Genomic DNA, 95,545 nt, shown 5'->3' with positions numbered 1-95,545 from the left:
CGCATGAAAAAATCGCTGTTCATCCCGCTGCTGCTGACGTTCGGCGGCTGCATGCAAAATCCCGACACCGCAATGGAACACTCTTTCGAGCAAATCTTTCCGCAGGGCGAAAAACTCCCCGAGCAGTTTTCGCAGTATTTCATCGGGCAGGCCTGGCTGGCCCGTCTCACCGCCGACCCGGCGCTCAACTGCCCCGTCAGCAACGTGACGTTCGAGCCGGGCTGCCGCAACAACTGGCACAGCCACTCGGGCGGGCAGCTGCTTATCGTGACGGCCGGACGCGGCTACTATCAGGCCCAAGGCCGACCTGCGCGCGAACTGCATCCGGGCGACGTGGTGGAGATTCCGGCCGACGCCGTCCACTGGCACGGAGCCGCACCCGACAGCTGGTTCGCCCATCTGGCCGTCGAAGCCAATCCGCAGAGCAACCGCAACACCTGGCTCGGCCCGGTGGACGACGAACAATATGCCGAAGCAACGGCCCGCGAATAAAGAATTCGGCCGCTGCTAAAACGTTTTAACAACGTTCAAAACGCCGGAGGCTTAGGACTGCTCCGTATACTCCTCGCCGCGCAGGAACACCCGCCGAATCAGCGGCGTCTGATAGGCATAGGAGAAGAACTCGACCGACGGCATGGGGGCCGTCAGGAAGAAATTGGCGACCTTGCCGGGCGTAATCGACCCGTAATCGCGGCTTAGGCCCATGGCATAGGCGCTGTTCATCGTGGCGGCGTTGACGGCTTCGGCCGGGGTCATCCGCATCCGGATGGAAGCGAGCGAGACGACCATGCGCATGTTGCCCGAAGGCGAAGAACCGGGATTGTAGTCCGAAGCGAGGGCGACGCCCAGCCCTGCGCGTATCATGTCGCGGGCAGGCGGATAATTCATCCCGAGGAAGAACGCCGCGCCGGGCAGCAGCGTCGGCATAGTCTCGGAACCTGCCAGCGCCTCGATTTCGCGGGGTCCCATGCTTTCGAGGTGGTCGACCGACAGCGCGCCGTGGGCCACCCCCGCCTGCACGCCGCCCGAAACGGCCAGCTCGTTGGCGTGGATTTTTGCGCGCAGACCCAATTTGCGCCCTTTCTTGAGGATGCGGGCCGTCTCGCCGACGGTGAAAAATCCGGCGTCGCAGAAGACGTCGACAAAATCGGCCAGCCCCTCGCGCGCCACGGCGGGCAACATTTCATTGCAAACGAGGTCGACATACTCTGCCTGCCGCCCTGCGTAAGCCCGGGCGACGGCGTGGGCCCCGAGGAAAGTAGCCCGCACGGCCAGCGGCGCCGTCTCGCGGATGCGGCGGATGACGCGCAGCATCTTCAGCTCGTCCTCGGTCGAAAGTCCGTAGCCGCTCTTGATCTCCACGCAGCCCGTACCCATGCGGATGATTTCGCGCACGCGCCCCATTGCCTGCCGGTAGAGCTCCTCCTCGGAAGTCTCGTGCAGCAGGTCGGCGGAATTGAGAATCCCGCCGCCGCGCCGGGCGATTTCCTCGTAGCTCAGTCCGTTGATTTTGTCCAGAAACTCCTGCTCGCGGCTCCCGGCGTAGACCAGATGGGTGTGCGAATCGCAGAACGACGGGAAAAGCATCCCGCCCTCGGCATCGACCACCCGGGCCGCGACGCCCGAACCGCAGTCGTCCATGCGGCCGAAAGCGGCAATCCGCCCGTCTTCGGCGAGCAGCCACGCATTGTCGAGGGTCTCCAGACGGTTCATCTCGGCCCCGCACAGGCGCTGACGCCCCGAAAGCTGGATGCCGACGAGCTTGCCGATGTTCTTAACGAGCGTTCTCATGGCGCAGGAATTCGACGGAGGTGCGGATATGGGGATACATGACCGTGTCGTCGTCGATGAACGGCACCTGCCTGCGGTAATCGGCCAACAGCCGCTCCAGCACGGGCGACGTGTGCAGCGGACGGCGGAACTCGAAAGCCTGCGCGGCGTTGAAGAGCTCGATGGCCAGCACGCGCTGCGTATTGCATACCACACGAAAAAGTTTGGTGGCGGCATTGGAACCCATGCTCACATGGTCCTCCTGCCCCTGCGAGGAGGGGATCGAATCGACCGACGCGGGCATGCAGAGCCCCTTGGACTGGCTGACGACGGAAGCCGCGGCATACTGCGGAATCATGAACCCGCTGTTGAGCCCCGGCTTGGCGACCAGGAAACTGGGCAGTCCGCGCGAACCGGAAATCAACTTATAGATACGCCGCTCGGAAATATTGCCCAGCTCGGCCACGGCGACCGCCAGAAAATCCATCGCAAGGGCGATGGGCTGGCCGTGGAAATTACCGGCCGAGACGACCATGTCCTCGTCGGGAAAAACGGTGGGATTGTCGGTGGCGGAATTGATTTCGGTGGTCAGGACCTGCTTGACATAAGCAATCGTATCTTTCGATGCACCATGTACTTGCGGGATGCAACGGAACGAATAGGGATCCTGCACATGCTCCTTGGGCCGGGCAATCATTTCGCTGCCCTCCAGCAGGCGGCGGAAGTTGCGGGCCGTGGCGATCTGCCCCGCATGCGGACGCACGGCGTGCACCTCGTCGCAGAAAGGCTCGGGGCGGCCGTCGAAGGCTTCGAGCGACAGGGCGCCGATAGTATCGGCCCACTCGCTGAGCCGCTCGGCCTCGATCACGGACCAAACGCCGTAGGCGCTCATGAACTGCGTGCCGTTGAGCAGCGCCAACCCCTCCTTGGACTGCAACTCGATGGGCTGCCACCCCATTTCGGCCAGCACCTCCGAAGCCGGACGCACCTGGCCCTTATGCTCGACCTCGCCGAGCCCGAGAAGCGGCAGGCTCATGTGGGCCAGCGGCGCCAGGTCGCCCGAAGCACCGAGCGAACCCTGCTGATAGATAACCGGGAGTATGTCGTTGTTGAAGAAGTCGATAAGACGCTCGACGGTAGCGAGCTGCACGCCCGAATGGCCGTAGGAAAGCGACTGGATTTTCAACAGCAGAATCAGCCGCACGACCTCGGCCGGAACCCGCTCGCCCGTGCCGCAGGCGTGCGACATGACAAGGTTCTTCTGCAAGGCGGCCAAGTCGTCGCGGCCGACCGAAATGTTGCACAGCGAACCGAACCCCGTGGTGATGCCGTAGATGGGCCGCTCGGGGTTCTCCATCTTGCGGTCGAGGTACTCGCGGCAACGGACGATGCGCCTGCGGGCGTCGTCGGAGAGCGCCAGCCGGAGGTGCTTTTCGAGGATTTCGCGGACCCGGCCGACCGAAAGATGCTCGGCGGAAATATGGTGAAGCTCCATAGGAATTAAAACGTTTTAACAGTTAGTTTTTCAATGCGCTGCGAACCAAATCTTCGTCGGCGGAATTGGGCAGCGTGACTTTCAGTCCGGGTGTGCGCTCCATCTGGCGGCGGATGGCCGACAGGGCCCCCTCGTTGCGGGCCCAACTGCGGCGCGCGATGCCGTTGTTGACGTCCCAGAAAAGCATGTCGCGGATGCGGCGGTCGGAATCCTCCGACCCGTCGACGACCATGCCGAAACCGCCGTTGATGACCTCGCCCCAGCCTACGCCGCCGCCGTTGTGGATCGAAACCCAGGTGGCGCCGCGGAACGAATCGCCGATGACGTTCTGCACGGCCATGTCGGCCGTGCGCGACGAACCGTCGTAGATGTTGGAAGTCTCGCGGTAAGGCGAATCGGTGCCCGAGACGTCGTGGTGGTCGCGGCCCAGCACGACGGGAGCCGACAGCCGCCCCTCGGCGATGGCGCGGTTGAATGCCAGGGCGATTTTAGTGCGGCCCTCGCAGTCGGCATAGAGGATGCGGGCCTGCGAACCGACGACGAGCTTGTTGCGCCCGGCCTCGCGAATCCAATGGATGTTGTCGTCGAGCTGGCCGCGGATCTCCTCGGGTGCCGTGCGGCGTATCTCCTCCAACACCTCGGCGGCGAGCCGGTCGGTCAGCTCCAGGTCCTCGGGCCTGCCGGAAGTGCAGACCCAGCGGAACGGGCCGAACCCGTAGTCGAAGAACATGGGACCCATGATGTCCTGCACGTAGGAGGGATAGCGGAAGCGTCCGCCCTCGCCCACCACGGCGGCACCGGCGCGCGAGGCCTCCAGCAGAAAAGCATTGCCGTAGTCGAAGAAGTACATGCCGCGCCCGGTGAGCTTGTTGATGGCATCGGCCTGCCGGCGAAGCGATTCCTGCACGCACTCGCGGAAGCGGCCGGGCTCCTCGGCCATCATCTTGTTGGACGCTTCGTAGCTCAAGCCGACGGGATAGTAACCGCCCGCCCACGGATTGTGCAGCGAAGTCTGATCGGAACCGAGGTCGACGGCGATTTCCTCGGCGGCGAGCCGCTCCCAAAGGTCGACGACATTGCCGACGTAAGCCAGCGAAACGACCTCTTTCCTGCTGACTGCCTGCCGGATACGGGGCATCAATTCATCCAGCGATTCATGCAGCTCGTCGACCCAACCCTGCTCGTGGCGTTTCGCGGCCGCCTTGGGGTTGATTTCGGCGATGACCGACACGACGCCCGAAATATTGCCCGCCTTGGGCTGGGCGCCGGACATGCCGCCGAGGCCCGACGAGACGAACAACATGCCGCGTGTGTCGCTGCGGCCGTTCGTGAAACGCTTGCGGGCGGCGTTGAGCACGGTGATGGTGGTGCCGTGGACAATGCCCTGCGGCCCGATGTACATGTAGGACCCGGCAGTCATCTGCCCGTACTGCGAGACGCCGAGGGCGTTCATCCGCTCCCAGTCGTCGGGCTTCGAGTAATTGGGAATGACCATGCCGTTGGTGACGACGACGCGCGGAGCGTCGGGATGCGACGGAAACAAACCGAGCGGATGACCCGAATACATGACCAGCGTCTGACGGTCGGTCATCTCGGAGAGGTATTTCATCGTCAGTCTGTACTGCGCCCAATTCTGAAAGACGGCGCCGTTGCCGCCGTAGGTAATCAGCTCGTGGGGATGCTGCGCCACGGCCTTGTCCAGGTTGTTCTGAATCATCATCATGATGGCCGCGGCCTGCCGGCAGCGGGCCGGATACTCGTCGATGGGCCGGGCATACATTTCGTAGTCGGGACGCAGCCGATACATATAAATACGTCCGTACTTGCGCAACTCCTCGGCGAACTCCTTGGCCAACACGGCGTGGTGCTTCTCGGGGAAATAACGCAGGGCGTTCTTCAAGGCGAGCACCTGCTCCTCGGGCGAAAGGATCTCCTTGCGGCGCGGCGCATGGTTGATCTGCCTGTCGTAAGGCTTGGCAGCGGGCAGCCGGTCGGGAATCCCGGCGCGAATATCATCCTGAAACTCTTGCAAGGTCATAACTATTGGATTTTGGATTCGACAACGGCGAGCACCTCCCTTTCGCGGCGGTCGGCTTCGGCGGCCAACGCTTCGGCTTCGGCAACGAGGGCATCGGCCGCGGCACGGTCTTTCAGCCCGGCGGCGTTGATTTTGACGTTGAGACAAGCCCCCAGCACGGCGCTGCGGGCGGCCAAGGCCCCCACCCCGGCATCGGAAACCGAATTGGGATTGCCCTCGGCGGCCATCGCCTGCACGAGGTCGAAGACCTGCACGGCGGCTTTCATGGTCCGAAGCGGCACCTGCGTGGCGTAGAGCGTCGCGGCCTGCAAGGCCTCGCTGCGGGCGGCCTTCTCCTCGTCGGTGGACTTGGGCATGGCGAAGACGTCCATGATGCGGTTGAAAGCCGCGGTATCCTCGTCGACCAAGTGCAGCAACTCGGAGAGGAGAGCCTGCCCCCGGTCGGCCCAGTCGGAGAATTCCTCCCAACGCTCGTCCCACCCGGCCTTGTGAGCCGAGAGGTTGGCGACCATGGCCCCGAGGGCGGCGCCCAAAGCCCCCATGTAGGCCGAAATCGAACCGCCGCCCGGAGCGGGCGACTCGCTGGCAGTCTCGTGAGCGAACGCCTTGCAGGTCATGTCGATAAGCCGCTTGTTCGCAACCTCCGCTTCAAGCAGGTATTCGATGACCTTCTCCTCGGGGACGAACGGCTTCAAATCGCCCAGTCCCATGGACTTGATGGCCGTACGGACAATCTCCTCCTCGGCGATACCCGTCGAACGGTGCTGCTTGCGGAGGAAGTATTTTCCGGCCTCGACCAACGCCCGCTTGGGAACGAGCCCGACGATTTCGGTGCCTGTGACACGCACGCCGCGGGCGTCGGCCTTGCGGCACACCTCGTCGAAAGCGACGTGCAGAGGCGTGACGGCGATGTCGGTGATGTTCATCGAAACCTGCGCGATGCCGTACTCCTCGATGAACCAGCCGATGGCCTTGGTCGCCCTGAGCGTACCGGGCTGCATGAGGGGATTGCCGTCGGCGTCTTTCACGATTTTGCCCGTAATGGGGTTGCCCTCGCGGACGGGGCGGCCCTTCTCGCGGACGTCGAACGCGATGGCGTTGGCGCGGCGGGTGGAGGTGGTATTGAGGTTGAAATTGACGGCGATGAGGAAGTCGCGGGCCCCGACGGTGGTAGCACCCGTGCGGGCCACCCCCTCGTCGTAGGGCCGGGCCCCGAAATCGGGGGCGGAATCGGCATGCGCCAGCTTCTCGGGCAGCGCCTCGTACTCGCCTGCGCGGCAGACGGCCAGATTCTTGCGCTCGGGGCGGAAAGCGGCGGCTTCGTAACAATAAGTCGGAATCCGCAACTCATCGGCGATGCGCTTGGCGAGGTCGCGCGACAAGGCGGCGCACTCCTCCAAGGTAACGCCCGAAATGGGAATCAGCGGAAGCACGTCGGTGGCCCCCATACGCGGATGGGCCCCCTTGTGGCGGCGCATGTCGATGAGCTCGGCGGCGCGCTTCACCCCCTGGAAAGCCGCTTCGACGACCGCTTCGGGCGAACCGACGAAAGTGACGACCGTGCGGTTGGTAGCTTCGCCGGGGTCGACGTCCAACACCTTGACGCCGCCCGCCTGCCCGATGGCCGAGGTAATCTGCCGGATGACCTCCCGATCGCGCCCCTCGCTGAAATTGGGGACGCACTCTACGATTCTTTGCTCCATGACGATGATTGTATTATGATTTTTTTCGATTCTATACAAATGTAGGAATTTTTCGGCAGACGGGCAACGAATCGTTCATTTTCATGCAGGGATTCATCTTTGCGAAAAAAGCCCGGAACCCTTGCGGGTCCCGGGCCGAAGATGCAGCCGGAAACAGGCGGACGAACCGCCCTGGAAAAATCAACGTCTGCCGATGGTCAGCACGACGCCGGCCGTGACCCATGCGCGGGGCAGCGGGATGCCGCCCATGTCGCAATAAGCAGTGTCGGTGATGTTGGTTCCGTCGACATAGATGCGGCAGATGCCTTTCTCCCACGCCAGACGGGCGTCGAGCAGAAAGAACGGCGCGAAATCGCGCGTCTCGGAAACCGAACTGTCGCCCGGCACGGGATAATGGGTGTAGCTGCCGTTGCGGTCGGCGACCGTGGCGGTCAGCGCGAACGACATCCGGCGCAGGAACCGCACCTCGGCCGTCAAAGCGGCCTTGTGGCGCAGAAAGTCCATGGCGCTCTTGGCAATCAAATCGGAACGGCGGTCGATGGAGACGAAGGCATAGGAAAGGGTCATCCGCCGCAGGAAACCCGAAGCGGAGGCATAACCGCCCGCGACCTCGACGCCGAAAGTATCGAGCGCACTGCTCTGCTCGGAATGCCACTTGCCGCGCCACTCCTCGACGGGGTCGTCCTCGGGATGCCACACCCAGTCGATGATGTCGCGCCCGGCGCGATAGTAACCCAACACCGACGCGAACCACCGCCCCCGCGCATACTCGGCGCCCAAACGCACCGTAACGGCCTTTTCGGGAACCAAATCGAGGTTGTTGATTTGGGCAGGCGACGAATAGTAAAGGTCGGTGAAGGTGGGCAGCCGCATCGACTGCGACGCGCCGACGCTCAGACGCAGCCCCTGGGCAGGAGCGTAACCGCCGGAAACGCTCCACAAAGCGGCGGGACCGTAAGGCGTGAAGCTGGCGCCGCCCGACAACGCGAGGTCGAAACACCGCCACTGCTTGGTATGCCGCAGGAAAAGGTTCCCGGTATGGCGGGCCTTGGCCTTGGAATAATCGCCGTGAGGAACGGCCAGCGGCTCACCGAGGTTGGTGCTGTAAATATGGTCGAACGCATAGTCGCCGCCCAAGGTCGTGACGCCGCCCGCCCACTCGCAGTCGGCCCACAACTTGGCCCCTGCATGGTCGGTATTGTGGCGGTTCATGGGGGTGCCGCGGGTCCAGTCGTAGCGGTCGAAGTTCTTGCGATAGCTGACGGCGGCGCCCAACGAGAAACGCCCGGCCTGCCGGAGCCACCGCAGCGAAGCCAACGCCGTGGAGGTATGCTCCCACTGCTCGGGGTTGTAGGCGGCATAGAAGCCGTTCGACCCGAAAGCACGGTTCTGATAACCGGCCTGCAAGTCGAAGAACCCGACCCGCGGAACCTCGCACGAAGCGCGGACGAACGCGTTGTAAGTATCGAAATCGGTGTTGTGGCGGTACCCGTCGCTGCGACGGTAGGAAGCGGCCCCCAGGACGGAGAAACGCCCGGCCGTGACGGCGCCCGAGAGGTTGGCATAGGCGTAGCCGTACTGCCCGCCTGCCCCCTCGAACCGCAGATAACGCGGCAGGAGCGGCGCGGTGCGGATATTCACGGCTCCGGCATAGGCGCCGACGCCGGGAATGCCCTCCAACAAATCGACGCCCGAAATGCAGTCGAGGTCGACGGGCAGCGAATGGGACTGGTGGCCGGTCCGGGCATCGGTGAAGTCGATGCCGTTGAGAAGAATCATGGTCTGGTCGAAAGAACCCCCGCGAATGGAGATGTCCGCCTGCGTACCCTTGCCCCCACGTTCGCGAAGATCGACCGACGGCGCGGTGCGCAGCGCGGCTTCGAGCGTCTGATAAGGCGCTGCGGCCTGCGCTTTCCGGTCGAAAAGCGGGGTTTGCGACTGAACGTTGCGCAAAGGAGCCGCGAGGCTCCCCGAGACGCCGACCTCACGGATACGCAGTTCCCTGAGAACGGCGGCCGTGTCGGCGGGCTGTGCAGATGCGCTCTGCGTCGCGAGCAAGAGAATGGACATCCCCGCCGAGAGCACTCCGATCGTGACGGCACGATGGAGACTCGCAAAAGCCGACCAGCCCTTGCGGTTCCACCGACGCCAGCAGGGAGCCTGCTTCGGAAGAATGTTTTTCATGCTGTGAATTGAATGAGTTAGTTGTAAAAAAAGCGGCGGTCGGGAACGGGTCCGGCTGCGAGCCGCGTTCCAAACCGCCGCGAAGATAGGCATTTTCGGGATATTACTTCTTCTTGGCCGCCTGTTTTTCGACCTTGGCGAGCCACGAAGGATACTTTTTCAGCACCTTGTTGCCCCAATCGCCGAACCACGAATAACCGGAACGCCGCTCGGCAGGCATTTCGGCCAACGAATAGACCTTGACCCCCTCGCGGGTGCAGAGGAAGAACCGGTCGCCGCCGAGCTCGTAATAACGCGCCCAGATGGGAGCGGCATCGGGGTCGTCGACCATGCGACGGTCCTTTTTCACCGAACGGTCCTCGGGCAGCCCCTCGGGCACGGCGACCGTGACGATACGCTTGCCCGTAATCTTATTCGCATCGAACCATGCAACGGCGGCCTTGACCGCCTCGACGACCTCGGGCGAGGGCTTGCGGATGCGCATCAGCAACATGACGATGTTGGCGCTTTCGCCAGCCACCAGTCCCGGCAACTCGTAGGAACGCGCCTTGACGGGCTGCAAGGTCCCGTGGTCGTACTGCTGGGCCCAAACGGTCCTGACGCCGTCGCGCACCCACTGGCACCGGAGCACCAGATCGAGCCCGCGGTCCCACGAAGCGCGGATACGCTCGCGAAACGCCGGGTCGACCCATGCGAAGCGCGGCTTAGCGTAGATGATTTCGAGCCACAAGGAGAGCACGCCGTACATGACATCGTCGTTGAACGTAATGGCATCGGCGTCCCAGCCGCGCCAACCGCCGTTGGGATACTGCGTGCCGAGGATATACTCCATGCCGCGGAGCGCCGCATCGCGGAAACGCTCCTCGCCCGTGGTCCGGTAAGCCTCGCAGAGGTACTCGACCTGCGCATGGGTAGCCGAATTGTCGAGCGTACTGCGGCGGCTCCGCGGCTTGAGGGCCGCCACCACCGAATCGCGGTCGAGCCGCGACATCATGTCGAGGTTCTTGGGCCAGCCGCCGTCCTCGTTCTGATAGGCGATGATGTTGTCGGCGATGCCGCACACCTGGTCCGGCGTGAAGCGCGGGTAATTCTCGCCCCGGTTGGAATGGAGCCAACGGTTGACCGACTGGTCGAAACCCTCGGCCTGCTGGGCGAACGCCGGAGCAGAGACCGCCGCAAAAGCGATAGCAACGAGCAATTTACGCATAATATCCGAAGTTTTACTTGAACAGCTCTTCGACCTTGGCCACCACGTCGTCCAAAGAAGGATCGAGCGGGAAAACGAGGCTCGGCTTGAGGTACCAGAGCTCCTTGCCCTCCTTGAACAGCTGCTCGCCGCCGCCCGTGATGTTGAGCATGACGGTAGCATCTTTCGCCACCTTGCCGTCGGCCACGGCCTTGATAAGCGATGCCGTTGCGACGCTGGCCGCAGGATGGATGTCGGCGCTCTCCAACTCCTGGAAAAGCCGGGCGGCCTTGCGGGCCTGCGCGTTGGTGGCCACGAAGACGTCGCCGTCGGTAGCCTTGAGCGCATCGTAGAGCCCCCCGACCACCCCGTAAGGCGGCCGACGGTTGGAGAGCACCTTGGCGTCGATAATCTCGGCATCGCGGCGCGCCTTGTCGTCGTCGTAAGGCAGCATCTGACGCGAATCGGCCCGCCAAGCGTCGTACATGGGCACGAAAGGCGCATTCTGCGACACCATCAGCTTCATGATGTTGGAGCCGAAACGGCCGTCCTCGATAAGCCGCATGTTGGCCTCCCAGGCGGCGATGGCTCCCGTTCCGGACCCGACGGCCTGGAAGTAATAGTCGGGAATCCGGCCGATGGTCGTGACGGCCGAAAGCACGGTCGTAGCCATGCCGTCGCGCCGGGCGATGTTCTTGGCCCCGCCCTCGGCGTAGAAACCGCGGGCCTTGAGCGCAAGGTTGGAGAGGTGGATGGCGTCGAAGTAATCGCCGCCCTTCTCGCACGAAATCAACTTGACGCAGGGATTGAGCGGCTCGGCGAACCACAAGGCAGCGATGTTGTCGTGGGGCACGGCCAGCAAGAGCTTGATATTGTTGTCGGAACAAACCTTGGCGAAAGCCCGTGCCGTGTTGCCTGCGGAAGCGACGACCAACACACGGTCCTCGTGCTCGGCAGCGCGCGCGCAAACGGAATAAGCCTCGGTCTCCTTGAACGAACAAGTCGTCATGGAAGCCCCGACGGCGGGATAATAACCGTTGAACGTAATCCAAAGATTTTCGAGCCCGAGGTACCTGCCCAGCCCCTTGCTGCGGTAAGTGACGGGCGCCGACGAACCTTTGAGCATCCGGCGCACGGGCAGCCAGTCGGCGAACTTGTAGAGCCCGAATTCGGAGGGCCGGACCTCCAACTGCTTCTTGGCGTATCGGGCCCGGACGAGCGACGGCGTTTTGCAGGCGCGGTCCTCGAGCGTCCAGCCTTCGTCCTCGAACTCGCGGCCGGTGGCCACGCATTCGAGCGTATAGGAAGTGGGAACGAATTTTTCCATCTATCTGAGTTTTGGGTTATGACATGCGGTTTCTGAAATCCTCGTAACCGAAGCTGCGGACGAGGTCGGTCCGGCCGTCGCGCCGGACGATGACGATGGCGGGATGATGCACGCCGTTGAACATGGTGGTCTTGACCATCGTATAGTGGATCATGTCCTCGAAGACGATGCGGTCGCCCACCTGCAACTCGCGGTCGAAAGCCCAGTCGCCGCAATAATCGCCCGCCAGGCAACTGGCGCCGCCCATGCGCCACCGCTTTTCGCCGGGAGCTGGCTCATGCGCCCCGACGATAGCGGGCTTGTAGGGCATTTCGAGGCAATCGGGCATGTGGCAGGCGAACGACACGTCGAGCATGGCGGTCGTGACGCCGCCGTTCTCGACAATGTCCTCGACCGTCGAAACGAGGTATCCGGTACGCCATGTAAAGGCGCTGCCCGGTTCGAGAATCAGCCGCAGATGAGGATGGCGGGCCTTGAACCGCTTCAAGATACGAATCAACCCGTCGCAGTCATAATCGGCATGGGTCATCAGATGACCGCCGCCCATGTTGAGCCACTTGATACGGTCGAGGAAACGGCCGAAACGCTGCTCGACGGCGTCGAGCGCCTTTTGCAGATGCTCGGGCCGCGATTCGCAGAGAACATGGAAGTGCAGCCCCTCGACCCCGGCAGGCAGTTCGTCCAACTGCTCGGGCACGATGCCCAAACGCGAACCGGCGACGCAGGGATTATAAAGGTCGGTTTCGACGGGCGAATAACCGGGGTTGATGCGCAGGCCGCATGAAATGCCGTTGATGAGGGCCCGCTGACCGAAACGCGCGAACTGAGCGACGGAATTGAAGGTGATATGGTCGCTGCAACGCATGATTTCGTCGAAATCGCGGTCGCTGTAGACGGGGGCATAGGTATGGGCCGGACGCCCGAACTCCTCGAAGACCAACCGGGCCTCGGCGGCGGAAGAAGCCGTAGCCCCGTCGGAATGGGCGGCGAGCCCGGGAAAGATGCTCCACATGGCGCACGCCTTGAGAGCGACGATAATCTCGGCGCCCGACTCGCGGCGCACGCGGTCGATGATGGCAAGGTTGCGGTCGAGCAAAGTTTCGTCGAGCACGAAACAAGGGGCGGGCAGCTGCGAAAAGTCGATCATGGTTATCCGAAGGAAAAAAGCCGGACAAATTTAACAAAATCATCGGCAAAAACCGCGGGAGCCGCAGAAAAATACGCATTTATACCACCCGGACCGCCCCGGCGGAAAAAACAAGGCGCAAGATGCCTGCCGGACACCTTGCGCCTTGTCTGCTTGGAAATACGCCGTCTACACCTCGATGTCGACGTCGAACAACTCGTGCCAGGGAAGCCCCTGCGGCCCGAGCTCGGCGAGGAACGGATCGGGATCGAACTCCTCGACGTTGAAGACCCCGGCACCGCGCCACAGCCCCTTGGCCCACATGGAAGCACCCAACGCGGCGGGCACGCCGGTGGTGAAGCTGACGGCCTGCGTACCGGTCTCCTTGAAAGCGGTTTCGTGGTCGCAGTTGTTGTAGATATAATAGGTCCGCTCCCTGCCATCCTTCACACCGCGGATGCGGCACCCGATGGAAGTCTGCCCGTGGTAATTGGCGCCCAACGACTTGGGGTCGGGCAACACGGCCTTGAGGAACTGGATGGGGACGATTTCGACGCCGTTGTAAAGGATGGGGTCGATGCGGGCCATGCCGATATTCTGAATGACGCGCAGGTGCGTGAGGTACTCCTGCCCGAAAGTCATCCAGAAACGGGCGCGGCGGATAGTCGGATAATTCTTGACGAGCGACTCGAGCTCCTCGTGGTAGATGACGTAGGATTCGCGCTCGCCGATGCCGGGATAATTGAGCGGCCGGTGGATTTCGTGGGGCTCGGTGACGACCCACTTGCCGTTCTCGAAGTAACGCCCCTTCTGGGTGACCTCGCGGATGTTGATTTCGGGGTTGAAATTGGTGGCGAAAGCCATCCCGTGGTTACCGGCGTTGCAATCGACGATGTCGAGGTAATGGATTTCGTCGAAATGATGCTTGGCGGCGTAGGCGGTGAAGATGGCCGTGACGCCCGGGTCGAAACCGCAGCCGAGGATAGCGGTGAGCCCGGCAGCCTTGAACCGGTCCTGATAAGCCCACTGCCACGAATACTCGAAATGCGCCTCGTCCTTGGGCTCGTAATTGGCCGTATCGAGGTAATTGCACCCGCACTCGAGGCAGGCATCCATGATGGTGAGGTCCTGGTACGGCAAGGCGACGTTGACGACGATGTCGGGCTTGAACGCCCGGAACAATTCGCACAGCTCGGCGACGCTGTCGGCGTCGACCTGCGCGGTCTTGACCCGTCCCCCGCCGATGGCGGCGGCCACGGCGTCGCATTTGGATTTGGTGCGGCTGGCGAGCATCACGTCGGTGAAGACGGGATTGGCGGCGATCTTCTGCGTGACGACCGTCCCGACACCCCCCGCGCCGATAATCAAGGCTTTACACATAAACGATATGATTTATAGAAACTGATTTTGCGGTTGACGCCTACAAAAATAGGCGTTTTATTTTGGTAAAACAAAAATAATCCATACATTTGCACCACCAAAAAGGGCGCCATGCCCCGATTGGCACACGGAGAATCCGTAGCTCAGCAGGTAGAGCACAACACTTTTAATGTTGGGGTCCTGGGTTCGAGCCCCAGCGGGTTCACGGAAGAATCGTCGCTAAACGTTGTAAGTCAACCGATAGCGGCGATTTCAGTTTATATGCAGGCGCACCCCGATGGAAATCAAGAATCTTCTGACAGCGAAATCGAGAACCGAATTGCGGGAATGGCTGATGCGGAACCATCGGACGGAACGCGAATGCTGGGTGGCGGTGAAACGCGGCAAACCCAAGGACGACGGCACTTTCTGGTACGTCGATGCGGTGGAAGAGGCGCTGTGCTTCGGATGGATCGACAGCACCGTCAAAAAACGGCCGAAGAGATAACCGTGCAGAAACTCTCGCCCCGAAAAGCCCGGGGCAACTGGACGGAACTGAACAAAGAACGGTGCCGACGGCTGGAACGGCTCGGGCTGATGACCGAAGCGGGCAGAGCGGTCTGGCCCGACATGTCGGAAAACGGATTCGCTGTCGACGAAGATATTTTACGGGAACTGCAATCCGACCCTGTGCTGTGGGAGAACTACCAACGTCTGCCGGAACTCTACAAGCGGGTACGCATAGACCGGATTCAATATCTGAAAGAAGCGCGCCCTGCCCTGTTCCGAAGCCGGCTCGACAAATTCATCGGAAACACCCGGAAAGGCACGCTGTACGGAGATTGGAACGACCACGGAAGGCTGACAACGGCCGAACCCTGAGTGGTCGGGCGCGCAAAAATCACTCGACGTCGGCTTCGGCGAAAAGCCGGAAAGGCTGTGCGGAGCCTGCGAAAAAGAGGTCGACGCGCTTGAACTGCCAGCCGAACTCCCCGCGCGAATCGAACGACACCTCGACAGCCCGGACCTCGCCGGAACGAATCGGCGCGGCATCGTACGAAAGCGAAGTGCAACCGCAACTCCTTGTCACAGAAACGATAACGACAGGCCGCGAAGTGCGGTTCTCGAACCACAAGCGCGACACACCCACCTCGCCCGAATGCAGCCGCCCGAACCGGACGGTATCGCTTCCGCCGCAGCGAAGCACCGAATCGGTCAGCACGACGGTCCGCCGTGGAGAGACGACCGGCGCAGGCCGCGAAGTGCAGGCTGCCGCCAACAAAAAACAAACGAGAATCGCGGCCCGGAACATGGCAGGTCTCAGAGCAACCCGCGGCCGGACTTCTTGATACGCCCCTCGGCCGTGAGCGATTCGACGATTTTGTCGAGCACGCCGTTGATGAACGTACTGCTGCCCGGGGTCGAATAATACTTCGAGATTTCGATCCACTCGTCGAGCGTGACCTTGACGGGAATGGAGGGGAACTCGGTGAGCTCGGCCATGGCGGTGCCGATAATGAGGTTGTCCATGAAGACGATGCGCTCGACGTCCCAATTGGAAGTGAACTTCTCGATATAATCCTGGTACTTGTCGTAATTGACCAGCGACTTCTCGAACAGCGTCTTGACGAAAGCGGGGTCGTCGTCGCTCTTGAACTTGGACGGAATCTTGAGCTCGCTCTGCGCGGACCGCAGCGAAGCCAGCGACCGCAGCACCAACACCAAGATATAGGGCAGGTCGTCGCTCCAAAGGATCGAAATCTCCTCGAGCACGGTATCCAACGCCTCGCAGCACTGCAACTCCTTGAAAAAGTCCTCGACGAAACGCCGGTCGGCCTCGAACGAAGCGTCCTGCTGCGTCATGTAATCGGTGAAATAATCGCTTTCGACCAACTGCCCGTAGAGCGTGCGGATGAAATCGGGATGACGCTCCCACCCCAACTTATGGACCGTCAGATAATCGTTGACGGCGTCGCTGTTGGCGATGATGCGGATGACGGCGTTGTCGACGAACCGCATGTTGGGATTGAGGTCCTCGAACGTCGGCAGCTTCTTGGCCTTGGCGATCTCCTGCCGCTGACGGGCATAACGGACCAGCTCGACAGGCAGGGCCAGCAACTGGAAGAAAAGATCGTACGACTTGTCGATGGAAGCCATAAGCGTCTTTTCCGAAGCAATCAGGTTGTCGGCGTCCGACTTGAGGTGCGCGAACAGCGCCTTGGCGACCTTTATACGAAGCAATCTTCTGCTCAACATAGACGAGAACGTTTTGAACGGCCGCAAAAATACGATTAAAAATTAAGATTCGGAAACGTTCGGCCGAGAATTATTGCCGGAAAAATCCCCTGCCGACAACCGAACGGCCTGTTGTATCATCGCAAAAAAGCATCCTTGATTAGCCCCTCCCCTATCGAAAAAACGAGTGCGGCCCTGACTGGCCGCACTCGGATTCAGACGGTTGTAAACCCCATCAGTATTCCTCCTCGTTGAAGAAGAAATCGTCCTTGGAAGGATAATCGGGCCAGATGTCCTCGATAGACTCGTAGATTTCGCCCTCGTCCTCGATCTCCTGCAAATTTTCGAGCACCTCGAGCGGAGCCCCCGAACGCACGGCGTAGTCGATGAGCTCCTCCTTGGTCGCGGGCCAGGGCGCATCCTCGAGCTTCGAGGCCAATTCAAGTGTCCAGTACATAGTTATCAGTCTTTAGAATTCATTCAATCAACAAGTTGCACCGCTCGCGCATGCGAACTGCATGACGGGCGATTTGCAAAAATATAAAAAAAACGATAAAAACAAAGATTTTTCACCGGAGATGCACCGAAAAGCACCGCCGAATCAAGGAATCCACAGCACCTCCTCGACCCGGAAACGGACCGTCAAGGTACGCCCGAGCAGATAGAAATAGTCCGACAGGCGGTTCAGCCACACCAGCGCCGAGGCGTCGACCCCGAACTCCTGGTCGGCCCGCAGCGCAGCGCGCTCGGCCCGGCGGCACACGGTCCGACAAACGTGGCAGAGCGACACAGCGGGATGGCCGCCCGGCAACGTGAACTTGTCGATAGCCGGAAGCGCCGCCTGCATGGCGTCGATGCGGTTTTCCAGCCATTCGGTGCAGGCGGGATTCAGCGGCTGCACCTTGTCGCGGCCACCCTCGCCCACGGCCAGCAGGGCCTCGACCGTCATCAGCCGCGACAGAATGCGGTTCAGCTCGTCGCAACGCTCCGCCAACTCCGCGTCCCCGCGCAGGCGGTCGGCCAGCAGGGCCACGAAAGACGCCAGCTCGTCGACCGAACCGTAGGCTTCCACCCGCGAATCGGTCTTGAAAACCCGTTCTCCCCCGATAAGCGAGGTCGTACCCCGGTCGCCCGTCTTGGTATATACCTTCATAACACAAAATGTTGTTTCGGCAAACGGTTGTTGAACAGCAACAAACATGCCCGGTTATCGACCGACGTGGAACCGTGCGCCGCCACGAGCTGCCGGCAAAGCAACTGCCGCTCGCGGCCCCGGCAAGGTTCCAGCACGGCCACCGCGGCCCCTGTTTCGGCCGCACGCCCGACCAGCGCGAGCACCTCGGCATGCGGAAGTTCACGCGTCAGCACATACAATTCGCCCTCGGCCCGGTTCAGCCCGAACGCCCGGTATCCCTCGTGAATGGCAAGGTTCTGCAACTGCACGGCCGGACGTTCGGCGACGCCGGATTCCCGCAGGGCCCGGAAAAGCGCCCGGTCGCCCGGCATGAGCGCCGACCGCATGAAAACCTCGCGCACGAGCGCATAGACGAAAGGCGAATGGATACCGTGGCCGCGGAAATGCCGCGCCCGCACGAACCTGCTGCGGACGGCCGCCAGCCGCTCCGCCAATCGCTGCCCGAAACGATGTCCAGCCGAACCCATCCCTACTTTTTCAGCATGCCGGCCAGCCGTCCGGTCGAAAAGGCGATCTGAAGGTTGTAGCCGCCCGTATTGGCGTCGAGGTCGAGCACCTCGCCCGCGAAATAAAGCCCCTGAACCTTGCGCGATTCCATCGTATAAGGATTCACCTCGTCGCACCGCACGCCCCCGGCCGTCGTCACGGCAAACTCGAAAGGCGCATAATCGGTTATGGGGAAAGTCAGCCCCTTGAGGGTCCGGATCAATCGGTCGACCTCCGCGTCGGTCAGCTTCGACAGGTAGTTCTTGGAATGGATGTCGACCTCCTGCGCCAGCGGCATGACCAGCGCCTTGGGAACCAGCTTGCGCAGCAGCTCGCCGAAGAATTCGGTCGGCTCCATTTCGGCCCGCTCGCGGGCGATGCGCTCGCGCAGTATCTCCTCGGTCAGGGCAGGTTTCAAATCGACAACGAGCTTCACCCGCTTCTGCTCGATCAGCGCATCGACCGCATCGCGGCTCACGCGCAACGCGACGGCCCCTTCGATTCCGCGCTCCGAAAAACCCAGCTCGCCGAACTCCTCGCGGACCGCCTCGTTGTCGACGTACAGCACCGCGCGGACATTCCGCAACAACAACCCGTGCAGAAACTTCATCTGCGGATGCGACGTAACGAGCGGCGTGAGCGACGGCCGCAGCGATTCTATCGTATGGCCGAGGTCGGCCGCGAAAGCGTAGCCGTCGCCCGTGGAGCCGGTCGCCGGATAGGAGACGCCCCCGGTCGTGAGGATGACCCGCTCGCACTCCTCCTTGCGCTCGAAACCGCGCTTGTTCCTGTAGCGCACGCCGTAGACCCGGCTGCCGAGGGTCAGCACGGCCGTCACCCGGGTATCGTACATGATTCGCACCCCGTTGTCGACGCAATATTCGAGCAGCGCGTTGGCGATGTCCCACGCCTTGCCGCTGCGCGGAAAGACACGCTCGCCGCGCTCGGTGTCGAGTTTGACCCCCTGCCGCTCGAAGAAGCGGATGGTCGCCCGGTTGTTGAACTCGGCGAAAGCCGGAGCGAAAAACTCGGCGTTGGTGCGTATCTGCCGGGCGAATTCCTCGGGCGGACGGGCATTGGTCACGTTGCAGCGCCCCTTGCCCGAAATGCGGACCTTGCGGCCCGACTTCTCCATTTTCTCCAGCAGCAGCACCCGTTTGCCGCTGCGCGCCGCAGTTCCTGCGGCCATCATGCCCGCGGCCCCCGCCCCGACGACGATGACGTCGTAGGGCTGCCGTTCGGCGGGCTGTTTTATATCGGTTTCCATATTCATAAAAGTCGTTCTGACGAATCACTCGCCCCGAAGAAACGCGTCGATACGCTCCGAAGCCTGCGCCACCGCATCGCCGTGCATGTCGAGCCAGTGAATCGAAGCGTCCTTGCGAAACCAGGTCATCTGCCGTTTGGCGAACTGACCGATGGCGATTCCTAATTTCTCAACGAACTCGTCGTAGCTGTCGAATTCGTTGTTCAGATAGCGCGCGATAAAACGGTATTCGAGCCCGAGGTTGTAAAACGCTTCGTAGCTGACGCCCGCTTCGAGCCCCTGCCGCACCTCGTCGACCATGCCCTGCTCCAGGCGGATGCGCAGGCGCTCGGCTATCCGCTGCCGCAGGAGGGGCCGCTCCCACGTAACCCCGATTTTCAGCACGTCGTAACGCGGACTGCGGGCCCGGGTCGCCGCGATTTCACGGCCCGAAAGCGCCACTTCGCACGCACGCACAAGCCGCCGCTTGTTATTGACGTCGAGGAAATCGGGCACCCCGCCGGATTTTTCACGAAGCAGCTGCACCAGCTCCGCAACGGTCATGGCCTCCAGCCGCTCGCGCAACCGCCCGTCGGGCCCGGCGTCGACCAAATCGTAGCCGTCGGCCACGGCATTGACATAGAGCCCTGTTCCGCCTACCAAAAAGGGCTGTTTCCCCCGAGCGAGAATATCGTCTATGGCGGCATAGGCCTGCGCCTGATAGTCCGAGAGCGAGAAATAGGTCCCGGCATCGGCTATGTCGAGCAGGTGGTGCGGCACGGCCTGCCGCTCCCCGGCCGTCACCTTGCCCGAGCAAAGGTCGTAGCCGCGCAGTATCTGCCGCGAATCGGCCGAGACGATTTCGCCGCCGTAGCGCCGCGCCAACTCGATCCCCACGGCGCTCTTGCCCGAGGCGTTGGTTCCGACGATGGCTATGAGTTTCGGTTTCATGGGTTGCAAATCTTCCGTCAAAGAAAGACAAAGATACGATAAATAAAGTAAAAGGTGAAAGGTATTTTTCAAATCTCCATGTACGGGACAAAGTATTTTGGGCGAAGCCAAAGATAGCGCAAGTCGAGAGCAATGCCAAATTTATTTTGAGCCTTGCCGAAATGCAGCCTATCTTCTACAAAGACCGGAGCTATTTTCATACCCCGCTGCGGACTTTCCGTACTACCCCGGGCCCAAGCGCGGCACCTTTTTTGCGCGGCAGGCCGAAAAAACGCACGAAAAATGAAACCGGAGCAACAACCGACGGCCGCGGAGACCCCCTCCGCAAAAGGTCCGCAGCCGATCCTCCGTTCGGCATTCTATCTGCTCGCAGGCATCGGTGCGGCGACGGCCACGCTGTGTCTGCTGGGGCACAAACATACCAACCGGGCGCTCCGGACGGGCATCAGGACCCTGCCGGTGCTGCTGCCCGTCCTGCTCGAATACCGCCACGGCCGGAAATCCGCACCCGCGGCCCCGAAACCGCAGCGAAGCACCGCATACCGGATTTGGGCCTACGTCCTGCCGACGCTGCTGTGTCTGGCGCTGGGAGCCCTCGCGGGATGGCTTCAGCGCGATTCTATCACGGAGTGGTACCCCACCCTGCTGAAATCGGCAGCCACGCCGCCGAACATCCTTTTCCCTATCGTGTGGGGCGTTCTCTATCTGCTGATGGGCATTTCGGCGGGCCGCATTCTGACCGCGCCCGCAGGCAACCGCGGCGAAGTGATGACGATATGGGGCATTCAGCTGGGATTCAATTTCCTGTGGAGCATCCTTTTCTTCGTGGCGCGCAGTCCGCTTTTGGGGATGATCGGCATCGTCTCCCTGGACGCGCTGGTGATGCTCTACATCGCCCACAGCTACCGCATCCGGCGCGACGCGGCCTGGCTGTTCGTCCCCTATTTAGTCTGGATTCTCTACGCCACCTATCTCAACGCCCGGATTCTGGCGCTGAACGGCCCGGGCATCTGACGCGCGCTACATCGGGCGGCTGAGTTCGGCCACCGAAGCGCGGACAAAGGCGATGAGGTCCTGCGGCGCAAGCTTCAGCTGCAAGCCGCGCACCCCTGCGCTTATGTAGATGAACGGCTGTCCGAGAGCCGTGGCATGGATGAACGTCGGCAGCGCTTTCTTCATGCCGACGGGCGAACAGCCGCCCCGGATATAACCCGTCGAGGGCAGCAGCTCCTTCATGGGAATCAACTCGGCCTTCTTGTTGCCCGAGACCCGGGCCGCCGCCTTGAGGTCGACCTCGTGGTCGCCGGGAACCACGCAGACGAAAAGCCCCGACCGGTCGCCCCGCAGGACCAGCGTTTTGAACACGCTCCCAATGGGCTCGCCGAGCTGCTCGGCCACATGCGTCGCCGCCAGATGCTCCTCGTCGACCGCATACGGCACCAGTTCATAGGCGATTCCGGCCCGGTCGAGCAGGCGGGCGGCGTTGGTCTTTTCTATCTTTGCACGGTTCATGGTTCCGGAAGTTTGCGGCGCAAAGGTACGGCTAATTCCGCAGAAACACACGCCGCGCCACCGGGTCCGAGAAATTTTTCACTACCTTTGCCGTATGAAAAACATCGTTTTCGACTTGGGCGGCGTGCTTTTCGCGCGCGACCGGAACAAATGTTCGCAGGAATTCATCGACTTTTTCGACTTCATCCGCTCGGAACGGCTGCCCCGCTTCTGGGAAGAGTACGACCGGGGCACCTCGGCGTGGGACGAAGTGGTGGAGACGCTGTGCACGATGCACGACTGCCCGCGTCCCAAATGCGAGGAGTTCCTGCGCCGCTCCATCGACATCCAGGAACCCGTGAAACCCACCGAAGAACTGATTCGCGACCTCAAGGCGGCGGGATACAAACTATACGTTCTCTCCAACATGTCGCGCGAATTCATCGACTTCCTGCGCCGCTTCCCGGTCTACGGGCTTTTCGACGGCGAAGTGGTTTCGTGCGAAGAACATACGGTGAAGCCCGAACCGCAGATATACCGCATCCTGCTCGAACGCTACGGGCTCGACCCGGCGCAGACGCTCTTTGTCGACGACCGCCCGTGCAACATCGCTGCGGCCGAAGAACTCGGCATCCGCGGACAGCTTTTCGATGCGCACCATCCCGAAACCACCTGCCGGACCCTGCGCGGGATGCTGCTGTAGACCGTCGGTGCGCAATGAACCGACAGCGGACTTTCCGCCCCGCAACAAAAAGAGACCTGCCCAAAAGGCAGGTCTCTCTTGTATGAAATCCCGAAGGATTTAGTTGAACGTGTAACGGATGCTGAGCAGAGCCGACCATGTAGAAGCCGTGCTGGCCTTGGTCGACCATTTGGGCTGGTGGAAAGTATAAATCTGATCGTTCTTGTTGTACTCCAGAATCTGGCTGGAACTGATCTGCTCCACGTTGCCCCAGTTGCGGTTGATGAGGTTGGCGATGTTGTTCACATCGACGCCCACGGTCAGCGCGTTGCGCTTGCCCTTGATGTTGAAATAGAAGTCGTGCGCAAACTTGAAGTTGAGCGTATGATGCCACGGCATCACGGCACCACCGCGCTTGCTGTACTCGCCGATGTGCTTCGAGAGATAATCGTCGTTGTTGATGAACTGCCAGTAAGCCTCCTTGTTCTCCTCCGACGAGAAAGTCATCGCATCGAGCTGCTGACGGGTCGGAATGTAAAGCAGGTTCACAGCACCCCCATCGTTGGTAACAGGATCCTGGTAATTGCCGCTCCGGACATACATCGTATAGGAATAGCGCGAATAGGAGTAATTCCCGATGTACCCCAGACGGTAAGCCTCGTAGAAAAGGCCGAAGCTGGTAGCCGACTTGGGCGCCGTCAGGCGATAGCCGATGTTGACCAGAATACGGTGGGGCGACACGTAGGACGAATAACCCAACTCCGGAACGTTCGAGCCGTTGCGGTTGAACGTGTTGGTATTGTAGGCCGAGGTCACCTGGTCGCCGATACCGTCGATCACGTTCTTCGACGAAGCGAAAGTATAGGCGGCGTTGACCGAAAGACCGAAATTCCACGTCTTGGAAAGCTGGGCCGTAACCGAAGCATAGTAGCCGTCGATGCCTGCGTTGCGAATCAGATAAGGGGTGACGTTGCGGCCTGCGGAGTTCTTGATGCCTTCCGACTTCCACAACGTGCGGGCTTCGGGTTCGCCCGGCAACTGAATGCCGCCGTCGACCTCCACCTGGCCCAACTTAGCCACGGCGACCGAATTGATGTCCTTGTTATAGATGCCCTCGATATTGAAGTTCACACCGCCCGGGAGCTTCATGTCCAGCGCCAACGACGATTTCCATGTCGACGGCATCTTCAGATGCTTGTCCATGATGGTCGTCGACTGGGGTGCGGGCAGAGCCTGCTGTGTGAACTCACCGCCGTAGATATTCTCGAGAATACCGCTGATGGAGGGATCGAACTTGAGGTTTTCCAACCCCTTGTCGCCCGGGTTCATAATCGTCTGGGCCTGCATGCAGTTGCTGTTGCCCACGGCCGACACGATCCACACGAAAGGCAGACGGCCCGTGAAGATACCCGTACCTCCGCGCAGGATGTACTTGCGCTCGCCGGTCATGTCCCAGTTGAAACCGAAACGAGGCGAGAAGTTCACGCGGGCCTTGGGCATGTCGGAAGTCTTGTAACCGCCCTTGTCGGCGAAAAGCTGGGTGAACTCGGCATTTTCATTGCCGGCGATGGAAGGATAGACCGGAATTTCCAGACGCAGACCGATGGTGGCTTTGAAACGGCTGCTGATCGACAGCTCGTCCTGCGCATAGATTGAATGCTGCATGTAGTTGAACGACGGATACACCTGCTTGAGGTCGGTCCGGTTGGCGTGGGTGATGGCAAAGGCGCGGGGTGCAGCATCGTTGACGAAATCGTCCCACGAATTATATACATAGTAGCCGGCACCGCCCGGCATGTACCCGTTCTTGGTGCTGTCGTGCTCGAACTGGTAGCCGAACGTAAAGCGGTTGATGCCCGTCATGTAACCCACTTCGTCCGTCACGATGTGCGAACTAACCTCGCGCAAGTTGCCGTAGGTGAAAGGATCGAGACCGAAAGTCGTGTAGAGCTTGTTGTCCTCCAGAATGTCGACCGTAGGGAAAAGATTGCCCTCGTAGCTGCGCGGTTCATTCTGGTGCGAGTAGGTGTAACGCAGGGTATTGGTCAGGTTGCCGTCCAGGAAACGCGAGTTGAGCTCGGCCGCCACCGACGTGAAATTCTGCTCTTGATAGTAACGCGAACTCTCGAAGCAAAGGGCGCTGTACGAACCGCGGCCGGCGTTGTTGCGGTCGTAGACCGAACTACTCAGCGGGCTAATCGAGCTTGAAGGACTTGCCGAATACTTGTTTTTCGTGGTGCTGAAACGCACGTTGAGCGCATGGTTCTGCGCGATGTTCCAGTCGACGCGGGCCATCAGCTTCCAGTTGGGAACCCGCACCGAATAGTCGGCATAGCGGCCGGGGTCGTAGCCGAACTTCTCGCTGAGGAAATTCTTGATCGCCTCCATCTGCTCGACCGTCGGGCGGTTGTACTGCGACGAGTTGCCCCAAGCCTGTTCTTCGTCGGTGCGGGCCAGCCGGGTCGTACCCGGGGTCTTGTTCCACTCGTACTCGAAGTTGGCGAAGACGAACAGCTTGTTCTTCACAATCGGAGCGCCGACCGACACGCCGAGCGTATTGCTCATATTCTCGCTCAGCGAAAGTTTGCCCATGTCCTTGTAGCGCGAACCTGTCCACGCGTCGCTCTTGTAATAGTCGTAAACCGACACTTTCAGGTCGTTGGTACCCGACTTCGTAACGGCATTGATGGCACCGCCCGTGAAACCGCTCTGGCGAACGTCGAACGGCGTCACGGAGACCGAAACCTGCTCCAACGCATCCAGCGAAATGGGCGAACCGCCCGCAGGCAGGTTACCGCCAATGCCGAACATGTTGTTGAACGACGCACCGTCGACCGTCACGTAGGACTGGCGGTAGTTACCGCCGCCGATGGCCAGACCCGAAGTCGTCGAAGAAGCCTGCGGAGTCAGCTTCATGACGTCGTTCATGCTGCGGCTCACCGACGGAAGCAGGGCCATCTGGTCGCTGGTGATGCTGGTCACGGCACCCGCCCGGTTGATGTTCATCGAGCTGTTGGCACCGTCGCCTACCACGACCACGGCTTCGAGCTCCTGGCTGTCACGCAGATAGGCATCGCGCTTGAGCGTCTCGCCCAGCGCCAGCGTCAGTCCCGTGAACTCCACGCTCTGATAACCCACATAGGAGAAAGTCACCATATACCCCCCCCCGGGCCGCAGGCCCTGCATGTTGTAGCGACCGTGAATGTCGCTCACCGTACCGTACTGCGTACCCGACGGGGTATGCACGGCGATGACGGTGGCACCCACCAGCGGCTCGCCCGCCTGGTCGGTCACCGTACCGTTCAGTCCCGAAGTCGTCACCTGCGCGAAGAGCGCGCCGGCAGCGAAAAGGGAGAACATCGAAAGCAAAAGTTTCTTCATACGCTGAAATTTTAGTGAATAATAGGGTTGTTCCGTGAGGGATTCGCCAGCGGGTTCCGGGCAGTCGTTCCCAAAAAGCAACAAGGGGAAATTCCCCCATGGAATCTCCCCTTGCCGGTATTTTCGGACGGACGCAGGCCGCCTCGCTGTCGCTGTCGGACGCGCATGTTCTTCCCTGCCGACCGATATTTGCCGTAACGCAAACCCGAAGCGAAAAGAATTGAATCCGACGATTTCATGGTGCAAATATAACCCGATTATCCACGCAACGGAACAGAGCATGCGAAAAGGTTATCAACAATTTATCACTATTTTGCCCCGGCCTGCGCTGCGGCACGCTCCTTGTTCGCGTCGCGGCTATGTCATTCCGGGAAAAATACTGGCGTTATTCGCTTTTCGCACTCATCGTGGGCCTCGGCGTCACGATTTTCGTCAAGCTGACCCCGTTTCTGGGCGGCCTGCTCGGCGCGGTCACCATCTACGTGCTGCTGCGGGGACAGATGTGGTACCTCTCCGAGCGGAAACATTGGCGGCGGAGCGCAGCCGCGTCGCTGCTGATGGCCGAAGCCGTCTTCCTGTTTCTGATTCCCGTCAGCCTGGTCATCTGGATGCTCGTCGTCCGCATCCAGCACATTACGCTCGACCCGCAGTCGGTCGTCACACCGCTCCGCCACGCCGCCGAACTGGTCCGCCAGCGCACCGGCTACGACCTCTGGCAGGAGGACAACCTCCAGTCGCTGCTGGCCTGCCTGCCCAAAATCGGGCAATGGATAGTCAAGAGTATCGCCGACTTCGCCATCAACCTGGTCGTGCTGCTTTTCGTACTCTATTTCATGTTGATAGGCGGATGCCGGATGGAGGAGTACGTGCGCGAAATGCTGCCATTCAACCGCACGACCGGGCGCAAGGTCATGCGCGAAATCCGCATGATAGTCCGCTCCAACGCCATCGGCATCCCGCTGCTGGCCATCGTGCAAGGCATCGTCGCCTACGCGGGCTATCTGATTTTCGGAGCGCCCAGCCCGCTGTTCTGGGGCGTGGTCACCTGCTTCGCCACCATCATCCCCATCATCGGCACCGGGCTCGTATGGCTGCCGCTGGCGGCCTACATGGCGCTCGACGGCCGCTGGGGTGCGCCCATCGGGCTCTGCGCCTACGGCATAATCGTCGTTACCCACGTCGACAACGTGGTGCGGTTCGTCATGCAGAAAAAGCTGGCCGACACCCATCCGCTCGTCACCATCTTCGGCGTGTTCATCGGCCTGTCGCTGTTCGGGTTCATGGGGGTGATCTTCGGCCCTCTGATGCTGGCCATGTTCATCTTCTGCGTCGACCTCTTCAAGAAAGGTTACCTCGAAGGGCATTACAAAGAGCCTTCGTAACCCGCAACAAAAAAAGGAGCTGCGACACTGCAACTCCTTTTCGTAGCGGGAGAGAGACTTGAACTCTCGACCTCATGATTATGAATCATGCGCTCTAACCAGCTGAGCTATCCCGCCATGGCTCGAAAGCGAGTGCAAAGATAAGCGAAAAATCCGTTCGTGCAAAATCTTTTGCGGGAAAATCGCCGAAAAATTTCCGCACCCTCCTTTGGCACCGATTTTGTCCGCAGCAGGGGCAGAAAGTTCAAAAAAAAGACTTATTATGAACAGACAGAAACAGTTGCCCCATACGCCCGCCCGCAACGAAGGACTGCGCGGCACGCTCGCAACGCTGGCCGTCATCGCCGGCCTGGTCCTGCTCGTGGCTTTGTCGTGGGAGGTCATCGGCGGCAGCGGCACGCGCTTTTCCGATTTCTACCTCGGCATCCAGCTCGCGGTCTGCGTCGTCTTCCTGCTCGATTTCTTCGCCGAGTGGGCTTCCGCGCCGCAGAAAGGCCGCTACTTCTGGCGCAACCTGCTTTTCCTCCTCATCTCCATCCCGTGGCTCAACATCCTCGGCTGGTGCGGCATCGCGGTCACGCGCGACTGGGGCATGGTCGTCGGACTGCTCCCCGTGCTGCGGGCGTTGCTGGCCATGGTCATCATCGTGCGGTGGCTCACCAGCGACAACAAGGTGCGGCGTCTGCTGATTGCCTATATCTTCACGGTCGTGGTCTTCACCTACATCTCGGCGCTCGTCTTCTTCGAGTACGAATCGGGCGTCAACCCCAAGCTCCACGGCTTCGGCAACGCGCTCTGGTGGGCCTGGATGAACGTCACCACCGTCGGTGCCGAAATCTTCCCCGTCACCGCCATCGGCAAGATATTCTGCGTTCTGCTGCCCTCGCTCGGCATGATGTTCTTCCCCATCTTCACCACCTACGTCCTTCAGCAATACACCCACAGAAAGGAGCTCGACCAATAATCGGCCCCTGCACCAACAAAAAAGAGACGGAATTCGTTCCGTCTCTTTTTTCGTCTGCCCTACTTCCGTTCCTTGAGCAGGTCGCGGATTTCACGCAGCAGAAGCTCCTCTTTCGTCGGGGCCGGTTCAGGCACCGGAACCGCCGCCCGCTTGCGGATCAGCTTGTTCATGAGCTTCACTATCAGGAAGACGCACAGCGCCAGAATCGTGAAGTCCACGCATTGTTGGATGAACGCGCCGTAGTTCCAGTAAATCGGTTCCGCCGCCGCGGTCTGCGCAGCCGCATCGCCGCCCCCTTTCGACACCAGGCTGCCCACGCTGTGCACCGCGTTGGACGTCACGTCGCGCACACGCGAAATGTCGATGCGCAGCCGCGAGAAATCGGTATTGCCCAGCAGGGCGCCTATCGGGGGCATCAGAATGTCGTCCACCAGCGACGAAACGATCTTGCCGAACGCGCCGCCGATGATTACGCCCACGGCCATGTCCATGACATTGCCCTTGAGGGCGAATTCCTTGAATTCTTTGAAAAAAGCCATAACGGTCTCTGTTTTTGACATCTTCCGTCATAGCAAATCGGGTGCAGAAAATCGCTTTTCCGCACCCGATTTTCGGTTATCGAAGATAGGTCCCCTATTCGATTTCCACCAGCACGGCGTCGGTCGGCACGGTCTGGCCCGGTTCGACCAGAATCCGCGTCACCTTGCCGGCATAGTCGGTCGTGATGGAGTTCTCCATCTTCATGGCTTCGAGCACCACCACTTCGTCGTCCGCGCTGACCGTGTCGCCGACCTTGACCAGCACTTCGATGATACGACCCGGCAGCGGTGCGTTCACCGTGTTGCCCGTAAATGCAGGTGCCGGCTTGGCCTCGGCTTTCGGCGCTTCGGGCTTGGGCTCGGCCGCTTTCTTGGCTTCGTAGGCCTTCACCTTCATATCGGTCAGGAACTTCTTGGCTACCAGCGGGAACAGCTCCAGCAACAGCACTTCCTTCTCCGTAGCGGCCAGCTTCGCACCGCCTGCCTCGGGCAGTTCGGGATTGGGCTGCATCTGGTATTTCGAGGTGTCGTAGGGAGTCTCCTCGCGCACGCCGCAAATCTTGAACCGGAATTCCGGGTCGATTTCCACGGGCGTCTTGCCGTATTCGCCTTTCACCAGCCCGACGAACTGCGAGCTCTTGTTGGTGTACATCGGGCGTCCGGCCTTTTCGTCGAGCGCGCAGTTGACTGCCTGCGCCCCCACGATCTGCGAAGTCGGCGTCACCAGCGGCGGAAGACCTGCCGACAGGCGCACCGAGGGAATCAGCTCCATCGCACGGGGCAGGATTTCCTCGGCCTTGAGCTGCTGAAGCTGGGCCACCATGTTGGAGTACATGCCGCCCGGGATTTCGGCTTTCTGTACCAGCTCGTTGGGCGCCGGGAATCCGAAGTAGGCTTCGATTTTGCGGCATGCGTCGATCGTCGCGGCTTCGTCGTCGGCCTTGGCAGCGCGGATAGCCTCGTCGAACAGCGCGTCGATTTCCGCAGGCAGCTTGTCCGTGAGCGGGTTGAACGGCTTCGGTTCGGGCTTCTCGGTGCCGAATACCGACTGGTTCAGCTCCTTGCGGATTTCACGCAGCTGGGTGTTGATTTGCGCTACGGCTTCCATGTTGACACCCAGGTCGATGCCCAGCTTCTTGCAGAACACGTAAACCAGCTCGATAGCCGGAGCGCCCGTACCCTCGGCGAAATACCAGCAGTTGGTATCCACCACGTCGACCCCGGCGATGATGGCCGCCAGGACCGAAGCCAGGCCGTAGCCGGGCGTGCAGTGGGTATGGAAATCGACCGGAATCGAAAGATGCTGCTTGAACAGCTTCACCAGCGTAGCCACGCGGCGCGGCGGAATCAGTCCCGACATATCCTTGATGGTAATCATGTCGGCACCCAGTTCGGCCATCTGCTTGGCCTTGTCCAGGAAATAGGCGTCGGTGAAGACGGGAGCGGGCTTCTTCTTGCCCATGAGCTTCTGCCAGAAACCCGGTTCGGGATATTTCGGGTCGACCGTATAGCATACGGCGCAGTCGGCGATACCGCCGTACTGCTTCACATATTTTATCGTCGACTTCACGTTGTCCACGTCGTTCAGCGCATCGAAAATACGCATGATGCCCAGCCCGCTCTCGATGGCGTTGCGGCAGAATCCGTCGATGATTTCGTCCGTGTAGGGCGAATAGCCGAACAGGTTGCGGCCACGCGACAGGGCGGTCAGCTTCGACACCTTGCCCACAGCCTTGTGTATGGTCTCCAGACGGGTCCAGGGATTTTCGTTCAGATAACGCATCACCGAATCGGGCACGGCGCCGCCCCACACCTCCATGGCATAGAAGTTCGCGTCCTTGTAGTAAGGCAGACAGCGGTCTATCTGCTCCTGATTCATGCGGGTCGCGAACGACGACTGCTGACCGTCGCGCAACGTAAGGTCTCTGATTTTGAGTTTTTTGGCCATAATTTCTATGGTTTGAATGTTTTCGGTCCGGAGCTCGCGGAACTTTCCGGACGGCGCAAAAATACACAATCGGGCGCTACTTTCCAATTATCCCCGCGGTTTTTTCGCCGCACAGGCTTCCACTATGCACAAGAATTCGTATCTTTGGCAATCCAAACAATGCCATGTTGAGCAGAGCGGCGCATCCAAAAAACAGATGTTTAATGGCGCTGCGCTTATTTTCTTCCTCCTCGTATGGCAAAGCCTATGCGATAGTCTTTGCTCATACTTCGTTCGTCAGTTTGCTGCGCTCAGAATGACAAATAAAAGGTTAGCGACAGACAGTCTTAATTCTTAATTCTTAATTCTTAATTCTTAATTAAAAAGTGTCCCCTCTCGCCGTCATCCTCACCGTCTCGGGTTATATAGCCGTGCTGTTCCTCGTCGCGTGGCTTTCGGGGCGCCGCGCCGACAACGCCGGATTCTTCACCGGCAACCGCCGCACTCCGTGGTACATGGCCGCTTTGGCCATGATCGGAGCCGCCATGTCGGGCGTCACGTTCATCTCCGTGCCCGGTTCCGTCGCCGCCGATTCGTTTTCCTACATGCAGATGGTCGCAGGCTTCACCGTCGGGCAGCTGATCGTCGCGTTCGCCCTCGTGCCGTTGTTCTACCGGCTGAAGGTCGTGTCGCTCTACCAGTACCTCGACGAGCGGTTCGGCATCGTCTCCCACCGCGCCGGGGCCTGTTTCTTCATCCTCTCCAAGATGTTGGGCGCCGCCCTGCGGGTCTACGTCGTCTGCGCCGTCATGCAGCTGCTCGTCTTCGGGCCTTACGGTTGGCCGTTCTGGGCCAACGCCGTCGTCACCGTCGCCCTCGTGTGGCTCTACACGCAGCGGGGCGGCGTCAAGTCGCTTATCTGGACCGATACGCTCAAGACCCTTTGCCTGGTCGGCAGTCTGGTCCTCACCATCGTTTTCATCGCCCGGGCTTTGGGCTTCGGCGGCACGGAGCTTATCCGCGAGGTCTCCGCATCGCCCATGTCGCAGATATTCTTCTTCGACAATCCCGCTTCCGACCGTTATTTCTGGAAGATGTTCGTCGGCGGCATCGTCGTCCTCGTCGCCATGACCGGGCTCGACCAGGACATGATGCAGTGCAATCTCTCCTGCCGGACGCCGCGCGACGCCCAGCGCAATATCGTGCTGACGGCTTTCTGTCAGATCATCGTCATCCTGCTGTTCCTCGTGCTCGGCGTACTCCTATATTTATATGTCGACAGCCGCGGCCTCGCGCTCCCCGCCAAAAGCGACCAGCTCTTTTCGTTGGTCGCCGTCGACGGAGGGCTTCCCGCCATCGTGGGCATCGTCTTCGTCCTCGGGTTGATTTCCAGCACCTATTCCGCCGCCGGGTCGGCCATGACGGCCCTCACCACTTCGTTCACCGTCGACCTGCTCGACGGCCCCGCGCGTTACGACGAGCAGCGGCTCACCCGCGTGCGGCACCGCGTCCACTTGCTCATGGCCGCCTGCATGACGCTCGTCATTCTCGGCGTAGGCTACCTGGCCGACGACAACGCCATCAACCTCTTTTTCCGCATCGTCAGCTACACCTACGGTCCCATCCTCGGGCTCTTCCTCTTCGGCATCCTTTCGCGCCGACATCCCCGCGACCGCTGGGTGCCGTTCGTCGCCCTCGCAGGCCCCGTGCTGAGCGCATTGCTGCAATACGCCGCCGCCGAGCGTTGGGGTTACCGCATCGGCTTCGAGCTGCTGGTCTACAATGCGCTTTTCGTCATCGCCGGGCTCTTTTTGCTCTCGCTCGGGCGCAGGGAAACAGAAAAATCGTAACTTTGGGGCTGTAAAACCGTTTTAGCATGTCACTCGAACAACAGATTTCCAAGAGCATCATGGATGCCATGAAGGCCAAAGACGCCGTGCGTCTGAGCGCCCTGCGCAATGCCAAGAAGTACATCATCGAAGCCAAGACCGCCGGGCCGGAGCTCTCCGAGCTGCCCGACGCCGACGTGCTGAAAATCCTCGCCAAGCTCGCCAAGCAGGGCACCGATTCCGCCGCCATCTTCACCGAGCAGAACCGCCCCGACCTGGCGCAGGAGGAGTTGGCGCAGGTCGCCATTTTCCAGGAGTTCCTGCCCAAACAGCTCTCGGCCGAGGAGCTGACCGCCGAAGTCAAGGCCGTCATCGCCGAAGTCGGCGCCACCTCCATGAAGGAGATGGGCAAGGTCATGGGCGCCGCGTCCAAACGGTTGGCCGGACGGGCCGACGGCAAGGATATTTCGGCCAAGGTCAAGGAGCTGCTCGCTTAGGATGCACCTGCCCGAAGGCGTCCGCCGCAATCTGAAAAGCATCGCCATGCCCACGGCCATGGTCGTCGGCGCATTGCTGTGCCGCCCCGTCACGGCCGTGGAGGAATGGTCGGGCCGGATGATTACCCCGGCGCTCATCTTTCTGATGCTCTTCGTCACGTTCTGCCGCGTGAAGCCGCGCGAAATGCGGCTTTCGTGGCTTCACGTGTGGCTGCTGCTTTTCCAGACAGCAGCTTCTGCGGCAGTCTATTTCGCCTTGCTCCCGTTCGACACCACCATCGCGCAGGGGGCCATGATCTGCATCCTCACCCCCGTCGCCATGGCCGCCGTTGTCATCGCAGGCATGCTCGGCGCCAACGTCGTCACCGTGGCGACATACAGCCTGCTCTGCAACATGACCGTGGCTTTGGCGGCCCCCGCGATTCTCACTTTCACCGGGACAGGCGTCTGTTCTTTCGCCCAGATTCTCTCGCGCATCGCCCCGCTCCTCATCATGCCGTTCGTCGTCGCGCAGTTCTGCCGGCTGCTGACACCCCGCATCGCCCGGTGGTTCGGCAGCCACGGACAGATTTCGTTTTACCTGTGGTTGGCAGCGCTCACCGTCACCATAGGGCGGACCACGGCGTTCATCATCGACCTCCACGACGTTTCGCGGTCGGTCGAGTTGTGGCTCGCGCTCGCCGCCCTGGTCATCTGTCTCGTCCAGTTCAAGGTCGGGCGGACGTTGGGAAAGCGGTTCGGCGACCCTGCCGCCGGGGGCCAGTCCCTCGGGCAGAAGAATACCGTCCTCGCCGTCTGGATGGCCCAGTCGTTCCTCGACCCCATCTCCTCCATCGCCCCCACGGCCTACATCGTCTGGCAGAACTTCGTGAACAGCTGGCAGATATACAAAAAGGATAGAGAAACGATGAAAAATTAAATATAAATCACTGTATTTTAATGATTTATATTTTATTGCAGGTTTTTCGGCTGTTTTTGCAAGTTTCCCGACAAAGCTCATAATTGCCCGATATTTGTTACTATTTTGTTACTCGAAAATACTGCGGTAACAAAACAAATTCGCTATATTTGCCGTTGAAGCAATAAACGGGAAGGGTATGGCGAAGCAGAAACAGACGGCCAAATTGAAGGAGCCGGTGCGAATCCGGTTCAAGCAATTGTCCAACGGAAATCAATCCATCTATTTGGACTACTATACGGGTGACGTAATCCGTAAGGAAAATTATGTCGGCGGCAAACGGAAATACGAGTTTCTGAAATTATATCTTATCCCCGAACGGACGCGGGAGGACAAGGCGAAGAACGAGGCGACGCTCGCCCTTGCCAAAGCGATTCAGAGCAAACGGATCGTCGAGGTGCAGAACGACGCGCACGGATTCCAGAATACGAACAAGTCCCGAGTGAACCTGCTCGAGTATCTGGAAAATATCGGTAAGGAGTCCGCCGAGCAGGGAAGCAGGAACTATGCCCGAACGGTGCTCAATACCGTCCGTGCATTGAAATTATTTCGCGGCGACTATATCGCTTTTCGGGACGTCGATAAGGAGTTTCTTTCGGAGTTTACCGATTACCTGCGGCAGATGCCGAAGGCCAGCAAATACGGTGTATTGAAAGCCGGAGGGCGGTTGAGCAACAATTCGGTCGTGTCTTATTACGGTACTTTGCGAACGGCCATCAACCGTGCCTACAAAGAGGGAATCATCACCGTCAATCCGACCAAAGAGTTCGATTTCGCAAGTAAAGTACGACAGGAACCGAGCCGCCGCGAGTATCTGACAATCGACGAATTGAAGACGTTGATAAATACCGAGTGCCGGTACGAGATCGTCAAGCGGGCTTTTCTGTTCAGTTGCTTGTGCGGGTTGCGCGTTAGCGACATTCGCAAATTGAGGTGGTGCGACCTGCAATGGAGCGGCGGGCGTGTCCGTATCGAAATCACGATGCAAAAGACCAAAGAACCGCTTTACCTGCCGATTTCCGACGAAGCGTTGAAATGGCTGCCGGAACGCAGCGAAGCAGGAGACAGCGATTTTATCTTTCCGCTGACGCACGAGGGAACGGTGAATGACACGCTGCAACACTGGGCGAAAGTCGCCGGAATAACCAAACACATCTCGTTTCATGTTGCCCGACATACCCATGCGACGATGATGCTGACTTTGGGCGCCGATTTATATACGGTCAGCAAGTTGCTCGGACACAAGAATATTGCCACGACACAGATTTACGCCAAAATCGTGGACAAGAAGAAAGAGGAGGCGATCGGATTGATTCCGAATCTGACCGACTGAAACAAAGGCTAAACGTGCGGACGATGATTCGCACGTTTTTCTTTTTCAACAGTTTTTCGTATCTCTGACTTCGTCTTAGATACTCTCGCTCGGCAAAATACAAACTTCGTTTGCTTTTGCTCATTTTGTATCTTTTCAGGCAGCGTTATCCCGACTGTTGTCCGTGTATCGTCGGCGGAGTGATCTATCATGTTATGCCTGACTGGTCGGGTTACTATATACTATGAACCCGCCGATCTCTGGCAAACACATACATGAACCTTAAAACAAATGGTTATAGAAAGCGTTATATCGCAGGGAATAATCACCATTCATCCATGACGAATATTAATTTGCGGAATCAATATACTCGTCAAAAGAACGAATATTATCCACTGTATCAGGGAGAATACTATCTTGGAATTGATGATATACTTTTATCGCTACTATTTTTGTATTTTTATTCCATTTGATAATCGGTTCTAATTCAATACATACCAAAACCGATTCATCAATTTTGGTTGGTGACATATTTTCCTCAACACATTTTCGAATTTGTCGTTCTTTTTCAGTTTGGCCTGAAAGATTAATTATATCTGCTTTGAGGTGATATTGGTCGTCAATTTCAGGCAACTCATATTCCGTATCTGACTTCTTGAATTCAATTGACGGTAAAGAGTTCTTTTCAATGATTAAAATGGTTTCGGGGTCTATCCCCATTAGATTAAATTTGACATTAATAATATCTATAGTCTTAAATTTATACTCCCCATTACACTTTGTAATCGCATAATTACCCAATATTTCAATATAATAATTTATATCTATACCAAAACAAATAATAATATGCTTAGAGGCATCCAGATTAAGTTTATTTATTGCGGCAAAAACATCTTTCTGAGATAGTAAAAGTCGTTTTTTTATAAACCGATTGAATGTATAAGATGTTTGATATTTGTAATTAGAGGCCACGCCTTGTGCAACTACCGAATCGTGATTTATATAACCCATGTCTTGTTCCGCTGCAAAAGCCGTCTTTTCCATTACTTGATAGTTATTCAATCGTAAAGGAAACGATATACTGCTATCATCTTTCTCTCCAGCAATAAATAAACTCATGAGATTTTCTATTGTTTCCGTTATTATATTTCTAGTTTTTTCGATAAAATCTTCCTTTTTCCCCAGATCAATGGGTTGTTCTTTTTTGATTTTATGATATTTTTGGTAAAGACTATCAATCATGCGTTTAATTAAAACATCAGGATGCTCAAAATTATTTTTTTCGAACCATTCTGGCTCGCTCATTGGTAATTCTAAACTATCAAGTAACTCGGTATCTTTCAACAAAGAATCAATTTCTGTGTTTAGTTCAATCAATACTTCTTCCCACTTGTTTATCTCACCCAATGATGTTGGCGAATCAGGGATGGACCAATGCCTTTTTCCTAAATAATCACCTATTAAATACTGTCTCAAAAACAGAACTGCAAGGTACTTCCGAATATACTTAATTATTACACCGTTTTGATTTACTCCGGATAATCCTGGAAATGGGTAGCGGCTTTCAAAATGGACTATGTCGAAAATATTGTTTGAATATTCAATACTCCTTTTGAAAATTTCAGATATAGATGATGGCACAAGTATATATTGAGGCGGTTGTGTATTCGTATACCGGATAAGATTATTTAGTAAAGAGTATTTTTGCAGGTACAAAATAAGAGCCCCCAAAGCATAATGGAATTCAAAAAAACGCGCTCTTGCTTTTTCTCTTTTATTTACAACTTCGGCATTTTTAATCACAATTTTTTCGAGTTTCTGATCATAGTAGTAATCTGGATAGATATCTTGTAAATAAACTTGTGGATATTGATGTGCGAAAGTCCAGTAATTGACAATATGATCTTCTTTCCCATAATTTAATTGTTGCCTAAGAGTACGCCACATTGAGTTATAAGATTTTTCGCTCAATAAACTGCCATTAAATACATCAAAAAATTGGATTAATAAAGTATTTCCATTGCTATATGATACGATCTTCTGCGGTAGAGTGCAAATAAGTTCTGTCGATTCATAAAGCATTCCATAAAAATAATCATCATACACGACTTCCGCATTTTTATTTTCCGATTGTTTTCTGAACATGTATGAGGCTATAAATGTATATAGCTCTTTCTGTAACGTTTCATCTTGTTGTCGAATCGAATAGTATAGCAATTCAGCTATAGTATCGAATATGTCCTTTACCCGATTTTGGATAGATACGTTTTTCTTTTCGATTACCTTTCTTCTATATTTACATTTTACATTATCTGTCGAACGTAGTTTGTAGTCCAATTGCTTACTATACTTTTTATCGAGTCGTTGGAATAATTTAAGAGGTACAGAATAAATAGAAATAAGCGAATAATAACGGAATAAAGATACAATAATCGCGGCTGTCGCAGCACCTGAAATAACAATGCTTGCAACATTAAGTCCTTTCATATTAGTGGTTATAATTACGGCTATGCCTGTTGTAAAACATATTACAATGGCAATAATCAATAACCATTTGAACCATTTTGCCCCCTTTTCTGACTGAAATTCACTGACTAATCGTGTAGATGAATACTTTTCATCAATTCTATTCACAACTTGGAGAAAAAGAGGAAAAGCAAGGCCCATAATGCTAGCGACAAATGGGACTATAATCATTAAAAATTTATATTGACAATTATCCATATATTACATTTGTTTACAACGAGAATGTTTTTGTAAAAATACATATTTTTTTCGTTATGTTTGCTACGAGACAGTAATAAATATCATTAATTCGATAGAAACGATTTTGCTGGTTTGGGCGATCGAATTCTTGATTCTTTTTTTGTTTTATCGGAATATATAACCTTGTAGATAAAACTGATTGCAAGAATGTATAAACCGTAAAAACAAGACGGAAATTAAACCAATGTAATCGAGTCGTAGCAGGAATATATAAGTTGTAAATTATTGAATTTTATTGATTTAAAGATGTTAAGGGGGGGGGTATTGAAACGATGTTCAACCTAATTGAGTATCGCGAAAACCGACTTTCATAAGATGTTTCCGGTAACAATTGACCGCCCGAAAAGGGCAATGAATAAGTATTACTTCGCAGGAATCGACTTTTTGGAACTTGGAAAATAGAAGTCCGACGCTCTGTTACGATTCTTACTATAAAATCGATTATGTTATCTTCGTTCCGATTATCTCTTTTTCTCCAAAATTCTTCGTATCTTCGTATGAAACAAGACGGATTATGGAAGGTCTGGAGTTGAAACCGCAGTTCGACGAGCTGCAAAAGATATTCGATCGTTGCATCAAGCATGCTTATGGCGTATTGAGAGAGCGGCTGGCCATGAAAACCGCCGGTCTCGATCCGGAGCAGATGCAGGAGGTGGAACGGCTGGAGTATAACCGGATTGCCGACGAGCTGGCCGAGCTGTATTTGCACCACTCCGTATTGTCCGACCTGCGGTTCTGCTACTCCGAACCGACGTTTCTTTGGGAGGGCGGATTCTTCGAGGCGCTGGATGCCGATGAAAAGAGAAAGTACCTCGCATTCTCCGTACCCTCGTTCGACTATTCCCGATATGAGCGGGACAACACGGCCTATGATACCGAACTGCCTTATTTCTCTGCTGTCGTAAACGTTATTGTCCGAGAACGTTATGCCGCTTACTTGCGGCAAAGGGAAACATCCCTGTCGGAATCTTCGCAGAAGTCGGCTTCTATTGCCGCGCCGCCCATTGCGGAAACGGAGAATCCGTTCGATTCGATACTGACCGACGAACAGATTGCTTATCTCGCTGTAGCTGTCAATGACGTCAAGATGTTCAACGTATCGCTGTCGACAGACGAGTTGAAAGCTATTTTCGCCTGCAAACCCGAAGCGATCGTGCGGTCGAACAATAACCGCCTCGTCGCGTTCTTTTTCTCGGGATTGAGCAGCCGCGGATTGATAACCCCCAACTGGCAGTCCGTCATCGCCAATCACAAACTTTTCCTCTCGAAAGACACATCACGCGATAAATACATCAATCAAAGCGACTTATCTACGGCGACCAACTACATCCGCGACGTCGGCGTAGAGGGAAAATACGCAACCCTTGAAAAGTATCTCATACAAGTGAAAAGACTTTGAGAACGGGTTGAGACCTCAAAGATAGGTCAATCTGCTATCAAGCTTATCCTCAATATATTTGCCCCTGTAACGGTTACAAGTCACGGAGGGCATGCACTCCATTTGTTTCATTTAAAATCCATCGAATTATGGAGAAAAGTATTGAGATGCGAGTTGCAGAACTCGAAAAGCAGGTGTTCCAAACCAAAAACGTGTTGAGTCTCGAGGAGGCCAGCCGTTTTCTGAACCTCTCGAAAAGCTACCTCTACAAACTGACGTCGGGCAATCTGATTCCGCACTACAAGCCGCAGGGCAAGATGCTCTATTTCGAGCGTGCGGAGCTGGAGGCATGGTTGCGTCGCAATCCTATCAAGACGCAGGCGCAGATCGAAGCCGAGGCACAGCAATACCTGCTCGGCCGCTCCTCGAAGAAGAAGTAGCGATGAATGCGCAACGTGATTCCGATTCGGTTCCGGTTTCTTCATGGCGTTCGGCTCGTCTGTTGGTAACGGACGAGTTCGCGGCTCCGCCCGTGATTCTGCGGGTCGATGATTCGGTGATCGGGACTTTGGGGAATTTCAGCGCTTCTACCGGCAAGGTAAAGAGCAAGAAGACGTTCAACGTCTGCGCAATCGTGGCGGCAGCCATGACCGGCAGTACCGTATAATTATTCAGTCTTTCCGCCTCTGTGCGCCCTATGGGATTTGGAAGGATCCCTCCGGGCCGCACAGGGGCGCAGGCTTCCGGGCGTCGGGTCTCTTTCATCGACTGCTCCTGCTGACGGACACATCATCGATACCGTCACCTACTATCGGCCGCTCTGCGCCCGCGGCTTTTTCTTCACAGAAAAGCCATAGCCTATTAGGGCTTTTTTCGAACCGCAACACTTCGTGTCGCTGAAAAAGCCCCAATAGGCCAAAGGGCGGCCCTTTGGAAACCCCTTGCGACCGTTCCGGCTGCAGACCGCATATACGGTCGAAAATTCGACCACCACGAGTATCAATTATCCAAAACCTATCTACTATTATGGGATATGTCGTATTGCATTTGGATAAGTCGCCGGACAATGAAGTACCGATGACCGCCCATATCGCACGTACCAAGATGCCGCCGAACGCCATACCGGAACTGACCTACCTAAACGAAGAACTCGTCGAATTTTCAGAGGGTGTAGCCGACCGAACGGAGGCAATCAACCATCGACTCGAACATGCCGGATTGACCCGCAAAATCGGAACGAATCAAGTGCGGGTAATTCGTGTCATGCTGACCGGCACACAAGAGGATATGAAACGTATTGCTCAAGAGGGCCGATTGAAAGTGTGGTGCGCCGATAACCTCGAATGGTTGCGGAAAACTTTCGGAGCCGAAAACGTCGTTTCGGCAGTATTGCACATGGACGAAGCAACACCGCATATCCACGCAGCGGTCGTTCCCATCGTTACGGGCGAACGTCGCAAACTCCGAAAGCCGAAAACAGACGAACCGGATAAACGGAAATACCGCACAAAATCCACGGCACGGCCTCGATTGTGTGCCGATGACGTAATGTCGCGCGTCAAGCTGAAAGAGTACCAAAATACCTACGCCGCCGCGATGGCTAAGTATGGACTGCAACGCGGTATCGACGGTTCGAAAGCTCGACATGTTACGACGCAGGAGTTTTACCGCAACGCCATAGCCCAGCAGCAGAACTTGCAGGATAATATCGGCGAACTGCTCCGCATCGAGGAGGAGAAACGCAAAGCCGTCAAACATGCCGCGAAGCAGGAACAAGCAGCGCGTGAAGAATTGCATCGAACCGCAGCTGAACTGAACGCCATAAAAGGCGAACTAAAAACAGAACGGCTAAAGAACTCCGCCGCCGAGGTCGGTACGACTATTCTCGACGGCATCGGGTCGATGATCGGCACGTCGAAAATCAAGTGGCAGGAGCAGGAGATAACACAATTGCGACAAGAAGTCGCTGCACGCGATGAAACGATAGAGATTCTGCAAAAGAAGATTCAAACCATGCAGAACGAACATAGCCGAGGACTGACGGCAATGCAGGCTCAACATATGACAGAAATGGCGAGCATGAAGAAACGACACGAAAAAGATTTGTCGCTACTGAAAGCAGTCATCTCAAAAGCGACGACTTGGTTTCCCTATTTCTGTGAGATGATACGGATGGAGAATGTTTGCCATAAAGTAGGTTTCGATGAAAAACAAACTGCAACGCTTCTGAAAGGCAAACCGCTCGAATACGGCGGAGAACTATATTCCGAAGAACACAACTGCAAATTCCCGGTCGAACGAGTAACGGCACAAATCACACTCGACCCGACCGGCAAACGAAAACTACAACTAAATATCGACAAGATGCCGTTTAAGGAGTGGTGTAAAGAGCAATTCGCGAAAGTAAAGAATGTTATAAGATTCAATCCGAAATTAAGATTGTAAAGTTGGGATATTTAAAATTCTATTCGAACAAAAAACATATGCCACTCCCAATTATTTCAGGAGTGGCATATGTTTCTGTTAATAATATTCAGTGATTGTTTGATTTGTTAAATCCGGATACTTATCGATCGTTATGGTTTGTATTACTGTTTTTCCAACATATTCGTATGACACCTTACCCGTGGATTCACTCGGAGATATGTTATGCGTTATCCTTTCGATAATTCGGCCATACTTATCGTAAGTATACTCGGTAGTATATTCATATCCAGATGATATGTAATGTTTTATAAGTCCCGTTGGAGAACCATGCCAAAAATACAATCCGTCAATGTATTTTTCGCTACTGGCGCCACCTTGGGAGCCACCGCCGGATGCTTGGAGCGCTGCGAGTTCCGAATCGAGCCGTTCGATCTCTTGCTTTAAATTGGTTACTTCGTTTTGCAAGGCACGGATCGAGTTGTATATGGAAGAATCTTCATCCATCGGCGATTCTCCGCAAGAATTGTTGATGGAAACACCAATTAAAAATGCTGCGATAACCGAAATAAATTTGAAAGCGAAACGTTTCATAGCTATTTTACAATTTGTGTATAATGAATTGCCGGTTGGTTTGAATAGTAAGATTTCGCAATGTCTCGAATTGCCGAGATGCGTTGTTTTTCTAAATCGACCAAGGTGTCGAATATTCGGAATTTACGTTCGATAGCCTCTGCTTCTTCTTTGTCGACCTGCTGTTTGATTGCATCCAATAGCTGGGAACACTCGGATTTGCATTGGCTTTCCGGATCGATCCATACGAGATACTCGACAGCACCGGAGTAATCTTTCAAGGCGATGCAACCTTTGGCATTTTGAATCAACCGTTCGCAGTGAACATTTTGATAGTGTTTATAAATATCCATCATTACCGGAATTACTTGCGCATAGGAGGGAAGAGATGACGGAAAGCAAGCCAATTCGGCAAGAGCGGCTTCGTATTGCTCTTGGGCGGCAAGAGCCTTTGCTTTTTGCAACAATTTGGAGCAGTTCGTTTCGTAATAAGAGTAGATACGGGTCTTGCTTTCGGAAAGGAACTTCGCATAAACCGGAGATTGCGTGTCGATTTTCGATATGGCATTCGCTACGGCTTCCGATTTATTAAATCCGTTGCCGGAGAGCGATACCGAGACAGAATTGACTTTCATGCCGGTAGAAACCTGTATTACGGAGAGTATCAACTCGGTGTTTGCGACGATGATATTCTTCATTCCGCTTTCAACGGTTTGCATCTCGCAAAAGTCGAACGCCGGATACAGTATGAATGTGCCGTCGGAGTAGGTTGCTACTCCATTTGCGGTGGCTATCTGTTCGATTTTATGGTGCAGACGCAGAAGATTTGCAACTGATAAATCATCCATCTGCTCAGGGCAGACGACACCGATATGTACATCAGCATTCGCGTTTTGTGCTTTTATACTGTATATTACCAATATGCTACATAAGCACGATAAGATTATCTTTTTCATGAGAGCTTCGAGTTATTGAATGGTAATATAAATCGTATTGCCTTTGATATCGCGAGCGATTTTCAGTCCGAGGCTGCGCATGAACTTGAATATCTCCAACGCGAACTTATTCGTGTTGTAGTTGTTGCCCGTAACCGGGTCTTTCAAGGGAATGCGTACATCATCGAAAATCATCAGCCGGTCTGTCGTACCTTGAATGTGGTAATTGTTCTTGTAGGCATGCTCCTCCATCCACAACTCCAGTTCGTCCGAAAGTTGCAAACCTTGCGTACCAACTTCGGAGGACATCGTATGAACGGAGGCCTCGGCAAATCCGAAATTGATGATAATGGATTTGCCGTTCTCCACAATGTCCGTAAATTTGTTCTGCATGACATTCAGAAAATCTTCGGCGCAACTTTCGATAGCCTTGCTTGCCAGTTTGCTGATATCGTCCGTATAGAATTTGCCGCTTTCTCCGACCTTGTTGGCCAACGAGTTGCCGGTGGATATTTCGTAAGCTGTCACGAGCATCTTTACCGAGTTGCCGGTTGAGGAGAGTAGTACATCGGTTTCTGCTTCGACATATACGTCGGCTCCAGACATCTGGATGATTTGACTTTTCAGATCGGTTTGATTATCGGCTGTAAAGATTGCATTATCGCCGGCTGCTTTCAGTTTTGCCGTAAAATCTACCGTCGTAAATCCGCGCGAATCGAATGCTTCTTTAATTTTTGTCAGTGCAATTCGTTTGTTAACATCGGCTTCGAGAATAGTACGAATATCTTCGCCCTCTTTCGTGTAGGGTATTACCATGATTTTAGGTTGGACAGTCGTAACAGCCGGAGTATTTGTCTGTGCAATGGAACGACTTCCGAACAGCAATACATAAAAAATAGTTATAAGGTATTTGTTCATATAGGTCAAGTTTTAGTAGCCGAATTTTCGGATAATGCCATGCGTTTCCAGATCGGAACGTAGGGCCGTTAGGTTGATTCGGACGTCCATCGTTACATTTCGTTGCGACCAGTCGTGTTTGGCAAAGTCGCTGACCGGAATTGAAGAGAGCACGAATGTCTTGTGCCGTCCGTTGGCAAGAAGTTCCTCGAAATATTGTTTATAGCGGGATTTGGCCGTTGCTTCATCGATTCCTACAAGCGGTGTCGTTTGCTGCGATCCGGGAAGACCTCGAAACAACAATAATTCGATAGCATATTGTTCTGCCGAATTCATCGCTTCGTCGGCGGTTTTTCCGAACCCGGTACTCCGAATCGTAATGGCTCCATTCTGTTCAGAAACGAATCCGACAGACTGCACGGTATAGACGTGTTTGGAGCAAGACCCTAAACAGAAGGCGAGTAACAAGCAAGGGAGGAGGTATTTCATAATTATTTCTAATTATTGATGATAAGGCTACAATTCAGTTTTTCGGCAGCTTGGAATCTTGCTAATAATTCTGCGCCTATTTTTTTCGGTACGCTGCATTCTGCAAAATCATTTCCGGGGAGTTTCGTTACCGTAATTTCTCCGATTACAGTAGGATACGGCTTCCCGTTCAGCATTTCTATATATTCAACCCGAAATTGATCGCCTACGGCAATTCCGTGGCTTTTCCCGACGTTGAGGAGAACCGTCCCTGCGACTTCTTTTTTGTAATCCAATACCTTTATGATTTCTGCCGAAAGCGGAAAATTTTTGCGAAAATATTCTTCCAACTCTTTTTGGAGGGAGAACATCGACTGCGTTACGGCACTTTCCGGCGACATCATCATTTCGCTGGTTTGTCCCTGAAAACTGGTAGCTTCCGTGCTCAATCCGGTTTCCACATCGACGACTTTCATTTGGAATGCGACGCTGGCCTTATACCCCTTGATCGATCCGTCGGGATTCTTCATCGCATAAACGGGAATCTTGACAATATGTCCCGCAATCATCTTTTCAGCAGCTACGGCAACACCTTGATTCGCGATGTTTTTACTATCGATGAACGCTTCGCTTTTTTGTAGTTCGAGTTCTGCATGCACTTTGTCGTAACTCGTACGATCTACCACTTGAAATCGGTGCGTATTAGTCAGCATTTCGACGACTTTTTCCGTTACCAATCCTGCATACTTATAGCTGCCGTCGCAGGTAAACTGCGCAACGCCTACGACCGGACGGGTATCGCTTTGTGCATAGCCCCAAAGGCTATGCACAGCGATACACATGAACAACGAAATGATTCGTTTCATTTCCGAATTACAAGTTATCGTTCGAAGTTGCAGTCTTGATCATATCGGCGATAGCTTTCACTTGGAATGCGCTTTCGACACCGACGATCTCCAAAACATCTTTGGAGTATTTCACCGATTTCGTAGCAGCTGCCAGCTTCATCGGATTCTTAACTCCTTTGAGTTCCTCACCGGCTGCGGGTACCAATTTCGTAGCGGCAGCAACAGCCGCTGCCTGCGTTCCGATTCGAGTGCTCAATTCCGTCAACTGTTCTAAGGTCGGCTTTTTTACGGTAACATCCGTAACGCCATCCTCGGTCTGACCGATCGAACGGTAATACAAACCTTGCAACAGCGGTGTAATCTGAATCGATTCAACTGCGACAAGGCCTGCGGCCGAAGTCAATCCGTCGACCGTTGCAATACCGCAGTTTTTCGGCTGGACTAATTTTTCCAACTTTGCTGCACGCTCTTTCGATGCTTGCATCTCTTCGGCGGTTTGAGCCGAAACGCTGACGGCGCATACGAGTGCCATCATGCACAATACTACTTTTTTCATTTGTTTAAGTTTTTTTTGTTTTTCCTACTCTTTCCCAGATTTTCGGATTCCTCTGTTGCTCAGAAAAATAAAAGGTGCATTTCTGATTCCCATATAGATAGGACAACAGAAACACACCTCCGAAAATGGGGTGCATTCGCCTTTGCCTTTCTCTACATACTTTTGAAATTTGGTCGTTTTCAGTCAGGAGAAATCAGCGATGCCGAATATGTCAAAATTCAGTTACATAAAATTCCATTTAAAATACTACAAATAAAAAAGGTGCATTCCCGTACTCATTCTAACTAACTGAGGTACGACCAAGCACCCGTATGCATTAAAACAAGCCATAGGAATACACCCCATCGGTGGAGTGTATTCGCAATGACTATTCCTCTGCATACTCTCAAATTGGTCGTTTTCAGTTACGAGAGAACAGCCGCAAATACTATTTCGATACAAAAGTAGGAAAATATTTTGGAATAAGTTGTTACCTCGATCCATTTTCTATAATGCATTTTTACGTTAGGTATTTAAATTATTTGCTTAATTAGGATATGATTAGTATTGCTTGTTTGCCAGAAAATAACTATTTTGCGTAAAAAATCTACTATAATTAGATATGCGATATGAATAATTTGATTTCACAGATTAAAGTAACCAACTTTCGTTCAATCAAATATGTAAAAAATGATTGTTTGTTTTTCGTATAACTATTTCAAAAAGAGGAGAAAGAATTAGTAAATACCTCTTTTAATATGCGAGATGATGGTGCAAAATCGAAATTTTCATGCTATTTTAAAGTGGTTACAGGTGTATATTGCAAACGTTTCTTTCGAAAGACGTAATCTGAATTTGCGAATGTGATGGCACAACTGGACTATATGGAGAAACGAGACAGTAAACATTTAAAGATCAAATTTTGGAAGGATACAGATATGAATACCCGTTCAAGTCTATTTTAACTTATTTTAGACCATTATTTCCGCTTTCACCAACATGTCGAATGTCGGATCGGTAAGTCTCTATATTATTTATAGGACATGATTTGTCCGCTTTGTAAAAATTGATATTTTGAAACATGAAAGAAAAAGACAATATTGGTGTATTGGTAATTAGGAATTGAATAGATTTTTTTGTATGAGTACAGGAGTAGAAATGATGAAAGATTTGAGTTATGTAGATATTCAACAATTAGAGCAGTATACCACTATAAATCAGAATACGATTGAGTCGGCTTCGGCAGATAAGGCTGTGGAAGAGTTTTTGGACAACTATAAGAATTGGAAAGAAGTCGTAGGATATATGGTGGACGCCAAGGATGGCGCACGGTTATATGGTGCTGCACTCTGTACATATGCTGGTAATCTTTGTTTGTCGAATCTTCTTTCAGAAGATACGGCAAGATTGTTACATGACGAGTTGTCTGATTATGAGAGGAAAGTGAAATATATGTATGGATTTAAGAATGCCTTGTATATCAATCTTGCTATATGTCTTCACAAATTATCTCTTGCATCCAATGAAAAACTGAAAAAAATATCTGAAGAAAGCTATATATTATTCACAGGCGGAAGCAAATCATACTTCATATCAAGTAGAGTGTTATGCTTACAGAACTACCAATAAGTATCTCTTGGATTCTTTAAAAAATGAGACGCTGAGTATGTCGTCACCCACGACTTTCAACGACCCCTTCGATTGTCCCATATTGGAGCTGCTGACTCTGTATGGAGATGATATATCTCGACTTATCAGCGAATCATACAAGGAATGCTTGAAAATTACGTGTTTTGTTAAGAACACAAAAGTTCAACCAAAATTGGATAATGATGATAATCTAATATGGGAGCAGAAGCATGATAACGATCCAGAAGAATACCTGAATGACCTAATGTGGGCTCACTATGCCGACAATCATAAGGGAGTGTGTATAAAGTACCACTTCAACAATGATATGACGAAATTTGCAGATGAGGCCAAAAGTCAGGTGGCATACTTTCGAGATGTAGAATACACTTCAGACATGGATTCCTATAGGAAGAATGGTGCAATCAACCTACAAGATGCTTTCTTTGCAAAGGGCAAAGCATGGGAATATGAGAATGAATTGCGATTGCTCTCTTATGATCCGAAAGGAACAGGGGACTATGCTAGCATTGACGCAAAGAACAGCATTGTTGCAGTCTATTTCGGTTTGAAATGCCCCAAAGACCAACAAACAGAGATTATGGATATTCTGAAAGGGCGTAAATGGGTGAGCGAAAAAAGTGTTTGGGATGTGGCCAAACATTCATTTGCTAATATCAAGGAAGAACATCCGGTAGAGTTTTTTCAAATGGAAGTAGACAAAACACACTTTGGGAAATTGAAAGCTGTAAAATATGGAGATTTATGAATCATGATCAAATAAGACATTTGCGGAATTTAAGGTTGCTGTTGTCTCAAGATAAAGCCCCGCTTGGATTCTTTCTTGCAGCGGGTTGTCCTTTGTCTGTTAAAGCCTCAGGAACACCACTGCTTCCAGATATGGTGGGGTTAACCAAGATTATCAACGATGGCCATGATACTGATGTAGCGACTACACCATATAAGAGGCTGATAGCAGAGTTAGATAAGGCTGGCAAGAACACCTCAAATATAGAAGATGTTCTTACTTATATCCGCTCAATGAAAGAAGTCTCAACTGGCGGTGGCACTGTACGAGGTTTTACGGAAGATGAGCTAAATGGCTTAGAAACAGAAATCTGCAATACAATAGCAGATGCAGTGAACAAGGACTTACCAGATGGAGATAATTCGTATAGAAGATTAGCTAGATGGGTAGGTTCTATTGATCGTGTCATACCAGTTGAAATATTTACAACCAACTATGATTTGCTGTTAGAGCAGGCTTTAGAAGAACAAAATGTACCGTTCTTCGATGGATTCTCTGGTTCAAGATATCCATTCTTTGACATTCATTCTGTCGAAGAGAATGAGTTGCCTCCATACTGGGCGAGATTATGGAAACTGCACGGTTCTGTGAATTGGAAAGCTATGTCGGGAGGTGTTTATAGGGTGTCTAAAGGCATAGCAGGCTCTCCAGAATTGATATATCCCTCTAAACTGAAATACGACCAAAGTAGGAAGATGCCATTCCTAGCTATGTCTGACAGATTGACAAACTTTCTATTGAACCCTCATGCCGTATTATTTGTCTGTGGTTATTCATTTGGTGACGAGCATATCAATGACACTATTATAAATGCTCTGAAAGTAAACCAGAGTGCAAATGTAGTGGCATTGATGTATGGGAAGATGAAAGATGCAGCTGGTACATTGGTTGCACCAGAAGCCGTAAAAAGAGCATTAGAACGCCCCAACCTTAATATTTGGTACGATGAAGAGGCCGTAATTGGCGCCCAACGCCGTGAATGGTCAAAGTTTGTAGATGATAAGAATGAATTTATACACTTTAATTTCAAGAAGATTGATGATTGCGTATCTTTCGGCGATTTCGCCTCTTTCACTTCTTTCCTTTCTGAACTAATAGGAGATCATCCAGATGCAGACAAAAAATAATCCCGCAGTCATAGGAGCTGTTAGAAGCATTTCTGGAACAAATGTTTCTGTACAGTTATACCCGTCGGTCAATTCAACCATTTCTTATATTTACGGAAACGGTTATAAGATTGGCCAAGTAGGTGGCTTTGTGAAGATACCGCAAGGTTTTGTTAACTTGTATGGCACCATTGTACAGATAGGGGCAAATGCAGTACCCGAATCCATAAGAGACTATACCAATACTGGGCTAAGGTGGATGACGGTACAACTAGTGGGAGAGGGCGCAAAAGGCCAGCCATTTGAAAGAGGTATCTCACAATACCCGATGATAGATGATGAGGTTTATATTGTTACAGAGGATGATCTTGTGAATATATACGGTCGTGAGAAAGGGGCTGAGTTTGTGTCTGTGGGAACGATTTCGGGAGCGGAGAATATTCCTGCTTTGGTAGATATCAATAAGTTAGTATCCAGACATAGTTGTATCGTTGGCTCTACGGGAACAGGTAAATCAACGACTGTGGCAGGACTAGTTAACACTCTTATAGATTCTACTATTTTCCCATCCTCTAGGATTATTCTCGTTGATATTCATGGTGAGTATGGTAGTACCTTTAAGGATAGGGCAAATGTATTTAGAATAACGCCTGAAGATGACACGGACAAGAGATTGGTTGTACCCTATTGGGCCATGAGCTTTGATGAGTTCGTGAGTTTTGCCTTTGGTGATATTCCAGACAATGACCGATTTCCTCTTTCGGAACTTATTCTAACGCTTAAAAAGCTTACAATAGAGAAAAACCCTTGTTTGTTCTCATATCTAAATACGGATAATATAACAGTAGATACACCTGTGCCTTTCAGCTTGCAACGTTTGTTCCTCTATTTATACAGGTTAATGTTTGCAACGCATACTTGCGCGGGAACTGGACAGAAAATATGTGCTATTGATAAGGATTTTGATGAGGCAGCGACGACAGAGGCTTTCATAACAAATGAAGACGGAAGTAAAATGACAGGATCGATAGAGCCATTTGTGCTGCCCAAATATAAGGAACAGCAGCAATCAAAAATATTCTTATCTGCTGCTACCATGAATCTGAGAAAGCAGTTGATAGCGTTGCAGGCAAAGATGACAGACCCTCGTTTTGATTTTGCATTAAAACCAGAGGGTTTTATTCCAGACGCTGATGGAAAAATAATAAATGACATACATTCATTGTTAAAACTCTGGATGGGAGAAAAAACTCTCTCAGTTTTTGATGTCTCAGGAGTACCGAGTGGAATATTACATGATATTATAGGAATTCTTCTGCGTGTTATGTATGACTCTATGTTCTGGTCTCGTAATCTTAAACAAGGAGGCAGAAAACGTCCTTTACTAGTAGTGATGGAGGAGGCTCATAATTATCTTGGAAGTGACAATTATAGCAGAGCATCCAAAGTAGTACGCCGCTTGGTAAAGGAAGGACGTAAATATGGTATCAGTGCCGTGATCGTAAGCCAACGCCCTTCAGAGATTGATCCAACTATTCTCTCTCAATGTGGTACAACGATAGCTTTGCGCCTGACAAACTCTAATGATAGAGGTATAATTGCCAATACCGTTTCAGATAATCTTTCTAATCTAGTGAATATGCTTCCGATTCTGAAGACTGGAGAATCCATTATTGTTGGTGAGGCAGTGAGAATGCCTATGAGAGCGATCATAACATTCCCTGACAAAAAGGATAGGCCAGACAGCAATGACCCCATTGTTGCATCTAATGAGGTAGGTAAAGGGGGCTGGAATAATGCTTTAGATATTACTGATAGTGAGTATCAAGACATTGTGAAAGCATGGAGATTACAACAAGTAAATTTATAAATAATAAAATATGGAAAGACAATATGTATCATCTTCGAACATCGCTTCGATTGGCTATGACTTTGATAACATGATTTTGGAGGTCGAGTTTTTGAGTGGCGCAGTATATCAGTATTTTGATGTGCCGCAAAGTATTTATGATGGACTAATGGCTGCTGACTCACATGGTAAGTACTTTGCAGCCTATATTAAAAAAGGCGGTTACCGCTACGTTCGTGTATAAGGTATGCGTATAGATCACAAACTCCAGCGCGTCCAAGTAGAAAGTTTTGAGATTTCGGACGAGCTTGTTTATCGATATTTTGGCTCCCTTCCTGAAAATGAAAGGGAAACAGCTTTATTGCGTGCTATTCGCATAGGTGTGCTGGCAACAATGGAAGACAGGTTTTCTGCTTTTCTCTCTAAGACGACTGATGACTTGGGGGTACAATTGGAGAACTTAAAACTGCTGTTTAATATGAAACAAGAGGTTTTCCACAAGACAGCTATTAAGGGTGTTGCCGCAGAGAATGACATCTTAGAGTTTCTTGAAGCTTACATCGATCGTTTCCAGCTTGGAGATATTGTTTCGCTATCAGGAACATCGAAAGGCCTGTTGAAGAATAACAAAACAGGCGATATTCTGGCTTATGTATGTGGCGAAAATAGCGGAAAGAAAGTAGCTATAGAATGTAAGTTTGACAAAAGTATCAAATTGGGTGATGTTGACTCATTAGATATAGCATCCAATAAGTATGATACAGCGTGGGCACAATTACTGGAGGCTTCGGTGAACCGTGATGCCAATACGAGTATTATTGTTTTTGACAAGACACTGGCAGATGCATCCATACAGCGAGTAGTGGATGGAGTGTCGTATATCAATAATATTGGCTTTGTCTGCATCATTGATTATGAGGCTTCAGATTATCATAATTTGGCTATTGCGTACAATTTAGCTCGCGGACTGGCTTTAAGGAGGGATGGAAAGAATGTTAAGGTAGATTTTGTGAATATGCTTATCCAACGTTTATTGAAGGATATCCGAGATGTACAAAACGTAGAGATGTTGGTAAAAACAAATATCAAGAATAACCAGCAAATATTGAAAAATATTGAGAAGAGCCTTTTGTCGATAGAATTTAATCAACGGTATTTGGTGAAATATTTGGAAGACGAGTCTCTTAGTAAAGCAGATTTGTTGGATTTCTATCAACGAGAAGAGATACGGGCTAAATATAAGTTAATTTCAAAGGAGATAGAGGGCCTTGAGAGAGAATTCATGAATAAAAGATAATTGAAAATGGGCAACGTGACTAAATAGACGATTAACAGTGAGTAATCTGAAGATAGGAGTAAAACACGAATTTCACATAAGTACATAATAGCTTCATTTTTTAGTAAAAGCCAAAATTGTTAAATCTTCACTTTTATTCCATACTCTTAAATTAACATAGATTTTTCTATTGTGTTAGAAATAAGCGTTTGATAATTAATTGTTTGCATGTGCGATGACTAAATCCGCATACGTGTGGCGAAGCCGAGGTGATGGAGATTCTATGCCTGTTCCCATAGCAAATCTCAATAAAGACGAGTTTAGTGAAAGTGAATTGGACTATCAACTTGGAGAGGTTGTGTACGAAAATAATTTATTCATACATAAAAGGGCAGAAACCGGCTTTATGCCCAAAGAGTATTTGGAGGAGTTATTTGACGAATATATTGGCAAGAAGAAAAAGATTGACAAGAATTAAAATATTTCTGGAAGCCCCATTTTATCCATATTTTTGTTGCTATTTTGTTACTCAATACAAGGCAATAAATATTTTACTCGTTAATATTCAGATAAATATGAATGTCAGTAAATAATCTGTGGCAGAACTTCGTGAACAGCTGGCAGATATGGCGGCACGACCGAATCATTTCCGGAAAATAAAGTAAACGGCGAGAACCAGGCAGGCGAACCCTGCGAGGTGGTTCCACCGGAGCGTATCGGACTTCATGAAGACGAGGGCGAAAAGGGTGAAGACCGAGAGCGAGACAACCTCCTGGATGACCTTGAGCTCCCAAATGGAAAACGGACCGCCGAACTGCGCCGAGCCGATGCGGTTGGCCGGGACCTGGAAGCAATATTCCAGAAGGGCGATTCCCCAGCTCAGCAGCACGATAGCGGCCATCCCGAAACGTTCGAGCCGCGATTTGAACGCGATATGCCCGTACCACGCCAGCGTCATGAAAGCGTTCGACACGACGAGCAGCCCCACAGCAACTATTCCCCGCATCGTCCTACTGCAAAATAGCGCCGAGGTCCTCGACTTCGGCAAAGTTGTTCACAATCATGTCCGCCGCGGTCTCTGCCGCCAGCACCTCGCGCGGGAGGGTCGTAGTCAGCGCAACGATGCGCCCCGCACCTGCCCGCCGGGCCGATTCGATGCCGGCCTTGGCGTCCTCGAACACCACGCATTCCACCGGATTCAGTCCCAGCTCAGCCGCGGCCGTAAGGTATATTTCCGGGTCGGGTTTGCAGTGCGCCACCCTGTCGCCCGACACGATGACGTCGAAACAGCCCTCGATGCCGCATTTCTCCAGCACGAAGTCGATGTTGGTGCGGCAGCCCGACGACCCCACGGCAAGGCGCACTCCGGCGGCCCGCAGCCGTCCGAGCAGGTCGGCCAACCCCTCTACGGGCCGGATGGTCGGCGCGTAAATTTCGCGATAAATCGCTTCCTTTTCGTCGGCCAGCGCCGCCAACCCTTTTTGACGGATTATCTCCTCGGGCATGATACGGCGCATGATGTCGTCGTTACCCATACCGAACGCCTGCGCCAGCTTCTCCTGCCAATCGTGCACGCCGTAGCGCTCGCAGAAAATCTCGAATGCCCGTACATGCACCGCGCTGTTGTCGACCAGCGTGCCGTCCATGTCGAATACTGCTCCTCGAATCATCGTTTCAGAATTTTACGGGGATAAAGATACCAATTTTATTGGTACGGGATTTGCGCGGGGGCCGAAAAAATTCCGACAACCATGAACCACGGTATCAGCGTACTTTTCCGCGCCATTCCGCTTGCGATGGCGGCATTCTGTTTTGCCTACGGGGCCTATATCTACACGACGGGCGACGACCCCGCACGCCTGACGGCCGGACCCGTCGTATTCTTCCTCGGCTCCATCTGCATGGCCCTCTACTGCACGGCGGCCACCATCATCCGCCAGCTGACCGGCACCTACAACGAAGCATCCAAATACATCTTCCCCGCCATCGGCTACTCCTTCGCGCTGGCCACACTCATCTGCGGCGTCTTCATCCTTACCTCCGGGATGACTGGCTGGGTGGTCACGGGCCACGTGGTCTGCGGTCTGGGCCTTATCACCATCTGCGTTTCGACGGCCGCAACCTCGTCGTCGCGCTTCGTCCAGATTCCCCGCAATTCGGCCGACGCTTCGTTTTCGATCAACCCGCAGGGATTCACCGTCGGCCAGTCGGTCACCCTTATCGGCATCGTCAGCGCCACGGCCCTCGCCGCGTGGATTTGGTGCATCCTGCTCTATGTCCGCGGCACGCTCCCGGCCCACATCGTCGCCGGTAGCGTCATGTTCGGCATCGCCTGCGTCTGCACGGCGCTTATCGCCTTGGTGGCAAGCATCGCCCGGCAAATCCGGGGCAGCTACACGCTCAAGGAGAAATCCAAATGGACAGGGCTGGCCCTCACGATGGGCGCCCTGGCTTTCATCCTCGGCATCGTCCTGCTGATCGTACTTCGGGGACGCCCCATCAATTTCGTCGGATTCGTACTCTTCGGCCTGGCGCTGATTTGCTGGAGCATTTCGAGCAAGGTCATCCTGCTTGCCAAAATCTGGCACACCGATTACCCGCTGGCCAACCGGATTCCCATCATCCCCATCGTCACCGCCCTCACGTGCCTTTTCCTCGCCGCGTTCCTTTTCGAGGCCGCCGGCTTCGCCCACAAGTATTTCGTGCCCGCCCGCGTTCTCGCCGGATTCGGCGCCATCTGCTTCGCCCTCTACTCCATCGTCTCCATCCTCGAAAGCGGCGCCAGCAAGAAATAACCCGCACCCTTTCAACAAAAACAAGAGCAGACAAATGTCTGCTCTTGTTTTTTATTCACCCTATGTTAACTGCCAAAATTATCATACAGGATATTCTCCGGCGGGACGCCGAGGCTGTCGAGCATCTTGACGACCGAAGCGATCATCATCGGAGGTCCGCACATGAGGTAGATGCAGCCTTCGGGCTCCTCGTGGTTCTTCAGATAGTTCTCGAAAAGCACGTTGTGCACGAATCCGGCCGTGTACTTCACCCCTGCCGCGTCGGCTTCGGGGTCGGGACGGTCGAGCGCAAGATTCATCTTGAAGTTGGGGAAATCCTTCTCGATCTGGTGGAACTCGTCGAGATAAGGCGCTTCCTTGAGTGCGCGGGCACCGTACCAGAACGACACCGGACGCTTGGTCTTCTCGGTCTTGAACAGGTGCATGATATGGCTGCGCATGGGCGCCATGCCCGCACCGCCGCCGATGAAAATCAGCTCCTGCGTATCGGGCAGGTCGTCCGGCAGGAAGAATTCGCCGTAGGGGCCCGAAATCGTCACCTTGTCGCCCGGTTTGCGCGAGAAGATGTACGACGAGCAGATACCCGGGTTCACCTTCATGAACGAGCCCGCGGCCCGGTCGAACGGCGGCGTGGCGATACGGATGTTCAGCATGATGATGTTGCCCTCGGCCGGGTGGTTGGCCATCGAGTAGGCGCGGAACGTCGGTTCGGGGTTGGTCGTCACGAGGTCCCACATCTTCATCTTGTCCCAGTCCTCGCGGAAGCGTTCGTCGATTTCCATGTCCGAGAACTTGATGGCGTCGTACTTCGGAATGTCGATCTGAATGTAGCCGCCGCTGCGGAACTTGAGGTTCTCGCCCTCGGGCAGCTTCACCACGAACTCCTTGAGGAAGGTCGAGATGCTGCGGTTGGAGACCACCGTGCACTCCCACTTCTTGACGCCCAGCACGGCCTCGGGAACCTTGATCTTGAGGTCGTTCTTGACCTTGACCTGGCAGCCCAGACGCCAGTGGTCCTTGGCCATCTTGCGCGAGATGAAGCCCGTCTCGGTGGGCAGGATGTCGCCGCCGCCCTCCAGCACCTGGCACTTGCACATGCCGCACGAGCCGCCGCCGCCGCAGGCCGACGGCAGGAACACCTTGTTGTTGGCCAGCGTCGAAAGCAGCGTCCCGCCGCTCTCGGCCGTGATGACTTTCTCACCGTTGTTGATGTCGATGGTCACGTCGCCCGACGAGGTCAGCTTCGCCTTGGCAAAGAGAAGCAGCCCCACCAGCAGCAGGGTGACGATCAGAAAAGCCGCAATCGCAACTATAATTGTCAATTCCATTTTTTCAGTGTCTCTGTTTAGGGGTTTAGAACTGAATGCCCGAGAAAATCATGAACGCGATGCCCATCAGCCCCGTGATGATAAAGGCGATGCCCGGACCTTTCAGCGCGGCCGGGATATGCGAATAGGTCGTCTTCTCGCGGATGGCCGCCATCATGACGATTGCCAGCCACCAGCCCAGACCCGAGCCCAGACCGTAGACGACAGACTGCCACAGCGAGGTCAGCTGCAACGCGTCGACCTTCTGCTGCATGAACAGCGAGCCGCCCATGATGGCGCAGTTCACCGCAATCAGCGGCAGGAAGATGCCCAGCTGGCTGTAGAGCGTCGGCGAGAACTTCTCGACGATCATCTCCACCAGCTGCACGAACGCCGCAATCGTCGCAATGAACACGATGAACGACAGGAAGCTGAGGTTCACTTCGGGAACTCCGGCCCACGCCAGGGCTCCGGGTTTCAGCACGAACTGATAGAGCAGATAGTTCAGCGGCACGGTCATCACCATGACGAACGTCACGGCGGCGCCCAGTCCGAGGGCCGTCTTCACGCTCTTCGACACAGCAATGTAGGAGCACATGCCGAAGAAGAAGGCGAACACCATGTTGTCGATAAAAATCGACTGGATAAAGATATTCAACGATTCCATACGCTACCCTCCTATTTTTCCTGTAATTCCTTGTTGCGCGAGCGGTGCACCCAGATGATGCAGCCCACAATGATAAGGGCCATCGGCGGGAAGAGCATCAGACCGCAGTTCGAGTAGAACCCGCCCTCGGCCATGTACCAGCTCTCCGGGACGATGCGGTAGCCCAGCAGCGTGCCCGAGCCCAGCAGTTCGCGGAAGAACGCCACGACCACCAGGATCAGGCCGTAGCCCAGGCCGTTGCCGATGCCGTCCAGCAGCGCGGGCCACGGCTTGTTGGCCAGCGCAAAGGCTTCGATGCGGCCCATGACGATGCAGTTCGTGATAATCAGACCTACATAGACCGACAGCTGTTTCGACACTTCGTAGACATAGGCCTTGAGCACCTGGTCCACAAGGATTACCAGCGCGGCGATGACCACCAGCTGGACGATGATGCGGATGCGGGCCGGCACGCCGTTGCGCAGCAGCGACATGACGAGGTTCGAGAACGCCGTCACGACCGTCACCGACAGCGCCATGACGATGGCCGGTTTGAGCTGCACCGTCACGGCCAGCGCCGAGCAGATGCCCAGTATCTGTACGATTACCGGGTTGTTCGCCGAGAAGGGCCCGGTCAGGTATTTGAGATTCTTGCTACTCATGGTCTTCCGTATTTTCTTCGTTAGAGCCCGATGCGGCCGCGCGGCGCGCTTCCAGCAGCGGCAGATAGTGGCCGATGCTCGTGCGGAGCATGGCCGTCACGCCGTCCGAGGTCTTGGTTCCGCCCGTGATGGCGTCCACTTCGTGGGCAGGGTCCTTGGCACCGCCCTTGCGCAGCGACACCGACACGAATTCGCCGCCCTCGAAAATCGTCTTGCCGACGAAATTCGACTGGTATTTCTCCGTCGCGATTTCGGCGCCCAGACCGGGGGTTTCGCCCTTGTGGGACATCACGATGCCCGCCACGGTGTTCATGTCGTTTTCCAAGGCCACATAGCCCCAGATGGGGCCCCACAGCCCCGAGCCCGTCACCGGGATGACCACCCGGCCGTCCCGGGCCTCGAACACCGGGTAGTTGCCCGCATCGAACGAGCCTTGCAGGTCGTTGAGCATGGCGAATACGTCGCCGCCCTCGACCGTCCGGCCCTCGGCATCCAGCACGCGGGCTTCGATGAATTCATCGTAGTTCTCGCCCGTTGCCGAGAGCGACGCGAGAATCGACTGCTTCTTCTCGTTGAGCTCGTTGGCATACTGGCGTTTTTGCAGCGAGAGCGCGGCCACGGCCAGCAGCGTCGCCACCGCCACCACCATCACCGTCGAGTAGACGATGATGTAGGCGTTGCTGTTCGTATTGAATTTTTTCATGATTGCACCCTTATTTTGCCGGTTCGACACGTTTGTTTCTGCGCCGGATGTTGGCCTCGACCACATAGTAGTCGATCAGCGGCGCCAGCGCGTTCATGAAGAGAATCGAAAGCATCATGCCCTCGGGATAGGCCGGATTGACCACACGTATGAGCACGGCCAGCGCACCCGTCAGCAGACCGAAGATGTACTTGCCCGCGTTGGTCTGGGCCGAAGTCACCGGGTCGGTGGCCATGAAGACCGCACCGAACGCAAAGCCGCCGATGATCAGATGCCACCAGGCCGGATAGGAGGTCACGCCCGTCCACTGGAACACATAGCCCATCAGCAGACCGCCTGCGAAGACCGAAAGCATCGTCCGCCACGAGGCGATGCCCGTGAAGAGCAGCAGGGCGGCGCCTATCAGAATCGCCACCGTCGAGGTCTCGCCGATGGAACCGGGGATGAATCCGAGGAAAGCATCGAGAGCCGAATAGCCCAGCGTGCCGTCGACAGCCAGGTGTTCGAGCGCCGTGGCACCCGAGAAGCCGTCGACCACGCCCTCGCCCGACTTCAGGCCCGCAATCCACACCTCGGCGCCCGAAATCGAGGGCGTGTAGGCGAAGAAGACGAATGCACGTGCCAGCAAGGCGGGGTTGAAAACGTTCATGCCCGTGCCGCCGAAGACTTCCTTGCCGAATACGACCGAGAAAGCCGTAGCTACGGCCACCATCCACAGCGGAATGTCCACCGGCATGATCATCGGGATGAGCAGACCCGTCACCAGAAAGCCTTCGTTGACTTCATGGCCGCGCGCCTGCGCGAATCCGAATTCGATGGCCAGACCCACCACGTAGGAAACCACGATGATGGGCAGCACCTTCAGAAATCCGAACCACAGCGAAGCCCACAGCGCAGGTTCGACGCCCTGCGACAGATAGTGCTGATAGCCCGTGTTGTAGAATCCGAACAGCAGTGCAGGCAGCAGCGCCGCCACCACCACGATCATCGTTCGTTTCATGTCGTTGCAGTCGCGGATATGCGCGCCCTTGGCCGTCGTCGTGTTCGGCACGAAAAGGAACGTCTCGAACGCGTCGAACGTCGAGGCCAGAAAACTCAGCTTGCCGCCCTTGGAAAAGGTGGGCTTGAGGTTGTCAACTATTTTACGCAGTCCCATCGTTATGCCTCCCTTATCATTAAGTTAATACCGTCGCGGATAATCTGCTGGATTTCGATTTTCGAGGGGTCGACGAATTCGCACAGCGCGAAGTCCTCCTCGACCGCTTCGTAGATTCCCAGATTCTCCATCTTGTCGATGTCGCCCGCCAGGCAGGCTTTCAGCAGATACATCGGATAGATGTCCATCGGCAGATACTGCTCGTAGAGCCCCGTCACCACGAACGGACGTTCGCCGCCGTGCAGGTTGGTATCGAGCTTGTAGGCTTTCTTCGGGCAGAGCCACGAGAAGTAGGAGCGCGACACCGAGAACTTGCCGAAGCGCGGCATCGCCCAGCCCAGCAGTTCGTACTTGTCGCCCTCGGGGATGACCGTCAGCTGGTTGGCGTAGTAGCCCAGGAAGCCGTCCATCGCCGTCTTGGTGCCCGTCAGCACGTTGCCCGAGATGATGCGGACGCTGTCGCCCTCTTTCTGCGCCTTGACGTTACCGCCCAGTATCGAATCGCAGCGGGCGCCCGCTGCGGTGCGGACATAGGCGGGTTTCTCCACCTCGGAGCCCGTCACGGCGATGATGCGCGTCATGTCGACCCGCCCCGTGTTGAACAGGCGGCCGATGATGGCAAGGTCCTGGATGTTGACCGTCCAGACCTTCTCGCCCTTGTTGATGGGGGCAATGTGGTGAATCTGCACGCCGACGTTGCCCACCGGGTGCTTGCCCGCAAAGCTGTGCAGTTCGGCGCCTGCCAGCGACGGCATGTCGCCCTCGGCCTTGGCGCGCACCGACAGATGCACCTTGCCCGGCGTGAGCTTGCGCAGCACCTCGATTCCGGTTTGCAGGTTGTGTTTCTCCTCGCGAAGCACGAAGTTGTAGTCCGGGGCCAGCGGCGCCGAATCGAACGCCGAAACAAAGATTGCCCGGGGCGTGTCCGACGGATCGGCGATGATGCCGTAGGGGCGCTGCACGATCATCGGCCACAGGCCGCTGCGCAGCAGCAGTTCCACAACTTCCTCGCGCGTGGCCGCACCGAGGTCCGGACGTCCGAACTCTTCCGACCGACCTTCGCCGTCGGGGGTCACCGTCACGGAGAGCACCTTGCGTTTTTCGCCGCGGTTGATGGCCGCCACACAGCCGCTCACCGGCGAGGTGAAAAGTACGCGTTGGTCGTTCTTGTTGAAGAACAGCGGCGTACCCGCCTTCACCTTATCGCCCGCCTTGACCAGCAGCTTGGGGGTCACGCCCTCGAAATCGAGGGGCGAAACCGCATACTCCGCAGCCCGCGGCGCATCGGCCACGGTCGGCTGAGGTTTCCCCTCCAGATTGATGTCGAGACCCTTGCGTAGTGTAATGACTTTCGACATGGTTTGAATTTGAGTTTGATTGAAATATGATTTTTCTCGTTGTTCCGTCCGTTGTCCGTGCCCTCTCGGCCGCAGTCCGCAGGTGTTCCCGCAGTCGTGGGCCCGTGTTCCGGCAGTTCCCGCATGGCAGGTGTCTCCGCGGTTGTAGGCCCTTGTCTCAGCAGTCTCTGCGGCAGAGACCTCCCGCGGCACAAGCCCGCGTTCCGGCAACCCCTGCATGGCTGGTCTTCCCGTGTTCCGGCAGTTCCCGGCGCCTCCGGCTTCCCGGCCCCGCCCTGTTGTTAGCACGCTAACAGCTTAACCGCGTGCGAAAGTACGAAATTTTTTCCGGAAAAACGTATGCCGCAGCCATTATTTCTTAAATATCCTTAAAATTCGTATCTTTGTCCATATGAACCCTGTTTTCGTCAACATCCACACCCACCGCCCGACGGGCTGCGGCATCGAGCTGCGCACGGCGGGCATCCACCCGTGGGATGCTCCCCAGGCCGATGCCGCCGCGCTCGACCGGCTCGCCCGCGAGTTGGAGAGCGGCGGCGTGCAGGCGGTCGGCGAAACCGGGCTCGACTTCGTGCAGGCGGCCGACAACGGCACGCGTCAGGCACAGATCGAGCTGTTCCGCGCCCAACTCGCCCTCGCCTGCCGGTACGGACTGCCCGTCGTGCTCCATTGCGTCAAGGCATTCGAGCAGACCATGCGCCTGCTTTGGGAGCAGGAGCCGCGCGCCGTCATCTTCCACGGCTTCATCGGGTCGCCGGAGCAGGCCCGGCAGGCGCTCGAACGGGGCTACTGCCTGTCTTTCGGCGAACGGACCTTCGCCTCGCCGCGGACGGTCGAAGCCCTGAAAGGCACGCCCCTTTCGCAGCTCTTTCTGGAAACCGACGACAGCGAGACGCCTGTTAAAACGATTTATACGCGCGTCGCAGAGCTCCTGGCACTTTCGGTCGAGGAGCTGAAGCAGGCAACGACCGAAAACTACGAACGCATTTTCATCCATGGATAACTGGCTCGAACGCACCGCTCTGCTGCTGGGCGAAGAGAAGCTCGGCATGCTGCGCCGCGCCCACGTGCTGGTCGTGGGACTGGGCGGCGTGGGGGCCTATGCCGCCGAAATGATCGCCCGCGCAGGCGTGGGCCGCATGACCGTCGCCGACGCCGACACGGTGAGCGTCAGTAACATCAACCGCCAGCTTGTCGCGCTCCGCTCGACCGTCGGCCGCCCCAAGGCCGAGGTGCTGGCCGAACGGCTCCGCGACATCAACCCGGAGCTGGAGCTGACGGTGCTAAATCGTTTTATACGCGACGAGGAGACCTACGCCCTGCTCGACGCGGCGCGCTACGACTATGTCGTGGATGCTATCGACACCCTTTCGCCCAAGCTGGCGCTTATCCTCGCGGCGCTCGAACGGGGGCTGCCGCTCGTCAGCTCGATGGGCGCCGGAGCCAAAACCGACCCCACGAAACTCGAAATCGCCGACATCTCCAAGACCCACCACTGCCCGCTGGCCCACATGCTGCGCAAGCGGCTCCACAAGGCGGGTGTCCGGCGGGGCTTCCAGGCCGTATTCTCGCCCGAACCTGCCCGCGAGGGGGCGATGATTCTTTGCGAGGAGCAAAACAAGAAATCGAACGTAGGAACCATCTCCTACCTCCCCGCCCTGTTCGGCATCGGCTGCGCCTCGGTCGTCATCCGCGGGCTCATCGGCGAACTGCCCGAGCGCTGAGAACCGCATCCCGCATAGAAAAAAGGGGCGCGAAAATTTCGCGCCCCTTTTTCCATACAATGTCCTGCCGGGCTATTCGGCCAGCACTTCGGCCACCTTCTCCTTGAGCGCATCGCCGCGCAGGCCGCGGGCGACAATCGTTCCGTCGGGACCGAAGAGGATGATATGGGGAATCCCGTTGATGCCGTAAAGGTCGGTCGGCACGCCCTGGGCGTCGAGAATCTGCGCCCACTCGATACCGAGGTCCGCAGCGGCCTTGAGCGTATCCTCGCGCTTGTCCCACACGGCAACGCCCAGCACCTCGAACTTGTCGCCGCGGTACTTCTCCCACACCTCGCGGATGACGGGAATCTCGCGGCGGCAGGGGCCGCACCACGAAGCCCAGAAATCGACCAGCACGTATTTGCCCTTGCCCACGTAGTCGGAAAGGCTCGCGGCCGTCGAATCGGCATTGCCGTTCTCGATGGTGAAGTCGGCGAACGGCATTCCCTCGGCAGTCTTCTTCAGCGCATTGTGCTTGTCGACGATAGCTTTCACGGGAGCGAACTCACGCACACGGTCGCCCGCAAGGGCCAGCGCGGCGTCGAACTCCTCGGGCGTCTCCAGATCGGAGCACCAACGCAGGAAAGCATAGGCGCCCAGCGCGTTGTTGTTGGCTTCGACCAGCGGACGGGCCAGGTCGCCGAGCGCAACGTTCGTCTCTGCCACCAGCGCATCGGCCTTGGCCTCGAACTCCGCTTCCGAAAGCAGCGCGTCGCCCTTAAGGGTCATGAAGTTCTCGTAAAACGCCCGGCCGATGGAATCGTACTGCGTGTTAAAACGATTTAACTGCTCGTTTTTCTCCGAACCGCCGACCGTGTGCTCCGTAAGGTCGACCGTGAAATCGCCGCCCTCCAGAATGACGTTGACGAAGTTGCGGCCCAGCGAAACCCGGCGCAGGACGTCGCCCGCAATGCGGCCGCCGAAGCTGAAACGCCCCTCGGCTACCACGGTGCTGTCGACGGCGCGGCCCTCCTGGTAATCGTAAAGGTAGACCGTCTGCCCGTCGGCCGACGAATCGGCCGTACCTGCGAGGGTGAACGGCTTCTTAGGAGTGCACGAAGCGCAAAGCGCGGCGCAGGCCGCAAAAAACAACAATTTTTTCATCGTATTCGGTTTTAAGGTTACTTCATTTCGACCAGCGAACGGCCCGTCATACCGGCCGGCTGGGGAACGCCCATCAGCGCCAGCACCGTGGGTGCTACGTCGGCCAAGATACCGTCGTGCACCGCCTTGACGCGGTCGGAAACCACGACGATGGGCACCGGATTGAGCGAGTGGGCCGTGTTGGGCGTGCCGTCGGGGTTGACGGCGTTGTCGGCGTTGCCGTGGTCGGCAATCTGCACCACCTCGTAGCCGTTGCGCTTGGCCGCCTCGACCACCTTTTCGACGCACCCGTCGACCGCCTTGACCGCCTTGACGATGGCATCATAAATACCCGTGTGCCCTACCATGTCGCCGTTGGCGAAGTTCAGACAGATGAAGTCGAACTTCTGCTCGTCGAGCGCCGCCGCCAGCTTGTCGGCCACCTCGGGCGCCGACATCTCGGGCTGGAGGTCGTAGGTCGCCACCTTGGGCGAAGCGACGAGGATACGTTCCTCGCCCTCGAAAGTCTCCTCGCGTCCGCCGTTCAGGAAGAACGTGACATGCGCGTATTTTTCGGTCTCGGCGATACGCAGCTGCCTGAGCCCCTGCTTCGAGACCCACTCGCCGATGGTGTCGGGCACATTCTCCTTGTCGAACAGGATGTGCAGCCCCGTGAACTTAGCGTCGTAGGGGGTCATGCAGCAATAATAGAGCGGCAGGGTGTGCATCCCGGCTTCGGGCATGTCCTGCTGGGTCAGCACGATGGAAAGCTCCTTGGCGCGGTCGTTCCGGTAGTTGAAGAAAACGACCACGTCGTTGGGCCGGATGGTTCCGACGGGATTGCCGGCCTCGTCCACGCGAACGACGGGCTTGATGAACTCGTCGGTGATGTCGGCGTCGTAAGACTTCTGCACGGCGGCGGCCATGTCGGTAGCGTGCTCGCCGATGCCCTCGACCAAAGCGTCGTAAGCCACCTTGACACGCTCCCAACGCTTGTCGCGGTCCATAGCGTAGTAACGGCCGACGACCGTGGCGATTTTACCCGTCGACGCGGCCAGGTGCTTCTCCAGCTGCTCGATGAAACCCTTGCCGCTGCGCGGGTCGGTATCGCGGCCGTCCATGAAACAATGGACGAACGTCCGGTCGATTTTATACTCGGCGGCGATGTCGCACAACTTGAACAGATGCTCCAGCGACGAATGCACGCCGCCGTCGGAGGTAAGGCCCATGAAATGGACGCCGGCGCCGTTCTGGCGGGCGTAGTCGAACGCGCGGACGACCTCGGGATTCTTCAGAATCGAATTGTCGCGGCAGGCGCGGTTGATTTTGACCAAATCCTGGTAGACGACGCGCCCGGCGCCGATGTTGAGGTGGCCCACCTCCGAATTGCCCATCTGCCCGTCGGGCAGACCGACGTTCTCGCCGTCGGTGCGCAGCTGCGCGTGGGGATAACGCTCGGTCATGGCCGAGATATAAGCGGGATGAACCGTCGAAATGACGTCGGCCCGGTCGTGGCGGCCGTTGCCCCAGCCGTCGAGAATCATCAGCAGAACCTTGTTTGCCATAGCTGTAATCTTTTATTCAAATCTGTAAGGCCGTCATTCTGAGCGGTCAGATCCTTCGCTGCGCTCAGGATGACCAAAGAGACGCGCTCAGGATGACAGGCGTATAGTTTCTATTTGAGTTTGGCGAGAATCAGTTCCACCGCCTTGTCGATGGCGGCCTGCAATCCGTCGGGGTTCTTGCCGCCGGCCGTGGCGAAGAACGCCTGACCGCCGCCGCCGCCCTGCATGAGCTTGGCGGCCTCGCGGATGACGGCCCCGGCATCGACGCCCTGCTTGGCGATTTCGTCGCCCAACATGATAGTCAGCGAAGGCTTGCCCTCGAAGAGCGACCCGATGACCAGCACGAGCTTGGGCGACCGGGCGCGGAGGTTGTAGGCGAGGTCCTTGACCACCTCGGGCTTGTTCTCGGACTGCAAGGCGATGAGCTGCACGCCGTTGCGCTCGGGCAACGACGCGGCGAGCTTGTCGGCCCACTGCGCCACCTGCTCGCGCCGCATGCGCTCGACCTCCTTGGAGAGCGTCTCGTTGCTCTCGATCATCTTCCGGACCGCCTGCATGATTTGCGTATTGTTGAGCGACTCGCCCACACTGCGGATCGTATCCTCAGCCACGTAGAGCACCTTCTCGGCCTGCTCGCCCGTGACGGCCTCGATGCGGCGCACCCCGGCCGAAATGGCGCTCTCGTTGAGAATCTTGAAGATGCCGATGTTGCCCGTAGCGCTGGTATGGGTACCGCCGCACAGCTCGACCGAATCGCCGAAACGCACCATGCGCACGCGGTCGCCGTACTTCTCGCCGAAAAGCATCATGGCCCCGGCTTCGGCGGCCTCCTCCTTGGTGGCGTCGCGCTTCTCGACGAGCGGGTAGTTGGCGCGGATGGCCTTGTTGACCAACTTCTCGACCTCGCGCAGCTCCTCACGCGTGACTTTCTGGAAGTGCGAGAAGTCGAAACGCAGCAACTCGGGGGTCACCATCGAACCTTTCTGCTCGACGTGGTCGCCCAGCACCTTGCGCAGAGCGGCGTGCATGAGGTGGGTGGCCGAGTGGTTGTTGGCCGCCGCCTGCCGCTTGTCGGCATCGACGCGGGCGGTGAAAACAGCCGCGGGATTCTCCGGCAGCCGCTCGACGATATGGATAATCAACCCGTTTTCCTTTTCGGCAGCGACGACGGCGATGCGCTCGTTGGCGCTCTCGATGACACCGATGTCGCCGATCTGACCGCCCGAATTACCGTAGAACGGCGTGCGGTCGAAGACCAGCTGGTAGGAAGTCTTGCCCTTGGAAGCGACGCGGCGATAACGGGCTATGCGCACCTCGTCGGTGAGCGTATCGTAACCTGTGAAGACGCTTTCGCGCAAGGGGAACAGCTCCACCCAGTCGTCGGTATCGACGGCCGCGGCGTTGCGCGAACGCTCCTTCTGAGCCTGCAGCTCCTTGTCGAAGGCATCGAGGTCGACCCCGACGCCCTGCTCGCGGGCTATAAGCTCCGTGAGGTCGATGGGGAAGCCGAACGTATCGTAGAGCTCGAACGCGTCGGCGCCCGAAATCAACTGCCGGCCCTCGGACTTGGTACGCGCGATGACGCCGTCCAGGAGGTTGATACCTGTGGCCAAAGTCCGCAGGAACGAAGCCTCCTCCTCCTCGATGACCTTTTCGATAAGCCCCTGCTGGGCCTTGAGCTCGGGGAACTGGCCGCCCATCTGAGCCACCAGCCCGGGCACCAACCGGCAGAGGGTCGGCTCGGTGAAGCCGAGGTAAGTATAGCCGTAACGCACGGCGCGGCGGAGGATACGGCGGATGACGTACCCGGCCTTGACGTTGGAGGGCAGCTGCCCGTCGGCGATGGAAAAAGCGATGGCGCGCAGGTGGTCGGCGATGACGCGCATGGCGATGTCGGCCTGTTCATCGGCCCCGTACTGCTTGCCGGACAAGGCGGCGATACGGCCGATGGTGGGCTGGAAAACGTCGGTATCGTAATTGGACTTCTTGCCCTGGAGAATCATGCACAGACGCTCGAAACCCATGCCGGTGTCGACGTTGCGCGCGGGCAGCTCCTCCAACGACCCGTTGGCCTTGCGGTTGAACTGCATGAAGACGAGGTTCCAGATCTCGATGACCTGCGGATGGCTCTTGTTGACCATCTCGCGGCCGGGTATAGCGGCGATTTCGGCCTCATCGCGGAGGTCGAAGTGGATTTCGGAACAAGGCCCGCAAGGACCCGTCTCGCCCATCTCCCAGAAATTGTCGTGCCTGTTGCCGCGGATGATGTGGTCCTCGGGCAGGAAACGCCTCCAATAATCGTAGGCCTCCTGGTCGAACGGCACGCCGTCCTCCTCCGAACCCTCGAACACGGTGGCGTACATACGCTCGGCGGGCAGCTTATAGACGTCGTGCAAAAGCTCCCACGCCCACTCGATGGCCTCCTTCTTGAAATAATCGCCGTAAGACCAGTTGCCGAGCATCTCGAACATGGTGTGGTGGTAGGTATCGTGGCCCACCTCCTCCAGGTCGTTGTGCTTGCCGGAGACACGCAGGCACTTCTGCGTATCGGCCGCCCGCGGAAACTTGCGGGGAGCGTTGCCGAGGAAAATATCCTTGAACTGGTTCATACCCGCGTTGGTGAACATCAACGTAGGGTCGCCCTTGACGACCATCGGCGCCGAGGGGACGATGGCATGGCCCTTGCTTTGGAAAAAATCGAGAAAAGCCTGACGGATTTTTGCAGATTCCATATATACTCTATTGTCCTGTTGCATCGTTATACGATTCGGGTTGCAAAATTACACAATTAAACTTAAATTTGCATCCTGCAACAAGGAGTTTTTTAGAGGATGAAGCAAAAACCAGAGACACCTGCCGCCGCAGGGCGCGAGGCGCGCGAAGCCGCCAAAGCACCGCTCCGGCTGAGAATCTACCGCATACTGCGCAAGGTACTCATCGGATTCATCCTTGTGTCGATAGCCAACGTGGTCTTCTCGCAGTTCTTCTACACCCCCAAAATGTACCGCATCAACCGCCGCAACCGCGAACTGATGATCCGGTACCGCATCCTCCAGGACCGCATCCGCACGGCCCAGAGCCGCGTGGACGAAATACGCCACCGCGACAACCACGTCTACCGCTCGCTCTTCTCGACCGACACCCTGGCGGAAGCCGACCGCCCCTACCCCGACGCGAAATACGCGCCGATGGACGACGACGAATTCGCACCGCTGATGATAGGGACGTGGAAACAACTGGACGCACTGGCCCGCACGCTCTACCAGGAATCGGTCTCGTTCGACGAACTGCAAGTGCTTTCCAAGGACAAGGCACGGCTGGCGGCGGCCATCCCGGCCATCTGGCCCATCGACCGCAAGGCCCTGCACGGCGACCATATCGGAGCCTTCAACCCGCGCCGCATGCACCCGATCTACCACCGCATCATCGCCCACCTGGGCATCGACCTGGGCTGCGACCGCGGAACCCCGGTCTATGCGACGGGCGACGCCACGGTGCAGAAAGTGGACATCGGAGAACCCACGCGCGGCTACGGCAAACAAATCCTGCTGAACCACAAGTTCGGCTACCAGACCCGCTATGCGCACCTGAGCAAGATACTCGTGAAACCCGGCGACAAGGTCCTGCGCGGCCAGGTCATCGGCGAAACGGGCAACACGGGCGGCTCGACGGCGCCCCACCTCCACTACGAAGTCATCCGCAGGGGCACGCCCGTCAATCCGGTCAACTACTTCAACCGCAACATGACCTACGACGAATACGACCGGTTCATGGAACGGATGCGCGAAACGAACTTTGAAATCATGTAACCATGCCCGGCAAAAAAGACCTTGAAAAACTCCGCAGGCACAAGCGCCGCCGCCAACGCATCATCCGCGGGACGGTGCAGTTCTTCGTGTGGACGGGTGTGGCGGTGATCTACTACACGGGATTCTCGCTCTTCTTCGACACGCCGCTCGAATACATGCTCAAGCACTCGACCGACGGGCTGCGCGACGAATACAAGACGCTGACGGCACGCTACGATTCGCTGACGATGGTGCTGGACAACCTCTCGGAACGCGACCGCAACGTATTCCGCATCCTCTTCGAGTCGGATCCCTACGAATCGGAAGCCGAAATCCGAAGCCGCGAAAACGCCAGCTACGAAGCACTCGTCGAGCACCCGACGCGCCAGCTCAAACGCGACCTGCGGCAGCGCACCGAAGAACTGGAACGGCGGCTCGAAGAACTCAACCACACCTACCACGACTTGCAGGCGCTGATCGATTCGACCGGGACGGCGAGCCACAACATACCGGCCATCCAACCCGTCATCAACAAACAGCTTACCCTGCTGACAGCTTCCTACGGCATGCGTTTCCACCCGTTCTACAAGACGCTCCAGTCGCACCAGGGCGTCGACTACACCATCCCCGAGGGGTCGCGCGTATTCGCCACGGCCGACGGCACGGTGCGCGACGTGCTGGAACGCAACTCGACCTCGGGCCGCACGGTGGTCATCGACCACGGCAACGGCTACGAAACCTCGTACAGCCACCTGTCGCAAATCAACGTCCGCAAGGGACAGCAGGTGCGGCGCGGCGACATCATCGCCCGCTCGGGCGACACGGGTCTCTCGCTGGCCCCCCACCTCCACTACGAAGTGCGCTACAAGGCCATGCGGGTCGACCCGATCCACTACTTTTTCATGGAACTCACACCGGGCGAATACCGGCGTCTGATGCACATCGCCCAGTCGGGCATGCAGTCGTTCGACTAACCCGATGGAAGGCCCGGTCAAACTGATTCTGCTGGATTTCGACGGCACGCTGGCCGACACGCGGCGGGCCAATGCGCTGGCCTACGCGGCCACGCTGCGGGAAGCGGGCTACCCGCTGACCGAGGAAGAATACCTCGGCCGCTATTTCGGAGTGCGGTGCGACGAATTCCTGCGCAGCTACGGCATCGCCGACCCGGCCGAGCGCGAACGGCTGCGGCTGCGGAAAATCGAACTCTATCCTGCGTTTTTCGACACGGTGGAACTCAACCGTCCGCTGTGGGAATTCTGCCGCCAGTTCCGGCGGCAGGGCGGACGGGTATGGATCGTCTCGACGGGCAGCCGGGCCAATATCGACAACGCGATGGCCCACTTGGGCATCGGCGGACCGGAGACGCCCGAAGCCCGATGCCCCGCAGGCCGGGTCGACGGCATACTGGCCGGACCCGACGTCGCGCGAAGCAAGCCCGCCCCCGACTGCTTCCTGGAAGCGATGCGCCGCGAGGGGGTCACGCCCCGCGAAACGCTCATCTTCGAGGATTCGGCCGTGGGGCTCGAAGCCGCCCGGGCTTCCGGGGCCGCGTACATCCGAGTGACGCTGCCGGAATAGCGCCCTACACCACCCTTTCGATTTTGCCGAGCCGGACGAACCAGAGGTAACCCTCGGTGCGGGCATACCCCATGTCGCGCAGGAGCGCGCAATATTCCTCAATCTGGCGCTTGTAACGGGCGGTGTCGTGCTCGCCGAACTTGTAATCGACGACCACGGCCCGGTCGCCGCAGGTCATCACGCGGTCGGGGCGGCGCGGCGAACCCTCGCCCGGCAGGATGATTTCCTGCTCGTTGCGCACCTGCTGCCACGGTCCGTCGAACCACTCGCGCACAACCGGGTCGGCCAGCGCCTGGCCGATCATCCGGCGAAGCTGCGCGGCGTCGGCGGCCGAAAGCGTGCCGTCGTGCTCCATCCGCGCCACGGCCCGCCCGATTTCCGCGGTGTCCGCCGCATCCTCGAACGCCCGGTGCATCAGAATGCCGAAATCGCGCGGCGAAAGGGCGGCATCCGACCCCGGCTCGAAATAGCGCTGCGACGGCAGCCGCAACCGCAGGTCGGCCTGCGCCGTGGGGTAATTCTCCAGCACGACGTGCCGGACCTCGCCCCCCTTGCGGAGCGAATCGGCCGGACCCGCGAACTCGCCGAACTCGAAACGCTCGGAAGCCTCGCCGCACGAGTAACGGCCCGTCATATCGCCGAGCAGCGCCCTGTCGCCGTCGACGGCAAGGTGTTCGAGCAGCAGCGACCCGACGTGGCGGCCGCCCCGCCGGGGAATGAAGAGATGGAGCGATTCGGCGGCGCGCGTCAGCGCCACGTAGAGCAGATTGATATTGTCGACATGCGAATAGACCGTCTCGCGGTAGAACTCCTCAGAGAAACCCGATTCGGCCATCGCCTTCTTGAACCTGACAGGGAAGCGCCCCGCTCCGGCGGCTTCGCCCTGCGCCTCGGCCCACACGATGTTCTGCACCCCGCCCCCGGACTTGGGGTCGAGCTGCCACGAACAATAGGGAATCAGCACCGCCTTGTTTTCCAGCCCCTTGGCCTTGTGGATGGTGATGATTTCGACCGTCTGCTCGCTGCGGCCGACGCTCAGCGAACGGGCCGAACCCTGCTCCTCCCACCAGGCGAGAAAAAGCGGGATGTCGGCTACCTTGTTGGCGCAGAACGCGATAATCTGCTCGTGGATGGCTTGCAGGTAGGCCGTCTGCAAACGGTCCTGCTGAAGGTCGTACTCCATGACGATGCGCTCGAACGCCTCCTCGGGCGAGAGCAGGCGGACCGAACGGAAGAACGCCCGCTCGGCATCGGAGAGCGGAGCATCGAAATCGCGGCCGAGGCAGCGGTTGAAAATGGCGCGGCTGAGCCGGTCGCCGGCATTGAGCGCCAGCCGCAAGGCCGCCGCGACGAACGAGCTGACGGGCGCGTTGCCGATGACGAGCGCTTCCTGCGTCATGACGTCGAAACGGTAGCGGGGGTCGGTGTTGCGGCTCTTGAAGTCGAGCAGTTCGGCGGCGATTCGGGCCCCGTCGGTGGCGCCGCGCACCAATATCATGATGTCGGCCGGGCGGAAACCGCGGTCGAGCAGTTCGCAGAGCCGCTCCACGACGGGCGGCCGCTCGTCGAAGGTCTCGACCGAGACGTACCCGTCGACCGGCGCCTTGCGGCGGGGCGTCTGCGCCTGCCCGCGGTAAGCGTCGGCCAGCGTATCGCGCAGTTCGCCCGCCGCGGCAGCAGCGACATCGCCCCGGGCGGCCGCTTCGGCGAGCTGTCCGTTGAGCGCCGCATTGTCGGCGGCCACGACGCAGTCGATTATCCGGTTGTTGAACCCCACGACCACGGGCAGACTGCGCCAATTCTCCTCCAGCATCTTCACCTCGGTGTTCCCCTCGCCCAGCGCGCGGCGCGCCCCCTCGTGGAGAATCCGCCAGTCGCCGCCCCGCCAACGGTAAATCGACTGCTTGATGTCGCCCACGATGAGCACCGAAGTCTCCTCGCTCTGTGCCATGGCGTTCTGCAACAAGGGCAGGAAATTCTCCCACTCGCGCACCGACGTGTCCTGGAACTCGTCGATCATGAAGCGCTCGAAGCGGTTGCCGACCTTCTCGTAGATGAACGGCGCATCGTTGTGGCCGATGAACTCCGCAAGCAGGTATTTGGTTTCGGAGAGCAGCATCATGTTCTGCTCGTCGCAAAGCCGCTGCACCTGCGCATAGAGGTCCGACAGGAGGGCGAAACTGCGGTAGTTCTCGCGCAGCAGGTCGCAGGTGTTCCACGAACGGAGGTTCTGCGCATAGAGCCCGCACATGTGCTGCAACAGCGGCCGGAGCTGCCCGACGAGCGGCTCGGCAGGCGAACCCTTGGCGCACCAGCCGTCGGCCGTGGCGCTCATCTTCAGCACGGTGGCGGAGGGAGCTTTCAGTTCTCCGGCGGCCACGACATAGAACCAGTGGGCGAAACTGCGGCTCTTGCCCGAAAAATCCGTGGCGGAAAGCCCTGCCGCGCCGATAAGCTGCACGGCCTGCGCAGCCGTCTGCTGCAACTCCCGCTTGGTGGCCTCGGCATGGGCCGCAGCACGGTGAACGATGCGCCGCAGCTCCTCCTTGGACCGGGGAGCGGAGAGCGTCGGGCGGTTCTTCTCCTTGAAAAGCTCGCCGCCCAAGGAGAGAATGCCGTCGCGGACGTCCCACTTGCGCCCCTCGTCGATACGCTCCTCGACGAAACCGGTCATCCAGCGCAGCAGGTCGCGGTCGGCCGTGATGGCTTCGATGAGAGTGTCGGCGCTCTTGGCGAGCACCGAAGCGGTTTCGATTTCGACGTTGTAATCGAGGTCGATGCCCAGCTCCTTGATGAAAGCCCGCAGAATGCGCTGGAAAAAAGTGTCGATGGTGAGGACCGTGAAACGCGAATAATCGTGGAGAATACGGGCCCGGGCCTCGGCCGCCCGCTTCTGCACGGTGCGGGCGTCGAGCCGGAGCTCCCGGCACAAGTCGGCGGCATAGGCACTCGGCCCGCCGGACGCGAGCAGGTGTATCTCCTTGAGAATACGCGACTTCATCTCCTCGGTGGCCTTGTTGGTGAAGGTCACGGCGAGGATATGGCGGTAGAGCGACGGCTGCTGCACCACGTCGCGCACGTACTTGTAGGCCAGCTGATAGGTCTTGCCCGACCCGGCGCTGGCATTGAGGATTCTGGCCCGCATGGGAAACGATGGATGTTCGGAAAGCGTAAAAGTACGAAACAAATCCCGAACGGCAAGGCGCTGTTCGCGATAAATTTCGTAATTTAGCGACCTGAACAGAAAAAGCCACACCATGAAACACCCGATTCTGAGCGCCATGGCGCTGCTGATGATGTGCACCGCCCATGCGCAGGCGGAATTCGAGACGCAGGCTTCGGTCGGCCAGGCGAGCACGCTGCCCGTATCGCCCACCGAACGCAGCGAATGGCTCGCGTCGTTCACGGCCGTGGAGGTCGACGCCTCGGTCGACCTCCTGTTCGTGCGGACGCCCGACAACAAGGCGCCCCGCATCGTCTACGACACCAAGGGCGATTCGACGACCAAGTTCCGCGCCGAAATCAAGAACCAGACCCTCCGCATCCGCGAACGCGCCGACATACACCGCCGCGACCGCACGATTGTGACGGTCTACTACACGACGCTGGAATCGCTGCGCCTGACCGACGCGACGGTACGCTTCGAGGGGCCGCTGAAAGCCAGGCTGTTCGACCTGGCGGTAGGCGCCCGGTCGAGCGTGGAAGCCGAAATCGACATTCAGGACCTGATGATGGACCTCTCGGGCGAGGAGAGCCGCGCGAAACTCCACGGGCAGGTACGCTATCTGACGCTCTTTGCGTCGACGGGAGTAGCCGACGCGGCCGGAGTGGTCTGCGAAACGGCCCGCGTAGTGGCCCGCAACAAGGCCCGTGTGAGCGTCGACGCCATCGAACGGCTGGAAGCCAGGGCCACGAGCGGCGCGAAAATCGACTACAAGACGGAACCCAAGCTGCTGCGTTTCAGCCAGTCGACGCCGTGGTTCCCGTCGGACGAAAAAGAGAAATAGGATGGCCGCGCCGGGATTTCTGGAAGAAGTGGCCCGCGACCTCCACGCACGCTACGGCGCGGAGCTGAGCGACCGGACCATCCTGTTTCCGTCGCGGCGCGCACGGCTGTTCTTCACCGACGCCCTGAGCCGGATTGCGGACCGGCCCATGTGGCAGCCGGCGTGGACCACGATCGACTGCCTGACAACCGAAATCTCGGGGCTCGAAACGGGCGACCGCCTGCGGCTCATCGCCGAACTCTACAAGGTCTATTCGCAGTACCACGACGAAGCGTTCGACAAATTCTACTTCTGGGGCGAGATGCTCCTGGCCGACTTCGACACCATCGACAAATACCGCATCGACGCCCGGCAGCTATTCCGCAACCTGTCGGAAATCAAGGAACTGGAAGCCGACATATCGTATCTGACGCCTGCCCAGCTGCAAATCCTGAGCTTCTGGTCGTCGCTGGGCCCCGAAGCCGACCTGTCGGAGGAGAAACGCCGCTTCCTGGCAATCTGGAAGACGCTGGGGCCCATCTACGAACGCTACCGCGAACGGCTGGCCGCGCTGGGCATCGCCTACGGGGGCATGGTACAGCGCGCCGCGGCCGAGAAAATCGAAGCGGGCGACTATGCGTTTCCGGAACCCCGGCGCTACGTGGTGGCGGGATTCAACGCACTGTCGGAATGCGAGAAAATCCTGTTCCGCTTCCTCGCCACGACGGCCGAAACCGACTTCTACTGGGACTACGACACCTATTATAAAACGAATCCCGAGCAGGAAGCGGGCATGTTCGTGCGCGAAAACATGGCGCTTTTTCCGCCGCGCGCGGAACTCTCGCACGACGGCATGGCCCTGCCGAAAGAACTGACCGTGGTTTCGGCGGTGTCGAATGCCGTGCAATGCAAATACGCCGCGGAAATCCTGCGCGAATATGCCCGGCAGGCGCCTTTGGACAAACGGACGGCGGTGGTGCTGACCGACGAAAATCTGCTGCTGCCGCTGCTCTACGCGCTGCCCGCAGAAGCGGGCAAGGTCAATGTGACGATGGGCTATCCGCTCAAACAGACGCTGGCCTACACCTTTGTGGAACGGCTGGTGGCGCTGCAAGCCCGCCGCCGGAGCAAAGGGACGGAAACGACTTTCTATCACGCGGACGCAACGGGACTGCTGAACCATCCCTATGTTTCGGGGTGCGACGAAGCGCTGACCCGCACGCTGTCGGAGGAAATCGCCGACGAACGCCGGATTTCGGTCGACGCCGCGTGGCTGGGCCGCAACGGCCTGCTGCAAAGCGTCTTCCGCCCTGCCGAAAACTGGCAGGAACTCTCCGACTGGCTGCTGGAAGTCATCGGCGCGGTGGCCCGGATGCCCTATGCCGGAGACGACGCTGGCCAACGGACCGAATTCCTGGCAGTCATCGCCGAAGAAATCCACAAACTGCGCAACTCGCTCGAAACCTGCGGCATACCCATCGAAACAGAAACCTATGCCTCGCTGCTGCGCCGCCACCTCCAAACGCTCCGCATTCCGTTCGAGGGCGAACCGCTGGAGGGACTGCAGGTAATGGGCATCCTGGAAACCCGCAACCTCGACTTCGAGAACGTGGTCATCCTCTCGATGAACGACGACAACTTCCCGGGCAACCGCATGGCGCAGGCATCGTTCATCCCCTACAACCTGCGGGCGGCCTTTGCGCTGCCGACGCCCGAACACCACGAAGGGGTCTACGCCTACTATTTTTATCGGCTGATTCAGCGGGCGCAGCGCGTGCACATGCTCTACTGCTCGCATGCCGACGAAAAATCGACGGGCGAACCGAGTCGCTACATCTATCAGCTCGAATACGAAAGCGGAATTCCGGTACGGCGAACCGAAGTGGGCGTCGATGTGAACCTGGCGCAGACGGCCCCCATCGAAGTGGGCAAAGACGCGCGGACGCTGGAACGGCTCGAACGCTTCGTCGACCCCGAAAACCCGGCGACCCTCTCGCCGACGGCCTTTTTCCGCTATGTGGCCTGCCCGCTGCGCTTCTATTTCCACTCGGTGGCGCGGCTCACCCCCGACGACGAAGTGACCGAAGAAGTCGACGCCCCGATGTTCGGCACGATACTGCATGCGGCGGCCCAAAAACTCTACGGCCGCATCGTAGGCGAAGCCCATCCGGGCGAGACCCTGCGGGCAATGATCCGCACGGACGAAGCGACACGCGCAGTGACCGAAGCGATCAACGAAAACTACCTGCGCGACGCGGACGCGACGCCGGAAGAATACACGGGCAACCTGCTGCTGGTCAAAGACATCGTAACACGCTACCTGCGCGGCGGCATCATGCGCCACGACGCGGCGCACGACGCATTCACGACCACGGGGCTGGAACACGAAGTCGCCTATGCCTTTCCGTTCGAGGCGGCGGGCCGGAAACTGCAACTCAAATTCGCCGGAATCGCCGACCGCATCGACCGGCTGGACGACGGGACGCTGCGCGTGGTGGACTACAAGACGGGAGCGCCGCATCTGGAATTCGCAGGCATCGAAAGTCTCTTCCGCGGCGAGGGGAAACAACGGCTCTCCAACATTCTCCAAACCCTGCTCTACGCCATGATGCTCTACCATTCGCAGGGGTGCGACGCCCGCCCGGCGCTTTACTATGTCCGCAACATGCACCGGGAGGACTACGCGCCGGAACTGGACGACAAACAACTGGGGCAGCGAGGAACGCCCTACTCGGCATACGCCGCGCCGTTCGAGGAACTGCTGCGCACCACGCTGGCCGAACTCTACGACCCCGCCGTACCGTTCCGGCAGTGCGAGGACCCCGACACGTGCAAATTCTGCGACTTCAACGTAATCTGCAAACGATAAAAAGGCAGGCCGGACCCGAAAGAATCCAGGCCGGCAAGCCCTGCCCTATCCGAACGACCACCCCTCCGCCCGACGGAATCCGCAAAACAAAACGCCGGAACTTCCTTTCCTCGGAAGCTCCGGCGTTTCAATAAACAACAGACGGCTACTCGCCCAGCGCGAAACGCTTGTAAGCGATGACCGTAGCGTCCTTGTCAGCCTTGCGGATGAACTCGGCGATGGTCTCCTTCTCGCCGACGACGCACTGGTTCAGAAGCGTATTCTCCTCGAAGAACTTGCGCATCTTACCCTCGGCGATCTTCTCAAGAATCTCGTCGGGCTTGTTGGCGTTCTTGGGATCCTGCTTCATGGCCTCGACGGCGATCTGACGCTCGTGCGCCACGACATCGGCGGGGCAGTCGGCAACGTCGATAGCGATAGGCGCCATAGCCGTAGCCTGCATGGCGACAGCGTGGGCAACCTCCTCGGGCACAGCCTTGTTGAAACCGAGCACCGTACCCAACTTCTTGTTGAAGTGGACGTAAGCGGTGCAGTAGGGAGCCTCGATGCGGGCGTAGTAGGCCAACTCGATTTTCTCGCCCGTCTGCCCCGACTTCTCGGTCACCATCTCCTCGACGGTATGGCCCTCGGCGTTCTTGGTAGCCAGGAGCGCATCGCGGTCGGCAGCGTCGGCAGCGACCGCAACCTCCAACATGGCGTTGGCGGAAGCGGCGTACTCGGCATTCTGAGCCACGAAGTCGGTCTCGCAGGCGAGGCAGAGGATATAAGCCTTGCCACCCACGATTTTAGTCACGACAACGCCCTCGGTAGCGGTACGGTCGGCGCGCTTGGCAACGACGAGCTTACCCTTTTCGCGGATAATATCCTGTGCGCGGTTGTAATCGCCCTCCGCCTCGATGAGTGCCTTCTTGCAATCCATCATGCCGGCACCCGTCATCTTGCGGAGCTTCATCACATCGGCAGCTTTGATTTCCATAATTGTCTGAATTTAAGATTTACGTTCGTTTGCATGACCTTCTCCTGCCTCGGCAAAACCCAAGCCAATGGGCGCCGCCCCGGCAAGAGAAAAAGCCCGTGTTACTCCTCCGCAGCGGCTGCGGGCTCCTCGTAGGGAGTTTCGACAGCGGCGACAACCTCCTTGACAGCCTCCTCCTCGGCATCCACGGTAGCTTTGACAGCTTTCTTGATGCGGGGTTTGGCTTCCTTCTTGGCAGCTTCACCTGCGGCCTCGGCCTCCTGGGCCTCCTTCTCCTTTTCGAGCTTGCGCTCCTCGAGACCCTCGGCCAACGCGGCGCACATGGCCTCTACGACCACGGCGATCGACTTGGTGGCATCGTCATTTGCAGGGATTACGTAATCAATGTCGGTCGGATCACAACAAGTATCAACCATTGCAAAGACGGGGATGCTCAAACGCTTGGCCTCCTTGACGGCGTTGGCCTCCTTCTGAACGTCGACGACGAACAGAGCGGCGGGCAGACGCGTGAGGTCGGCGATGGAACCGAGGTTCTTTTCGAGCTTCGCACGCTGGCGTGCGATCTGGAGCTTCTCGCGCTTGGAGAAGTTATCGAACGTGCCGTCGGCGGTCATCTTGTCGATGGTCGCCATCTTCTTGACGGCTTTACGTATGGTGGGGAAGTTTGTCAGCATACCGCCGGCCCAACGCTCTGTAACGTAAGGCATACCGACGGCTGCCACCTTTTCGGCAACGATTTCCTTGGCTTGTTTCTTGGTGGCGACGAACAGCACGCGGCGACCGCTCTTGGCGATCTGCTTGATGGCTGCGGCAGCCTCATCGATCTTCAGCACGGTCTTGTGCAGGTCGATGATATGGATGCCGTTCTTCTCCATGAAGATGTAGGGAGCCATTTTGGGGTTCCACTTACGCTTCAGGTGACCGAAATGGGCGCCGGCCTCCAACAATGTATTAAAATCTGTACGTGACATTTTCGATTCGTAATTAAACTGATTCTAATTCTCTTTTCAACAACTCCGCGAGTAGCGGTCCTTGCGGCCGGTCCCCGGAGTTTTCCGCGGCGCGGCAACCGAGAGGCAGTACCTATTTATTATATAAGATTCTTCGCTCTGCTTCAGAATGACATAACCAAGGCAATCCCTGCGGTTTGAAACCGACGCCGTACATGCCGAAATTCCGGTCGTACTAACGCTTGCTGAACTGGAACTTGCGGCGTGCTCCGGGCTGACCGGGCTTCTTACGCTCAACCTCGCGGGGATCGCGGGTGAGGAAACCTGCCTTCTTGAGCGTGGGACGCATCTCGGCGTCGATCTCGCACAATGCGCGAGCGATACCCAGACGTGCGGCCTCGGCCTGACCCTTGATGCCACCGCCATCGAGGTTGATGGTGATGTCGTAATTCTCGGCGGTGTTGGTAGCCAACAGGGGCTGCTTCACCTGGAACTGGAGAATTTCGAGGGGGAAATAAGCGGCGAGTTCCTTGCGGTTGATGGTAATCTGACCCTTGCCCGGCTTCACGTATACGCGAGCCACAGCGGCCTTGCGACGACCTACGGTGTTTACAACTTCCATAACGCTTACTTAATCTCGTTTAACTTGATACTCTTGGGGTTCTGTGCGGCGTGCGGATGCTCGGCGCCTGCATAGACCTTCAGATTTTTCAACAGCACGGCACCCAGACGCGTGCGGGGCAGCATGCCCTTGACGGCCTTTTCAACCAGGAAAGTAGGTTTCTTGGCGAGGTAATCGGCCGGAGTAGCGAAACGCTGACCGCCGGGATACCCCGTGTGACGCGTGTAGACCTTGTCGGTCATTTTCTTGCCCGTGAGCTTCACCTTGTCCGCGTTGACGACGATGACGTAGTCGCCGCAGTCGACGTGGGGCGTGTAGCTGGGCTTGTTCTTGCCGCGGAGGATCTTGGCCACCTGCGAAGCAAGACGTCCCAATACCTCGTTCGTAGCGTCGATCACCACCCATTCCTTGGCGACGGTCGAAGCATTGGCCGAGATAGTCTTGTAGCTTAATGAATCCACTGTTTTACGTTTAGTTTAACTTGTTTGTAATCCGTTTCCCGCACTACGCGGGTGCGCAAAGGTACGAAAAAATATTCACCCGGCAAACCGCACGGCGAAAAATTGCGGCGCCGGGTGAAAAAAAGAAGCCCTGCGAGCCTAACGGCGATACGGACGAGGGCGAATTCTTCTGATTTTCAGATTTTTTGCGCTATCGCGTGCCGGCCTGTTGCGGGCGGGGTCGCCGGGCAGATAGCAAACCGCGATGGAATCGCCCTTGCGCACGCCGACGGACGCGGAACCGAGCCGGTGGGAATCCTCGAACTCCTGCCCGCCGACCGAAAAACGGTAGTCGAGGTAATGGACCGTCACCTTTTCGCGGCGCGAAGTGCGCCGGGTGACCCGCCGGGTGCGGTACTCGGTCTTGGTGTAAATACGGGTCACGACGCCCATCGTTTCGACGCCCTCTTTCTTGAAACGGCCGTTGAGCCAAAAGGCATAGCCCGAACCGACGGCGAGGGCGGCAACCAAAGCCGCAAGCGCCCCGCACCAAACACCGCGCCACGTTCGGGAAGCGGAATTTTCCATTGACAAAAACGAACTTTAATGAAAAAGGGGCGGACCCAAATCCACCCCTATCGAAACAACGCCCCGGACTAACCCAGGAACGAAAGCAGAATACCTGCGGCCACGGCCGAACCGACGACGCCGGCGACGTTGGGTCCCATGGCGTGCATCAGCAGATAGTTGCCCGGATCGGCTTTCTGCCCCTCGGTCTGCGACACGCGGGCGGCCATCGGCACGGCCGAAACGCCTGCCGAACCGATCAGCGGGTTGATTTTGTTGCCCTCCTTGCAGAAGCAGTTCATCAGCTTGGCCAACAGCACACCGCAGGCGGTGCCCAGCGCAAACGCGGCGACGCCCAGCACGAGGATGCCCAGCGTGCGGACATTCAGAAACGCCTCGGCGGTAGCCGTAGCACCGACCGTCAGACCGAGGAAGATGACCACGATGTTCATCAGCTCGTTCTGCACCGTCTTGCTCAGACGGTCGACAACACCGCACTCCTTCATCAAGTTACCAAGCATCAGACAGCCGATAAGCGGCGCGGCGCTGGGCAGTAACAGCGAAATGATGACAGCGATGATAATCGGAAAAAGGATACGCTCCAGTTTGGAAACGGGGCGCAGCGTGCTCATCTTGATTTTGCGCTCTTTCTCGGTCGTCAGCAGCCGCATGATGGGGGGCTGGATGACGGGAACGAGGGCCATGTAGGAATAAGCCGCCACGGCGATGGGACCCAGCAGCTCGGGCGAGAGCATCGAGGTGAGGTAGATGGCCGTAGGACCGTCGGCCCCGCCGATGATACCGATGGAACCTGCCTGCGCGGGCGAGAAACCCAGCGCGAACGCCCCGAGGAACGTGACGAAGATACCGATTTGCGCCGCGGCCCCGAGCAGGAAACTCTTGGGGTTGGCAATCAGCGGCCCGAAGTCGGTCATGGCGCCGACGCCGACGAAAATCAAGCAGGGATAGATACCCAGCTTGACACCCAGATAGAGGTAGTCGAGCAACCCGGCATTGGCGACGAAGATGTCCCAATGCACGTGCCCGCCGGCGAAAAGCTCCGTATGGTAGAGGTTGGCGCCGGGCAGGTTGGTGAGCAACATGCCGAACGCGATGGTGAAGAGCAGCAGCGGCTCGAACTTATGCCGGATGGCCAGGTACATGAGGAAGCAGGCGACGCCCAGCATGACGACGCTGCCCCACCCCATCGAGGAGAAGAAACCTGCGATACCCGTGGACTCGGCGAATTTGAGCAGGCTCTCCGACACGAAATCGGAACCTGCGGTCAGAAAACTCCACATAAGGTTACCCGATGACGATTAAGCTGTCGCCCTCCATGACGGTAGCGCCCTGCTGGATGAGAATCTCCTTGACCACACCGCCGCTCACGGCGTCGATATTGTTCTCCATCTTCATGGCTTCCAGCACGACGAGCGTCTGTCCGGCAGCGACGGTATCGCCGACAGCCACCTTGATGGCCAGCACCGTACCGGGCAGCGGGCACTTGACGACCGAACCGCCTGCGGAAGCCGCGGGAGCGATGCGCGGCGAAGGAGCCGCCGTGGAGGGAGTGATCATGCCGCTGTTGGCCTCGCGCGGTGCGGGAGCCACCTGCGGCCGCGAGGGTGCGGCGGCCGAAGCCCCGGCGATTTCGACCTCGTAGGGAGTGCCGTTGACGGTCACGTGGGCCACCGTCGAGGTCTCGTTGACCTCGTCGATCTGCACGTTATAATTTTGTCCGTTGATTTTCAGTGAGTAATCTTTCATTGCAATAAACTATTTACGGTCGGGCAACTGGGTGAGGCCGTGGATTTTGGAGTTCCACGGCGAATAGGCGCGCTTGATGCTGAGGATGGTCAGCACCTCGGATTCGCGGTCGTGCATGGCGCTGCGGTAAATCTTGAGCGCCGTGGCGATGGCGGCGATCTCCTCCTCGTGGACCTGCCCCTGCACGACGACACGCCCCGAGGGAGCGGCCGCGGGAGCAGCGGTCTGCCGGACGGTGAACACGTAGCCGAAGAGCTTCATGACGCCGACGAGCAGCACCAGCATGAAGAACACCAGACAGACGCTGATGAGCGCCACCCACAACATTTCGGACCAGCCCCAGTCCGCTACTATCAACATTTTCATGGTTGCAGGATTGGGTTACAAAGGAATGTTGGAGTGCTTCTTGGCCGGATTCTGCAAACGCTTGGTAGCCAGCGACTGCAAGGCCCGGATGATGCGGAAGCGCGTGTTGCGCGGCTCGATGACGTCGTCGATGTAGCCGTAGCGGGCGGCGTTGTAGGGGTTGGAGAACTTGTCGTTGTACTCCTTCTCCTTCTCGGCGATGAAAGCGGCCTTCTCCTCGGGTTTGTCCGCAAGGTCCTTGAGCGCCTTGGCGTGGAGCACCTCGACGGCGCCGCTGGCACCCATCACGGCGATCTCGGCCGTCGGCCATGCGTAGTTGATGTCGCCGCGGATGTGCTTCGACGACATGACGATGTAGGCGCCGCCGTAGGCCTTGCGCAGCGTGACGGTGATCTTCGGAACCGTGGCCTCGCAGTAGGCGAAGAGCAGCTTGGCGCCGTGGGTGATCACACCGCCGTACTCCTGGGTCGTACCCGGCAGGAAGCCCGGCACGTCGACCAGCGTGACGATCGGGATGTTGAAGGCGTCGCAGAAGCGGACGAAGCGCGCGGCCTTGCGGCTGGCGTTGATGTCGAGCACGCCGGCCATGAACTTGGGCTGGTTGGCGATGATGCCGACCGACTGGCCGTTGAAGCGGGCGAAGCAGGTGATGATGTTCTTGGCGTAGCCGGCGGCCGACTCGAGGAACTCGCCGTTGTCGACGATCGCGCGGATCACCTCGGTCATGTCGTAGGGCTTGTTGGCGCTGTCGGGGATGATCTCGTTGAGCGAATCCTCCAGACGGGTGATCTTGTCGGTGCAGACGGCCAGCGGAGCGTCCTCCATGTTGTTCTGCGGCATGTAGGAGAGGAGCTTCTTGATGAGCTCGATGCCCTCGTCCTCGGTGTCGACGGCGAACTGCGCCACACCCGACTTGGTGGTGTGCATCACGGCACCGCCCAGCTGCTCCTGCGTCACGTCCTCGCCCGTGACGGTCTTGACGACCTTCGGACCCGTGAGGAACATGTTGGAGGTCTCCTTCTTCATGATGATGAAGTCGGTCAGCGCGGGCGAATAGACGGCACCGCCGGCGCAGGGGCCGAAGATGGCCGAAATCTGCGGGATGACGCCCGAAGCCATGACGTTGCGCTGGAAGATATTGGCATAACCGGCCAGGGCGTTGACACCCTCCTGGATACGTGCGCCGCCCGAATCGTTCATGCCGATGCAGGGGGCACCGTTGCGCATGGCCATGTCCATGACCTTGCAAATCTTATCGGACATGGACAGCGACAGCGAACCTGCCGTGACGGTGAAATCCTGTGCGAAGACGTAAACCAACCGCCCGCCGATGGTACCGTAACCCGTCACCACGCCGTCGCCGAACGCATGGCTCTTGTCCATGCCGAAGTCGTAGCAACGGTGCGTGACGAACATGTCGAACTCCTCGAAACTGCCCTCGTCCAGCAACATCCGGATACGCTCGCGGGCCGTGTACTTGCCCTTGGCGTGCTGGGCGTCGATACGCTTCTGACCGCCGCCGAGACGCGCGGTTTCGCGGTTCTCGATGAGCTTGTTGATCTTGTTCTGAATTTCGCTCATAGTCTTATACGGATTATTTGTTCTTGTTCTCGCACAACTCGGTCAGAATGCCCTGCGTGGACTTGGGATGCAGGAACGCGATGGTCATCCCCTCGGCACCCTTGCGGGGCGTCTTGTCGATCAGGCGGATGCCCTTGGCCTCGGCGTCGGCCAGCTGCTCCTCGATGTTCTCGCAGGCGAGAGCCATGTGGTGAATGCCCACGCCGCGGTTCTCGATGTACTTGGCGATGGTCGATTCCTCGGAAGTGGGCTCCAGCAGCTCGATCTTGGTCTGGCCCAGCATGAAGAAAGCCGTGCGGACCTTCTGGTCGGCGACCTCCTCGATGGCGTAACACTTCAGACCCAGAACGCCCTCCCAATAGGGAATGGCCTCGTCGAGGCTCTTCACGGCGATGCCCAGATGCTCGATATGAGATACTTTCATGATAAGAATGAATTAAGATTTGATGATATTTTTGAACTGTAATTTACGGATTGTTATTTCACGCACACAAAGATAAGAAGAATATTCAGGAACCGCCAACATTTGAAACGGATTTTTTGTATTTAATTTTCAGTCCGTTCGTCGCCGAAATTATCCGGATTGCCGGATGGGCGGCGCACCGCGGCGCAGCAAAAAAATCGGCCGCACAGCAGAAAATGGCAAATAATTCGTATCTTCGCTTGACAAAACACCGGGCTCTATGAAAAAAACAGTGTTCGTATTGCTGGCGGCCCTGGCCGCAGCGGCCGCCGCCGGTCAGAATATCGCCCTGGGCGAACGGGCGCCGGAACCCAAAGTCCAGTGCTGGCTCGACGGCCGCCAGCCCGCCGAGGCGCCGATGACCTATGTGGAGTTCTTCCACTCGGGTAGCCGCAACTCGCTGGAGGCCATCCGCCACCTGCAGCGCATTTCCGAAAAGATGGGCGACAGGCTGCGCATCGTGGTGCTCGTTCACGAACCCGAGGAGAAAATCGCGCCCCTGCTGACGCCCTATCTGTCGGAACACCTGGGCGTAGGCTGCGACCCCAACGGCAAACTATTCACGGCCTACGACGTCCGCTACGTTCCGTTCGGGGTGCTCCTGGGCCCCCGCCACCGCGCGCTGTGGATGGGCAACACGCTGCAGCTGACCCCCGAAATCATCGAGAAATCCAAATAACCCCCGCGATGGCCTACACCAAAATCGACCACTACGAAAAAGAATACGCCGACACGCACCACGACACGGCGCTGAATGTAGCCCAAGGAGTTGAAGAACAACCGATCATAAACCCCTACTTCAAGCGGCGCAAGAAATCGAAGCTGACGACCGAAGAATACGTTGCCGGCATCCTGGCGGGCAACATAACGACCCTTTCGCAGGCCATCACGCTCATCGAATCGAACAACCCGGAGCACTACGCGCAGGCGCAGGAAATCATCGAACGGTGCCTGCCCCACGCCGGGAAATCGGTCCGCATCGGCATCACGGGGGTGCCGGGCGCCGGCAAATCGACGTTCATCGAAGCCATCGGCAACATGGTGACCTCGCTCCGCCACAAGCTGGCCGTGCTGGCCATAGACCCCTCGTCGGAGCGCAGCGGCGGCTCGATTCTGGGCGACAAGACCCGCATGGAGAGCATCTGCCACAATCCCGACGTCTTCATCCGCCCCTCGCCCTCGGCCGGGTCGCTGGGCGGCGTGGCCCGCAAGACGCGCGAGACGATCGTGCTGTGCGAGGCCGCCGGATTCGACGTCATCTTCATCGAGACGGTCGGCGTCGGGCAGTCCGAGACGGCCGTGCACTCGATGGTGGACCTCTTCATGCTGCTCCAGATTTCGGGTGCGGGCGACGAATTGCAGGGCATCAAGCGCGGCATCATGGAGATGGCCGACCTGATGGTCATCACCAAGGCCGACGGCGAAAACATCCACAAGGCCGAACTGGCCCGCACGCAGTTCCAGGGCGCCCTGCGGCTTTTCCCGCTGCCCGATTCGGGCTGGCGGCCCAAGGTCTACACCTGTTCGTCGGTCTCGGGAACGGGGCTGGAGGAGGTCTGGAAAGGAGTGGAAGAGTATCTGGACCACATCGAAAAGAACGGTTACTTCAAGCACCACCGCAACTGCCAGAACAAATACTGGATGTACGAATCCATCGAGGAGGTGCTGCGCAGTTCGTTCTACCGCAATCCGCAGGTCGAAGCGCAAATCGGCGACTACGAGCAGCGGGTGCTCGACGACAAGATTTCGTCGTTCATCGCCGCCAAGGAATTATTGAAGCTCTACTTCAACAACTAACAGCTATCGATCTCGCTATGTGTTTGCAGAGCTTTTCTGATTGTCATGTTGAGCGTAGCGAAACATCTTGCTGACGCATCCGGATTGACACTATCGGATTCTTCGCTTCGCTCAGAATGACGAGACGAAAACCGGATGTATCGCGTAAAATCGAAAGCTGTTATTTCAGAATCGGCAGCTTGAGCCCGAAATGCACGGCGACGACGCGTGCGGCGATGACGCTCAAGGCGGTAGCCACCTCCGTAGTCCCGGCCCCGAGCCCCGTCCACTGGCACAATCCGAAGACGACCCCGCCGAAGACGCAGGCGAGGGCGTAGATTTCTTTCCGGAAAATCAGCGGTTCCTCGTTGATGAGGATGTCGCGCAGCACACCGCCCGCAGCGCCCGTAATGGTTCCCATGATGATGCCGACCCACAGCGGGAATCCCGCCGCGAGCGTCTTTTCGATGCCGACGACGGTGAAAAGCCCCAACCCGATGGCGTCGAAGATGAAGAACGTGTTGTTGAAACGAATCAGATAGGGCCCCGAGACGATGACGATAAGCAGGGCCCCTGCCGTCACGAACAGATAGGTCGAATCGAGCATCCAGAACGGGGTGAGCGAGAGCATCAGGTCGCGCACGGTTCCGCCGCCGATGGCCGTGGTGAACCCCACGACGTAGGCCCCGAACCAGTCGAAGCGCTTGGCCGAAGCCAGCCGGATGCCGCTGATGGCGAAAGCCAGCGTGCCCAGAATCTCGATGAAAGTGAAGAGCGTCATGTTGGCGACAGATTTTCCGGGGCACAAAGGTAAAACAATTCTCTCATTCCGCACCGCCGCGCGCCGCTAAACGTAAGTTTTTTGCAGCATCGCGGCCAGTTCGGGCACCCCGTCGGCCGCTCGCTTGTGGATGAACGTAAGCGGATTGCGTATCCACGACGTGTCGGGACGGCCCGGGTCGACCACGAAAATCGGGATTTCGGGCCGCACGTAGCGCACCAGCGAAGCCGCGGGATAGACCGCCAGCGAAGTGCCGACCACCACCATGATGTCGGCTTCGGCCGCAATCCGCGCCGCCCGGTCGAACATGGGCACCGCCTCGCCGAAGAAGACGATGTGCGGGCGGAGCAGCGCCCCGTCCGGGGCACGGGCATCGAGCGGCTGTTCCCAGCCGTCGAGCGGAACGATGAGTTCCGCATCGCGCTCCGAGCGCAAGCACGTGAGTTCACCGTGCAGATGCAGCACGCGTGTCGACCCGGCCCGCTCGTGGAGGTCGTCGACGTTCTGCGTAATGACTTCGACCTCGAACCGCTCCTCCAGCGCGGCGATGGCCCGATGCCCCGCATTGGGCCCGGCATCCAGCATTTCGCGCCGCCGCCTGTTGTAAAACTCCACCACCAGCGCCCGGTTGCGCGCCAGGGCTTCGGGCGTACAGACATCCTCGATCCGGTATTCGGCCCACAGCCCGTCGGCATCGCGGAACGTCGCCAGCCCGCTGTCGGCGCTCACCCCGGCACCCGTAAAAACCACAATCTTCTTCATCGCCGCATTGATGTTTCACGCATCGAAACTACCGATTTCCGGCCGAAAAACCAAACGTTCCAGGCAAAAAGAGTCCGGAGCACGGGAACCGGGCGGAACCGCGCATCACACAGAAGCGAAAATTCCGCCGCCACGACTTTCCGGCACAATTCGTGCAGGCATCCATACTGCGACCGCACCGGGTGCGACCGGCACCTCGCGACAACGTATTCCATTCTCCGCAACGCCCCGACAGGCGCTTTCTCGCGGCCGGTAACGGCGACCGAACATTCAGGGACCTTCCCCGCGACACGCGCCGCCACCCGGGCCGGAGCGGATCGGACGGACAGCGCAGGCTCAGTGCAGGCGCTGTCCTTTTATTTATAGGCTGTTTTTCGCCATTGACAACCGCTTCGTCCGACTTCCGGCCCGAAAAATTGTCGGTCAGCGATTTTTTAGCTATATTTATGCCGTTGTCCGCAAACCCGACTGCATAAAATGGCCCAGACGTTCGACATCTTCCTCCTCATCATGGCCCTGCTGGCCGTGGGAGTATTCGTGGCGCTCCACTTCTTCGAGGCCGGCTACGGCTATCTTTTCAATCCCAGATACGGACCTCCGGTACCCAACAAAATCGGATGGATGCTGATGGAATCGCCCGTGTTCATACTCATGTGCGTGCTTTGGGCGCTGAGCGACCGCACATGGGAAGCCGGGCCGCTGGCGCTGTTCCTGCTGTTCCAAGCCCATTATTTCCAGCGTTCGTTCATCTTCCCGCTGCTCATGCGCGGCCACTCGAAGATGCCGCTGGGCATCGTGCTGATGGGGATGGCGTTCAACACGCTCAACGCCTTGATGCAGGGCGGCTGGATATTCTACGTCTCGCCCGCAGGCTATTACGCCGACTGGTTCGCCAAGCCCTACATATGGACAGGCGGCGCGCTGTTCATCGCGGGCATGGCCGTCAATCTGCACTCCGACCGCATAATCCGCCGCCTGCGCCGTCCCGGCGACACGCGCCACTACATCCCGCGCGGCGGCATGTTCCGCTACGTCTCGTCGGCCAACTACTTCGGCGAAGTGCTCGAGTGGACGGGCTTCGCCATCGCTTCGTGGTCGTGGGCGGGCGCGGTCTTCGTGTGGTGGACTTTCGCCAACCTCGCCCCGCGCGCCGCCTCGCTCTACCGTCGCTACGAAAAGGAATTCGGCGAAGAGTTCACCGCCCTCAAACGCAAGAAAATCATCCCGTTCATCTATTGAAATCAGCATAGCCTGCAAGCAGTCTCTGCCCTCGCTTAATCGCAAAGTTCACCTTTCACCTTTCACTTTTCACTTTTCACCTTCAGCCAAAATGTCCGACCTGTTCACCCCCTATAAGTTGGGTCCGCTGACCCTGCGCAACCGCACCATCCGCTCGGCGGCTTTCGAGTCGATGGGCAAGGATTTCGGCCCCACGCAGCAGCTCAAGGATTACCACGTGTCGGTCGCCCGCGGCGGCGTGGGCATGACCACGGTAGCTTACGCTTCGGTTAACCGCAGCGGCGTGTCGTTCAACAAACAGCTGTGGCTGCGGCCCGAAATCGTTCCGGGGCTGCGCGACATGACCGACGCCATCCACGCCGAGGGTGCCGCGGCAGGCATCCAGATCGGCCACTGCGGCAACATGACCCATTGGTCGACGGCCGGATGCTTCCCGGTCGGCGCATCGACGGGGTTCAACCTCTACTCCCCCACTTTCGTGCGCGGCATGCGGCGCAGCGAGTGCGCGGCCTTCGCCAAGGATTTCGGGCAGGCGGTCCGCACGGCCCACGAAGCCGGGTTCGATTCGGTGGAGGTGCACGCGGGCCACGGCTATCTGATTTCGCAGTTCCTCTCGCCCTACACCAACCATCGGCGCGACGAATACGGCGGTTCGCTCCAAAACCGGATGCGCTTCATGCGGATGTGCCTGGAAGAGGTGCTCGAAGCGGCGGCCCGATGCGGCATGGCCGTGCTGGTCAAGCACAACATGGAAGACGGCTTCAAGCGCGGCATCCAGATACCGGAGAGCCTCGAAATCGCCCGCGAAATCGAACGCCTGGGCGCCCACGGCATCGTGCTGACGTCGGGCTTCGTGTCGAAAGCCCCGATGGCGGTGATGCGCGGCCGCATCCCGACCAAGACGATGAGCCACTACATGCCGTGGTCGTCGTGGCCGCAGAAAATCGTAATCAGCCTGTTCGGCAGCCGGATGATCCGGCAGTACGATTTCGAGGAGTGCTATTTCCTGGAAAACGCCAAGAAGTTCCGCGCTGAACTCAAATGCCCGCTGGTCTATGTGGGCGGGCTGGTGAGCCGCGAGGGCATCGAGCGCGTGCTCGGCGCCGGGTTCGAGCTGGTGCAGATGGCCCGCGCGCTGGTCAACGACCCGGGGTTCGTCAACAAGCTGCGCGACGGCGACATGACGACCCGCTCGGGCTGCGACCACCGCGACTACTGCATGGCCCGCATGTACTCGGTCGACATGCAGTGCTGCCACAACTGCAAGGAACCCATACCGGAGAAAATCTGGCGCGAACTGGCCAAAATCAAATAGCATGCGACGCGGAGAAGTGGAAAAAGGAAGCGCGTGGGCCTTGGTGACGGGCGCCGGCTCGGGCATCGGACGGTGCTACGCCTCGCGGCTCGCGGCCTTGGGCTACAAGCTGGCGCTGGCGGGAGACCGCCCCGAACCGCTGGAAGCGGTAAAGGCCGAACTGCTGGCGGCAGGTTGCGCCGGGGTATTCGTCACGACGTGCGACCTGGCCCGGGTCGAATCGGCGGAAGCACTGCACGCAGCGCTGACAGCGGCGGGAATCGAGCCGGACGTGGTGATAAACAACGCAGGCATGTTCTCCTACTGCGACATCCTCGCAACGCCCGTCGAACGAATCGAACGGATGGTTCTGCTGCACGACCTGACCAACACCAAACTCTGCCGCCTGTTCGCCGCCGACATGATTCGCCGCGGCGTGCAGGGCCGCATCCTGAACATGTCCTCCTACTCGCAGTGGATGCCTTTTCCGGGGCTGGCGCTGTACAGCGCCTCGAAAGCCTACCTGCGGCAGTTCACGGTCTGCTTCGCCAAGGAGATGCACGAGCACCGAATCCGCGTCACGGCGGTTTGTCCGGCAGGCGTCGCCACCGACCTCTACGGCCTGCCGCCCCGCTGGCAGCGAATCGGCATGCGGCTCGGGGCCTTGATTTCGGCCGACAGGTGCGCCCGCCGCGGGTTGCACGCCTTGTGGCGCGGGCGCCGCACCTGCGTCCCCGATTGGTGGAACCGCATCGCAATTCCCGTCTGCAAGCTCCTCCCCCTGTGGCTCCTCCGCCCTATCCGTAAATCCACTTTGAAGTTTCAGAAATAGCCCTCTGCGATTGATTTGCAGAGCCCTCCACGCAAACACGGCTCATATCCGCAAGCAAATATCGGCGCAACAAAAAAACCTTTGCTTTTCAGCAAAGGTTTCTGCCGCGTGGCCTGTCGGGGAGACTGGATTCGAACCAGCGACCCCCTGCTCCCAAAGCAGGTGCGCTAACCGGACTGCGCTACACCCCGTTCGCTCATACGAAAACAGACCGCCGAAAGGCAGTCTGTCCTATTTGTCGGGGAGACTGGATTCGAACCAGCGACCTCCAACTCCCGAAGCTGGCGCGCTAACCGGACTGCGCTACACCCCGAACAAAACTCCTATCCTTGTAAGAGCGCACAAAGATACGCCGAAAAATCGAAACAACCAAATTATTCGCAAAAAAACGACATCGCCCCTCGAAAACATGCCGACCGAAAGATACTCGACCGCCAAAAAGCTCATGCTAAAACGTTTTAACAACCCCACTGCATCACTGCCGCGCAGGTTTACCAACGCCGCCTGATTTTGTGAAGCCAAGCCTCAAGCGCACAACCCAGCAAGAAAAGGGTCAGAAAAATAGCTCCCCAAAACATCATAATCACAGCCGTTTGTAGTGACAATACAGCAGATCGCCGTTGTCGTCGTGCAGGTGCATCCCGCCGCCGAGGCAATAGCGGAACATTTTGCAGTCGGCGCATTCGCCGCGCTTCGCCCAGTCGCGTTTGCGGAACGGCTCGAAGCGGTTCTGCCACACGTCCCAGAATTTGTCGCGGTAAATATTGCCTTGGTGGAAGTTGGCCCGGATGGAGGTGCAGCCCGAAATCGACCCGTCGACCCGGATGGAAGCCACCGAAACCCCGGCGGCACATTGGTAGAAGTGGTCGCGGACCTCGGTTTCGTAGCCGCCCAAAAATCCCTCGCAGGCATAGCTGACCTCGATGCGGCCCTCTTTCCGTGTCTGACGGATGAATTCCAGCATCCGGCGGAACTGGGCGTCGGACAGCCGCAGCGTCGGGTCGTCCTTGGCGCGCCCCATCGGGAAAATCGAGAACAGCCGCCACGACCGCACGCCCTCGGCAATCAGCATGTCGCGGAAAGCCTCCAGCTGCGGAACCATGGCTCCCGTCACGCAGGTCACCACGTCGAACGCCAGGCCCGGTTCGCGGACCAAAAGCCGCACCGCATCGAGTGCTTTGGAGTAGCTCAGCGGATTGCTGCGGATATAGTTGTGTTCGCGCTCGAAGCCGTCCAGACTGACCGAAATGCTCCGCAGTCCCGCGTCGACCAGCCCGCGCAGGCGCTGTTCGGTCAGCGCCATGCCGTTGGTGACCATCCCCCACGGATAGCCCCGGCGTGCAACTTCGCGGCCCGCGAATTCCAGGTCGTCGCGCACCAGCACCTCGCCCCCGGAGAAGATAATCAGCACCGACGAGGGGTCGGCATGCGGCGTCACCTCTTCATCGAGCACCCGCAGGAAATCGGCCACGGGCATGTCTTTCACCCCGGGGTCCACCCGGCAGTCGCTGCCGCAATGACGGCACGACAGATTGCACCGCAGCGTGCATTCCCAAAAGAGCGTATCGAGCCGATGCTCGGCGACCGTCGAGCGGTAAAGGTCGGAAAATATGTTGAGGGCCAGCCGCTTGCGGAGCCCCAACCGTCGTCCGGCCATGACTATTCGGCCTGCTTCTCCTCCTGCGGAGCCTGCGGTGCGGGGATCCCTGTCGGCGCTGTCACCGAATCGGGCAGCGTCTCCATCACCGTCCCGCGGGGCGGCCGTACGCCGTACATCACGACAATCCGATAATGCGTCGTGTCCGAACGCATCTCCACACCGATGGCTTCCTGCGGCCCGGAACTGCGGCCCGCGGAGTGTTTCGCCGAAGAGCAGGCGGCCGAAAAGCCGAGCAGCGCCGCCAATGCAAGTTTGAATTTTCTACCCATATCGCCCGAATTAGTATGCGATTCTCTTGCCGAAGATACGAATAAGTGAGGGCAAAAGCAAACTTGTTTGCATTTTGCCGAGCAGGAGTATCTCAGCAATGGCTAAGATACGAAAAATCCCGCAAAGACGAAAAAATAAGCGGATAAGTTTTGAAAAACGACCTTTTTTGCGTTACTTTGCGGAACACAATTCACACTTTAATCGCTTTTTTATGAAAGGTCAGGTAAAATGGTTCGATAGCAAGAAAGGCTACGGATTCATTACTGGAGAGAACGGCAAGGAGATTTTCGTTCACTTCTCGGGCATCTTAACGGATGGTTTCAAGTCGCTCAACGAAGGTCAGCACGTCGAATTCGAGGTCGGCAACGGCGCCAAGGGCGAGCAGGCCATCGACGTGAAGGTGGTTGAGTAAACGATAAATTACCCAATTCCCGTCGGAGCGGTTTTCAGCAGTGGAAACCGCTCTTCTTTTTTCCCGCGCGGCATCCCCGCGAATCGCGCCCGGTTTTCTTGTCGGTTTGAAAAAAAAGGCGTAATTTTGGCTTCCGAAAAAACAACTCACTCCAATACTCCTATGAAAGAAGCTATTGCTATTCTGACCGGGGGCGGTCCGGCCCCCGGCATGAACACGGTGGTGGGCAGCGTCGCCAAGACGTTCCTGCACCACGGTTATCGCGTAATCGGCCTGCACGAGGGTTACACGGGGCTCTTCATCCCCGAACCCCGGACCGTCGACATCGACTACCGCATGGCCGACAGCATTTTCAACCAGGGCGGTTCGTTCCTCCAGATGAGCCGTTTCAAGCCCAAGGATTCGGATTTCGAGAACAATTTCAACCTCAAGTTCTTCACCGACAACAACATCAAGCTGCTCGTCACGGTCGGCGGCGACGACACCGCTTCGACGGCCAACCGCATCGCCAAGTTCCTCGAGAGCAAGAAATACCCCATCGCCAACATCCACGTGCCGAAGACCATCGACAACGACCTGCCGCTTCCGAAGGGCACGCCGACGTTCGGCTACGAATCGGCCAAGGACAAAGGCGCCGTCATCGCCCGCGCGGTCTACGTAGACGCCCGCACCAGCGGCAACTGGTTCGTGCTGGCCGCCATGGGCCGCAGTGCCGGCCACCTCGCATTCGGCATCGGCGAGGCCTGCCACTACCCGATGATCGTCAT

87 protein-coding genes, 4 tRNA genes and 3 pseudogenes are annotated in these 95,545 nt (G+C 57.1%); 38 read left to right on the top strand and 56 right to left on the bottom strand.

Features of this window, described 5'->3' with window-relative positions:
• Window positions 1-3 precede the first annotated feature (3 nt).
• Window positions 4-480 (top strand): annotated as a pseudogene (locus QVG21_RS06915) (cupin domain-containing protein); the annotation flags it as partial.
• A 63-nt stretch (window positions 481-543) separates the two neighbouring features.
• Here the strand turns inward: QVG21_RS06915 and hutI are convergent.
• From hutI to QVG21_RS06870, 9 genes are all read right to left on the bottom strand, one after another.
• Window positions 544-1,791 (bottom strand): imidazolonepropionase, encoded by a 1,248-nt coding sequence (hutI, locus tag QVG21_RS06910; protein ID WP_287923393.1) that lies wholly within the window; start codon window positions 1,789-1,791, stop codon window positions 544-546.
• Complete coding sequence (hutH, locus tag QVG21_RS06905; protein ID WP_287923390.1) at window positions 1,775-3,265, bottom strand: histidine ammonia-lyase; 1,491 nt, start codon at window positions 3,263-3,265, stop codon at window positions 1,775-1,777. The genes hutI and hutH overlap by 17 nt, the downstream gene beginning before the upstream one ends.
• A 22-nt stretch (window positions 3,266-3,287) precedes the next feature.
• Window positions 3,288-5,303, bottom strand: coding sequence for a urocanate hydratase (hutU, locus tag QVG21_RS06900; RefSeq protein ID WP_287923388.1), 2,016 nt, complete (start codon window positions 5,301-5,303; stop codon window positions 3,288-3,290).
• Between the two features lie 2 nt (window positions 5,304-5,305).
• On the bottom strand, window positions 5,306-7,006 hold the full coding sequence (ftcD, locus tag QVG21_RS06895) for a glutamate formimidoyltransferase (RefSeq protein WP_287923387.1): 1,701 nt from the start codon (window positions 7,004-7,006) through the stop codon (window positions 5,306-5,308).
• A gap of 180 nt (window positions 7,007-7,186) precedes the next feature.
• Window positions 7,187-9,190 (bottom strand): TonB-dependent receptor plug domain-containing protein, encoded by a 2,004-nt coding sequence (locus QVG21_RS06890; RefSeq protein WP_287923384.1) that lies wholly within the window; start codon window positions 9,188-9,190, stop codon window positions 7,187-7,189.
• A 103-nt stretch (window positions 9,191-9,293) separates the two neighbouring features.
• Window positions 9,294-10,397 (bottom strand): pectate lyase, encoded by a 1,104-nt coding sequence (pelA, locus tag QVG21_RS06885; RefSeq protein WP_287923382.1) that lies wholly within the window; start codon window positions 10,395-10,397, stop codon window positions 9,294-9,296.
• Window positions 10,398-10,410: 13 nt separating this feature from the next.
• On the bottom strand, window positions 10,411-11,703 hold the full coding sequence (locus QVG21_RS06880) for a cysteate synthase (protein WP_287923380.1): 1,293 nt from the start codon (window positions 11,701-11,703) through the stop codon (window positions 10,411-10,413).
• Between the two features lie 16 nt (window positions 11,704-11,719).
• Window positions 11,720-12,850: a carboxynorspermidine decarboxylase gene (gene nspC / locus QVG21_RS06875; RefSeq protein WP_287923378.1), complete on the bottom strand. Its 1,131-nt coding sequence runs from the start codon at window positions 12,848-12,850 to the stop codon at window positions 11,720-11,722.
• A 168-nt stretch (window positions 12,851-13,018) separates the two neighbouring features.
• Window positions 13,019-14,209 (bottom strand): saccharopine dehydrogenase family protein, encoded by a 1,191-nt coding sequence (locus QVG21_RS06870; protein ID WP_251213777.1) that lies wholly within the window; start codon window positions 14,207-14,209, stop codon window positions 13,019-13,021.
• Between the two features lie 132 nt (window positions 14,210-14,341).
• Here QVG21_RS06870 and QVG21_RS06865 point away from each other — a divergent pair.
• From QVG21_RS06865 to QVG21_RS06855, 3 genes and pseudogenes are all read left to right on the top strand, one after another.
• A tRNA-Lys gene (locus tag QVG21_RS06865) sits at window positions 14,342-14,414 on the top strand.
• A 72-nt stretch (window positions 14,415-14,486) separates the two neighbouring features.
• Window positions 14,487-14,746 (top strand): annotated as a pseudogene (locus QVG21_RS06860) (YdeI/OmpD-associated family protein); the annotation flags it as partial.
• A gap of 39 nt (window positions 14,747-14,785) precedes the next feature.
• Window positions 14,786-15,070, top strand: a complete 285-nt coding sequence (locus QVG21_RS06855; protein WP_502871764.1) for a YdeI/OmpD-associated family protein — start codon at window positions 14,786-14,788, stop codon at window positions 15,068-15,070.
• Window positions 15,071-15,089: 19 nt separating this feature from the next.
• Here QVG21_RS06855 and QVG21_RS06850 read toward each other — a convergent pair whose 3' ends face one another.
• The 7 genes from QVG21_RS06850 to miaA form a co-directional block, all read right to left on the bottom strand.
• Window positions 15,090-15,470, bottom strand: a complete 381-nt coding sequence (locus QVG21_RS06850; protein WP_287923373.1) for a DUF1573 domain-containing protein — start codon at window positions 15,468-15,470, stop codon at window positions 15,090-15,092.
• A gap of 38 nt (window positions 15,471-15,508) precedes the next feature.
• Window positions 15,509-16,444 carry a transcription antitermination protein NusB gene (locus tag QVG21_RS06845; RefSeq protein ID WP_251213780.1) on the bottom strand — a complete coding sequence of 312 codons (936 nt, stop codon included), beginning with the start codon at window positions 16,442-16,444 and terminating at the stop codon, window positions 15,509-15,511.
• 214 nt (window positions 16,445-16,658) lie between these two features.
• Window positions 16,659-16,880 (bottom strand): DUF2795 domain-containing protein, encoded by a 222-nt coding sequence (locus QVG21_RS06840; RefSeq protein ID WP_019150042.1) that lies wholly within the window; start codon window positions 16,878-16,880, stop codon window positions 16,659-16,661.
• 144 nt (window positions 16,881-17,024) lie between these two features.
• The gene (locus QVG21_RS06835) at window positions 17,025-17,576 is read right to left on the bottom strand and encodes a cob(I)yrinic acid a,c-diamide adenosyltransferase (protein ID WP_287923364.1); all 552 of its coding nucleotides are present in this window, start codon (window positions 17,574-17,576) and stop codon (window positions 17,025-17,027) included.
• Window positions 17,573-18,085 (bottom strand): hypothetical protein, encoded by a 513-nt coding sequence (locus QVG21_RS06830; RefSeq protein WP_287923362.1) that lies wholly within the window; start codon window positions 18,083-18,085, stop codon window positions 17,573-17,575. Before QVG21_RS06830 ends, QVG21_RS06835 begins: the two co-directional genes overlap by 4 nt.
• Before the next feature lie 2 nt (window positions 18,086-18,087).
• The gene (locus QVG21_RS06825) at window positions 18,088-19,371 is read right to left on the bottom strand and encodes a BaiN/RdsA family NAD(P)/FAD-dependent oxidoreductase (protein ID WP_251213783.1); all 1,284 of its coding nucleotides are present in this window, start codon (window positions 19,369-19,371) and stop codon (window positions 18,088-18,090) included.
• Window positions 19,372-19,395: 24 nt separating this feature from the next.
• Entirely contained in the window at window positions 19,396-20,301 is a 906-nt protein-coding gene (gene miaA / locus QVG21_RS06820; protein ID WP_287923361.1) for a tRNA (adenosine(37)-N6)-dimethylallyltransferase MiaA, read from the bottom strand.
• Between the two features lie 282 nt (window positions 20,302-20,583).
• On the opposite strand from miaA, the gene QVG21_RS06815 reads away from it, so the two are divergent.
• Entirely contained in the window at window positions 20,584-21,315 is a 732-nt protein-coding gene (locus QVG21_RS06815) for a TspO/MBR family protein (protein ID WP_286490761.1), read from the top strand.
• A gap of 6 nt (window positions 21,316-21,321) precedes the next feature.
• Here QVG21_RS06815 and ybaK read toward each other — a convergent pair whose 3' ends face one another.
• Complete coding sequence (gene ybaK, locus QVG21_RS06810; RefSeq protein ID WP_251213786.1) at window positions 21,322-21,813, bottom strand: Cys-tRNA(Pro) deacylase; 492 nt, start codon at window positions 21,811-21,813, stop codon at window positions 21,322-21,324.
• Window positions 21,814-21,907: 94 nt separating this feature from the next.
• Between ybaK and QVG21_RS06805 the strand changes: the two genes are divergently transcribed.
• Window positions 21,908-22,495, top strand: a complete 588-nt coding sequence (locus QVG21_RS06805) for an HAD family hydrolase (RefSeq protein ID WP_286490763.1) — start codon at window positions 21,908-21,910, stop codon at window positions 22,493-22,495.
• A gap of 99 nt (window positions 22,496-22,594) precedes the next feature.
• Here QVG21_RS06805 and QVG21_RS06800 read toward each other — a convergent pair whose 3' ends face one another.
• Window positions 22,595-25,855 (bottom strand): TonB-dependent receptor, encoded by a 3,261-nt coding sequence (locus QVG21_RS06800; RefSeq protein ID WP_287923357.1) that lies wholly within the window; start codon window positions 25,853-25,855, stop codon window positions 22,595-22,597.
• Between the two features lie 359 nt (window positions 25,856-26,214).
• Here QVG21_RS06800 and QVG21_RS06795 point away from each other — a divergent pair, with 359 nt between their 5' ends.
• The gene (locus QVG21_RS06795) at window positions 26,215-27,237 is read left to right on the top strand and encodes an AI-2E family transporter (protein ID WP_287923354.1); all 1,023 of its coding nucleotides are present in this window, start codon (window positions 26,215-26,217) and stop codon (window positions 27,235-27,237) included.
• Between the two features lie 43 nt (window positions 27,238-27,280).
• Here QVG21_RS06795 and QVG21_RS06790 read toward each other — a convergent pair.
• Window positions 27,281-27,354: transfer RNA gene (locus QVG21_RS06790), tRNA-Met, on the bottom strand.
• Window positions 27,355-27,499: 145 nt separating this feature from the next.
• On the opposite strand from QVG21_RS06790, the gene QVG21_RS06785 reads away from it, so the two are divergent.
• On the top strand, window positions 27,500-28,201 hold the full coding sequence (locus QVG21_RS06785; protein ID WP_251213790.1) for a potassium channel family protein: 702 nt from the start codon (window positions 27,500-27,502) through the stop codon (window positions 28,199-28,201).
• A 59-nt stretch (window positions 28,202-28,260) separates the two neighbouring features.
• On the opposite strand, the gene mscL is transcribed toward QVG21_RS06785, so the two are convergent.
• Together mscL and QVG21_RS06775 are read right to left on the bottom strand one after the other, a co-directional pair.
• A complete protein-coding gene (gene mscL, locus QVG21_RS06780) occupies window positions 28,261-28,740 on the bottom strand; it encodes a large conductance mechanosensitive channel protein MscL (RefSeq protein ID WP_251213791.1) in 480 nt (159 codons plus the stop codon).
• A gap of 94 nt (window positions 28,741-28,834) precedes the next feature.
• Window positions 28,835-30,688: a biotin/lipoyl-containing protein gene (locus QVG21_RS06775; RefSeq protein WP_287923349.1), complete on the bottom strand. Its 1,854-nt coding sequence runs from the start codon at window positions 30,686-30,688 to the stop codon at window positions 28,835-28,837.
• Window positions 30,689-31,053: 365 nt separating this feature from the next.
• Here QVG21_RS06775 and QVG21_RS06770 point away from each other — a divergent pair, with 365 nt between their 5' ends.
• The 4 genes from QVG21_RS06770 (at window position 31,054) to QVG21_RS06755 (ending at window position 35,284) form a co-directional block, all read left to right on the top strand.
• Window positions 31,054-32,517: a sodium:solute symporter gene (locus tag QVG21_RS06770; RefSeq protein WP_287923347.1), complete on the top strand. Its 1,464-nt coding sequence runs from the start codon at window positions 31,054-31,056 to the stop codon at window positions 32,515-32,517.
• A 26-nt stretch (window positions 32,518-32,543) separates the two neighbouring features.
• Complete coding sequence (locus QVG21_RS06765) at window positions 32,544-32,993, top strand: GatB/YqeY domain-containing protein (RefSeq protein ID WP_251215026.1); 450 nt, start codon at window positions 32,544-32,546, stop codon at window positions 32,991-32,993.
• A 1-nt stretch (window position 32,994) separates the two neighbouring features.
• Window positions 32,995-33,912, top strand: a complete 918-nt coding sequence (locus QVG21_RS06760; RefSeq protein ID WP_287923342.1) for a transporter — start codon at window positions 32,995-32,997, stop codon at window positions 33,910-33,912.
• Window positions 33,913-34,090: 178 nt separating this feature from the next.
• Window positions 34,091-35,284: a site-specific integrase gene (locus tag QVG21_RS06755; protein WP_287923340.1), complete on the top strand. Its 1,194-nt coding sequence runs from the start codon at window positions 34,091-34,093 to the stop codon at window positions 35,282-35,284.
• 327 nt (window positions 35,285-35,611) lie between these two features.
• Here QVG21_RS06755 and QVG21_RS06750 read toward each other — a convergent pair whose 3' ends face one another.
• Window positions 35,612-37,987 (bottom strand): hypothetical protein, encoded by a 2,376-nt coding sequence (locus tag QVG21_RS06750; protein ID WP_287923337.1) that lies wholly within the window; start codon window positions 37,985-37,987, stop codon window positions 35,612-35,614.
• A gap of 556 nt (window positions 37,988-38,543) precedes the next feature.
• Here QVG21_RS06750 and QVG21_RS06745 point away from each other — a divergent pair.
• The 4 genes and pseudogenes from QVG21_RS06745 (at window position 38,544) to mobV (ending at window position 41,852) form a co-directional block, all read left to right on the top strand.
• The gene (locus QVG21_RS06745; protein WP_287923334.1) at window positions 38,544-39,428 is read left to right on the top strand and encodes a hypothetical protein; all 885 of its coding nucleotides are present in this window, start codon (window positions 38,544-38,546) and stop codon (window positions 39,426-39,428) included.
• Window positions 39,429-39,556: 128 nt separating this feature from the next.
• Window positions 39,557-39,847, top strand: a complete 291-nt coding sequence (locus QVG21_RS06740; protein WP_287923331.1) for a helix-turn-helix domain-containing protein — start codon at window positions 39,557-39,559, stop codon at window positions 39,845-39,847.
• A 2-nt stretch (window positions 39,848-39,849) separates the two neighbouring features.
• Window positions 39,850-40,071, top strand: a pseudogene (locus tag QVG21_RS06735) (AAA family ATPase); the annotation flags it as partial.
• 362 nt (window positions 40,072-40,433) lie between these two features.
• The gene (gene mobV / locus QVG21_RS06730; protein ID WP_287923329.1) at window positions 40,434-41,852 is read left to right on the top strand and encodes a MobV family relaxase; all 1,419 of its coding nucleotides are present in this window, start codon (window positions 40,434-40,436) and stop codon (window positions 41,850-41,852) included.
• Window positions 41,853-41,930: 78 nt separating this feature from the next.
• Here the strand turns inward: mobV and QVG21_RS06725 are convergent, their stop codons facing one another.
• From QVG21_RS06725 to QVG21_RS06700, 6 genes are read right to left on the bottom strand one after another with little or no spacing between them, the layout of a single operon-like run.
• On the bottom strand, window positions 41,931-42,425 hold the full coding sequence (locus QVG21_RS06725) for a hypothetical protein (protein WP_287923327.1): 495 nt from the start codon (window positions 42,423-42,425) through the stop codon (window positions 41,931-41,933).
• Window positions 42,426-42,427: 2 nt separating this feature from the next.
• On the bottom strand, window positions 42,428-43,360 hold the full coding sequence (locus QVG21_RS06720) for a hypothetical protein (RefSeq protein ID WP_287923325.1): 933 nt from the start codon (window positions 43,358-43,360) through the stop codon (window positions 42,428-42,430).
• A 12-nt stretch (window positions 43,361-43,372) separates the two neighbouring features.
• A complete protein-coding gene (locus QVG21_RS06715; RefSeq protein WP_287923322.1) occupies window positions 43,373-44,257 on the bottom strand; it encodes a DUF6175 family protein in 885 nt (294 codons plus the stop codon).
• A gap of 12 nt (window positions 44,258-44,269) precedes the next feature.
• Entirely contained in the window at window positions 44,270-44,725 is a 456-nt protein-coding gene (locus tag QVG21_RS06710) for a hypothetical protein (RefSeq protein ID WP_287923319.1), read from the bottom strand.
• 8 nt (window positions 44,726-44,733) lie between these two features.
• The gene (locus QVG21_RS06705) at window positions 44,734-45,570 is read right to left on the bottom strand and encodes an LpoB-related protein (protein ID WP_287923317.1); all 837 of its coding nucleotides are present in this window, start codon (window positions 45,568-45,570) and stop codon (window positions 44,734-44,736) included.
• 7 nt (window positions 45,571-45,577) lie between these two features.
• Window positions 45,578-46,108 (bottom strand): hypothetical protein, encoded by a 531-nt coding sequence (locus QVG21_RS06700; protein ID WP_287923315.1) that lies wholly within the window; start codon window positions 46,106-46,108, stop codon window positions 45,578-45,580.
• Between the two features lie 1,119 nt (window positions 46,109-47,227).
• Here QVG21_RS06700 and QVG21_RS06695 point away from each other — a divergent pair.
• The 7 genes from QVG21_RS06695 (at window position 47,228) to QVG21_RS06665 (ending at window position 53,233) form a co-directional block, all read left to right on the top strand.
• Window positions 47,228-47,716, top strand: coding sequence for a hypothetical protein (locus QVG21_RS06695; RefSeq protein ID WP_287923312.1), 489 nt, complete (start codon window positions 47,228-47,230; stop codon window positions 47,714-47,716).
• Between the two features lie 82 nt (window positions 47,717-47,798).
• Window positions 47,799-48,485: a DUF2971 domain-containing protein gene (locus QVG21_RS06690; RefSeq protein WP_287923309.1), complete on the top strand. Its 687-nt coding sequence runs from the start codon at window positions 47,799-47,801 to the stop codon at window positions 48,483-48,485.
• A complete protein-coding gene (locus QVG21_RS06685) occupies window positions 48,482-49,651 on the top strand; it encodes an SIR2 family NAD-dependent protein deacylase (RefSeq protein ID WP_287923306.1) in 1,170 nt (389 codons plus the stop codon). The genes QVG21_RS06690 and QVG21_RS06685 overlap by 4 nt, the downstream gene beginning before the upstream one ends.
• Window positions 49,635-51,500 carry an ATP-binding protein gene (locus tag QVG21_RS06680; protein WP_287923304.1) on the top strand — a complete coding sequence of 622 codons (1,866 nt, stop codon included), beginning with the start codon at window positions 49,635-49,637 and terminating at the stop codon, window positions 51,498-51,500. Before QVG21_RS06685 ends, QVG21_RS06680 begins: the two co-directional genes overlap by 17 nt.
• Window positions 51,501-51,510: 10 nt before the next feature.
• A complete protein-coding gene (locus tag QVG21_RS06675; RefSeq protein ID WP_287923301.1) occupies window positions 51,511-51,723 on the top strand; it encodes a KTSC domain-containing protein in 213 nt (70 codons plus the stop codon).
• A gap of 3 nt (window positions 51,724-51,726) precedes the next feature.
• Window positions 51,727-52,776, top strand: coding sequence for a hypothetical protein (locus QVG21_RS06670; RefSeq protein ID WP_287923299.1), 1,050 nt, complete (start codon window positions 51,727-51,729; stop codon window positions 52,774-52,776).
• 214 nt (window positions 52,777-52,990) lie between these two features.
• Entirely contained in the window at window positions 52,991-53,233 is a 243-nt protein-coding gene (locus tag QVG21_RS06665; protein WP_287923296.1) for a hypothetical protein, read from the top strand.
• 165 nt (window positions 53,234-53,398) lie between these two features.
• Here QVG21_RS06665 and QVG21_RS06660 read toward each other — a convergent pair whose 3' ends face one another.
• Together QVG21_RS06660 and QVG21_RS06655 are read right to left on the bottom strand one after the other, a co-directional pair.
• Complete coding sequence (locus tag QVG21_RS06660) at window positions 53,399-53,761, bottom strand: DMT family protein (protein WP_251215029.1); 363 nt, start codon at window positions 53,759-53,761, stop codon at window positions 53,399-53,401.
• 4 nt (window positions 53,762-53,765) lie between these two features.
• Window positions 53,766-54,425, bottom strand: coding sequence for an HAD family hydrolase (locus QVG21_RS06655; RefSeq protein WP_287923291.1), 660 nt, complete (start codon window positions 54,423-54,425; stop codon window positions 53,766-53,768).
• 81 nt (window positions 54,426-54,506) lie between these two features.
• On the opposite strand from QVG21_RS06655, the gene QVG21_RS06650 reads away from it, so the two are divergent.
• Window positions 54,507-55,550 carry a DUF2776 family protein gene (locus QVG21_RS06650; RefSeq protein ID WP_287923289.1) on the top strand — a complete coding sequence of 348 codons (1,044 nt, stop codon included), beginning with the start codon at window positions 54,507-54,509 and terminating at the stop codon, window positions 55,548-55,550.
• 65 nt (window positions 55,551-55,615) lie between these two features.
• Here the strand turns inward: QVG21_RS06650 and nqrF are convergent, their stop codons facing one another.
• Genes nqrF through QVG21_RS06620 form a run of 6 tightly spaced genes read right to left on the bottom strand, consistent with a single transcriptional unit; the run spans window position 55,616 to window position 61,382 of the window.
• The gene (gene nqrF, locus QVG21_RS06645) at window positions 55,616-56,878 is read right to left on the bottom strand and encodes an NADH:ubiquinone reductase (Na(+)-transporting) subunit F (protein ID WP_287923286.1); all 1,263 of its coding nucleotides are present in this window, start codon (window positions 56,876-56,878) and stop codon (window positions 55,616-55,618) included.
• A 25-nt stretch (window positions 56,879-56,903) separates the two neighbouring features.
• The gene (gene nqrE, locus QVG21_RS06640; protein WP_287923284.1) at window positions 56,904-57,524 is read right to left on the bottom strand and encodes an NADH:ubiquinone reductase (Na(+)-transporting) subunit E; all 621 of its coding nucleotides are present in this window, start codon (window positions 57,522-57,524) and stop codon (window positions 56,904-56,906) included.
• Between the two features lie 11 nt (window positions 57,525-57,535).
• Window positions 57,536-58,165, bottom strand: a complete 630-nt coding sequence (locus QVG21_RS06635) for an NADH:ubiquinone reductase (Na(+)-transporting) subunit D (RefSeq protein WP_251215034.1) — start codon at window positions 58,163-58,165, stop codon at window positions 57,536-57,538.
• Window positions 58,158-58,868, bottom strand: a complete 711-nt coding sequence (locus QVG21_RS06630) for an FMN-binding protein (protein WP_251215035.1) — start codon at window positions 58,866-58,868, stop codon at window positions 58,158-58,160. The genes QVG21_RS06635 and QVG21_RS06630 overlap by 8 nt, the downstream gene beginning before the upstream one ends.
• A gap of 10 nt (window positions 58,869-58,878) precedes the next feature.
• On the bottom strand, window positions 58,879-60,024 hold the full coding sequence (locus QVG21_RS06625) for an NADH:ubiquinone reductase (Na(+)-transporting) subunit B (protein WP_287923281.1): 1,146 nt from the start codon (window positions 60,022-60,024) through the stop codon (window positions 58,879-58,881).
• 2 nt (window positions 60,025-60,026) lie between these two features.
• Window positions 60,027-61,382: a Na(+)-translocating NADH-quinone reductase subunit A gene (locus QVG21_RS06620; protein ID WP_251215037.1), complete on the bottom strand. Its 1,356-nt coding sequence runs from the start codon at window positions 61,380-61,382 to the stop codon at window positions 60,027-60,029.
• A gap of 391 nt (window positions 61,383-61,773) precedes the next feature.
• On the opposite strand from QVG21_RS06620, the gene QVG21_RS06615 reads away from it, so the two are divergent.
• Complete coding sequence (locus QVG21_RS06615) at window positions 61,774-62,385, top strand: TatD family hydrolase (RefSeq protein ID WP_251215038.1); 612 nt, start codon at window positions 61,774-61,776, stop codon at window positions 62,383-62,385.
• Window positions 62,378-63,106, top strand: coding sequence for a tRNA threonylcarbamoyladenosine dehydratase (locus QVG21_RS06610; RefSeq protein ID WP_251215039.1), 729 nt, complete (start codon window positions 62,378-62,380; stop codon window positions 63,104-63,106). The genes QVG21_RS06615 and QVG21_RS06610 overlap by 8 nt, the downstream gene beginning before the upstream one ends.
• Before the next feature lie 72 nt (window positions 63,107-63,178).
• Here QVG21_RS06610 and QVG21_RS06605 read toward each other — a convergent pair whose 3' ends face one another.
• From QVG21_RS06605 to alaS, 3 genes are all read right to left on the bottom strand, one after another.
• Window positions 63,179-64,252, bottom strand: coding sequence for a TlpA disulfide reductase family protein (locus QVG21_RS06605; protein WP_287923275.1), 1,074 nt, complete (start codon window positions 64,250-64,252; stop codon window positions 63,179-63,181).
• A gap of 17 nt (window positions 64,253-64,269) precedes the next feature.
• Window positions 64,270-65,796: a 2,3-bisphosphoglycerate-independent phosphoglycerate mutase gene (gpmI, locus tag QVG21_RS06600; protein WP_287923273.1), complete on the bottom strand. Its 1,527-nt coding sequence runs from the start codon at window positions 65,794-65,796 to the stop codon at window positions 64,270-64,272.
• 110 nt (window positions 65,797-65,906) lie between these two features.
• The gene (gene alaS / locus QVG21_RS06595; protein ID WP_287923271.1) at window positions 65,907-68,528 is read right to left on the bottom strand and encodes an alanine--tRNA ligase; all 2,622 of its coding nucleotides are present in this window, start codon (window positions 68,526-68,528) and stop codon (window positions 65,907-65,909) included.
• 99 nt (window positions 68,529-68,627) lie between these two features.
• On the opposite strand from alaS, the gene QVG21_RS06590 reads away from it, so the two are divergent.
• The 3 genes from QVG21_RS06590 to QVG21_RS06580 are packed head-to-tail and all read left to right on the top strand — an operon-like array spanning window position 68,628 to window position 71,165.
• Entirely contained in the window at window positions 68,628-69,605 is a 978-nt protein-coding gene (locus tag QVG21_RS06590; RefSeq protein WP_287923268.1) for a M23 family metallopeptidase, read from the top strand.
• 2 nt (window positions 69,606-69,607) lie between these two features.
• Window positions 69,608-70,558, top strand: a complete 951-nt coding sequence (locus tag QVG21_RS06585; protein ID WP_287923265.1) for a M23 family metallopeptidase — start codon at window positions 69,608-69,610, stop codon at window positions 70,556-70,558.
• A 4-nt stretch (window positions 70,559-70,562) separates the two neighbouring features.
• Complete coding sequence (locus QVG21_RS06580) at window positions 70,563-71,165, top strand: HAD family hydrolase (protein ID WP_287923263.1); 603 nt, start codon at window positions 70,563-70,565, stop codon at window positions 71,163-71,165.
• Window positions 71,166-71,169: 4 nt separating this feature from the next.
• On the opposite strand, the gene QVG21_RS06575 is transcribed toward QVG21_RS06580, so the two are convergent.
• A complete protein-coding gene (locus QVG21_RS06575; RefSeq protein ID WP_287923261.1) occupies window positions 71,170-74,310 on the bottom strand; it encodes a UvrD-helicase domain-containing protein in 3,141 nt (1,046 codons plus the stop codon).
• 112 nt (window positions 74,311-74,422) lie between these two features.
• Between QVG21_RS06575 and QVG21_RS06570 the strand changes: the two genes are divergently transcribed.
• Together QVG21_RS06570 and QVG21_RS06565 are read left to right on the top strand one after the other, a co-directional pair.
• Window positions 74,423-75,172 (top strand): GIN domain-containing protein, encoded by a 750-nt coding sequence (locus QVG21_RS06570; protein WP_287923258.1) that lies wholly within the window; start codon window positions 74,423-74,425, stop codon window positions 75,170-75,172.
• 1 nt (window position 75,173) lies between these two features.
• Window positions 75,174-78,020, top strand: a complete 2,847-nt coding sequence (locus QVG21_RS06565) for a PD-(D/E)XK nuclease family protein (RefSeq protein WP_287923255.1) — start codon at window positions 75,174-75,176, stop codon at window positions 78,018-78,020.
• A 145-nt stretch (window positions 78,021-78,165) separates the two neighbouring features.
• On the opposite strand, the gene tsf is transcribed toward QVG21_RS06565, so the two are convergent.
• From tsf to mce, 10 genes are all read right to left on the bottom strand, one after another.
• Window positions 78,166-78,996: a translation elongation factor Ts gene (gene tsf / locus QVG21_RS06560; RefSeq protein WP_251215049.1), complete on the bottom strand. Its 831-nt coding sequence runs from the start codon at window positions 78,994-78,996 to the stop codon at window positions 78,166-78,168.
• Between the two features lie 101 nt (window positions 78,997-79,097).
• Entirely contained in the window at window positions 79,098-79,967 is an 870-nt protein-coding gene (rpsB, locus tag QVG21_RS06555; RefSeq protein WP_287923252.1) for a 30S ribosomal protein S2, read from the bottom strand.
• Between the two features lie 214 nt (window positions 79,968-80,181).
• Window positions 80,182-80,568: a 30S ribosomal protein S9 gene (rpsI, locus tag QVG21_RS06550; RefSeq protein WP_251215051.1), complete on the bottom strand. Its 387-nt coding sequence runs from the start codon at window positions 80,566-80,568 to the stop codon at window positions 80,182-80,184.
• Window positions 80,569-80,573: 5 nt separating this feature from the next.
• Window positions 80,574-81,029, bottom strand: a complete 456-nt coding sequence (gene rplM, locus QVG21_RS06545; RefSeq protein ID WP_251215052.1) for a 50S ribosomal protein L13 — start codon at window positions 81,027-81,029, stop codon at window positions 80,574-80,576.
• Window positions 81,030-81,167: 138 nt separating this feature from the next.
• Window positions 81,168-81,596 (bottom strand): DUF3592 domain-containing protein, encoded by a 429-nt coding sequence (locus QVG21_RS06540; RefSeq protein WP_287923247.1) that lies wholly within the window; start codon window positions 81,594-81,596, stop codon window positions 81,168-81,170.
• Window positions 81,597-81,664: 68 nt separating this feature from the next.
• A complete protein-coding gene (locus tag QVG21_RS06535) occupies window positions 81,665-82,876 on the bottom strand; it encodes a sodium ion-translocating decarboxylase subunit beta (protein WP_251215054.1) in 1,212 nt (403 codons plus the stop codon).
• A gap of 4 nt (window positions 82,877-82,880) precedes the next feature.
• A complete protein-coding gene (locus QVG21_RS06530; RefSeq protein ID WP_251215055.1) occupies window positions 82,881-83,342 on the bottom strand; it encodes a biotin/lipoyl-containing protein in 462 nt (153 codons plus the stop codon).
• Window positions 83,343-83,351: 9 nt separating this feature from the next.
• Complete coding sequence (locus tag QVG21_RS06525; RefSeq protein WP_251215056.1) at window positions 83,352-83,708, bottom strand: OadG family protein; 357 nt, start codon at window positions 83,706-83,708, stop codon at window positions 83,352-83,354.
• 15 nt (window positions 83,709-83,723) lie between these two features.
• Window positions 83,724-85,289, bottom strand: coding sequence for an acyl-CoA carboxylase subunit beta (locus QVG21_RS06520; RefSeq protein ID WP_287923237.1), 1,566 nt, complete (start codon window positions 85,287-85,289; stop codon window positions 83,724-83,726).
• A gap of 13 nt (window positions 85,290-85,302) precedes the next feature.
• Window positions 85,303-85,713, bottom strand: coding sequence for a methylmalonyl-CoA epimerase (gene mce, locus QVG21_RS06515; RefSeq protein WP_251215058.1), 411 nt, complete (start codon window positions 85,711-85,713; stop codon window positions 85,303-85,305).
• Between the two features lie 259 nt (window positions 85,714-85,972).
• Here mce and QVG21_RS06510 point away from each other — a divergent pair, with 259 nt between their 5' ends.
• Complete coding sequence (locus QVG21_RS06510; protein WP_287923235.1) at window positions 85,973-86,431, top strand: thioredoxin domain-containing protein; 459 nt, start codon at window positions 85,973-85,975, stop codon at window positions 86,429-86,431.
• An 8-nt stretch (window positions 86,432-86,439) separates the two neighbouring features.
• Window positions 86,440-87,549, top strand: a complete 1,110-nt coding sequence (gene meaB / locus QVG21_RS06505) for a methylmalonyl Co-A mutase-associated GTPase MeaB (RefSeq protein WP_287923232.1) — start codon at window positions 86,440-86,442, stop codon at window positions 87,547-87,549.
• 160 nt (window positions 87,550-87,709) lie between these two features.
• Here meaB and QVG21_RS06500 read toward each other — a convergent pair whose 3' ends face one another.
• Together QVG21_RS06500 and QVG21_RS06495 are read right to left on the bottom strand one after the other, a co-directional pair.
• On the bottom strand, window positions 87,710-88,309 hold the full coding sequence (locus tag QVG21_RS06500) for a trimeric intracellular cation channel family protein (protein WP_287923229.1): 600 nt from the start codon (window positions 88,307-88,309) through the stop codon (window positions 87,710-87,712).
• Window positions 88,310-88,375: 66 nt separating this feature from the next.
• Entirely contained in the window at window positions 88,376-89,071 is a 696-nt protein-coding gene (locus QVG21_RS06495) for an SIR2 family NAD-dependent protein deacylase (RefSeq protein ID WP_251215062.1), read from the bottom strand.
• A gap of 477 nt (window positions 89,072-89,548) precedes the next feature.
• Here QVG21_RS06495 and QVG21_RS06490 point away from each other — a divergent pair, with 477 nt between their 5' ends.
• From QVG21_RS06490 to QVG21_RS06480, 3 genes are all read left to right on the top strand, one after another.
• Window positions 89,549-90,310, top strand: coding sequence for a DUF1295 domain-containing protein (locus tag QVG21_RS06490; protein ID WP_251215063.1), 762 nt, complete (start codon window positions 89,549-89,551; stop codon window positions 90,308-90,310).
• A gap of 91 nt (window positions 90,311-90,401) precedes the next feature.
• Entirely contained in the window at window positions 90,402-91,625 is a 1,224-nt protein-coding gene (locus QVG21_RS06485; protein ID WP_287923225.1) for an NADH:flavin oxidoreductase, read from the top strand.
• A gap of 1 nt (window position 91,626) precedes the next feature.
• On the top strand, window positions 91,627-92,436 hold the full coding sequence (locus tag QVG21_RS06480) for an SDR family NAD(P)-dependent oxidoreductase (RefSeq protein ID WP_287923223.1): 810 nt from the start codon (window positions 91,627-91,629) through the stop codon (window positions 92,434-92,436).
• Between the two features lie 116 nt (window positions 92,437-92,552).
• Here QVG21_RS06480 and QVG21_RS06475 read toward each other — a convergent pair.
• The 4 genes from QVG21_RS06475 to QVG21_RS06460 form a co-directional block, all read right to left on the bottom strand.
• A tRNA-Pro gene (locus tag QVG21_RS06475) sits at window positions 92,553-92,627 on the bottom strand.
• Between the two features lie 47 nt (window positions 92,628-92,674).
• Window positions 92,675-92,749: transfer RNA gene (locus QVG21_RS06470), tRNA-Pro, on the bottom strand.
• A 270-nt stretch (window positions 92,750-93,019) separates the two neighbouring features.
• On the bottom strand, window positions 93,020-94,093 hold the full coding sequence (locus tag QVG21_RS06465; RefSeq protein WP_251215066.1) for a TIGR04133 family radical SAM/SPASM protein: 1,074 nt from the start codon (window positions 94,091-94,093) through the stop codon (window positions 93,020-93,022).
• Window positions 94,094-94,095: 2 nt separating this feature from the next.
• Window positions 94,096-94,365: a hypothetical protein gene (locus tag QVG21_RS06460; protein ID WP_251215067.1), complete on the bottom strand. Its 270-nt coding sequence runs from the start codon at window positions 94,363-94,365 to the stop codon at window positions 94,096-94,098.
• Window positions 94,366-94,577: 212 nt separating this feature from the next.
• On the opposite strand from QVG21_RS06460, the gene QVG21_RS06455 reads away from it, so the two are divergent.
• Together QVG21_RS06455 and QVG21_RS06450 are read left to right on the top strand one after the other, a co-directional pair.
• Entirely contained in the window at window positions 94,578-94,778 is a 201-nt protein-coding gene (locus QVG21_RS06455; RefSeq protein WP_251215068.1) for a cold-shock protein, read from the top strand.
• Between the two features lie 162 nt (window positions 94,779-94,940).
• Window positions 94,941-95,545, top strand: a 605-nt coding sequence (locus tag QVG21_RS06450) for a 6-phosphofructokinase (protein ID WP_287923219.1), incomplete at its 3' end; no start/stop codon positions are given.

Source organism: Alistipes sp. UBA6068, from assembly GCF_949428155.1.
Taxonomy (GTDB): domain Bacteria; phylum Bacteroidota; class Bacteroidia; order Bacteroidales; family Rikenellaceae; genus Alistipes; species Alistipes muris.
Note: the sequence above shows the minus strand (reverse complement) of the source record. Positions and strands in the feature narration are given on the sequence as shown.

Bases quoted from the DNA above. Each gene is read 5' to 3' on its own strand.
- QVG21_RS06610 (WP_251215039.1), top strand. From the start codon at position 62,378: ATGGATAACTGGCTCGAACGCACCGCTCTGCTGCTGGGCGAAGAGAAG.
- rpsB (WP_287923252.1), bottom strand. From the start codon at position 79,967: ATGTCACGTACAGATTTTAATACATTGTTGGAGGCCGGCGCCCATTTC.
- QVG21_RS06630 (WP_251215035.1), bottom strand. From the start codon at position 58,868: ATGAAAAAATTCAATACGAACAGCAACGCCTACATCATCGTCTACTCG.
- QVG21_RS06710 (WP_287923319.1), bottom strand. From the start codon at position 44,725: ATGAAATACCTCCTCCCTTGCTTGTTACTCGCCTTCTGTTTAGGGTCT.
- QVG21_RS06575 (WP_287923261.1), bottom strand. From the start codon at position 74,310: ATGCGGGCCAGAATCCTCAATGCCAGCGCCGGGTCGGGCAAGACCTAT.
- ftcD (WP_287923387.1), bottom strand. From the start codon at position 7,006: ATGGAGCAAAGAATCGTAGAGTGCGTCCCCAATTTCAGCGAGGGGCGC.
- QVG21_RS06890 (WP_287923384.1), bottom strand. From the start codon at position 9,190: ATGAAAAACATTCTTCCGAAGCAGGCTCCCTGCTGGCGTCGGTGGAAC.
- QVG21_RS06720 (WP_287923325.1), bottom strand. From the start codon at position 43,360: ATGAAAAAGATAATCTTATCGTGCTTATGTAGCATATTGGTAATATAC.
- QVG21_RS06625 (WP_287923281.1), bottom strand. From the start codon at position 60,024: ATGGGACTGCGTAAAATAGTTGACAACCTCAAGCCCACCTTTTCCAAG.
- QVG21_RS06830 (WP_287923362.1), bottom strand. From the start codon at position 18,085: ATGGGTTCGGCTGGACATCGTTTCGGGCAGCGATTGGCGGAGCGGCTG.
- nspC (WP_287923378.1), bottom strand. From the start codon at position 12,850: ATGATCGACTTTTCGCAGCTGCCCGCCCCTTGTTTCGTGCTCGACGAA.
- QVG21_RS06840 (WP_019150042.1), bottom strand. From the start codon at position 16,880: ATGTACTGGACACTTGAATTGGCCTCGAAGCTCGAGGATGCGCCCTGG.
- QVG21_RS06655 (WP_287923291.1), bottom strand. From the start codon at position 54,425: ATGATTCGAGGAGCAGTATTCGACATGGACGGCACGCTGGTCGACAAC.
- QVG21_RS06745 (WP_287923334.1), top strand. From the start codon at position 38,544: ATGGAAGGTCTGGAGTTGAAACCGCAGTTCGACGAGCTGCAAAAGATA.
- QVG21_RS06675 (WP_287923301.1), top strand. From the start codon at position 51,511: ATGGAAAGACAATATGTATCATCTTCGAACATCGCTTCGATTGGCTAT.
- ybaK (WP_251213786.1), bottom strand. From the start codon at position 21,813: ATGAACCGTGCAAAGATAGAAAAGACCAACGCCGCCCGCCTGCTCGAC.
- QVG21_RS06685 (WP_287923306.1), top strand. From the start codon at position 48,482: ATGAATCATGATCAAATAAGACATTTGCGGAATTTAAGGTTGCTGTTG.
- QVG21_RS06455 (WP_251215068.1), top strand. From the start codon at position 94,578: ATGAAAGGTCAGGTAAAATGGTTCGATAGCAAGAAAGGCTACGGATTC.
- QVG21_RS06680 (WP_287923304.1), top strand. From the start codon at position 49,635: ATGCAGACAAAAAATAATCCCGCAGTCATAGGAGCTGTTAGAAGCATT.
- QVG21_RS06880 (WP_287923380.1), bottom strand. From the start codon at position 11,703: ATGGAAAAATTCGTTCCCACTTCCTATACGCTCGAATGCGTGGCCACC.
- mscL (WP_251213791.1), bottom strand. From the start codon at position 28,740: ATGGCTTTTTTCAAAGAATTCAAGGAATTCGCCCTCAAGGGCAATGTC.
- QVG21_RS06750 (WP_287923337.1), bottom strand. From the start codon at position 37,987: ATGGATAATTGTCAATATAAATTTTTAATGATTATAGTCCCATTTGTC.
- hutH (WP_287923390.1), bottom strand. From the start codon at position 3,265: ATGGAGCTTCACCATATTTCCGCCGAGCATCTTTCGGTCGGCCGGGTC.
- QVG21_RS06855 (WP_502871764.1), top strand. From the start codon at position 14,786: ATGACCGAAGCGGGCAGAGCGGTCTGGCCCGACATGTCGGAAAACGGA.
- QVG21_RS06785 (WP_251213790.1), top strand. From the start codon at position 27,500: ATGAACAGACAGAAACAGTTGCCCCATACGCCCGCCCGCAACGAAGGA.
- QVG21_RS06695 (WP_287923312.1), top strand. From the start codon at position 47,228: ATGAGTACAGGAGTAGAAATGATGAAAGATTTGAGTTATGTAGATATT.
- QVG21_RS06705 (WP_287923317.1), bottom strand. From the start codon at position 45,570: ATGAAACGAATCATTTCGTTGTTCATGTGTATCGCTGTGCATAGCCTT.
- meaB (WP_287923232.1), top strand. From the start codon at position 86,440: ATGGCCTACACCAAAATCGACCACTACGAAAAAGAATACGCCGACACG.
- alaS (WP_287923271.1), bottom strand. From the start codon at position 68,528: ATGGAATCTGCAAAAATCCGTCAGGCTTTTCTCGATTTTTTCCAAAGC.
- hutU (WP_287923388.1), bottom strand. From the start codon at position 5,303: ATGACCTTGCAAGAGTTTCAGGATGATATTCGCGCCGGGATTCCCGAC.
- QVG21_RS06760 (WP_287923342.1), top strand. From the start codon at position 32,995: ATGCACCTGCCCGAAGGCGTCCGCCGCAATCTGAAAAGCATCGCCATG.
- QVG21_RS06570 (WP_287923258.1), top strand. From the start codon at position 74,423: ATGAAACACCCGATTCTGAGCGCCATGGCGCTGCTGATGATGTGCACC.
- QVG21_RS06500 (WP_287923229.1), bottom strand. From the start codon at position 88,309: ATGACGCTCTTCACTTTCATCGAGATTCTGGGCACGCTGGCTTTCGCC.
- QVG21_RS06765 (WP_251215026.1), top strand. From the start codon at position 32,544: ATGTCACTCGAACAACAGATTTCCAAGAGCATCATGGATGCCATGAAG.
- QVG21_RS06485 (WP_287923225.1), top strand. From the start codon at position 90,402: ATGTCCGACCTGTTCACCCCCTATAAGTTGGGTCCGCTGACCCTGCGC.
- QVG21_RS06520 (WP_287923237.1), bottom strand. From the start codon at position 85,289: ATGAGCGAAATTCAGAACAAGATCAACAAGCTCATCGAGAACCGCGAA.
- QVG21_RS06605 (WP_287923275.1), bottom strand. From the start codon at position 64,252: ATGAAAAAATTGTTGTTTTTTGCGGCCTGCGCCGCGCTTTGCGCTTCG.
- QVG21_RS06795 (WP_287923354.1), top strand. From the start codon at position 26,215: ATGTCATTCCGGGAAAAATACTGGCGTTATTCGCTTTTCGCACTCATC.
- pelA (WP_287923382.1), bottom strand. From the start codon at position 10,397: ATGCGTAAATTGCTCGTTGCTATCGCTTTTGCGGCGGTCTCTGCTCCG.
- QVG21_RS06490 (WP_251215063.1), top strand. From the start codon at position 89,549: ATGGCCCAGACGTTCGACATCTTCCTCCTCATCATGGCCCTGCTGGCC.
- QVG21_RS06775 (WP_287923349.1), bottom strand. From the start codon at position 30,688: ATGGCCAAAAAACTCAAAATCAGAGACCTTACGTTGCGCGACGGTCAG.
- tsf (WP_251215049.1), bottom strand. From the start codon at position 78,996: ATGGAAATCAAAGCTGCCGATGTGATGAAGCTCCGCAAGATGACGGGT.
- QVG21_RS06755 (WP_287923340.1), top strand. From the start codon at position 34,091: ATGGCGAAGCAGAAACAGACGGCCAAATTGAAGGAGCCGGTGCGAATC.
- QVG21_RS06525 (WP_251215056.1), bottom strand. From the start codon at position 83,708: ATGAAAATGTTGATAGTAGCGGACTGGGGCTGGTCCGAAATGTTGTGG.
- QVG21_RS06715 (WP_287923322.1), bottom strand. From the start codon at position 44,257: ATGAACAAATACCTTATAACTATTTTTTATGTATTGCTGTTCGGAAGT.
- mce (WP_251215058.1), bottom strand. From the start codon at position 85,713: ATGAAAGTATCTCATATCGAGCATCTGGGCATCGCCGTGAAGAGCCTC.
- QVG21_RS06815 (WP_286490761.1), top strand. From the start codon at position 20,584: ATGAAACCGGAGCAACAACCGACGGCCGCGGAGACCCCCTCCGCAAAA.
- QVG21_RS06835 (WP_287923364.1), bottom strand. From the start codon at position 17,576: ATGAAGGTATATACCAAGACGGGCGACCGGGGTACGACCTCGCTTATC.
- QVG21_RS06590 (WP_287923268.1), top strand. From the start codon at position 68,628: ATGAAGCAAAAACCAGAGACACCTGCCGCCGCAGGGCGCGAGGCGCGC.
- hutI (WP_287923393.1), bottom strand. From the start codon at position 1,791: ATGAGAACGCTCGTTAAGAACATCGGCAAGCTCGTCGGCATCCAGCTT.
- QVG21_RS06650 (WP_287923289.1), top strand. From the start codon at position 54,507: ATGAACCACGGTATCAGCGTACTTTTCCGCGCCATTCCGCTTGCGATG.
- gpmI (WP_287923273.1), bottom strand. From the start codon at position 65,796: ATGGCAAACAAGGTTCTGCTGATGATTCTCGACGGCTGGGGCAACGGC.
- QVG21_RS06585 (WP_287923265.1), top strand. From the start codon at position 69,608: ATGCCCGGCAAAAAAGACCTTGAAAAACTCCGCAGGCACAAGCGCCGC.
- QVG21_RS06665 (WP_287923296.1), top strand. From the start codon at position 52,991: ATGACTAAATCCGCATACGTGTGGCGAAGCCGAGGTGATGGAGATTCT.
- mobV (WP_287923329.1), top strand. From the start codon at position 40,434: ATGGGATATGTCGTATTGCATTTGGATAAGTCGCCGGACAATGAAGTA.
- nqrF (WP_287923286.1), bottom strand. From the start codon at position 56,878: ATGGAATTGACAATTATAGTTGCGATTGCGGCTTTTCTGATCGTCACC.
- QVG21_RS06540 (WP_287923247.1), bottom strand. From the start codon at position 81,596: ATGGAAAATTCCGCTTCCCGAACGTGGCGCGGTGTTTGGTGCGGGGCG.
- QVG21_RS06670 (WP_287923299.1), top strand. From the start codon at position 51,727: ATGCGTATAGATCACAAACTCCAGCGCGTCCAAGTAGAAAGTTTTGAG.
- QVG21_RS06825 (WP_251213783.1), bottom strand. From the start codon at position 19,371: ATGGAAACCGATATAAAACAGCCCGCCGAACGGCAGCCCTACGACGTC.
- nqrE (WP_287923284.1), bottom strand. From the start codon at position 57,524: ATGGAATCGTTGAATATCTTTATCCAGTCGATTTTTATCGACAACATG.
- QVG21_RS06480 (WP_287923223.1), top strand. From the start codon at position 91,627: ATGCGACGCGGAGAAGTGGAAAAAGGAAGCGCGTGGGCCTTGGTGACG.
- QVG21_RS06805 (WP_286490763.1), top strand. From the start codon at position 21,908: ATGAAAAACATCGTTTTCGACTTGGGCGGCGTGCTTTTCGCGCGCGAC.
- QVG21_RS06565 (WP_287923255.1), top strand. From the start codon at position 75,174: ATGGCCGCGCCGGGATTTCTGGAAGAAGTGGCCCGCGACCTCCACGCA.
- QVG21_RS06870 (WP_251213777.1), bottom strand. From the start codon at position 14,209: ATGTGTAAAGCCTTGATTATCGGCGCGGGGGGTGTCGGGACGGTCGTC.
- QVG21_RS06635 (WP_251215034.1), bottom strand. From the start codon at position 58,165: ATGAGTAGCAAGAATCTCAAATACCTGACCGGGCCCTTCTCGGCGAAC.
- QVG21_RS06530 (WP_251215055.1), bottom strand. From the start codon at position 83,342: ATGAAAGATTACTCACTGAAAATCAACGGACAAAATTATAACGTGCAG.
- QVG21_RS06620 (WP_251215037.1), bottom strand. From the start codon at position 61,382: ATGTCGAAAGTCATTACACTACGCAAGGGTCTCGACATCAATCTGGAG.
- QVG21_RS06495 (WP_251215062.1), bottom strand. From the start codon at position 89,071: ATGAAGAAGATTGTGGTTTTTACGGGTGCCGGGGTGAGCGCCGACAGC.
- QVG21_RS06740 (WP_287923331.1), top strand. From the start codon at position 39,557: ATGGAGAAAAGTATTGAGATGCGAGTTGCAGAACTCGAAAAGCAGGTG.
- QVG21_RS06800 (WP_287923357.1), bottom strand. From the start codon at position 25,855: ATGAAGAAACTTTTGCTTTCGATGTTCTCCCTTTTCGCTGCCGGCGCG.
- QVG21_RS06535 (WP_251215054.1), bottom strand. From the start codon at position 82,876: ATGTGGAGTTTTCTGACCGCAGGTTCCGATTTCGTGTCGGAGAGCCTG.
- miaA (WP_287923361.1), bottom strand. From the start codon at position 20,301: ATGAAACCGAAACTCATAGCCATCGTCGGAACCAACGCCTCGGGCAAG.
- QVG21_RS06700 (WP_287923315.1), bottom strand. From the start codon at position 46,108: ATGAAAAAAGTAGTATTGTGCATGATGGCACTCGTATGCGCCGTCAGC.
- QVG21_RS06660 (WP_251215029.1), bottom strand. From the start codon at position 53,761: ATGCGGGGAATAGTTGCTGTGGGGCTGCTCGTCGTGTCGAACGCTTTC.
- QVG21_RS06845 (WP_251213780.1), bottom strand. From the start codon at position 16,444: ATGTTGAGCAGAAGATTGCTTCGTATAAAGGTCGCCAAGGCGCTGTTC.
- QVG21_RS06460 (WP_251215067.1), bottom strand. From the start codon at position 94,365: ATGGGTAGAAAATTCAAACTTGCATTGGCGGCGCTGCTCGGCTTTTCG.
- QVG21_RS06465 (WP_251215066.1), bottom strand. From the start codon at position 94,093: ATGGCCGGACGACGGTTGGGGCTCCGCAAGCGGCTGGCCCTCAACATA.
- QVG21_RS06510 (WP_287923235.1), top strand. From the start codon at position 85,973: ATGAAAAAAACAGTGTTCGTATTGCTGGCGGCCCTGGCCGCAGCGGCC.
- QVG21_RS06725 (WP_287923327.1), bottom strand. From the start codon at position 42,425: ATGAAACGTTTCGCTTTCAAATTTATTTCGGTTATCGCAGCATTTTTA.
- rpsI (WP_251215051.1), bottom strand. From the start codon at position 80,568: ATGGAAGTTGTAAACACCGTAGGTCGTCGCAAGGCCGCTGTGGCTCGC.
- QVG21_RS06580 (WP_287923263.1), top strand. From the start codon at position 70,563: ATGGAAGGCCCGGTCAAACTGATTCTGCTGGATTTCGACGGCACGCTG.
- QVG21_RS06615 (WP_251215038.1), top strand. From the start codon at position 61,774: ATGAACCCTGTTTTCGTCAACATCCACACCCACCGCCCGACGGGCTGC.